The sequence below is a fragment of the Streptomyces sp. NPDC104096 genome, assembly GCF_055584385.1.
This window is the reverse complement of sequence record NZ_JBVJMD010000009.1, coordinates 111,252-224,763: the sequence shown is the minus strand read 5'-3', so window position 1 is coordinate 224,763 and position 113,512 is coordinate 111,252. Positions and strand designations below refer to the sequence as shown.

The window sequence follows — 113,512 nt, the reverse complement described above, 5'->3', positions numbered from 1 at the left end:
CGGGTCCAGGGCCCGCCGGGTCGCGTCACCGAACGGGTCCCTCCCCTGCCAGCCGACGGTCCACAGGCCGAAGGTGAACCTGTCCTCGGGAGTGGGCTGGTAGCTCATACGGCGGCTCCTTGCTAGCTGAACTATTTCGTCATGGCCGTTTACAAATTAGTATGCCAGCACATCCCTGGGAAGGGACACGACGTCCCCGAAGGGTGAGATCCAGGTCTCCAGACCCCCGGATTTCAGGAAAACAGCAGGTCAGACCCCGCAGAGCCGCGGAAAAAAGCAGGGAGAGCCCGATGTCAGCAGCCGAGGGTCCGCTCGTCGTCGGCGTGGACACGTCCACCCAGTCGACCAAGGTGCTCGTCGTCGACGCGGCCACCGGAGAGGTCGTCGCGAGCGGCCAGGCGCCGCACACCGTCTCCTCCGGAGCGGGCCGCGAGAGTGATCCGCGTCAGTGGTGGGACGCGCTGCACCGGGCCCTGCGCCAGTGCGGCGACGCCGCCCGCGAGGCCGCCGCGGTGTCGATCGGCGGGCAGCAGCACGGGCTCGTCACCCTGGACGCCCAGGGCGAGCCCGTACGCCCGGCACTGCTGTGGAACGACGTCCGCTCGGCGCCGCAGGCACGCCGGCTCGTCGAGGAACTCGGCGGACCGAAGGAGTGGGCGGACCGCACGGGAAGCGTGCCCGGCGCGTCGTTCACCGTGACCAAGTGGGCCTGGCTGGCCGAGCACGAGCCGGAGGCGGTCCGCGCCACCAAGGCCGTGCGCCTCCCCCACGACTACCTCACCGAGCGCCTGACCGGTCAGGGCACGACCGACCGCGGTGACGCCTCCGGCACCGGCTGGTGGTCGTCGCGGACCGAGGCGTACGACGAGGAGGTCCTCGCCCACGTCGGGCTCGACGCCGCGCTGCTGCCCCGGGTGGTCCGGCCGGGCGAGGTGGCCGGGACCGTCCGCGACAGCCACGACCTGCCCTTCTCCAAGGGCACCCTGGTCGCCCCCGGCACCGGCGACAACGCCGCCGCGGCGCTGGGGCTGGGACTGCGACCGGGCACCCCGGTGCTGAGTCTGGGCACCTCGGGCACCGTCTACGCGGTGTCGAAGCAGCGCCCGGCCGACCCGACCGGGACGGTGGCGGGCTTCGCCGACGCCCACGGCGACTGGCTGCCGCTGGCCTGCACGCTGAACTGCACGCTCGCCGTCGACCGCCTCGCCGCGCTGCTGGGTCTCGACCGCGAGGCGGTGGAGCCCACCACCGGGGTCACCCTCCTGCCCTACCTGGACGGCGAACGCACCCCGAACCTGCCCCACGCGTCGGGGCTCCTGCACGGTCTGCGGCACGACACGACCGCCGGCCAGCTCCTCCAGGCCGCCTACGACGGCGCCGTCCACTCGCTGCTGGGCGCGCTCGACCTGGTGCTCGACGAGGACGCGGACCGCAGCGCGCCGCTGTTGCTGATCGGCGGCGGCGCCCGGGGCAGGGCGTGGCAGCAGACCGTACGCAGGCTCTCCGGGCGGCCGGTCCAGATCCCCGAGGCCAAGGAACTGGTCGCGCTCGGTGCCGCGGCCCAGGCCGCCGGCCTGCTGACCGGCGAGGACCCGGCGGCGGTCGCCCGGCGCTGGAACACCGCGCAGGGGCCGGTGCTGGAAGCGGTGGAGCGGGACCAGGAGACGCTGGAAAGGATCTCCGGGGTACTCTCCGACGCGGCCACGCTGCTGGAACGAGAGCCGAACGCCCGCTGAAGGACGACGAACGAGGACTGACCGCGAGGATGACCGTACCGCTGCACGAGGGACACCCGACCGGCCCCGGTCGGGCCCTGCCCGACACCCAGCAGGGCATGCGCCGGCGCAATCTCGCCCGGGTGATGCACACCGTGGGCGCCGAGGGCCCGCTCTCCCGTGCCTCGGTCGCCTCGCGCATCGGACTGACCCGGGCGGCGGTGTCGACCCTCGTCGACGAACTCATCCGCTCCGGGCTGCTGGAGGAGCTGGGCCCGGAGCGGCCGGGCCGAGTGGGCCGGCCGGGGTCCGCCCTCGCCGTCAGCGGGCGCGGACCCGCCGGGATCGGCGCGGAGGTGGGGGTCGACCATCTCGCGGTCTGCGCGGTGGACCTGCGCGGGGAAGTGCGGGCGCGGGCGGTGCGGCACGGCACGAACCGCGGCCGCGCGCCCGGGCCGGTGCTCGAGGAACTGACCTCGCTGCTGCGCCTCGTCGTCGCCGACGCGGAAGGTGAGGGCCTGTGGCCGGCCGGACTGGCCATAGCCGTGCCCGGTCTGGTCGCACCCGACGCCCGGACCGTCGTACGCGCTCCGAACCTGGGCTGGCACGACCTCGACCTCGGGGCGCTGCTGCCCGCCGAGCTGCCGCTGACCGTGGACAACGAGGCCAACTTCGGCGGTCTGGCCGAGTTGTGGCTCGGCGAGGGCACCCCGCGCGACTTCCTTCATGTGTCGGCCGAGATCGGCATCGGCGCGGCGGTCGTGGTGGACGGGCGGCTGCTGCGCGGGACCCGGGGGTTCGCGGGCGAACTGGGACATGTTCCGGTCCAGCCGGACGGGCCCGGGTGCGCGTGCGGCGGGCGCGGATGTCTGGAGCAGTACGCCGGTGAGGAAGCGGTACTGCGCGCGGCCGGTCTGGAGCCGGGCGAGGACCGGGTCGGGCTGCTCGCCGGACGGGCGGCGGCGGGCGACGAGGCCGTACGACGGGCGCTGCGCGACGCGGGAACGGCGTTCGGCGTCGCGCTGACCGGAGCGGTCAACCTCCTCGACCCCGAGAGCGTCGTGCTCGGAGGCGCGCTGGCCGGTCTCGCGCCCTGGCTCCTGCCGTCCCTGCAGGAGGAGTTGGCACGGCGGACGGCCGGGCCGGCCTGTGCCGTGTCCGTCTCGCGCCTGGGTCCCGAAGGGCCGCTGCTGGGGGCGGCGCACTCGGTGGTGCGGACGGTGCTGGACGATCCGGCGGCGGTGGCGGAGCGGGGCTGAGCCCCGGTCCCCCGGCTGAGCACATCGGGCTCGTCGACTTCGCCCGACCGACCGGCGTCCCGCGGGTCGCCCACGTCGAAACGGTTGTCGGCGCGCACACCCGGAGTGACGATGTCCTCAGCCGCCCTGCGTGAACCGCATGGCCCGAGATGCACCGACCGAACCGCATCGCCTTCCGGGAGGCCGAGTTGACCGATCCCTGGGTTGCCCTGGAACCGGGGGCCGACCCCGTCGTACGCGCGGAGCTGCTGCGCCGCGCGCACGACACGTTCACCGAGGCGGGCACGGTGGGGCGGCCGGTGCGTGCGGTGGTGGCGGACTCCTGGCGCCGTTCGGCGCGGGCCGGGGTCGGGCCCGACGGCACCGCGAGCGTGGAGCTCATGGACGGTGAACTCGGCGCCTACCGTGCCGAGCACCCGCTGGCCCGGGTGATGCCGCTGTTCCGCGAGCTGATGGGCACGTTCGCCGCCGACGGCAGCCATCTGCTGGCGGTGTGCGACGCGCAGGGAAGGCTGCTGTGGGTCGAGGGTCACCCGGAGACGCGGCGGCAGGCCGGACGGATGAACTTCGTACCGGGTGCCAGATGGGCGGAGACGGCGGTCGGGACGAACGCGCCGGGCACGGCCGTCGCCGTGGACCGGCCGGTGCAGGTCTTCTCCGCCGAGCACTTCAGCCGCGGGGCGCAGCCCTGGACCTGCGCGGCGGCCCCGGTGCACGATCCGCGCACGGGGCGGCTGCTCGGTGCCGTGGACATCACCGGCGGGGACGGGCTCGCGCATCCGCACAGCCTCGGGTTCGTCCAGGCCGTCGCGCGCGCCGCCGAGTCCCAGCTGGCGCTGCTCACCGCCGATCAGCCGACCGAGGACACGGCCGAACTGACCGCGCTGGGGCACGACGAGGCACGGCTGTTCGCCGGCGGCCGCAAGGTGCGGCTCAGCCGCAGGCACAGCGAGATCCTGGTGCTGCTGGCCCGGCACCCGGAGGGACTGACCGGCGACGAGCTGCTGTGCGCGCTGTACGAGAGCGAGTCGGTCACCCCGGTGACGTTGCGCGCCGAACTGGCCAGGCTGCGCGGCTTCCTGGGCCCCGGGCTGCTGGCCTCGCGCCCGTACCGGCTGACCGTCCCGGTGGAGTCCGATGTCGACGCCGTCGAAAGACGGCTGGAGACCGGTGCGGTCACGGCCGCAGCGGCGGCGTACACCGGACCGCTGCTGCCCGGCTCGACGGCCCCGGCGGTGGTGCGGTTGCGACGGCGCCTGGCCGACGGCCTGCGGGCGGCGCTGATCGCCCGCCGCGATCCCGATCTGCTGGCGGACTGGGCCCACGCGTCGTGGGGCGAGGAGGACCTCGACGTCTGGCGGGCACTCGCCGCGGTGCGTCCGACGGCGGCGGTACGGGCGCGGCTGTCCGCGTTGGAGGCCGAACTGGCGGCGCCCGCACGGCCGTCGGGGCGCTGAACACGGGCCGCACGACAAGGACGCAACGTGGTCGCAACGTCCGCGCCCCTAGCCTCGCGCCGAAAGCTGCCCAACGGCGGGCAGTGCAACTGAAGGAGGCCGACCGGCATGACTCGTTACGCGGCGCCAGGCACCGAAGGCGCGATCGTCTCCTACCAGTCGCGCTACGACCACTTCATCGGCGGCGCGTACGTGCCGCCGGCCCGAGGACAGTACTTCGACAACCCGAGCCCGGTGAACGGTGAGCCGTTCACCGAGGTCGCGCGGGGCACGGCGGAGGACGTGGAGCGGGCGCTCGACGCGGCGCACGCGGCGGCGCCGGGCTGGGGCCGGCTGTCGGCGACGGAGCGCTCCGACGTCCTGCTCAAGATCGCCGACCGGATGGAGGCGAACCTGGAGCGGCTCGCGGTCGCCGAGAGCTGGGAGAACGGCAAGCCGGTCCGGGAGACGCTGGCGGCGGACATCCCGCTGGCCATCGACCACTTCCGGTACTTCGCGGGCGCGATCCGCGCCCAGGAGGGGGCGCTGAGCGAGGTCGACGACGACACGGTGGCGTACCACTTCCACGAGCCGCTCGGCGTGGTCGCGCAGATCATCCCGTGGAACTTCCCCATCCTGATGGCCACCTGGAAGCTCGCTCCCGCCCTCGCGGCGGGCAACGCGGTCGTCCTCAAGCCCGCGGAGCAGACCCCGGTCTCCATCCACTACTGGATGAGTCTCGTCGCCGACCTGCTGCCGCCGGGTGTGGTGAACATCGTCAACGGCTTCGGCGAGGAGGCGGGCAAGCCGCTCGCGTCGAGTCCGCGCGTGGCGAAGATCGCCTTCACGGGGGAGACCTCGACGGGGCGGTTGATCATGCAGTACGCCTCGGAGAACCTCAAGCCGGTCACCCTGGAGCTCGGCGGCAAGTCGCCCAACATCTTCTTCGACGACGTGTGGGACAAGGACGACGACCTGCGGGACAAGGCGCTCGAAGGCTTCACCATGTTCGCGCTGAACCAGGGCGAGGTGTGCACCTGCCCGTCCCGTGGGCTGATCCAGCGCGGCAACTACGGCGACTTCCTGGAGGCGGCCGTCGCCCGCACCGAGTCGATCAAGCCCGGTCACCCGCTGGACACGGACACGATGATCGGCGCCCAGGCGTCCAACGAGCAGCTCACCAAGATCCTGTCGTACATCGACATCGGTCGGCAGGAGGGCGCCAAGGTCCTCACCGGCGGCGAACGCGCCGACTACGACGGTGATCTGAAGGGGGGCTACTACGTCCGCCCGACGATCTTCGAGGGCGACAACCGGATGCGGATCTTCCAGGAGGAGATCTTCGGTCCGGTGGTGTCGGTGGCCTCGTTCGACGACTTCGACGACGCCATCAAGATCGCCAACGACACGTTGTACGGTCTCGGGGCCGGTGTGTGGACGCGCGACATCAACACGGCGTACCGCGCGGGCCGGGCGATCCAGGCGGGCCGCGTGTGGACGAACTGCTACCACGCCTACCCCGCGCACGCGGCCTTCGGCGGCTACAAGCAGTCCGGGATCGGCCGGGAGACCCACAAGATGATGCTGGAGCACTACCAGCAGACCAAGAACCTGCTGGTGTCGTACTCGCCGAAGAAGCTGGGCTTCTTCTAGAGGCCCGGGGAGCGGGGTCCCGACCGGGTCTCCCCGGCCGGGACCCCGCTCCCGGCCGGTCGGCGCGGCAACGGCTCTCTCACGAGCCGCCGTTGATCGCGCCTTCGCTCATCGCACCGTCGGTGACGTTCCACTTGTCCAGGACCTTCTCGTAGGTGCCGTTCTGGATGGTGGCGTTCAGCGCCGCCCTGAGTGCGTCCCGCAGTTCGGTGTTCGACTTCAGCACCGCGATGCCGTAGGGGCCCGGCTCGATCTGATCACCGGCCAGTTCGAAGTCCGCGCCGCCGCCCGAGGTCTTCGCCGCGTACGCGGACACCGGGAAGTCGGCGACGGCGGCGACCACGTCGCCGGCCTTGAGACGGTCCTGCGCCTCGCCGTAGCTGGCCACCGCCTCGATCTTCATCGGATCGTCGCACGCCTGGCCCTGGAGCAGGTCGTACGTGGTGCTGCCGCTCTGCGCGGCCACCTTCTTGCCGCACAGGTTCGACAGCGACCGGATGCCGTCCGGGTTGCCCTTCTTCACCAGGATCGAGGAGCCCGAGACGAGGTAGTCGACGAAGTCGACCCCCTCACCGGTCCTCATCCCGGTGGCGGGCTCGATCCCCTCCTGGCGGTCGCTGGTGTCGTTCAGCGCGGACATCACGACGTCGTAGCGCTTGCTCTGCTGGGCGCCGAGCAGGGTGTCGAACGTGCCGTTGTCGAACTGGAACTTCACTCCCAGCTCCTTGCCCAGCGCGGCGGCCAGGTCGGGGTCGAGTCCGGCCGGCTTGCCGTTCTGGACGAACTCCATCGGCGGGTAGGCCATCTCGGAGCCGACCGTGATGACACCGGACTTCTTCACCGAGTCCGGCAGCATGTCGTGCAGCGCTTCCCGCTCCGTATCGGTCTTGGGGGCACTCTTCTCGGTCCCGCCGCCGCAACCGGTCAGGACGAGAGCACCGGCGGCCGCCATCGCCCCGAGCACGGCAAGGCGCCTCGTCACGGTGGAGCCGCGGCTGGCATGTGTGGTCACTGGACTCTTCCCTCTGTTCGGATGATTCGCGTCATTGCGTGTCGCGATGGCGGACGGCCGTCGGCTCAGCCGGGGGACTTGGCGGCGTCACGCGGCGAGATGGTGAGCGCCTGGAAGGCCGGCCACTGGTCGCCTTCGTGGTTGACACCGGAACGGATGGTGATACCGCCGGTGAGAGTGGCGGCCTCGCGGTCCGAGGTGTGGTTCAGCTTCACGTGGCCGTCGATGATGACCGCGGTGCCCTGGCGCCGGACCTCGATGGTCACGGTGTGTTCGGACGCCTTGTCCAGCGCCCGCGAAGCCACTTCGTAACCGTCGACCAGCAGGACCGCCCGGTTCTGGGTGACGACCACGGTCACCGGCTCCACGCTGTTGGTCCGCACGCCCAGGGCTGCCTGGTTGGTGCCGTTGCCCAGCCGCCCGATGATCGCGGTGGCTCGGTAGTCCGTCCAGTCCACGCTGCTGTTCGGCCGGTAGTCGGCCTTGGCGTACCGGGGCGCCCCCGGCGGTGCGGGCTCGCCCAGGAAGACGTCGAAGCCGGTGCTGGTCTGGCGTCCTGCCCAGTTCTCCACGTCGTACAGCGGCCGGTCCATATCGGGCGCGACCTGGACCATCCTTGCGATGTTGCGCAGCATCTCGTCGGGAGTGGTCTTGGAGAAGACCTCGACCCGCTGGACGGTTTCCGCCTCCGCCGCCCGCCGGCTGGCGGTGAGCGGAATGCTGGAGCGGTTCGTCATGACGAGGGGAAAGATCCCGTTGAGCAGTCGCTGCTCCTGCAGTTCCTTCAGCTCCTGGATGTCCTGTGAGCCGATGTTCTCCTGATTCGGCCCGGCGGAGAAGGGGACGGCGAACATCCGAGGGGCCGGCATACCGTGGTTGACGATGTCGTCGATGGAGCCCTGGAGGTCGTGGCGCACCCGGGCCTGATACTCGGCCTCGGTCTCCCGCCGGTGCTCTGCCGGCAGCCAGAGGCGGTTCGCCAGCTCCGCGCCCTCGGTCCCCACGGCGTCCATCGGCTCACGGCCGTGCATGGCGCGCGTGTGGCTCTGGAAGTCCCAGCGGCCCGACTTGTACATCCGCTCGATCTCGCGCCAGGTCAGGTAGTAGGGGCGGTGCTTGTCCATCGACCCGGTGATCGAGAAGATCGTGCCGTGCATCCGGTGCTTGGCCAGGATGCGGTCGGCGTACTTCCACAGTCCGCCGGTGCCGTCGTCGAAGGTGATCAGCACCGAACGCCGCGGTATCGCGCCACCGTTCATGTAGTGGTTGAACTGCTTCGCGCTCAGGGTGCGGTAACCGGCCTTCTCCAGCGCGGTGAGCTGGGCGTCGAACGCCTCCGGGGTGAGCGCGTAGGGGCTCTTGCTGTCCTTGTTGACGTCGTGGAAGGCCAGGACCACCGGCGGAGCGCGGAACGGCAGTTCCCGGCCCTGCTCCTCCCAGGACCGGATGTCCGCGGACGAGATCTTCGCCTGGACCAGCGGTGCCTGCGGGGCGACGTACTTCAGGTAGAGGTAGCGCTCGATGCCCGCGGCGCCCGACGCCACCACCACGGAGAGGGTGAGCGCCCCGAGCAGGATGCGGACGGGCCACTGGGTGCCGCCCCGGCCCCAGCCGTGACCGCGGCCCCGGCTGCGGTCGTTGCCGGAGATCTCGGCGTAGCCGACGCGGTAACAGCGCTCCGGACCGTGGCCGTGGTCGTGCACGACGAATTCGACGGACCGGCGCCGCTTGCGCTTCAGAACCATGAAAGCACGCTCCCTCGCGACAGGACGATCAGATAGATGCAGCTCACCACCGCGACGGCCACCACATCAGTGATCACCCGGACCGATCTGCGCTGAAGAAATTCCTTCATCACCGAGTCCTCGACCAGACGCCGCGACGGATGGTCGCGAGGGAGTACGGCAGCAGCCAGGACAGCAGCAGCGCCGACAGCAGACTCATCAGCGGCCGGTAGCGCCAGCGGGGGTCACCGGGGTTCTCGATCTTGAATGCCAGGCCCCAGATGCTGCCCTTGAGCACCACGCCGCACAGGTACAGCACGCTCACGAAGATCCCGCCCTGCATCGGGGCCCAGATCATGTGACGTACCGCCATGAACGGCGCGGCCAGCACCCACAGCACATGGCCGTAGTACAGGCACGCCGGGCCCACCCCCCGCCGCCACATGAAGGTGCCGGTGAAGCAGGTGTTGCGGATGAAGCTCTTCTTCCAGCGGATCTGCTGCTTCATGAACGGCCGGAAGTGCTCGGGCACGTTGGTCCACACCTTGGCCGACCGGACGTAGCCGATGCGCCATCTGCGCTCGGGATAGTCCTGCGCGGTGACGAACGGGGAGTCGGCGTACTGCTTCTTCAGCCGCTGGCCCACCCAGAGCTGGCCCAGCACGTAGCCGGTGAGCTGACGGTCGGTCGCGAACCGGAAAGGGGCGCCCAGGAAGCGGTCGCCGGCCCAGGCCGGGAAGTAGTTGTACACCGCGTCGCGGCGGAAGACCGCCAGCGGACCGGAGACACAGGTGACCGATCCGAAGGTGGACTCGGCGGCCTTGGCCACCCGGAACTGGCCCTCGTACCAGACGTCCTGAGCCCTGGTGAACAGCGTCTCGTCCACGTTGAGCGCCCGGCAGTGACCGCTGACCGCGCCCAGTTCGGGGTGGTCGACCAGAGCCTGTACGCAGCGGCGCAGCGCGTCGGGTGCCAGGATGCAGTCGGAGTCGGTGAACGCCAGGACGTCGCCGTCGGCGATGCCCGCTCCCCTGACCAGGGCGTGCTTCTTGCCGAGGTTCTTCTCCAGCTTGAGCAGGGTGAAGTCGAGTTCTTCCGCCAGCTCCTCCAGGATCTCCCGGGTCCCGTCCTCGGAGAGGTCGTCGATCACGAGGACCTCCAGGTTCGGGTAGTCGCTGGCCACCATCGAACGGACGCACCGTTCGATGTACTCGGCCTCGTCCTTGACCGCCAGCAGGAACGTCACCTTCGGTACGGCCGGCAGCGGTGGGAAGTCGGCGAGGTTCTTCGGGCGTTTGCGCAGGGTGCGTTCCGCCGGGTCGTCATAGCGGCTGTACGCGATCTGCAACATGGCGATGGTGCCGACCAGCACCGTGATGCCGTAGCCGATGACCAGCGGGCGATCCGGGATCATAGGGAACTCTCGGGCCAGGATCAGCCCCAGCGGCAGCAGGCAGAACATGGCCAGCACGCGCCGCACCGCGAAGCGCACATCGGTCTGGAGCCGGTTGGTCCAGCGGGTCACCCGGCCCGGCGGTCGGCCCCACACGGCGGACGAGCGGACCGGCGGCAGCGGTGCGGTCGCCCTGGGGTGCGGGTTGGGCAGGATCAGCCCGCACGAGGCGAGGAACTTGCGGAAGGCCGCTTGCGCCTGCCGTCCGGCGTTCGTGTCAGGGGATTCGGCCGGAGTCGCCTGCCCCGGTATGCCGCCCCCCGGTGCCCCGGGCATCGCTGCCCGGGGCACGTCGGGAGCCGCGTCCGCGGCCTCCGGCACCTGCCGGTCGGTCACAGGGTCTCCTTGCCCTCGACTCCGTCCAGTCGGAAGGTGGCGTCCAGGACGTCGTCGCGGTCGCTCAGCCAGGCCAGGTCGGCGTTCGGGTGCACGGTGTGCACCAGCACCAGGTCCCACTCGTGGTCCTGCGGGGCGATCAGGCTCTCCTGGATCCCGCCGGCCAGCCGGGCGGCTCGCACCATCGAGTCGGTGAAGCGGACCTCGGCGCCCTCGTGGACGAGCTCCTCGAAGATCTCCAGCGCGGGCGACTCCCGCAGGTCCTCGACGCCCGGCTTGTAGGCCATGCCGACGATCAGGATCCGGGCGCCGGTCAGCGGTCGGCCGCGCTCGCCCAGCGCCTCGCGCACCCGGCGCACCACGTGGTGGGGGCGGCCGGCGATGCCGTTCATCGCGGCCTCGACCAGCGGCGAGGTGACGCGCTCGGCACGGAGCTGCCAGAGCAGGTAGTGCGGGTCGCAGGGGATGCAGTGCCCGCCGACGCCCGGGCCGGGGTAGAAGGGCATGAAGCCGAACGGCTTGGTCGCGGCGGCCTCGATCACCGGGATCGGGTCCAGGCCCAGGACACGGCAGTTGTCGGCGAACTCGTTGGCCAGGGCGATGTTGACCGCGCGGAAGGTGTTCTCCCACAGCTTGGTCATCTCGGCCGCCTCGGGCGAGGGCAGCACGTACACCGAGGAGGCGGTGCGCGACAGCACGGCCACGGCCCGGTCGATGGCCTCCTTGCCGACGCCGCCGACCACGCGCGGGGTGGTGTCCTGGGTGTGCTTGGCGTTGCCGGGGTCGATCCGCTCCGGCGAGAAGGCCACGAAGATGTCCTCGCCCACGGTGAAGCCGCGCTCGGTCAGCGGTTCGGTGAGCAGGTCACGGGTGGTGCCGACGTAGGTGGTGGAGGTCAGCATCAGCAGCTGGCCGGGGACGGCGTGCTCGACCACGGCCGCCGCCGCGGAGGTCAGCGCCCGCAGGTCGGGGGCGAGGTGCCGGTCCACCGGGGTCGGCACGCACACCAGCACGGTCCGGGCGCCGGCGAGCGCCGCCGGGTCGTCGGTGAGGGTGAAGCGCGGATCACCGTTGAAGCGCTCGAGGCGCTCCAGGTCGCTGGGCAGCAGGTCGACTTCGCCGTTGCGGATGTCGGCGAGCCGCTCGGCGCTCACGTCGAGGCCGATCACCTCGGTACCGGCGGCCAGCAGGCCGAGCGCGGTCGGCAGGCCGACGTATCCGAGGCCGACGACGGCCACGGCCCCGACTGCGGGATCGTGCGCGGCGACTTCGCCCGGCTCGGTGTCGAACGCGCCGACGAGGTGCAGTCCCTGGGTGGCGGGCAGGGTGTTCAGCGACATGGATGGTGCTCCGCAACTCGAACTTCGGGGGAGGCGCACCGGTCCGGCGCGCACACATCGCCGCGGCAGAGATCGCCGTGATCTCTGCCGGGCAATGACCTTGGACTTCACAACCATCCCAAGAAGCCAAGTTTCGGTCAAAAGATTCCCAAGGCGATGCAATCGGATATTGCGTATTTTTACGTCCTTGTTACCCAGCGCCCCACCAGGCCTTTTGCCTCGTTCCAGAGCGCCGGAATGTCCCCTTTCACCCGCTGCCCGGTGTGACATTGCAGCCACTCTCCCGCCCGGCGGAGAACGGAAAGGTGAGCCACCCCACTCGCCCACCACCCAGCCCCTCCGTTACGTCCGGAGTATTGACGCTCGATGAAACAACTCAATAGTTTCAGTATCATCGACTCACTGGAGGCGCCCATGGGCCGCTACGGCCGGCTCCGCCGCATCCGGCAGATGGATCCACAGCAGGACTTCGAGCGGATCTACCGGTGGATCATCCATTACGAGTTCCCCCGCGACTATCTGCACGGCACCTCGATCGCCTTCCTGCGCGACTACGGCGTTCCGCGCGTCTCCCGGCTCCTGGACCGCACACAGGAGTTCGAACGTGCCGGTCAGAAGCGGTACGACGACACGGTGCTGATCACGTACGAGATGGTCCGCGAGGGGATGGACTCGGAGCACGGCCGGGCGGCCGCCCGCCATCTGAACCGCATCCACGGCCGCTACCGGATCGCCGACGAGGACTTCCGCTACGTCCTGGCCACCACGGTGGTCGGGCCCAAGCGATGGATCGACCGGTACGGCTGGCGGCGCCTGTGCGAGCAGGAGACCGAGAGCCTGGCGCTGGTGGGCCGGCGGATGGGCGAGCTGATGGGCATCCCCGGCGTGCCCGACACCTACGCCGAGTTCGAACGGCTGCACGACGACTACGAGCGGGAGACGTTCGCGTACGACCCCGCCAACCGCAGGGTCGCCGCGGCCACGCTGCGCATCATGGCCGCCTGGTACCCGGCCCCGGCCCGGCGCCTGGCCTCCCGGGTCGCCCTCGCCGTCCTGGACGAACCGCTGCTGGAGGCCCTCGGCTTCGAGCCGGAACCGCGCTGGCTACGGGCCGCCGTCCATCGCGCGCTGCGCGTACGGGCCGTGCTGATCAGGCTGCTGCCCGGGCGGCCGGAGCGGTTCCCGCGCAGGCCCGAGGCGCGCACCTACCCGTTCGGCTGGACCCTGGACGACCTGGGTCCGCACTGGGCCCACTCCCGGCCGGTGACCCCGCTCCAGGACGAGGCGCCGCCGGAACAGGCCCCCGATCCAGGGCAGTCGTCTCCTCCTTCGCCGTCGTCCGCCCCCCGCGCTCCCCGTCAGGAGACCCGATGACCGACACCACCCCGGCCACCGCACCCAGCGCGGCGACCTTCACCACGTACTCCCCCGCGACCGGCGAACCGATCGCCGCACACCCGGTCGACGGACCGGAGGAGGTCGCCCGCGCCGTGGCCCGGGCCCGGACCGCCCAGGCCGGCTGGGCGGCACTGCCCGCCTCCCGGCGCCGTGACCACCTGCTGCGCTGGAAGAAGGCCCTCGCCGCCGATCTGGACACCGTGGCCCGCACCATCGCCGAGGAGACCGGCAAGCCGGCCGGTGACGCGGCGCTGGAGGTCGTCCTCACGCTGGAGCACCTGGGCTGGGCCGCCCGCAACGCCGCACGCGTGCTGCGCCGGCGGAAGGTGGGCACCGGGCTGTTCACCGTCCACCAGCGGGCCTCGCTGGTGCACCGGCCGCTGGGCGTGGTCGGCGTGATCGGTCCCTGGAACTACCCCCTGTACACCCCGATGGGTTCCCTCGGTTACGCCCTGGCCGCGGGCAACGCCGTGGTCTTCAAGCCGTCCGAACTGACCCCGGGCGTCGGGGTCCTGCTGGCCGACCTCTTCGACGCCGCCGTGCCCGGCCATGCCGGGCTGCTCACCACCGTCACCGGCGCGGCGCCCACCGGGGACGCCCTGGCCCGGTCCGGGGTCGACAAGCTGGCGTTCACCGGTTCGCCGGGGACGGCCCGCAAGGTGATGGCGGTGTGCGCCGAGACGCTGACCCCGTTCCTCGCCGAGTGCGGCGGGAAGGACGCGGTGATCGTCACCGCGGACGCGGACCTGGAGGCGGCCGCCGACGCGATCGTGTGGGGCGCGTTGAGCAACGCGGGACAGACCTGCGCCGGGGTGGAACGCGTCTACGCGGTGCGCGACGTCCACGCGGCGCTGTGCGAGCGGGTGGTCGAGCGGGCCGAGGCGCTGCGCCCGGGGGCCGGGGCGGACGCCCCCTACGGCCCGATGACCCTGCCGGGCCAGGTCGCGATCGTCGAGCGGCATGTGACCGGCGCGGTCTCGGCGGGAGCGCGGGCTCTGCTGGGCGGCCCCGAGTCGGTGCGCGCTCCGTATGTCGCGCCGGTCGTGCTGAGCGGTGTTCCGGAGGACGCGGCGGCGATGACGGAGGAGACCTTCGGGCCGGTCGTGGCGATCAACGCGGTGGCCGACGTGGACGAGGCGGTGGAACGGGCCAACGCCTCGCGTTACGCCCTGGGGGCCGCGGTGTTCTGCCGGAGCGGGCGCGCCGGTGCGGCGATCGCGGCGCGACTGCGCGCGGGAGCCGTGTCGGTGAACTCGGTGCTGGGCTTCGCGGCGGTGCCGGCGCTGCCGTTCGGCGGATCGCAGGACTCCGGCTTCGGACGCATCCACGGCGAGGAAGGGCTGCGCGCCTTCACCTCCGTGCAGTCGACGACCGTGCAGCGGTTCGCCCCGCCGATCACGCTGACCTCCTTCGCCGTACCGGCCGCCACGCGGGAGCGCGCGGTGCGGGTGGCGCAGGCACTGCACCGGCGCCGCTGAGCGGCCGGGCGACGCCCCGCCGACCGGACCGCCCGGCCGGACCCGCCACGCGGACGGGTCCGGCCGGTCAGGCGTCCAGCAGTGGAGCCAGGTAGCGGCGGGCGAAGGCGCGGGCCTGGTCCTCGTCCTCCATCTCGATGCAGCTGGCGGGGTTGAGCAGGAAGGACACGGCGACCCGCACCATCAGCTCGGCGACCGGACGCGGGTCGTCGTCGGGACGGCCCTCGACCTGTTGTGCCCGGCGCAGATGGACCGTCAGGTACTCGACGGTGGCGGAGAGCGAGGAGCTGCCCTGCACGGTCAGATAGGGCAGCACCACCTCGGGTTCGAGGCGCAGCAGCCCGCCGAAGAGCGGATGGGCGCGGGTGTGGCGCAGGGCGACCACGAAGCCCTCGACGACCCGCTCCTTCATGGTCGGCAGTGCCGCCACCGCCGCGTCCAGCCGCTGGAAGAACCGGCCCAGTTCGCGCAGCAGCGTGTCCTCGACCAGCTTGTCCTTCGTCTGGAAGCGCCGGTAGACGGTGACCCTGGAGACGCCGGCCCGCTTGGCGACGTCGTCCACGGAGGAACGGCGCAGCCCCAGGAGGGTGAACTGCTCCAGTGCCGCGTCGAGGATCCGGCGCTCCGTACGGTCCTCCGGCTCCGGCCGGTCGAGGGCCCGGGCGAGCCAGGAGTCGTTCGTGTCAGTTCTCATGGTGCTCATCACGATACCGGCAGACGATTCCCTGAGAATCTTTGAAACAACTAGCATATCTTTGTAACTCACCTGCTCGCCCGACCCTGACCGCACCGCCGAACCTGACCGCACCGCCGAACCTGACCGCACCGCCGACCGGCACCCGGATCCCGGAGGACCTGATGGGCAGTCGACTCACCGAGGAACAGGCCGCGTTCGCCGCGGCCGTGCGCGATTTCGCCAAGCGCGAGTGCGGCACCCGGGAGCAGCGTGACGCGCTGACCGGTGGCGGCCGCGAGGCCCACCACCCCGGGTTGTACGGAAGGCTCGCCGACCTGGGCTGGCTGGGGGTGTGCCTGCCCGAGGAGTACGGAGGCTCCGGCGGCGGGCTGGCCGACGCCTGTCTCTTCCTGGAGGAGACCTCATACGGGATGGTCCCGTGCGGCGGTTTCGTCACCACCGTCATCACCGCGAAGGCGTACGAACGGTTCGGCACCGAGCGGCAGCGGCGGGAGGTGCTGTCCGGCGCCGTACGCGGCGACGTGCTGGCCGTCGCGATGTCGGAGCCGGGGGCCGGGTCGGACGTCGGCGCGCTGCGCTGCCGCGCCCGGCAGGAGCGGGACGGCACCTGGGTGATCGACGGTCAGAAGACCTGGATCTCCAACGCGCACTGCGCGAGGAGCATTCTGCTGGTGGCCCGCACCGGCGAGGACAAGCACGGCGGCCTGACCATGTTCCATCTGCCCGCCGACACCCCCGGCGTGGAGATACGGGGCATCGAGACCATGCGCGGCCGGGAGGTCAACGACGTCTTCCTCACCGACGTCCGGCTGCCCGCGGACGCCGTCGTCGGCCAGGTGGACGACGGCTGGCGGCAGTTGATGGCCGGCCTGAACCACGAGCGGCTCTTCCTGGCCGCCAACATGCTGGGGCTGGCGCGCCGCGCCTTCGACGACACCGTCGTCTACGTCCGCGGACGCGAGCAGTTCGGGCGGCCCGTCGGCTCCTTCCAGGCCCTGCGGCACCGGATCGCCGATCTCGCCACCGAGATCGAGTGCACCCGGCTGCTGGTGCGCGAGGTGGCGCTGGACTGCGACGCGCAGCCGGACCGGCTGTTCCCGCGCGAGGCGTCCATGGCCAAGCTGAAGGCGACCGAGCTCGCCAAGCGGGCCGCCCTGGAGGGCATGCAGATGATGGGCGGCTACGGCTACACCACCGAGTTCGACATGGAGCGCCATCTGCGGGCCGCGGTCGTCTCCACGGTCTACGGCGGGACCAGCGAGATCCAGCGGGACGTCATCGGCAGGACCTACGGACTGTAGAGCGGCCCACGCGAGAAGCGGCCGCCCGTCCCGGGGACGGGGACGGGCGGCCGCTTCTCGCGTGCGGGAGGTGCGCAGGGGCGCGCGGGAACGCGCCCCGGGTCAGTCCTCGTAGAGCCCGGACAGCTCGTCGGCGTACTTGTCCCGGATGACCCGGCGCCGCATCTTCAGCGACGGTGTCAGCTCGCCGGTCGCCGGCCCCCACTCCTCGGCCAGCAGCTCGTACCGCTTGACCTGTTCGGTGCGGTTGAGGCGGGTGTTGGCGGCGGCCACCGCGCGGTCCACCTCCGCCCGGACGGCGGGGTGTTCGGCCAGCCCGGCAAGACCCCCCTCCGCCGTGACGCCGTGGGCCGCGGCCCAGGCGGGGGCGGACTCCGCGTCGAGCACCAGGAGGGCGACCAGATAGGAGCGGTTGTCTCCGTGCACCATCGCCTGCCCGATCAGCGGGTGCTCCTTGAGCGCGTTCTCCACCAGGGCGGGCGAGACGTTCTTGCCGGTGGAGGTGATGATCATCTCCTTCTTCCGGTCGGTGAGCCAGAGATAGCCGTCCCCGTCGATCCGGCCGATGTCGCCGGTGGCCAGCCAGCCGTCGGCGTCCAGGTCGGACCGTACCGAGCCGTCGGGCCGGAGGTAGCCGGAGAAGACGGACGGGCCCCGGACCAGGATCTCGCCGTCCTCGGCGATCCTGAGCTCCACGGACTCCACCGGGCGTCCCACCGAGCCGAGCCGGAAGCCGGTCCTCGGGCTGTTGCTCGTGGCCACACCGGTGGTCTCGGTCAGCCCCCAGGCGTCCATGACGACGATGCCGAACCCGGCCCAGAACCGCACCACGTCGACCGGCATCGGCGCCGACGCGCTGGCCGCCCAGGTCACCCGGTCCAGACCGCCCGCGGCCAGCATCGGCAGCAGCACGTCCGTACGGGCGCGGGTGTAGCGCTCCGCCAGCTCCGCGGGCGGGGTCTCGCCGCGCTCGCGGAAGGCGACGTGCTCACGGGCAACCTCGAACGCCTGGTCGATGACCGTCCGCTGCTCGGCCGGCATCAGCGAGAGGACGGCCCGCACGGCGGCGGACAGTTTCTCCCAGACCCTCGGCACGCCGAAGAACTGCGCCGGGCGCGCCTTGCGCACCACTTCGCCGACCCGCGCCGGGTCGGCGCAGAGCCGGACGTGCGAGGCCCGGTGGCAGGGCAGGTAGAGGCCCAGCATCCGCTCGGCGATATGGGCGAAGGGCAGGTAGCAGATGTGCTCGACGTGCGGGGGCAGCTCCACCACGGCGTCCAGGGCCAGGGCGTTGGACATCACCTGGCGGTGGGTCAGGACGACCCCCTTGGGCTCGCCGGTGGTGCCGGAGGTGTAGACGACGGTCAGCGGGTCCCCGGGGCGGGCGGTGTCCAGTTCCTTGGCGAACTGCTCCGGCACCGGTTCGCTCAGCAGCGCGTCGTACGGGAGGTGGCCGCCCTGCGGATCCGCCTCGACCACCACCAGACGCTCCAGCGGGGTGTCGGGGTCGGCCAGGGACGGCTCCCACGCCGTCACCTGGGCCGCCCCCTCCACCACGGCGAGGCGGGCCCGGCAGTTGCGGGCGATGTGGGTGATCTGCTCGGGGGCCGCGGTGCCGTAGACACTGACCGGGACCGCGCCGAGGCGGACCAGCGCCAGGTCCGACAGCCAGTGTTCGGGCCGGTTGGCCATCATCAGCAGGACGTGGTCGCCGCGGCCGACGCCGAGCGCCCGGTAGCCGGCGGCCAGGCTCCGGGTGTGCTCGTGGATCTCCGCCCAGCTGTACGTCGTCCAGTCGCCGTCCTGGTCCGCGGGCTGCCAGGACAGGCCCGGGAGCCGGGGGTACTCGCGGGCGTTGTGGGCCAGCAGCTGCGGCAGGGTCCGCTCGGCCGGGTCGTCCGGCAGGTCGCCGGTGGTGTGGGGTGCCGATGTCATCGGGGCCTCCTTGCGGGTCGGAAGGGAGACGTCTGGGAAGACCGGGGCGGTGGGAGGCCCCCGCGCGTACCGGGTGGAGCCGGGGCGGCAGGTGGCGTGCGAGGTGGGGGCGGACGAGGTGGAGGGGCGTGCCAGGTGGGGTGGACGGTCCGGGCCGGGGGCGCCGCGGGCCCGGACCGCGGATCAGGAGTCGGTGAAGGTCTCGCCCCGCTCGGCCTTGCCCAGCAACAGCTCCGGCGGGGCGAAGCGCTCGCCGTGCCGCGCGGCCAGCTCGTGTGCGCGGGCCACGAAGCCGGGCAGCCCGCTACCGCCGCCCGCGCCGCCGTCGTAGCCGTTGACGTACTGGAGCACACCGCCCGTCCACGGCGGGAAGCCGATCCCGAGCAGCGAGCCGATGTTGGCGTCCGCCACCGAGACCAGCACACCCTCCTCCAGGCAGCGCACCGAGTCCAGTGCCTCGACGAAGAGCATCCGCTCCTTCAGCTCGGTCAGGTCGGCGGGCTGCTTCGCGGGATCGGTGAAGTGCTCGCGCAGCCCCGGCCAGAGCCCGGCGCGCCGGCCGTCGACGTAGTCGTAGAAGCCCGCGCCGGCGGACCGGCCGGTCCGGCCGAACTCGTCGATCATGCGGTCCACGACCGCGTCCGCGGGATGCGGCTGCCATCCGCGGCCCGACGCCTCGGCCGCGCGCCGGGTCTCCTCGCGGATCCGGCGCGGGAGGGTGAGGGTGAGCTCGTCCATCAGGGAGAGAACCTTGGCCGGGTAACCGGCCTGGGCCGCGGCCTGCTCGACGGAGGCCGGTTCGATGCCCTCGCCGACCATGGCGACGCCCTCGTCGATGAAGCGGCCGATGACCCGGGAGGTGAAGAAGCCGCGCGAGTCGTTGACCACGATCGGTGTCTTGCCGATCCGCCGCACCAGGTCGAAGGCGCGCGCCAACGCCTCCTCCCCCGTCTTCCCGCCCTTGACGATCTCCACCAGCGGCATCCGGTCGACCGGTGAGAAGAAGTGCAGGCCGATGAAGTCCTGCGGCCGCCGCACCCCCTCGGCGAGCAGGGTGATGGGCAGGGTGGAGGTGTTCGAGCACAGCAGGGCGTCCGGGGCGACGACGTCCTGGAGTTCCTGGAACACCTTGTGCTTGACGCCCGTGTCCTCGATGACGGCCTCGATCACCGCGTCACAGCCGGCCAGGTCCCGGACGTCGGCGGTCGGGGTGATGCGGGCGAGCAGGGCGTCCGCCTGCTCCCGCGTCGCGCTTCCGCGCGAGACGGCCTTGGCGCACAGTTGCTCGGAGTGCGCCCGGCCCCGTGCCGCCACCTCCGGGGAGACGTCCTTCAGTACGACGTCGATGCCCGCCTTCGCGCAGGAATGAGCGATCCCGGCGCCCATCATGCCCGCGCCGAGCACGGCCACCCTGGTCACCTCGCGCGGCTCGACGCCCTTCGGGCGGCTGGCGCCGGAGTCGACCGCCTGGAGGTCGAAGAAGAACGCCTGGATCATGTTCTTGGTGATCTGCCCGGTGACCAGTTCCGTCAGGTACCGGGCCTCCACCACGAAGGCGGTGTCCACGTCGACCTGGGAGCTCTCCACGGCCGCCGCGAGGATGTTGCGCGGGGCGGGGTACGGGGCGCCGCCCGTCTTCTTCTTCGACAGCGCAGTCAGAGCGGGGAGTCGCACGGCCAGCTCCGGGTCGGCGGGGGTGCCGCCGGGGATGCGGTACCCGGGGGCGTCCCAGGGTTGGGCGGAGCGCGGGTGGGCGTCGACGAACGCCCTTGCCCTGGCCAGGAGTTCTTCCCGGTCTGCGGCGATCTCGTCGACCAGACCGGCCTCCAGGGCGCGCGCCGGGCCGTACTGCCTCCCCTCCAGGAGGACCTTCCGCAGGGCTTCCGCGACCCCGAACATGCGGACCGTGCGGGTCACTCCACCGCTGCCGGGCAGCAGGCCCAGGGTGACCTCGGGTGACCCGACGCGGGCGGCCGGGCTGTCCAGGACCACACGGTGGTGGCAGGCCAGCGCGATCTCGTAACCGCCGCCCAGCGCGGCGCCGTTGATCGCCGCCACGACCGGCCTGCCCAGGGTCTCCAGGACGCGCAGCGAGCGCTTGACGCGCATCCCGGCCTCGAAGGAGGCGCGGGCGGTCCCGGGCGTGACGGCGATCAGGTCGCGCAGGTCGCCGCCGGCGAAGAAGCTCTTCTTGGCGGAGGTGACGATGACGCCCCGGACGGTGTCGCGGCGTTGCGCCAGCCGGGCCGCGACGGCCTCCAGCGAGTCGATGAACGCGGCGTTCATGGTGTTGACGGACTGGCCCGGATCGTCGAGGACGAGGGTGACGACGTGGTCGTCGGACTCTTCCCAGCGGATGGTGGTGGGACGTGCGGTGGTGTCCATGACTGAGGTCTCCCGTGAAGGCGGACGGCCGCGCCGGCCGGTGACTGCGGAGGCGGACGGCCGGTCAGAGGCGTTCGACGACGGTGGCGACGCCCATGCCGCCGCCGACGCACAGGGTCGCCAGCCCGTACCGCAGGCCGCGGCGCTCCAGTTCGTCCACGAGGGTGCCGAGGATCATCGCGCCGGTGGCGCCGAGCGGATGCCCCATGGCGATGGCGCCGCCGTTGACGTTGACCTTGTCCAGGCTCAGCCCCATGTCCTTGACGTAGCGCAGGACCACGGCGGCGAACGCCTCGTTGATCTCGACCAGGTCGAGGTCGTCGACGGTCAGTCCGGCCTTCGCGAGCGCCTTGCGGGAGGCGGGCGCGGGCCCGGTCAGCATGATGGTGGGCTCGGCCCCGGACACGGCGGCGGAGACGATCCGGGCCCGCGGGGTCAGGCCGTGCCGCTCGCCCGCCGCCTCGGAGCCGACGGCGACCAGGGCGGCGCCGTCGACGATGCCGGAGGAGTTGCCCGCGTGGTGGACGTGGTCGACGGTCTCCACCCAGTGGTACTTCTGGAGCGCCACCGCGTCGAAGCCGGCCAGTTCGCCGGCCCGGGCGAAGGAGGGTTCGAGCGCGGCCAGGCTCTCGGCGGTGGTGCCGGGCCTGAGGTGCTCGTCCCGGTCCAGGACCAGGAGCCCGCCTCGGTCCCGCACGGGGACGACGGAGCGGTCGAAGCGCCCGTCCTTCCACGCGGCGGCGGCCCGCTCCTGGGAGAGCGCCGCGTAGGAGTCCACGTCGTGCCGGGAGAAGCCCTCCAGCGTGGCGATCAGGTCGGCGCCGATGCCCTGCGGGACGAATCCGGTGTCGTGGCTGGTCCTCGGGTCCAGCGCCCAGGCGCCGCCGTCGCTGCCCATCGGGACCCGCGACATGGCCTCCACACCGCCCGCCAGGACCAGCTCCTCCCAGCCCGAACGGACCTTCGCCGCCGCCATGTTGACGGCTTCGAGACCGGACGCGCAGAAGCGGTTCTGCTGTACGCCCGCCACCGTCTCCGGCAGCCCCGCGAGGAGCGCGGCGGTGCGGGCGATGTCCGCGCCCTGGTCGCCCAGCGGGCTGACCACACCGAGCACGATGTCGTCGATCGCCGCCGGGTCGAGGTCCGGGAAGCGCCGGAGGGACTCGTGGATCAGGCCGACGACCAGGTCGATCGGCTTGGTGCCGTGCAGGGCCCCGTCGGCCTTGCCGCGACCGCGCGGGGTGCGGATCGCGTCGTACACGTACGCTTCGGTGCTCACCTTGGGTGCCTTCCGTGTCGGGTCCGGACGAAGCCGCGAACGCAACGCAGTGCCATTTGCGGGGAGTCGGCCGGGGCTCAGTCGAGCAGGGAGCGGCCGATGATCTCCTTCATGATCTCGGTGGTGCCTCCGTAGATGGTCTGGACGCGGCTGTCGAGGAACGCCCGGGCCACCGGGAACTCGCTCATGTAGCCGTAGCCGCCGTGGAGTTGCAGACAGCGGTCGACGACCCGCTTCTGCAGTTCGGTGGCCCACCACTTGGCCATGGAGGCGTGCACGGGGTCGAGCCGGCCCCGGCTGTGCTCGGTGATGCAGCGGTCCAGGAAGGTGCGGGTGACCGCGGTCTCGGTGGCCATCTCGGCGGTCTCGAAGCGGATGTGCTGGAGCCGGGCCAGCGGTCTGCCGAACGCCTCGCGCTCCTTCACGTACCGCAGGGTGACGTCCAGGATCTCCTCGGCCGCGGCGGCGGCGCCGACCGCGATGGCCAGCCGTTCCTGGGCGAGGTTGCCCATGAGGTAGGCGAATGCCCGGTGCTCCTCGCCCAGCAGGTTCTCCTTGGGCACGCGCACGTCGTCGAAGAACAACTCGGCGGTGTCCTGGGCCTTCTGGCCGATCTTGTCGAGATTGCGGCCGCGCTCGAAGCCCGCCGTGCCGCGCTCGACGACCAGCAGGCTCTGTCCGCCGCTGCCGCCCTCGGGGGTGGTGCGGGCGACGACCACGACGAGGTCGGCGAGGATGCCGTTGGAGATGAAGGTCTTCGTGCCGTTGAGCAGGTAGTGGTCGCCCCGGTCGACGGCGGTGGTGCGGATGCCCTGGAGGTCGGAGCCGGCGCCGGGTTCCGTCATCGCGATGGCGGTGACGAGGTCGCCGGAGGTGAACCCGGGCAGCCAGCGGCGCTTCTGTTCCTCGTCGGCGAGCCGGGTCAGATACGGGCCGACGACGTCGTTGTGCAGGCTCAGGGCCAGCCCGGAGGCGCCCGCGCGGGCGAACTCCTCGATGAGGACGGCGCTGTAGCGGAAGTCGCCGTTCCCGCCGCCGCCGTACTCCTCGTCGACGGCCATGCCCAGCAGGCCCTGGCGGCCCGCCGAGCGCCACGCCTCGCGGTCGACGACGCCGTTGCGCTCCCAGCGTTCGTGGTGCGGGACCACCTCCTTGGCCAGGAAGGCCCGTACCGTCGCGCGGAACGCCTCGTGGTCGGGGCCGTAGAGATCGCGTTCCAGTGTCACCGGCAACTCCTCACATGTGTCACAGCCAGCTCCGCACGCGCTCGATCAGCCGGGCGGGATCGGGACCGACGGGGGTGACGTCGAGCATGGTCACGCCCGCCTCGCGGAAGGCCTCGACGCGGTCGCGGACGTGTCCCTCGGGACCGGCCAGGCAGAGCCGCTGGAGCAGTTCGGCCGGTACGGCGGCCTCCGCGTCCTTCTTGCGTCCGGCGAGGTAGTGCTCCTGGATGGCGGCCGCCGCGGACTCGTGGCCGTAGGAGCGGACCAGGTCGTGGTAGAAGTTGCGGCCGGGCGCGCCCATGCCGCCGACGTAGAGGGCGACGGTGGGGCGCATCAGGTCGTGGACGGCCTCGGCGTCGTCGGTGATGGCGAGCAGGCCGCCCGCGACGACCGAGAGCGGGCCGAGCGCGGGGTCGCGCGCGGCGCGGCCCTCGGCCAGGGACCGGCCCCAGACCTCGCCGGCGTGCTCGGGGACGTACAGGAACGGCAGCCAGCCGTCGGCGATCTCGGCGGCCAGCCGTACGTTGGCCGGACCCAGCGCCGCGAGGTAGACCGGGACGGTGTCGCGGACCGGGTGGTTCAGCAGCTTCAGCGGTCTGCCGAGGGTGCCGCCCTTCTCCGGCGGCAGCGGCAGATCGGTGATGCCGTGGTGTTCGATCACCTCGCGCCGCCAGATCCGCCGGGACAGCTCGATCACCTCGCGGGTGCGGCCCAGCGGGCGGTCGTAGCGGCGGCCGTGCCAGCCCTCGACGACCTGGGGTCCGGAGGCGCCGACGCCGAGGACGGCCCGGCCGCCGCTGAGGGCGTCGAGTCCGGCCGCGGTCTGGGCGATCAGCGCGGGGGTGCGCGAGTAGACGTTGAGAATGGCCGAGCCGATCCGCATCCGCTCGGTCTTCGCGGCGAGGTATCCCAGGATCGTCGGGGAGTCGAAGCCGTAGGCCTCGGCCACCCAGACGGCGTCGAGGCCCGCGGACTCCAGGGCGGCGGCCCGGTCGGCGGCGGCCCGCGGATCGCCGGCGTACGCCAGGGGCATGGACAGTTCCATCAGCGGTGGTCCTTCAGGGGTTCCATCGGCAGCGGTCCTTCGGAGGGTCCGTCAGCAGGTTCTTCAGCAGTGGTCCTTCAGGAGTTCGGGTACGTCCCAGTCGCGGGCCACGTCGGGGGTGTGCGCGCCGGGGACGGCCGGGGGCAGCCGGAGCGTGCCGGGGGTGTCCGAGAAACGGGGGGCGGGGGCGGGCTGGGTGACGCCGTACGCCTCGGTGTAGGTGCCGCGTCCGGCCAGCTGTCGATGGGCGGCCGCCTCGCGCAGCGAGAGCACCGGCGCGACGCAGGCGTCGGTGCCTTCGAAGACGGCCGTCCACCGCGCCCGGTCGGCGGACTTGAACCGGGTGGTGAACAGGGCGCGCAGCGCGGGCCAGTTGCGCCGGTCGGCGCGGTCCGGCAGGTCCTCGCCGTCCAGGCCCAGCAGGGCGACGAACACCGTGTAGAACTGCGGTTCCAGGGCGCCGACGGCCATCCAGCCGCCGTCGGACGTCTCGTACACGCCGTAGTGGGGGCAGCCGCCGTCCAGCAGGTTGCGGCCGCGGGCGTCCTGCCAGGTGCCTTCGGCGAGCATGCCCCAGAACATGGTGGTCAGGTGTGCGGCGCCGTCCACGATCGCGGCGTCCACCACCTGGCCGCGGCCGGTGGCGCGGGCGGTGAGCAGCGCGGCGAGGACGCCGGTGGTCAGATAGAGGGAGCCGCCCGCGTAGTCGCCGAGCAGGTTGACGGGGAAGACGGGCGGCCCGTCCGGCGCGCCGATCATGGAGAGGGCGCCCGAGGTGGCGAGGTAGCCGATGTCGTGTCCGGCCAGGGAGGCGAGGGGGCCTCGCTGGCCCCAGCCGGTCATCCGGCCGTACACCAGCGCGGGGTTGCCGGCCGTGCACGCCTCGGGACCGACCCCGAGCCGCTCGGCGACACCGGGCCGGTATCCCTCCAGCAGGATCTCGGCGCGCGCCGCCAACGCCCTTACCGTGCCCGGCCCTTCGGGCGACTTGAGGTCGACCAGGACGGAGCGCTTGTTGCGGTTGGTCATGTCGCGGGCGGGGTCGCCGCCGAGCGGCGAGGGTCCGGGGCGGTCCACGCGCACCACGTCGGCGCCCAGGTCGGCGAGCAGCATCGCGGCGAACGGGCCGGGACCGATCCCCGCCAGTTCGACCACGCGCACGCCGTCCAGCGGGCCCGCCGTGTCGCGGCCCGGAGGACCGGTGGGGTGCCGGCTCATGGATTCCCTTCTCGGTGCGGGACGGCCTCATCGCCGTCGACCGGGGACTTACTGAGCGTTCGCTAAGAACGTAGAAGCGCGACGCCGATCGGTCAACTCCGCGTGCGTTACTAGTTTTTACGGCTCCACACCGGGGAAGTGACATCAGGCCGGACGCCGGACGCCGGGCTTTCCTGATCGATCGCTAAGCGGCCGGAAGGAGACGTTCTGGACCCACGGCCGTACGATGTCGCCGATCGCCGCCTGTCCCGAGGAGAGCCGTTGAACACCGCGCCGAGCCAGGACCCCACGCCCCCGGCGGAGCACTGGCGCTCCTACGGCCCGCTCGGCCTGCACCCGATCCTGGTGCACGCCATGGAGGCCTTCAACGAGCACGGCTACCACGGCACTTCGGTCCGGGACATCGCCGGCCGGGTCGGCGTCACCGTGCCCGCGCTGTACTACCACTACGAGAACAAGCAGGCACTGCTGACCACACTGCTGGAGACGTCCATCAAGGACGTCCTGGACCGCTGCCGGGCCGCCGCCGGGGAGGCCGGGGACGATCCGCTGGCACGATTCTGCGGGATGGTCGAGTCGATCGTGCTCTCCATGGCCCACCGTCGGCAACTGGCCTTCCTGGACACGGAGATACGCAGCCTGGAACCCCAGAACCGGGCCCGCTACGTGGCCCTGCGCGACTATCTGGAGCACATGCTGCTGGACACGGTCGAGGCGGGCCGCGCCCAGGGCGTGTTCACCACGCCGATCCCGGCCGACGCGGTGCGTTCGGTGCTCGTCATGTGCCAGGGGGTCGCCAACTGGTTCCGCGCGGACGGCCCGCTCACCGCGGAGGAGGTGGCAGAGCGCCATGTGCTGCTGAGCCTCGGCACCGTGGGCCATCCCGGCGCGGTCACCGGCGACCTGCCGCTGCCGTTCCCCCGGCGCTCCTCCCTCGCGCGGACCTCCGCCTCCCGGGGTTCCGCGCCGCGCGCCTCGGGGTGACGCGACGGGACGCCATCCCGATCTTCCGCTTCCCGGTGCCCGCACCGACGAGAGGACACCCGCATGGACGTGTTCGAGGCCCGCGCCCGGTTCCAGGAGCTCCGGGCCCAGGACGGCCCCTTCGACCCCGTCGAACTCGACGCGATCTGGGCGGCGTTGGCCACCGTCCGGCCCGAGGAGATACTCGGCGAGTGGAAGGGCGGCGAGTTCCGCACCGGCCACCCGCTCAACGGGGCCTTGGAGAAGGCCGGTTGGTACGGCAAGACGTTCGCCTCCGTGCACGACGCCAAACCGCTGATCTGCCGTGACGCCACCACGGGCGCGCTGTACTCGAACCGCGAGCTCGGCAAGGGCGAGGCCGGCCTGTGGACGGTCGAGTTCCGGGGCGAGGCGACGGCCACCATGGTCTACGACGGCCAGCCGGTCCTCGACCACTTCAAGCAGGTGGACGACACCACGCTGATGGGGATCATGAACGTCAAGGGGGTTCCCGCCGAGGGGCCCTTCTTCTACTTCTTCCTCGATCGCGCCGCCGGGATCCCGCCCGAGACCCTGTCCGAGTCCCCGGCCGGGATCCCGGACGGGCGTGCCGGAGCGGGCTCGTGAGGCGTGTCCGCGCCGCCGTCGTCGAGGCGCCGGGCGCCCCGTTCACCGTGCGGGACGCGGAGATCGAGGAACCCCGGCCGTACGAGGTGCTGGTGAGGATGGCCGCGGTCGGCGTCTGTCACACCGACCTGGCGATGCGGGACACCTGGCCCCGGCGGCTCACCCCGATGGTCTTCGGCCACGAAGGCGCCGGCCGGGTCGAGGCGGTCGGCGCGGAGGTGACCGGCCTCGCGCCGGGTGACCCCGTCTGCCTGACCTTCGCCAGCTGCGGCGTCTGCGAGCAGTGCGCGGCGGACCACCCGGCCTATTGCCGCACCTCGCGGGCCCGGAACCTCTCCGGTGGACGCGACGACGGCACCACTGCGCTCTCGCTCGACGGCGCACCGCTGCGCGCCGGCTTCTTCGGCCAGTCCAGCTTCGCCACGCACGCCGTCGTCCACGCACGCGGAGTGGTCAAGGTACCCTCCGGCCTGCCGGCCGCCGTCGCCGCGCCGCTCGGCTGCGGCGGCCAGACGGGCGCGGGCACGGTCCTCAACCGGCTGCGCCCCGAACCGGGTTCCGCACTGGCCGTGCTGGGCGCGGGCGGGGTCGGCCTGAGCGCGCTGATGGCCGCGGTGGCGGCGGGCTGCGACCCGGTGGTGGCCGTCGACCCGGTCGCCTCCCGTCGTGCCCTGGCCCTCGAACTCGGCGCCAAGGCCGCCCTGGCCCCGGGGGACGGTCTGGTGGCGGCGCTGCGCGACCTCACCGGCGGTGGTGCGCACCACGTCGTCGAGACCACCGGCCGTCCGGACATGGCCCGCCGGGCCGTCGGCGCGCTGCGGCCGCGCGGCGAACTCGCCCTGCTCGGCCTGGGCGGTGAGGTGACGTTCGACGTGATGGGCCTGCTCGCCAAGGGCGTGCGCGTCCACGGGGTGATCGAGGGCGACTCCGACCCCGGCCGCTTCATCCCCGAGCTGGCCGGACTGTACGCCCGGGGCCTCTTCCCGATCGACCGGCTGGTCACCACGTTCCCGTTCGAGGACATCGACGGGGCCGTGACCGCCATGCGCGACGGCAGCGTGATCAAGCCGGTCCTCACCTTCGCCTGACGCGGAAGGCCGCGGAGGGAACGAGGGAGCCAGGCCCCCTGACGGCGTGTGATTGACTGATCCGCATGGCTCCCGCCTCCCCGTCCGCGCGTTCGGCCGCCGGTCCGACCGCGGCGACCCGGCCCCGCAACCGCAAGCAGCTCATCATCGACGCGGCCGGGCGGGTCTTCAGCGAGCGCGGCTACCACAACGCCTCCATGGAGGAGGTCGCCGCCGGGGTGGGGATCACGGCGGCCGCGCTGTACCGGCACTTCCCGAACAAGTACGCCCTGTTCGCCGCGTGCGCCCACGTCATGGTGGACGGACTGGCCGCCGCGCTCGACGAGGTGCCGCCCGAGGCGCCCTTGACGGAGGTGCTCACCGCCGTCACCCGGATCACCGTCGCCCATCGCGCGTCGGGCGGCGTGTACCGCTGGGAGGCCCGGTACCTCGACCGCGACGACCGCCGACGTCTCGCGGCGAAGTTCGGCCGCCTCGTCGAGCGGGTCGAGCAGGCCGTGCAGCGCGAGCACCCACTGGCCGACGAGCGTCTGCGGGCCATGGCGGCCCTCGGCGCGATCGGGTCCATCACGATGCATCACACCTCCATCGCCGCGCGCCGGGCCGAGGACCTGCTCCTGGCGTCCGCGCTGCGCGTGGCCGCGACGGATCCGGCGGCGGGCCGGCCGGGGGCGCACCCCGTCGAGCTGCCCGCCCGGCCGGTGCCGCGCACCCGTCGCGCGGAGATACTCGCGGCCTCCGTCCCGCTGTTCGCCCGGGACGGATTCGCCAACGTCACCAACGGACAGATCGCGGAGGCCGTGGGGCTGACCCCGTCCGCGCTCTACCGCCACTACCCCGGCAAGATCGACATCCTGGCCGCCGCCTGCCTCCAGGCGGCGGGGGTGCTGGCCCAGGGGGTGGAGCAGAGTCTGCGGGAGGTGACCGGCCCGCACGAGGCCGTGGTCGCCCTGGCGGCGACCTATGTGGCCTACTGCTTCGAGTGCACCGAGCTCAACAGCGTCGCCGAGGCGGAACTCGCCGGCCTGCCGGCCGAGCTGCGGCGGCCCCTGGTCCTCGCGCAGCGGGAACACATCGCCGTCTGGGAGCAGCAGTTGAGGCTGGTCCGTCCGGAACTGGACCCGCGCCAGGCCCGGGTGCTGGTGCACGCGGGGTTCGGTGTGGTGGTCGAGGCGGGACGCAGACTGCGGTGGCGGGACAGCCCCGGGCATCGTGAGGCCGTGACCGCCCTGGTCGTGGGCGCGCTGGGTCTGTGAACCCCACCGCCTCCCGCCCCTCGGCCCGGCTGCCGACGGGGCGGGAGGCGGTGGGACCGACCGGATCGACGGCTCAGGCCGCCCGGTTCGCGGTGGGGATCGTGATGGGCGTGGTGGTCCCGGAGGCGCCCTTGTTGAGGAACAGCATGGCCAGGGCGCGGATGAACTGGTCGAACAGGTAGAAGGTGCCGGGCATGACGGGCGACAGCCCCTCACGGAAGAGGATGTACGCCGGCCACGCGGTACGGATCAGGGCCGCCGAGGCGTAGTCGCGGGTCAGCCCCAGCCAGTCGCCGACCTGGTCGCTGAGGACGTAGCGTACGAACTCGTTCAGGAACCCGCGGGTGACGCCGAGGTCGATCTGTGCGGTCAGGCCCAGCAGGTCCTCGGCGAGCGCGATGCCCTCCGTGGTCGGGGTGAGGATCGGGGTGAGCACCTGCGCCGACTGCGCTTCGGCGGCCGCCCAGGTCTGGGGGATGTGCTCGTCCGGCACCCCGAGCAGATGGACGGCGACCTGCCACGAGTGCAGGAAGGCCTCCTGGTCCGCGGCCGGGAACGGGATCTTCCAGTCGAGCAGCTTGCGGTGCACGTAGGTGCCCAGGCTGTGGAAGGTGACCAGGATGTCGGCGGCGCTGATCGGGGTGGTCTCGTCGGTGACCGCCTTCCAGTGCGGCGACTGCGGCAGCAGGTGACGCACCGCGGCGTGCACCACGCGCGTCTTGTTGGCGGTGACGACGAACTGCCCCGTCGGCTGGAAGGCTCCCAACTGGGACAGGTCGTAGCCGAACGTGAACGTCTTGGCGGCGCGGTCCTGCATGTTGGCGCCGCCCGCGGACCAGTAGACGCTCCTCGCCTCGCGCGGGATCACGGTGCTCATGATTCCGCTGCCGAGGCCGTACAGCATGAACAGGTACGTGTCCCTGCGCCGGTTGAAGTCGGCGGCACGGGCCAGCTTGGCGGGGTCGGCCCAGGAGGGCAGCACGTTGACCTGCCGCAGGTACGCGGCGAATTCGGCCGGTACGCCGCCGGGCAGCGGGTCGTTGTTGTTCACCCACGACGCCCACGCCGTGTTGATCGCCGGCACGTGCCCGTTGTCGAGCATCGAAGCCATCAGAGGGTCCGCCAGGCTGTCCCAGATCCACTCCGGACCGGTTCCGGCGGCGGTCGCGGACACCGGGCCCGTCGACGCCCAGGCCCGGGCGGGGCCGGCCACACCCACGAGGCCGAGTGCGACACCGAGTGACAGAGCCTTGCGCCTGCTGAGGTTCTCCATTGACTTACCTGCTTCCCTGCTGGGCCGGATGGTTACAAGTTCGGTCGCAGACTTGCCAGTTGCACGATCAATGCGCGATGAACCTTGTCGTACGGATGTGATTTCCGATTAACATAGCGAGGTGCGTAGCGGTCGGCAATGGTGGTGACCGAGGGCACTGGCGGGCAGCGGGCAGCGCGCGGCAGCTCACCGCGACGGTCGGCGTCGACGGCCGTCGCGCCGGGCCGGATACCCTCATGGCCCCGGACCGGCAGCCGGGGATCCGCACGGGAGGAGCGACCACGTGACGAGCCGTGTCACCTTCATCACGCCCGCGACGAGTTCGTCGCTGCGCCGGGCTCGTTTCGACGACGGTGACCCGATCGACGACCTCGGTGCCGCGCGGGCCCGGGCGGCGGCCGGTTCCCTGCCGTCCGCCGTGCGTGTCCTCGCCTCACCGAGCGTGCGCTGCCGCCGGACGGCCGCGGAGCTGGGTCTCGACGCGGCCGGGGAACCGGCGCTCGCGGGCGGGGACATGGGGCGGTGGCGTGGCCTGACCCTCGACGAGGTCGCCGCCGCGGAGCCGCAGGAGCTGGCGCGCTGGCTGTCCGACCCGGGGGCCGCCCCGCACGGCGGGGAGTCGGTGCGGGAGGTGTGCGAGCGGGTCGCCCGTTGGCTGGAGACGTCGGCGGGAAGCGACGGCAGAGTGCTGGCCGTGGTGGAGCCGGAGGTCGTACGGGCCGCGGTGATCCACGCGCTGGCGGCTCCCGAGGCCGCCTTCTGGCGCCTCGACGTGCCGCCGCTGACGGCGACCGAGCTCACCGGGCGTGCGCACCGCTGGAACCTCCGGCTCGGCGGGCCGCTCGGACCGACGACGGGCAGTACGGAGGACTGACCGCGGGGACCGCCCCGGCCGACGCCGAGAGGGCCCGCGGATGGTTCCGCGGGCCCTCTCGGCGTGACGACGGGGTCGCTACGGGGCGGCCACCGCCGAACCCGCGGCGGCCCGTGCGGGCTTCGGGTGCAGCAGCCTCTCGGTCAGTTCGCCGAAGACGAGACCGAAACCCGCCCACAGCGTGGCCTGAATGGCGAGGGCGGAGAGCCGGAACCGCCACAGCAGGGTGGCCGGGAAGTCGGCCGGGACCTCGTTGACGACGGGCAGGAACGCGTACGCCAGGCCGATCACGGCGATGAAGCCGAGGACGGCGACGACGGTGGCGTACCAGGTGCCCAGTCTCGGCGCGAGCCGCTTGCCCGCGATCACCGCGGCGACCGCGAGGAGCACGCTGAGCACCATCATCAGGAAGTACAGCGTGGTGCGCCTGCCGATGGTGTCGGCTTCGCCGACCGCCGGCGGGTTGGCGGGGTACTTCAGGAACGGCACGACGTAGACGGCAAGCAGCGCGGTCCCCGACAGCAGCAGCGCGGTGGCGCGGGGGCTGAAGCGGCCGACGCGCCCGAGGGCGAAGCAGAAGGCGAGGGCGGCGATGCCGCCGAACGCCACTCCGTAGACCAGCACACCGGTGGCGAGGCCCGCGGTGGACTGGAGGCTGCGGGAGACGAGTTCGACCTCGTGCTCGTGGGCGTGCGCGTGCGCCTCCTCGAGGCCGATCGCGCTGTCCACGCTCGGCTCACCGAGGAAGTAGGCGACGATCAGGGCGAGCACGCCGGCCCCGAGGCCGGCGAGCATGCCCCGCACGAGCAGGTTTCTCACTGTTGCGGAGTTCACGGGAGTTCGGCGCCCCTCGTCAGTGGCAGGGGAAGCCGAGCAGGTGGCGGGCGTCGTGCACCCACTCGTGGACGTCCTCGCCGGAGACGACGGAGGTGGCGCCCTGCTCGGCGCCGACGAAGTACAGCAGGACCAGCATCAGAATGCCGAAGAAGACCGCCCAGGGGGCAATGTCCTTCAGCGGCAGTTTGCCGGTGACGACGGGGGTGGTGGCGGTCGGCTGAGCGACGTGCTGCGCCATGGCAGGGCCTCCTCTGGGAGTTCGCGTCCCATCTCGGTGGTGCACAGGACGACGGCCCCGGGTCTGACTCGCGATGCGCCCCGTCGAGGAGGCATCGTCCACAGTGGCGCGACCGTGCCGGATTCCCACCGGCTTCCGTGATCCCGTCGTCGTATCAGAACGACAGTACCGTGTGTCGTATGGAGGGCCAATAGCGCGTCGGCAGGGGCGATCCCGCGCTCCGTCGCGCGGTGACCCCGCGTCAGGAGGCCGGCAGCAGCGGGCGCAGCGGAGTGGCGGTCAGCAGGCGCGCCAGCGTGCTCGCCCGGTGCCGCACCAGGGTCATGAGGCCGTGGGCGACGAGCCCGCCCACGAGGAATCCCGCGACCACGTCGTGCGGATAGTGCACGCCGACCCAGACCCGGGACACGCCCATCGCCAGCGCGGCCACGACCGCCACGGCGCCCAGCCGGCGCGAGACGGAGAACAGAGCCACGGCGCACGCGGCGGCGATCACCGTGTGATTGCTGGGGAACGACCAGTCACCCGGTGCCGGACACGTCTCCAGGGTGCGCACGTGCAGCGCCAGACACGGCCGGCTCTCGCGCACCAGCAGCTTCAGCAGGGAGTCCACGCCGTAGGCCAGCACCGCGACCACCGGCACGGCCAGGGCCGTCACCGTCCGCGCGGCCCCCGTGCGCCGGGCCCGCCACCAGCCGACGACCATCAGGACGGCGAACACGGCCAGTCCGTACGTCGACCACGCCGACACCGCGGTGTCCAGCCATCCGGGCGAGCGCCCCGCGAGACCGACCACCTCCCGGTAGGCGGAGCCGTCCATCGACGCGCCGCCGAAAGCGCCGGTCATCGACCGGCCTCCGTCCCGGCGGCGGGCCGTGGCAGCAGATCCATCCGTGTCGTCATCGGTGTGGTCATCGGTATGAGTCCTTCCCTTGGCGCCCCGTGGTCGGCCGGACGACCGGACCTGAGGAATCCGGCCGGAGTCCGGCGCGACCACAGCGACCGACTACAAACCTGTAGTCGGTCTACGACACTGTAGACGATCAGGGGGAACGAGGCGTTCCCGTGCCGGGCGACCGGGTGTCCTCAGAGCGCCGAGCGCCGCGCGAGCAGGAGCAGGACCAGCAGGCCGGGAACCATCGGCAGCCACGCGGTGAGCAGGCGGTAGCCGAGGACGGCCGAGATCGCCGCCCGCCCCGGCGCCCCGTCCGCGGTGAGAGCCAGCGCGAGCGCGGCGTCCAGGGAACCGAGACCGCCGGGCGTGGGCAGCAGCGCCGCCGCACCGCTGGCCACGAGGTACGCCATGACCACATGGCCCGTGGACAGCCCGAGGCCGAGCGCGTGGACGACGGCGACGACCACCCCGGCGTGCAGCAGCGCGAACGCGGCCGAGCCGCCCCACAGCGCCCAGGCCCGCGCCCGGCACCGGTGCACCTCCCGCACCTCGGCGAGAGCCCGGCCCACGGCACGCCGCAGCCGGGCGCTCGCCGCGACGGCCCACACCACGGCCCCGGCCGCCACCGGCAGCAGCAGCACCAGCCCGTGCGGCACCCGCGTCGGCACCCGTACGGTGTCCGGCGAGGTCAGCAGCAGGGTCAGGCCCAGGACACAGCGGACCAGCCCGCCGGCCGCCGCCTTCACCGCGAGCGCGGTCGCCGAACGGGTCGTGGACAGCCCGCACCGGTTCAGGAAGCGCAGGTTGACCAGGGTCGCCCCGGCCCCGGCCGGGAGGAGGTGGTTGGCGGCGGACGCGGCGAACTGTGCGGCCACGAGCCTTCGCCGAGGGAGCCGTTCGGCGACCGCGCCCTGCTGGACGACGGCCGCGCACACCCAGGTCGACGCGGCGGCGACGCACGCGAGCAGCAGCCATGCGCGGTCGGCGGCGGCGAGCCGGTCGGCCCCGCCGCCGAGGACGTCCCGGTGCGAGACGAGGACCCCGCAGGCGGCCAGGAGTACCGCGAGCGTGACCCCCAGTTGCCAGTACCGGCGTCGGCCCGTGGGCACCGGCAGGCCGGTCGCGGTCACGCCGGTCCTCGGGGGTGCCGGACGAAGGGAGAGCCGTCGGCCATCGTGCACCTCTCGTCGTAGCGCGCCACGGGATCGACTCCCCTACAGTCCGTAGGGTCGCACCACACCCTACATTTTGTAGGGTTAAAGGCAGGTGAGAAGATATCCGTCCGTCTCGGTAAGGTGGCCGACATGGCTGGCACCGGCCCACACAAGAGACCCGGACGGCGCAGTGCGGGCGAGTTGGAGGGTGCGGTCCTGGCGGCACTGTGGGCGGCGGAGCTGCCCCGGACCCCGGCCGAGATCCAGACGGAGCTCGGCGGCGACCTCGCCTACAACACCGTCCACACCATCCTCAGACGTCTGTACGACAAGGGGCTCGTGCTGCGGGACGCCGACGGGCGGCGCGGCGCCTATCGGCCCACGCGCGACGCGGCCGAACTGACCGCCGAGGCGATGCGCGACGCCCTCGACCGGGGCCCGGACCCGATCGCCGCGCTCCAGCACTTCGTGACCGGGCTGAGCCCGGCCGAGGAGCGGGTGCTGCGGGAGCTCCTCGGGGAGAGTTCCGCCTGAACGGGGCCGGATCCTCATGCGGCCGGACGTTCAGGCTGCGTTCAGGGTCGGGGTGTCAGGGTGCGGATCATGACCGCAGAGCACATCCTCGACGACCGGCCCCGCATACCCGTACGCCGGATGGCGAACAAGGTGCCGGAGGTGACCGCCTACTTCTGGATCATCAAGGTGCTGACCACCGGCATGGGGGAGACGGCGTCGGACCTCCTGGCGCGACTGCTCGGCCCGGTCCCCGCGGTCGGGCTCGGCGGGCTCGCCCTGATGGCTTCTCTCGCCGTGCAGTTCGTGCTTCGCCGGTACGTCGCCTGGGCCTACTGGACGGCCGTCGTCATGGTCAGCGTGTTCGGCACCATGGCCGCCGACGTGCTGCACGTCGGCCTCGGCGTGCCGTACGCCGTCTCGACCCCCGGCTTCCTCGTCGTGCTGGCCGCGGTCTTCGTCCTGTGGTACGCGAGTGAGGGGACGCTGTCCATCCACAGCGTCGGCACCCGCCGTCGCGAGGCGTTCTACTGGGCGGCCGTGCTCGCCACCTTCGCCCTCGGCACCGCCGCGGGGGACCTCACCGCCACCACCGGCTTCGGCTACCCGGGCTCGGTCCTCCTGTTCACGGCCGCGATCTGCGTGCCCGCTCTGGCCCATCGCTTCGGCGCCCTGGGCGCGGTGGCCGCCTTCTGGACGGCGTACGTCATCACCCGGCCCCTCGGTGCCTCGCTCGCCGACTGGACGGCGCTCGGCCGCACCCGTGGCGGCCTCGGACTCGGACTGGCGCCGGTCACCCTCGCCTGGACGGTCGCGATCGTCGGGTTCGTCGGCTGTCTCGCCGTCACCCGGCGCGACACGGACGCCGCGCCGATCCCGTCCCGCGCCTTCTGACCGCACCCCCGTCGGTCGCCTCACCATCGGTCGATCAGCAGCAGAAGAAACAGGACGGCCACGCAGCTCACGGCGAGGAAGCAGAACAGCCACCGGTCGTCGGACGAGTCCGCCCGGTGGCCGTCACCGGGTGTCGTACGACGCGCCACGACCGGCGCCGACGGCTCGGCCTGCGCGTGGGCGGCCTCCCGGGGCGGTCCGGCGGGGACCTTGCGCAGGTGCCGGACCAGTTCGTACCAGACCTGGTCCGGCAGCTTCGGCATGCCGTAGACAGGGGAATCGAGCAGCAGTTCAAGGAAGCGGCGCTCCACCGGGCCGCCCTGTTCGCACAGCCAGCGGAACAGGAGCACCAGATTGTCCTGGATGCCCTGGTGTCCGGCGTACGGGAGGACGGCCCAGTGGAGCAGCCAGACGGCTGTCTCCGCCGTGAGGTGGTCGTCGTGTTCGCCCGATTCCCCGGCGCCGGTGGTACGGCGGTGGCGCAGGAACAGCTTCTGCTTCAGCAGGCGGCGGCAGACCCGGTCCGCCTCCGGCAGGGTGCGCCGGCCCGCCTTGTCCCCCAGCGCGGCGAGAAGGCGGTCGGCCTCCTCCCGCGGGACGTCCTGCTTGACGAGCCGTTCGAACAGTTCGCTGTCGGGCAGCAGGTCGAGGCCCCCCGATGACGGCCTCCGCGACTCGTGCCGCCAACGGGCGAGGCCGAGCCTGCGGGCCAGGCGCACCCCCCGTGTCGGCAGCTCGGGCAGCTCCCAGTGGTACCCGGTCGGCCAGGGCGGCCGCCCGTCCGGGGACTGCTCCGGGGTCGCCTCCTGCGGTCCCGGCGTCTGTGCCGGACGGTGCTGCCGGGTGTGCGGTTGGGGCTGAGCGCGGGGTTGGGGCTGGGTGTGCGCGGGTCGGGGGGCATCGGTCGCCGGGCGGGCGGACGGTGCCGGCCGGGACGGCGACGGTGCCGTGGCGGACGTCGGCTCCTGGGCGGGCGTGCGCCGGGTACGACCCGTCGCGGGCGCGGAGTACGGCTGGATGCGCGGCCGTTGCGCACGCTGGTGCCCGTACAGCCGGTCCCGGTGCGGCCCTTCGTCCGCACCGGGACCGGACGCGTCGTCGGGCCCCGCGTATCCGTCGGACCCGTGGGCCGGGCCGGGGCCGCCGGTGGTCCCGGTGTCCGGCCGCAGGGTGTCCGAGGGTGTGTGGTGGTGGGCACCGGCGTACGGACCGGTGGAATCCGGCGGTCGGACCGCCGCCGTGCCGGCCCCCCGCCCGACCGGACCGCCCCCCGAGCCGCCGACCGGGTCGCCGACCGGGCCGCCGACCGGGCCGTAAGACTGAACGACCGGACCGTGCACGGCCTTTGCGGCCGACCCGCGAACGGTCTCCGGGCCGGGGCCAGAACCGGGACGGGGGCCGGAACCGTGAACTGCCGTCTCCCCGACGGGCCCATGAACGGTCTCCGGACCATGTCCGGGACCATGCCCAAGACCATGCCCGAGACCGGAACCGGGAACTGTCTCCGCGACCGGCCCGTGAAGGGGCTCCGCCCCGGTGCCCTGGAACGAATCCACCCCGGGTGCGTGGACGGGCTCCGCCATGGGCCCAGGGACGGGCCCCGCCCCTGAACCATGGACCGGCTCCGTCGAGGCGGTCGGAAGCGCACTCGTCGGCGCACTCGCGGGCGCCGTCGGCTGGTTCCGGGTGCCGCGGGCCGTCCCGAGCGACCGGCCCAGCGCGAGCAGCCGTTCGGGCACCGGGAGACCGGCGTCCAGGGGCACCTGCCTGAACAGCTTCCGCAGGTCGGCCGCGTAGTCCGGGTCCGACACGAACAGCCGGACCAGCTCCCTCGCGACCGCGTCGGCCTCGTCCTGCGGCGCGTCGTCGAGCGTGATCCGCTCCACCCGCGCGTCCTCGGTCGCCGACCTGCGCCAGCTCGGCACACCCACCACGCGCAGCCCATGGGTGTCAAAGGTGTCGCAGGTCGCGTACGTCCAGTAGTCCTGTCCGAACCAGTCGCCGAAGATGCCGCACAGCCCCCAGACGAGCAGCGGGGTCTCGTTCGCCCCGGCCGCGGAGAAGTCCGGGATCCGGACCGACATCAAGCGCTCCGGGGTGCGCAGCAGTTGGGCCGTCACCACGGTGAGCGGTCGCGCCACCGTGGGCACCCGCGCGCTGAACCGCCGCCACTCCCGGCCCGCCGTCTCGCCGAACGCGTCGGGCGCCGCCTGCCGCAGCCCGCGGACGCCGGTACCGGCCAGACCGGCGGCGGGCACCGGGAGTTCACCGAGCGTCAGACAGAACCGGGGCTTGAGGACGTTGCGGCCGCCGACCAGGGCATGGGACTCCGTACTGGTGCGGCCATGGGCGTCGGGGCCGCTCCTGCGGTTGATGACGACCACGTCACCGCTCCTGCTGATCTGACGGACCTGGCTCGGCCGCTCGCTCCCCTCCACCCGCAGCAGCGGCGCCAGTTCCTCTCTCAGCTCCTCGGCGCGCTCCCCCGCGCACGAGTACGCCACCGCGGTGATGCCCGTGCCGTCGCGGTCCCGGTTGCCCTCCCAGCGGAAGACGATCTGGTCGAGCCACTCTTCACTGCGCTGGTCCACGTCAGCTCACATCCCCATCGTGGACGGCCGGTGCGCCGGGTCCTCGGTCAGCAGTCCGCACATGGCGAGGATCGACAGCAGCGGGCCCAGCACCCGCCGGGAGCGCACCCCGTGCGGGAAGCGGCCGTTGGTCGGCTGGCCCCCGGTCGCGGAGGCGAAGTGCAGGGTGCAGCGCAGGGCGCTGTCGAACGGCCGCAGCCAGGCGGGCGCGGCATGGTGGCGCAGGAACGCGTACACGTCGCGGCTCTCCTCCCGCACCGCCCTCGGGTCGAACGGGGCCGTGGACGGCCGGCTGAGCCAGCGGTCCACGGGGGGTTCGAAGCGCAGCAGGTCCGCCTTGCCGACCACCAGGGCCGTCGCCACGTCGAGGTAGGCCCCCTGCCGGGGCAGCCGGTCGAGCACGGTCTCGAAGGCGGGGTCGCTCCGGCTGACGCGCAGGCCGTACCGCTCGCGCGGCTCGTCGAGTTGGGGCAGGCCGCAGGCGAGCAGCGGGTCGACGACGAAGACCAGGGCGTCGACGCCCACCAGGAAGCGCAGCAGCGCGTCCGTGCGGACCAGGTCCTCACCGCCGAGGTCGAAGAAGGCCACCGGCCGCACCTGGCCGTCCGCGCCGGTGAGCAGCAGCGCCTCGACGAACTCGGCGAACGGCGTCTGCCCGGTGGCCTCCAACTGCTCGCCGGCGCGCAGCGGCGCCACCCGTTCCTTGAGGAACACCGAGTGGTCGGCGGGATTCACCGACTGCCAGCGCACCCCGAAGGGCGCCAGGCAGCCGTCGGTGATCTCGGCGACCATCTGGGTCAGCAGATGGCTCTTGCCGGTGCCCGACGTGCCGACCATGGCGACGGTCAGCGGGCGGCCGTGGGTCAGGTAGGGCACGGGGATGTAGTGGTGGCTGACGCCCTCGGTGTTCCGGCAGAGCTGGAAGGCCCCGCGCAGGACGTCGGCGCGACGCAGGGGGTTGGTGAGACCGCTGGTGTCGAGGCGTTCGTACTGCGACTTCTCGTTGCGCACATGCAGGGCCCGCTCGTCGTAGACGACGATCTCCAGGCAGTACGGGCAGACGATCTGCCCGGGTTCGAGCCGTGCCGACGCTGCCGTCGTGACGCTCACCGGCGTCCCCTTCCGCTTCTGCCGCGCTCACGATCGGTGGTGCCGCCCAGCCAGCCGCGCAGGCGGCCCCGGTCCTGACCCGGCGGGATCGGGTTCTCCCGCGGTCTGTCGTCCGGGGGCGCGCCGTACTCCTGCGCCGCGCCCGCCCCCGGACCGCCCGGACCGCCGATGCCGGTGTGTCCGGCGGGTCCACCGGGTCCACCGGGTCCACCGGGTCCGGCGTCTCCGTCGATGCCGGCGGCCGCGCGCTTGCGGGCGAGCACGTCGTCGAACTCCCGGCGGTGCGGCTCCAGCGGGTCGGGACCGGCCATGAGAACGGTCGCCGGGTCCGGGTCCGGCACCAGCAGGCCGAGCAGCCGGGCGGGGGTCGGACGGTCCTCGGCCCGGGGGGCGAACGCGTCGCCGAGGCTCTGGGCCAGTGACCGGTAGGCGTCGAGGTCGGCCGGCGGACCGTCCGGTCGGCCCTGACGGCCGGCCACGAGCTGGTACATCAGCTGGGCCGTGCTCCACAGCGCGTCCCGCGCGTCGACCTCGCCGACCCCCGCCCGCTGCTCGGGCGACGCGTACGGCGCGGCGCCCCAGGGTGTCCTCGGGACACCGATCCGCGCGGTCGCGCCCAGGTCCCACAGCTGCGCCCGTTCGCCGTCCCAGCGGACGGCCGCGGGCACGATGCCCCGGTGGACCAGTCCGAGGCCCTCCAACAGGCGGACCGCGAGCACCAGATCGCGCTCGATGATCCGCTGGTCGGTGGTGGAGATGCCGTGGGTGAGGCCGGTGGCCGGCTCGCCCCGTGGGGTGGCGTAGATCAGGAAGGGCTCGGCCGCGTCCATGTCGTAGCCGACCGGGACCGGGAACAGGCCCTGGAACGGGCTCCCGAGGAAGGCGCGGTGGATCGTCAGGGCCGCACCGACCTCGGCCTCCAGCGCCTGGTACTCGTGCGGGTCGCGGACGTCGGCGGACGACAGTCTCACCTGTACGCCCTTCCACGCGTCGCCGAGCATCAGCTCCCGGGCCAGCAGGGGCGGCCGGACCACCCGTCGGAGCTCGGGGCCGAATCGGGCGGGAGCGCGGTGGCGCAGGCCGCCCGGGGTGGTGAAGGACAGGTCGGGCGGCATCTCGGTGCCGTCGGCCTGCGGGCCGAGGTCCCAGGTGACCGCGCCGCGGCCCGCCGACCGCGCCGTACGCTCGTTCACTCGCCCCCCTCGTCGCCGTAGCGGTCCCGGGCCTCGTCGCCGTAGCGGTCCCGGGCCGGGGACCGGTCGTCGGCCCATTCGCGCAGGCGGACCGGCCGCACCACCCCGGTCCGCAGCGGAACCAGCTTCAGCAGTCCGGCGTAGCGCCCGGTGGAGGTCCACACCGAGCGGCTGCGCATCCCGGGCGGGGTCGCCTCGGGACGCTGTCCGTCCGGCCCGGCGCCGCCGCCCGCCCCGCCACGGCCCTCCGTGCCGCTCCAGACCGCCTGGGGTGCGAACCTGATCCACTCCACACTGGTGGGATCCTTGCTGAGCAAAGGTGTCTGACGCGGTGACGCCAGATCGACGATGCGACGGCCCTGCGGGTCGGGTTCGATGGCGTCGGCCACTCGCTGGTGCCCGATGCCGAGCAGTCCCTCGGCGTTGCCCCGGCGCTCCACCGACCGGGCGTACGGCGGTGGCGAGACGACCCCCTGGGTGAAGAGATGACGGCGGGTCACCTCCAGCATGAGGCGCATCCGCTCCTCGACCCGGCTGAGCGCGGGGCCCGCGGCCTGACCCCGCGCGACGGCCCCCCAGTAGGGGTCGAGGGCGCCGACGAGGGTGTCGGTGAGGTCGCCCACCAAAGTGTCCACGAGCCTGGGACCGCCTTCGCCCGCCTCCCTGTCCAGCCAGCGCGGGCCGTCGCCGGACGCCCGGTCCGCCTGCGGGGCGTGCGGGCCGTAGCCGTCCGCGCCGTCGGTCCCGAAGGTCGGGGGCCCGTCGCCGGTGCCGCCGGACGTGGACGGCCGGGAGGTGGGATCCGGCTCCGGCATCCAGCCGGGCCGGGCGAAGCCGTCGTCGGGGTCCGCGGACCGGCCGGGGCCCCGGCCGTCCGGTCCGGGGGCCTCACGGACGGGGTCCTGCCAACCCCCGGCCGTCGACGCGGCGAGGAAGTCCGGCTCCCCACGACGGTGTTCGAGCTCCTCGACGGTGGCCGCCGCGCCGCGCAGCGCGCCGGCCACCATACGGGCGGCGTTCGCGCAGTGCAGGCGCTCGTCGGCGGCCCAGCGCTGGCGCAGCACCGCTTCCGCGAGCAGCGCGTCGAGGCCGTCCAGGGCCCGGCGGGCGTCGTCCGCGCCGGTCAGCTCCCACCAGCGGTCCAGGGCCCGGCGTCGGCGCAGGACCACCAGGGCGACGGCCAGGGCCACGCCGCACAGGGCGCCCAGCAGCCCCGCCCAGGGCGGTACGGACACCCCGACGGCGCCCAGCAGCGCCCCGCCGACGGCTCCCACGGCTCCCGCCGCGGCCTGCGCGGCCGCTCCGGCCGCCCCCGAGCCCGCCGCGGGGCGGCCGGGCTGCCGCAGGCCGGTCAGGAGGCTGCCGCCGACCAGGACCAGCAGGACGGCGAGCGCGGCGAGGGTCCCGGGCCAGGGCCACAGGGCGGCCGACGCGCAGGCGGCCAGGGCGCCGGCCAGCTGTCCGGGGCTGGTCGTGGAGACCGTGAAGTCCTGGTCGGCCGAGACGAGTTCGGGCAGTTCGGGCGGGCAGCGCCGGTCGGCCTCGGCGAGCAGCCCCGCGCTCGACGCGGGTGCCACCTGCTCGGAGAGGGCGGCGAAGCGTTCGGCGACGCTGCGCAGGGCCAGCCGCTCGGCGAGCATCCGTTCGGCGAGCCGGTGCAGACCGTCCCCGACGGCCTCCCGGCTGCCCGTGTACGGCGGGACCCGGACCCCGAGATCGGCCAGGGCCAGCGCCGATTCGGGGGTGGCCGGGGAGGCTCCCGCGGCGCCCTCCTTGAGGGCTCGGGCGACCAGCGCGCGGTACCCGGCGAGGGTGCGGGAGGCGGTGTCGAGGGCCGAGGCGACGGCACGCCGGCCGGCTCCGAAGAGCAGTCCGCTGCCGCTGCCGAGCTGTGCCCAGGCCGCGCAGGCGTCGTCGAGGGCGTCGACGCAGGCCGTGTACGCCCGGTCGGCCGGGCCGCCCGGGACCCGGTGGCCCGGGACCGGTCCGGTGGGCCGGCCCGCGGCCAGTTCGTCGACCGGCTTGGGGAGTTCGATCCGGGCGGTGTCCTCGCCGTCCGTCGACAGCGGGGTGCCGGAGGACCGCTCACCGGCGAACCGGTTCAGTGCCTCGCGCCACGCGCGCGCCCGGGCGGCGCCTGACAGGTCGTGCTCCAGCACGCGGACACCGGGCACCGCCACGGCGTCCGGGAACCTGGCGAGCGTGTCCAGGGTCTCGTCGAACAGCGCCCGCAGCAGGTCCACGAGGACGGCCAGCGCCTCCGGGTCGTCGGCGCCGACGGGGTCGCCCGCGGTGCGGGCGGCCCGCAGGTCCCCGGCCCAGAGCAGTCCGGAGTCGGGGCCGTGCAGCGCCGCCGGCCGCAGCAGGCGACGGCTGAGCCCGGCGCCCGGCCCGGCGTCGGGGTCCGACTCCAGGGCGACGGGGAAGTCGTCGTACGAACCGGTCGGCGCGTCGGTGTCGGCCGCGCCCGGCAGATCGCCGATGACGAGGCCGAGCATCCATGCCTTGGCTCCGTAGCCGAGGACCTTCTCGTACAGGCTGTGGTGGTCCGTCAGCCCGCGCGGGGTGTCCAGCAGGAGGAACCGGTAGTGCCCGTCGCCCGGTTCGGGCAGCCCCTCGTGCCTGAGCTGCTTCTGGACGGCCCTGCGCAGTGCGCCGGGGGCCGTCAGCCGGTGCGCTCCGGACCGCAGGTCCAGCACGATCACCGCGTGTGCCCCGTCCCTGACCTCGCTCACTCGGGGTCACGCTCCCAAGGGTCGCGGGCCGCACGGTTCCCGGCCGTACGGTCGGGCGTGTGGTCCGGTCCGGACCCGCCACCGGAGTCGCTCCACGTGGACTCGCTCCCCCCGGATTCGCTCCAGGTGGTGTCACGCCAGACGGAGTCGCCCGGCGCCGGGTCGGCGGGGCCGGGGTGGCCCCCGGCGGAGTCGCCCGACCCGGAGTCGTTCGACGTGGTCCAGGGGAAGTCCTGCTGGGGGTGCAGGAGGCGGCCGTCGTCGGCGGCGCCCGATCCCGAACCCCGATCCGGACCGGAGCCGGAACTCCAATCCGAACCAGAACCGGAGCCGGAACCCCGACCCGAACCAGAACCGGAGCCGGAGTCGGAGCCCGGGCTCCGATCCGAGCCCGAACCCCCGTCATGCGAGCCGGACTTGGTGAGGCCGTCGCCCAGCCACGGGAACTCCTCGGCCGCCGGGGCGTCCACCGCGTCGGCGCGGTCCGCGTCCCGGGGCTCCGCCCAGGCGGTGGACGCCCCGGCCGCCGCGCCGGAGGACGCGCCGCCGGACGGCCGGGAGTCGGCGGGTGCGCGCCGGGGGCCGGGGTCGGGCTCGCCCGTCAGCCGCTCGGGCCAACGGGGTTGCTCGGGCCAGTCGGAGAAGTCGTACCGACTGGTGGCGGTCGCTTTCCGCTCCGCGGCGGAAGGCTCCGCGGCCGGCTCGGCGGCAGGTGGAGGCTCGGCGGCAGGTGGCTCGGCGGCAGGAGATCCGGCGGTACGCCGGGGCACTGCACGGTCCTCGCGGGCTCCGGCACGGTACGGTCCGTCGGCCTCCTCGGAGCGCGCCCGGGGCAGCCGCGTGGTCCCCCAGTCGTCCTTCTCGGCCGTGCGCCGCGGCGCACGCGGCGGCGCGGACGGCCCGGGATCCGTCGCGGTGAAGCGACCGTTGCCCATCGTCGCCGCCAGCGACCGCAGGTTCGGCTGGAGCGCCCGCTTCTCGGTGAACGTCACCTCCAGGGCACCGGGCAGGGTCTCGGCCCAGAACTGGCGCAGCGGAGCGATCCATTCGGCGGACCAGTGCCCGGACTGCTGCTCCAGCTTCTCCAGCAGCTGGAGCTGACGCGGCGCGATCTCGTTCACGAACTGCACGAACAGCGGGTCGGGGGTGCTGCCGGAGAGCGACAGGCCCTTGGGCTGGACCCGCATCAGGACACCGCAGTAGTCCTCCACGATGCGGCCCTCGTCCAGCAGCGCCCAGCGTTCGTAGGAGCGCAGCAGTCCGGCCCAGCCGGAGATGTCGCCCTGGTAGTCGTCGAGCCGCAGCGTCATGCCGGGGACGTCGGGGCCGTCCTCCTCGTACAGCCGGACCCGGACCCGGGACGGCGAGTCGGTGTCCCCCTCGACGACGGTGAGCTGGCCGTTCCACATCGCGCACAGCAGGCGGTGCAGGATGTGCCGGCGGTCCTCCTCGGTGCTGGCCAGCCAGTCGTCGCGGTAGCCGAGCCGCTGCCGCCAGCTCAGCACGTCCTCGCTCTGTTCCACGTCGCGGGCCCTGGCCCAGCGGCGCAGTACGTTGCGGGCCTCGGGGACCTCGGTCAGGCTCATCTCGCTGCGGAAGAGCACGACGGTGATCGAGTCCGTCTCGACCCCGCGGAACTCGATCGAGCGCTTGCCGTCCCTGGGCAGCAGCAGGGACTTGCGCAGGTACTCCTCGACCGCGTCCTTGTTCTGGATGCGCGGGTAGACGATCAGGACCTTCAGCGGTCCGCCGCCCTCGGGGACGAACCCGTGCGGAAGCAGACCGGCGATCTTGAACCGGAACTGCTCCAGCGCGGTCTTGCCGACCTCCTCGGCGGCGTCGCCGACCCCGGCCGCGGCGCTCAGCAGCATCGCCATGGAGGGCAGCAGCGGACGCTCGTCGGCCTGCATGCCGCTCTCCGCGAAGAGCGTCTTGACCCGTTGCTCGACCGCGGCCTTGACGGTCGCGACGGCCGCGGCGGGGTTGCGCCGGCCCGCGGTGTACGAGGACTGCCAGCAGTCGGCGTCGACGAGTTTGAGCAGCAGCGCCGACTCGTCGTCGTTGTCCCGCAGGCCGACCCGCTTGATCAGACGCTCGCGCAGGTCGTCGTAGAAGTCGCGGAGGTTGCTCTGCGGCGGCAGCAGGTAGGAGACGCCGGTGCGGTCGTCGTAGAGCTCCTGCACCTGTTCCTGGAAGGCCCTGGGCTCTTCCTCCACATGCTTGCGGAACGCCTCGACCAGCAGGCTCAGTTCGGCGTTGAGCGCCGCGGCGGCCGGACGCCAGCGCTGCTCCTGGCGTCGCCACCCCTCGTGCCAGACGACCCGGCTGCGCCACTGGTACCAGCGGTCCTGCGCCTCGACGGCCGCCACCACGTCGGCATCGCCCCAGTGGGCCTTGGACAGGCCGCCGATCCGGCCCTTGATCCGGGGGACCGGGGGCGGTTGCACGTCCACGCCCGCCGGGCGTGCGGGCTGCCGGCCGCGGTTGTCGAGCATCCCGAGGAAGCCGAGCACGGTCACCGGGTCCGGGTCGCCAGGCACCCCTTTGACGATCCGTTCGGCCTGGAAGAGGTCGGCGGAGCGCAGCACCCGCTCCAGCGCCGCGCGGGGCGCGAACTGCTCGGCGAGCGCGGGGGCGCGCCGGTCCACCTTGCGCCGCAGGTCGTCCAGGAGGCCCTGCATGTCGCTGATGCGGTCGCGCAGGGCCTGTTCGATGGCGATCCCGCCGCGGGGCAGCGGGTCGGGCTCGGGTACGGGGAGGGCTTCGCGGGTCCACAGTTCGTCCAGGCCCGAGTCGGCGAACATCTTGCGGACGGTGCCCGCGTACTCGTGGCTGGCCTTGGCGACGGGTTCGGTGAGCCGGCGTACGGACATGGCCAGCATCCGGGAGGAGACCAGCGCGGCCAGTTCGTCGAGGGGTGCGGTCATCGAGGCGACCAGGCTGGTGGACACCCCGCGGTGGCCGATGCCGGAGGCGGCGCGTACGGCGCGGTGCAGGCCGCGGTTGATGAAGCTCGCGGCGAACGTCTGGTAGTCGTCGTCGGCGCGGGCGCGCGGGCCGGTGCCGTCGCCCAGTTCGGTGCCGACGAGCGACATCACCAGGGAGACGATGGAGCGGCGCAGGTCGTCGGGGCGGATTCCGGCGGTGCGGCTGAACAGGAAGGCGGTCGGCACCATGCCGGTGCGCAGCCGGATCGGGTGTACGCCCGGGTAGCGGATGTGGGTCGCGGCGTCCAGGTCGGTGTCGCCGAGGTCGGACTCGGCGGTCGGCACGTTCTGTTCGTCGACCAGCCGGAAGAGGTCCACCGCGGCGCGCGCGGCGTTGAGTTCGGCCTCGCGGCCGCCGCCGGAGGAGGTGGGGAAGGCGGACGGCATGACCACCAGGGGGTAGATCCGGGCGCCGGTGAAGTTCTTCGCCCGGAACGCCTCCCCGATCAGGTGGAGGTAGTCGAGGAAGATGCCGGCTCCGGTGCCGCCGGCCACCGAGAAGGCCACGAACACGTCGCAGCCGGACATCGGCCCGCCGCCGAGCTGGCTGAGTTCGCCGCCGGAGCGGCTGATGGCGTCGATGGCCTGGAGCAGCGGCCCCATGACCGGGTCGAGTCCGTTGCGCAGGGTGCCGAACAGGGCGGCGCGGCCGACCGTGGGCAGTTGGCCTGCGCCGTTGCGCAGCGGGGTGACCTTGGGCTCGCCGGTGCGCGGCGGCAGCCAGCCGCTGACCTCGTCGCGCATCACCGCGCGCAGTTCCCGGGTGACCTCGGGGGAGCTGTCGTGGTCGGGGAGCAGGTCGTGGGTGGCGCGGGCGGTGCGGCCGTAGGCGGCGCGCAGCGCGTTGTCGGCGCTGAGGTGGGGCAGTCGGGCGAGTTCGGACTCGCTGAAGTCCGCGTAGACGAACTGGAGGCACTCCGGCAGTTGGTAGCGCAGCGGAATGCCGAGCGGGTTGAGCGCGGTCCCGTCGGGTCCGCACAGTTCGGCCCGCAGCCGTCGCTCCAGCTCGGCTCCGACCAGTCCGCCGGTGCCGCCCAGACCGACGAACAGCATCGGCTGGAAGATCTTCATATGGTGGTCCTCCGCCGGGGCGCGGGGCGTCCCGGTCGCTGGTGGTCGAGTACGGGTGGGGGGACCGCGGTCGTCGAGGCGCGGTCCGGTGGGGCGGGGCGGGCGGCGGCTCGGGGTGCCGCCCGCCCGGTGGGGTGTGCGGGGCTGCTCCGGTGGTGTGGGGCGGTCCCTCAGATGTCGGGGTGCTCCTGGTCCGGTGCGCTCGCCGCGTACGAGCCGGTGTGGTCCCTCGATGAGGAGGCGCCGGCCTTGGTGGGGGTGCCCCCGGGCGTCCGTGGCCTGCCGACGAAGGACGGGCCGCCGCGTCGGCCCGGGTCGGGGCGGCGGCCGCGGCCGTCGGCGATCCGCAGCGAGAGGGTGCCGGTGAGGGCCAGTTGTTCGCCGAGGCGCAGGGTCCGCTCGCCCTGGCCGCCGGCCCGCAGCACCACTCCCCCGGCGAGGTCGCGCCGGAGCGCGTAGGTGCCCCGGTCGCGGCGTTCGATACGAGGGTTGTCGGTGGCCGCGTCGACGAGGTCGAACTCGTACCGGTTGCCCCGACCGGTCTTGGCCTTGCGGCTGCACACGAGGGTGCCGTCGGCGCCCAGGAGTTCCAGGAGGAGTCCGCCGGGGGCGATCCGCAGACGCTTGACGCGGCGGCGGGAGAGCAGCAGGGCGACGGCGGCGACGAGGACGAACGCGCCGGGGACGATGAGCTGCCACCAGGCGTCCCAGATGCGCTGCAAGGTGCCGGGCACGGCGGTGACGGTGATGCTGAGCGGTGCGTCGTCGAGGACCCGGGTGCCGTCGGCGGCGGTGACCTTGCCGCCCAGGGCGGTGCCGTCCTCGTCGACCGGCGCGCCGAGCGCGTCGGCGTCGGCGACCCGGACGGTGACGTCGAGCGTGCGGGCAGCGCCCGGTTCGACGGGCACCTCGGCGGGGTCGACGCTCAGGCCGGTGCCCTCGGCGTCGGCGACGGCGAGCCGCACGGTGTGTGCCGTCGTGTCCCCGTTGCTCACCTTGAGCGTGCCCGTGACGCTGCCGCCGGGGTGGACGGTGGCGGCGGGGATGTCGAGCACGGCGCCGAACTTCGCGTTCGGCGGGGCGATGCCGGTGGGGTAGGAGCGGGTGTCGGGCCGCAGGCCCACCGACTGGACGGTGCTGGAGAAGAGCAGTTCGCCGGTGGCGTCGCGGGGCACGGTGACGGTCCCGGAGTAGACGCCGTCGAGGCCGTGCTCGTCCTGGCCCCGGCCGTCGTCGGTGAGGGTGATGGGGACCTTCCGGGTGAACCCCTTGCCGGTCAGCTGCCCGGAGACGGTGATCCCGCGCAGGTCCCGCTCGTCGAGTTTGACGCCGGCCCGGGTCAGGACCTCGACCTCCACGCGGGTGCGGTCCCCGGCGCTCGGGGAGGGCTTCTCCAGCCGGATGTCGGAGCGCACCGCGCCCTGCCACAGGACGCTGATGCTGGCGGTGCGGTCGCGGTGTCCGGCGGGTGCGTCGAGGTGCACCCGCCAGGCGCCGGCGAGGGGCCGGGTGATGCGCAGGGACTCGACCGACTTGCCGCGCCCGGTGAACTCGAAGGACGACTCCTCGTCCCCGGCGCCGTCGCCGGAGTCGGTGATCCGGTGGCCCTCGGGGTCGTAGTACGTGGCGGTGACCAGGGGGTCGCCCTTGGAGACGACGATGGTGCCTTCGGTGGCCAGCGGGGAGACCCGCACGGTGAGGTCGCCGGGGGGCCTGGTCCGCGAGCCCGGGTCCCGGTAGAGGCAGCGGGCGGCGGCGAACGCGGTCTCCAGGGCCCTGCCGAGGTTCTCGGCGTCGACGACCTCCGCCCGCGGTCTGGTCTGCGGGAGGTCCCGGCAGCCGTTGCGGTAGCCACCGGCTGCCATCTCGTCGAGGCGCTTGCGGTCGACGGCCCTGCCGAAGCCGAGCGGCCGGATCTGCACCTGGGCGTCGGCGGCCTCCCGCAGGGCGCGGGTGAGGTCCTCGTTCGCCTGCTCGTCCCGGGTGCGGTCGTCGAGGCCCTTGTAGCGGTAGCTGTCCTTGACGTCGAGGTAGCCGTCGGTGAGCAGGAACAGCACCCGGGGCCGCCCGGGGTCCGGCGCCTCCTTCAGCCGGGTGACGCCCTGGCGGATCGCGGAGATGAAGTCGGTGCCGGAGCCGCCCTGGGGGGTGCGCTCGCGCAGCTGTCCCGCGCAGTCGCCGATCTGCTCCCGGCCGACGGTGTCCAGCTGCCGCATCGGGCAGACCTCGTCGACGGGTGACTGGGTCGCGGTCCTGGCGTCGGCGAAGCCGTACACCACCATCCTCGACCGGGACGAGGGGTCGCTGACGGCGATCGCCGCCACCGCGTCCTTCTCCCGGTCGAGTTCCCCGGCCCCGAGGCTCGCCGACTCGTCGACCGCGACGGCGTAGTCGACGGGGGCGTCGGAGGCGTCCGTCGCGGCCGGGGCCGCGGCGACGGGCCGGCCCTGCCCCGCCGGACCGGCGCCGAGGGCCGACGGTGCCGCCCCGGGGACCGCCGCCGCCGGCAGTGCCGCGGCGGGCAGCGCGGCCGCGGCGAGCGCCACCGCGGCGAGGCGGTACGCCCTTGCGCGCACCGCGCGGAGCGGGTGCTCCTTCGTCGTCGAGACGCGTGCGCACGCACGCCCGACCGCCCCCGTTTTATACGTCACGCTTGGCTCCCCACGCATCCGAAGCCCCCCGAAATTCCCCGCATTCCGACGACCGCCGGAACGACATCCCTTCGGTGGCGTCCTGCACGACGAGATTAGTCTCACCGGGCCACGCTTTCGGCCTGATTCCCCTCTTTCCCCGACAGATAAAGCGACCACTCTTAATTAGCGATCATCCGAAAATATATTTCGCCTTTTCGAGCACGCTCGCCGTCATTGCCCGTTCATTCATGACCCGTTTCCGATCGGCTGTTGAGCCGGGCCGCGCGCAGCCGCTCGGCGAGCCCGTGCTTGCCCTTGGCGACCGCGGCCCGGCGCAACGTCTCCAGGTCGACCTGCCCGAGCTCCAACTGCCGGGAGAGGGAGTCGACCCGGGCGCGCAGACCGGCGGGGTCGTGGCGCAGCCGGGCGCCGAACTGCCGGTCGAGGCGTTCGACGAGGGCCCAGGCCCGGGTGTCCCGGTCCTCGCACCAGAACTGGAAGAACGAGCCGCCGAGCACGACGAACCCGCCGATCCGGTGCAGCCCGACCGGACCGTCCGCCCCGACGCGGTCGCGGGGCAGCGTGACGCGCCAGGCCCCCTGCGGGTCCCGTACCGGCGGATACTGTCCGATGTCCTGTTCGCTGAGCCAGCCGGTGATCCGCTGCTCGACCGACCGGGCGGCGGCCAGTTCCTCGTTCCGCAGGGCGTGCCCGCACTCGGGTGTCTGTTCGCACGCGGCCGACAGGAGGACGTCGTGCTCGCCGTCGTGGGCCCGGGTGTACACGAGCTGGCGGGTCCGGCCGTCGTCCTCGACCGCGCGCACGACGTACGCGGGCAGGTGCAGGCACTCCGGTGCGCCCACCCGCTCCAGGTCGTCGACGCCCGCGGGCAGGTTGAAACCCTCCCGTCCGGGGGCGTCCGCAAGTTCCCGCACGGCCTCGTCGCGGAACGGGTGCGCCATCAGCCGGTGCGGCCGGCTGCCGCGGTGCCAGCCGACCGCCGTGCCGTCGTGGGGGACGCGGACGACGGTGTCGTTGCGGTAGTGGGCGGTGGTCAGCGGACCGGAGCGGAACCCGTCGAAGTACAGGCTGCGCCGGTCGCCGTGCGTCACCGTGTAGCGCTTGCCGTCCTTCACCGACCGCCGGCCGAGCGCGGTGAGCGCGAGGCGGCCGTCCTCCTCGGTGACGTGGTCGATCGCGGTCAGGAAGGCCAGCGCCCGGTCCACCAGGGCGGGGTCGAGCGCCAGGAAGGAGGCGAGCTCGCCCGCGGTGGCGAGCCCGGCCTCGGCGATGCCGCGTTCGACGAAGCGGTCGATCAGGTCGTAGGGCTGCGCCTCGGTGACCGTCGCCCGCACCTGCACGCACCACACGGGCAGCAGCACCGCGTGGATGCCGGTGGGCCGCAGGCCCAGGGTGAACGCGGCGTTCTCCAGGGCCAGGTACGGCGGACACGGCGCCGCCGGGGTCGCTCCGCTCATCGGCCGCCGCCCTCCGTCCCGATACGGCTCACCGGCCGCCCTCCGTCCCGACACCGTCCAGCAGCGCGCGGACCTCGTCGTACGACCGCAGTTCGCCGTGTGCGGCGACGTGCTCGCGCAGCGCGCGGACGAGGTCGCGAAAGCCCGGGTCCCGGGCCCGGGTCAACGTGGACAGGTCCCCCACCAGCACGAGCTGGCGGCGGGCCCGGGTGAACGCGACGTTGGCCCGGCGGAGTTCGTCCAGGAACCCCACCCGGCCGGCCGGGTTGCTGCGGGTGAAGCCGTAGAGGATCACGTCCCGCTCGCCGCCCTGGAACGAGTCGACCGTGCCGAGGTTCTGCCCGACGTGTTCCGCCCGGCCGGTCCGCCGGGTCAGGGCCGTACCGATCAGCGCGGCCTGGGCGGCGTACGGCACGATCACCGCCCACTCCTCGCCCCGGGCGGCGTAGTGGGCGGCGAGCAGGGTGAGCAGATGGGCCTCGGCCGGGTTGACGTACCCCGTCCGGGCGCCGCCCGACGGGTCGGCCGCGTCCTGTTCGAAGCGTCGGCCGTCCGGCAGCCGCGAGGTGTCGACGAACACCATCGGGCTGCGGAACAGCAGGGAGTCGTGCGGCAGGCCGGTCCCCGCGGGGGTGCGCAGTCCGCCCCCGTAGAACGCGCCCGAGACGAAGTCGGCGACGACCGAGGGCATCCGGCGCTGGTTGGTCAGCGACACGACGGCCGAGCCGGGCAGGCGCGGTTGCAGCATCTCCAGGGCGCTCGTGGCCAGCAGGGCGGTGACGTCCGGATCGGCCCGGCGCCCGCCCCGGCCGCCGGCCTCGGCGTCCAGGTAGGGCGGCAGCTGCCGGTGGTCCCCGACCAGCACCGCGCGGCGGGCCCGGACGAGCGGGACGAGCAGGTCCGGGACGGCGATCTGGCCCGCCTCGTCGACGACGGCGAGGTCGAAGCCGAGGCCGGTCAGCTCGGGGCGGGAGGCCACCCCGATGCAGGTGGCGGCGACCACGTGGGCGTACCGGACGAGTTCCGTGTGCAGTTGCCCGGTCGCCGACGCCACCTCGTCGTGCCACTCGGCGAGCAGGGTGTGCCGGGCCAGCAGGCCCGGCAGCCGTCGCGTCAGGCTGTCGTACAGCCGGATCAGGTCCCGGTCGGCGGCAGCGGGGTCCGCCGTCGGCGGGATGAGGTCGGGCGGGGGCTCCCCGGCGGCCGCGAGCAGGGTCCGGCAGCGCCCGGCCGCCCGGAGCGCCTCGGCGCGGCAGTCCGCGGCGCGCCCGGCGGTCTCCTCCAGCGCCCGGCGTGCCGTGCGCACGGCCGGGACGTCGCGGGTGGTCTCGTCGAGGACGCGCTCGGCCTCGGTCAGGTCCCGTCGGTGGCGCGCCTGTCGCCCGGCGAGCGCGGCGGCGGCCGCCGCCGCGCGGTCGAGCCGGCGCTCACGGCGCCGGACGAGGAACCGGAAGACGAAGCCGACCGCCCGCAGGCCGGTGCGGCGCAGGGCCGCGTCGCGCGACCGGGTGAGCCGTTCGGTCCTGCGGGTGCCGCGCTCCTCCTCCCGGTCGAGGCGGCCGCGCTCGGCGAGCAGTTCGTCCACCCGCGTCAGGGCGGGACCGCCCACGGCCCGCCTGGCCCCGTCGAGCGCGGCGCGCCGGGCCGCCTCCTCGGCCGCGAGCGTGCCGAGCCGGTCGAGGAGCCGGCCCAGGGTCTCGTACCACTCCTGGACCGCCTCGATGTCGCCCCGGGCGGCCAGCCGGGTCTCCAGCCGGCCGAGGATCTCCTGCCGCAGCCCGGCCGCCTGCTCCTCCAGGAGGTAGGGCCGGCCCTCGGGGGTGACCCTGGACTCGTTGCCGACCCGGACGACGACGAGGTCCTTGGGGAGCCGGCCGAGGACGTTGTCCACCGCCCGGTTGCTGTGGGAGGCGATCAGCACGCGCTCCCTGGTCCGCCGGGCGGCGACGGCTCGGGCGATCTCGCCGATCACCCGGGTCTTCCCGGTGCCGGGCGGTCCCAGCACCAGCATCAGGTCCTCGGCCGAGAGGGCCCGGCGGAAGGCGTCCGTCTGGGCGGGGTCGAGCGGCTCGCCGAGGGCGTCCGGGGCCGGGCGCGACGGGCGGACCCGGTGGTCCACCAGGACGTCCAGCAGGTACGGGTTGAGCGACCGGCGCTCGCGCAGGATCCGCACCGCCTCGCGCCGTCGTTCGTGGACCGCCTGTCCGGTGGAGAGCTGGAGGGCGCCCTGCCGCGGCACGCCGTCCCAGTCGACGGCCCGGTCGAACGCCACGGTGACCGAGGTGCCGCCCGCGGGGGCGCGGACGACCTGTCCGCGCAGTTCGCGTTCGCCGCCGATCTGCACGCAGGCGCCCTCCTCGGGTCCCCGCCCGACCGCCAGGTCGAAGGTGTAGACCGCCCGGGTGCCGTGCCGCCGCTCGCCCGCGGCGCGGGCGGCGCGATAGGGGAAGTCGCCGGTCCCGCGCGCCCGGTCGGCGGCGATGTCCTCGACCATGTCGACGGCCCGCTCGACGGTGTCGAGGAAGCGGACGTGCCGTTCGGCGAGTTCCGGCGCGCCGTGCCGCGCGGCCAGTTCCTCGGTGAGCCGTCGCCACGCGTCCGCCAGCAGCGGCCAGTGCGTGTCGCTGCCCGCGGGGGTCCCGGCGTCGGGGTGGCGGGCCAGCCAGCCGCCGGGCCGCACCAGCAGGCAGCCGCGCTCGATGTCGCGATGGTGCCGGAAGGCGAGCGGGAGGACGGCGGCCACCCGGTAGGCGCCCTGTTCCCGCCTGCTGCGGTACAGGCGCGCGACGTAGGACCTGCCGTACAGCAGCAGGCTGCGGTCCCCGCCGGGCCGTCGGGGTTCGGCGACGATCGCGGGTACGCCGCTCTCCCGGCCGCGCAGGTCGGCGGCGAGGTCGTGGACGTCCTCGGGCAGGTGGTCGGACCGTCGGCGCAGCAGCTCGGCTTCGAGGGTGGCGCCGGGGACGAGGACGAGGTTCCCGGGCACGTCCACGGTGCGTCGGCGCATTCAGTCTTCTCCGAGCAGGTCGTCGCGGGCCGCGCGCAGGGCGGTGCCGAGGGCGCGGGCGGTGGGACGCCCGCCGGGGTCCTCCGCCAGCGCCGCGCGCAGCGCGCGGTCCAGGCTGTCGGGGGCGCGCTCCAGCCGGGAGGTCGGCGGCGGGGCTTCCTGCGGCTCAGGCGGCCGGCCGGTGGCCAGGTGGTAGGTGAGGGCGGCCAGTTGGTACACGTCGGCGGGCGGGCCGACGAGGCCCGGCCGGTGGCCGCCGCGCCACTGTTCGGGCGCCCGGTAGGGGGTGGGTCCTTCGCCGGGGCGCGGGGCGTGGGCGGCCAGGCCGAGGTCGCGCAGGATCAGCCGTCCGTCGTCGCGCTCCAGGATGCCCGTGGGGGTGAGGTGGCGATGGGTGGCGCCGGCCCGGTGCAGCGCGGCCAGGGTGTCGCACAGTCCCGCGATCGCGGCGAGCAGCCGGGCCAGCCGGCCGGCGTTCAGCGGGGCGGGCCGGCCGGCGAGCCACCCGCTGTGCAGCGTGCCGCAGCGGCGGCCGGACCGGGTCAGCGGCCAGGGCAGGGTGAGCACGGCCCGGCGGTCGCCGATCCGCTCGTACCGTCCGGGGCCCGGCAGGCCCCGAGCGCGTCGGTGGATCCGGCCGAGGAGGTCGTGTTCCCGGCCGAGCGCGGCCAGCGCTTCCAGGGCGTCGGGGGTGGGCTGCCGTACTTCGGCGTGCCGCAGCCAGACGTAGGGCGAGGCGGTGCCGGCCGCGGACGGCTCCAGCCGGCGGGCCACCGCCCGGTGCCGGACGAGCGCGTGGTCCGGGGAGGGCTCCTCGTCGAGGAGCTCGTCGTGCAGCAGATACCGGCAGGCGGGCGTGGCCAGCGTGCGTCCGCCGGTCCACGGCTGCCCGGGGGTCCACGGCTGCCCGTCCGGCCCCGCGGACGACGGCGGCGAGGCGTACGGTGCCGGGTACTGTGCCGGATACGGCGACAACGGACGGGGCGACGTCGGCGGGGGCGGCCAGGGGGCGGGCGCCAGGTGCGCCGGTGGGTCCGGCGTCCGGGGCGGCGCGGACTCGCTGCGGTGGACCAGGGAGGCCGAGGGCGCGGCCGGCACCCGGAAGCCCTCGGGTACGAAGAATCCGTCCGGTACGAGGAACCCGTCCGGGTCGGAGGCGGCGTAGGGGTCGAGGAAGGCGTACGGGTCCGGGGACGCGCCCGGCTGCTCGCCCTCGGCCGCCAGCTCGCGGACGACGCACAGGGCGAACGCGGCCGCGTTGCGGGCGGCGACGGTCTGCCAGTCGGCCTCGTCGCTCCGCCGCTTGGTGCCGTCGGCCCGGTCGCTGATGCCGCGCACGATCAGCGCGGGCAGCCGGTTGCTGAGGTGGGCCGCCTGGGCCACCCCCGCGCCCTCCATCTCGACGGCCACCGCGTCCTGGTAGTGCCGGTCCAGCAGCCGCCGCAGCCCGGACTCCGCCGCGTCGGAGACGACCTCTCCGGCGGCGATCGGCTTGAAGTGGACGGCCGGCGGGCCGTGTCCGGCGCCGGTGCGGGGCCGTGCCCCCGACCACGTGCTGTCGCGGTCGACGAACCGGGCCAACTGCTCCAGTTCGTGCGGGGCCTGCCAGGACACGGGCCGTGGCGCGAATCCCCCGCCGGTCTCCTTGCCGCCGTGGTAGGCGTACACCTTGGTCGGTACGACGACGTCGCCCAGCGCGATGTCCGGTCGCAGTCCGCCCGCGACGCCGACGAAGAACAGCGCGCAGGGGGCGAACGCCTCGATGGCGCGGCTCGCGAGCACCGCGGAGGCGTGGTTCCCGGCCCCGGTCTGCGCCAGCACGATCTGCCACGGCGTGCCGTTGAGCCGGCCCACCTCGAACACCGTGCCCTGGTGGCTCGGGCCCCTGCGCACGGAGACCAGGCGTTCGCGCACCGCCCGGTACTCCACGGGCAGGGCGGTCAGCACCAGGACGGGCCCGGTCGGCGTCCGCGTACCGTTCACGGCATTCCCCCGCTGAGATATTTCCCGATGACCTGACGGACGGCACCGCGCACGCCAAGGCAGGCGACCATACTCCACGGCGCGCCACGCCCGGCGCGCGATGGGAATTCCGCACAAGGAAAGGCCGGGAAACCGAAATCGAAATACCATCACACGATCACGAACAAAGCACATCCGATCATCGGCTTTCCTCGATGGAAAAAGCCGAGCGAGGTTCCGACCCCGCCGTCACAGGACGCCCGGTGGTCTGATCCAGCCCAGTGACCGCTCGACGGCCCGCTGCCAGTTCTCGTACTCCGACACGCGGCGGGCGGGGTCCATGTCCGGCAGCCACTGCGCCGCCCGGTGCCAGTTGTGCCGCAGGACCTCCAGGTCCGGCCAGTACCCGGCGGCGAGCCCGGCGGCGTAGGCGGCGCCGAGGGAGACCGTCTCGGACACCATGGGACGCACCACGGGCACGTCGAGCACGTCGGCCACGAACTGCATCAGCAGATTGTCCGCGGTCATGCCCCCGTCGACCTTGAGTTCCCGCAGGGCGACCGAGGAGTCGGCGTTCATGGCGTCCACCACCTCGCGGGTCTGCCAGCCGGTGGCCTCCAGGACGGCCCGGGCCAGGTGCCCCTTGGTGATGTACGAGGTGAGGCCGACGATGACCCCGCGCGCGTCGCTGCGCCAGCGGGGTGCGAACAGGCCGGAGAAGGCGGGGACGATGTAGCAGCCGCCGTTGTCCTCGACCGTCCGCGCGAGGGTCTCGATCTCCGGCGCGCTGCTGATCAGCCCCAGCCGGTCGCGGAACCACTGGACCAGGGAGCCGGTGACGGCTATCGAGCCCTCCAGGGCGTAGACCGTGGGCTCGTCCCCGATCTTGTAGGCGATGGTCGTCAGCAGCCCGTGCCGGGAGCGCACGAGATCGGTACCGGTGTTGAGCAGCAGGAAGCTGCCGGTGCCGTACGTGCACTTCGCCTCGCCCGGGGAGAAGCAGGTCTGTCCGAACAGGGCGGCCTGCTGGTCGCCGAGGGCGGCCGTGATCCGGACGCCGGGCAGCGCCGCGCGGGCCTCGCCGTAGCTCTCGGCGGGGGAACGGATCTCGGGCAGCATGGGGCGGGGCACCCCGAAGAACGCCAGCAGCTCGTCGTCCCAGGTGAGCGAGCGGATGTTCATCAGCATGGTGCGGCTGGCGTTGGTGGCGTCCGTGATGTGCAGACCGCCGTCCGCTCCCCCGGTGAGGTTCCAGATCAGCCAGCTCTCCATGGTGCCGAACAGCACCTCGCCGTCCCTGGCCCGCTCCTCCAGCCCCTTGACGTGGTCGAACAGCCAGCGGATGCGCAGCGCGGAGAAGTAGGTCGAGGGAGGCAGTCCGCAGCGTTCCAGGAAGAAGCCGTCACCGGGCCGGATCCTGAGGTCCTCGACGAGCGGGGCGGTGCGGGTGTCCTGCCAGACGATCGCCCGTCCCAGCGGGGCGCCCGTGCTCCGCTCCCAGAGCACCGTCGTCTCGCGCTGGTTGGCGATGCCGATGGCGGCGACCTCGTCCGGGCCGGACTCCGCCGCGGCCAGGGCCTCGGGCACCACGCGCAGCAGGTTGCGCCAGATCTCGACGACGTCGTGCTCGACCCAGCCGGGCCTGGGGAAGTGCTGCCGGTGCTCACGCTGGGCGACCGAGACCAGCCGTCCGTGATGGTCGAACAGGATGCATCGGGTGGAGTTGGTGCCCTGGTCGATGGACATCACATACCGTTCAACCATGATCGGGACTGCCTTCCGACGGTGCGAGGCGGCGGGCTCACCAGCGGGCGGCCCCCAGGTCTCGTGAGATCGCCCGGGCGGCGTCACGGAGCAGGGTGACCAGGGCCGGCCGGGGACGGCCCTGACCGTCGCAGATCCTCTCGACCGCGCCGGAGAGCCCGATCGCCCCCACCACCAGCCCGCCGTGCCCTCGGATCGGCATGGCGACACCGGCTTCGCCCATGCTCATCTCCTGGACCTCGGCGGCCCAGCCGGCCTCACGGACGTCGGCGAGCGCCTGGGTGAGCTGCTCCCGGGTCACCAGGGTGTGCCGGGTGTACGCCTCCGGAGCGGGCTCCAGGGCCGCGTCGAGCGGCGCGGCTCCGAAGGCCAGCAGCACCTTGCCGAGCGAGGAGGCGTGCAGCGGCAGCAGCGAGCCCACCTCCAGGCTCTGGAGCGTGTCGTCCGGCCGGAACACGTGATGGACGACGAGGACCCGGCCCTCCAGAGGGGTGCCCAGACGGACCGACTCCCCGCTGCGCGCGGCCAGGGCGTCCGCCCAGTTGATGGAGCGCGACCGCAGCTCGTTCACGTCGAGGTAGCTGGTGCCCAGATGCAGCAGAGCCGCTCCGAGCTGGTATTTCCCGGTCGCCGCGTCCTGCTCCACGAAATCCACGTGCTGAAGGGTGCGCAGGATGCCGTGGGCGGTGCCCTTCGCGAGGCCGAGCGAGGCCGCCACCTCGCCGAGCCCCAGCCGGCGGGGTCCGCCGGCGAGCAGCCGCAGGATCGCCGCCGCCCGTTCGATCGACTGGACCGGGCCGGCCATGAGGCGAGCCTATTACCGCCCGGAAGCGCCCGCTTCACGTACAGGTAGAGGCTTCGTCCCTGGATACGGTACTTCCGTTCGGCAATGGCGACCTGTGTTCATTGACCCCCTTCGTGTCGCTTCCTACGGTGCTCTGAAGCCCGGCATCCTCGCCGGACTCCGGCGCCAGGCCGGCAGCCTCCGTCCGGAGGAGTCCGGCAGCGTTCGTCCTGGAGGAGTACAGATGGCGGCACAGCTGAACACGATGCTTCCGCAGGCGTGCGAACACGTCTGCCCCCTGCCGCCCGTACCCGGGGCCGTCTCGGACGTACGGCGGCGCGCCGGGGCCGTCATGACCGCCTGGCACGTCTGCCCGGAGATCGTCGAGGACGCCCTCCTGGTGGTCTCCGAGCTGCTCACCAACGCCGTCGTGCACGCCCTGCCCCCGGCGCAGCTGCGCCTGACCTGGGTCCAGGAAGCGGGGTTCGGCACCCTGCGGATCGAGGTCACGGACGCGGGTCCCGCCTATGGCACAGGAGGGGCGCAGGACGGGATCGACCCGGACGAGCACGGCCGGGGCGAGCAGATCGTGCACGCGCTGGCGGTCCGGCACGGCATCCGGATCCACTCCGGCGGCGTGTCCCGGTGGGCCGATCTCGTCGCGGCCTGAGCGCTCGCGCACACCGGCCTACGACACCTCGCCGGCCGGCCCGACCCCGCGACCGCCGCACCGGCCGGTCCGGTGCGGCGGGCCGGTCAGACCTGATCCCGCAGGGGCAGAACGGTGCCGTCCCCCGCGTCCGGCGAGCACCGCTCCGACGGGAGCAGGGATCCGGCGGCGGACCGGGGACACGATCCGGGCACGGCGGGCCCGGCGGCGGCCCGCCGCGCGGGCGCCGGCTTGCGGAGCAGGAGCAGCGCCGCGTCGTCGTGCAGCCGGCCGCCCACGTGCGCCAGCAGCTCGGCGTGGAGCGCGGTCAGGGTACGGTCCGGCTCGTCGCTCGCATGGCGTGCCAGCCCTTCGGCGAGCGGGTAGAACACGCGGTGGCGGTCACGGGCCTCCGTCACCCCGTCGGTGTACAGCAGCAGCTGGTCGCCGTCGGCGAAGGGCAGCGTCTGGAGGCCGGGGGTCTGTCCCGACAGGGCGCGCAGTCCGAGCGGCGGGGCCGGGTCGGCGGGCTCCACCGGTACGACCTCACCGGCGGCGCGGACCAGCAGCGGCGGCGCGTGTCCGCAGTTGACCAGCTCCAGGCGGCCGGCGCTCGGGTATCCGGCGACCACGGCGGTGACGAAGTCGTCGGTGTCCAGATTGCGCTCCAGGCTCCGCTCGATCCGGTCCACGACGGCGACGAGGTCGGGCTCGTCGTGGGCGGCCTCGCGGAAGACGCCGAGCACCAGGGCGGCGGTGCCCACTGCGGGCAGGCCCTTGCCGCGCACGTCACCGACGATCATCCGGATCCCGTACGGGGTGGGGATCAGCGCGTAGAGGTCCCCGCCGATCCGGGCCTCGGCCGCGGCGGCGCTGTAGCGGACCGCCACCCGGAACGGGCCGACGGTCTCCGGTACGGGCCTGAGCAGCGCGTGCTGGGCGGCCTCCGCGACCGAGCGGACGGCCGCGAGCACGCGCTCCCGGCGTCCGCGCAGGCAGCTGGCCAGGTCGCTGGCCAGGGTGACGGCCAGCAGGGCCGCCAGTACGGCCGCCAGCTCGCCGTCCGGGACGTCCGCGCGGGCCCCGAGGACCGAGCCGACGAGCAGGGCGAGGAAGCCGACGAGGAGGACCCCGCGCGGCCGGTTGGTGGTGGCGGCCAGCGCGGGCCCGGCGACGAGCAGCGGCAGCCAGATCATCCCCGCGCCCCCGAACAGCCCGGCGAACACCACGACGGCGACGAGCAGGACGGGCAGTACGGCCTTGCAGGTCGGCCGGGCAGCGGCGCGTCGACGGGTGGATCCTCGGGCCTGGGTCATATTGCGTCCGTTGTCCTCACGTGCGCTCTGGAACATTCCCGAAATGTCCGTTTAATCCAGGTAAAGGCGTCGGAGGTGGGTGCCACAAGGACCGGGATTTCACATAGTGAGCGACAGGCTCCGGGTCACCCGGTCCGCGGTCGGGTTCAGCCGGGCGAGGATCTCCGTGATCCGGCAGGCCCGCGCCACCGGCATGGAGACGCCGAGCGCGCCGAGGGTGTCCCCGCTGTAGACGGGCGTGGCGACGCAGACGGTGCCGAGGGCGTACTCCTCCAGGTCCGTGACGGCCGGGGCGACGGGTGAGGAGTCGAGCCGCCTGAGCAGCTCCGGGGAGCTGGTCACGGTCCGCGGGGTGAGGTCGGCCAGCAGATGCCGGGAGAGGTAGTCCCGGCGGGCGTCGTCGTCCAGCTCCCGCAGGATGCACTTGCCCAGCGCGGTGGCGTGCCCGGCGTCCTCGAACCCCACCCAGAGGTCCGCCCGGGGCGCGCGGGGGCCGTCGACGATCTCGGCGACCCGGATCTCGCCCTCCTCGTAGAACGTGAGGTAGGCGGCGGTCGCGAACTCGTCCCGCAGCGCGGCGAGCACGGGCCGGACCCGGCTCAGCAGCGCCTGCTCGCGGCTGGTGGTGTGCAGCGCCTGCACCCTGTCGCCCAGGACGAAGCCGCCGTCGTCGAGTTTGCGCAGGTATCCGTCGTGCACCAGCGTCCGCAGCAGGTGGTAGGCGGTGGCCAGGGGCAGCTCCGTCTCCCGCGCGAGCTGCTTGGCGGGCGCGCCGTTCACGTGCCCGCCCACCGCCTCCAGCAGGCGGAAGGCCCGCTGGACGGAAGTGATGAGCGTGGGGCCGTCCTGAGCGCGCATATCACCAGCGTGCCTCCGGCGCCCGGCGCGGGCAAGACGCGCACGGACCGTGACGGATCCACCACGGCGCGGCGACGGCCCGGTGCGTGCGGTGATACCCACGCCGAGGGGGATTCACCCGATGGCAGGCGTTCCCTCACTCGTTCTCGTGCAGTAGCGCGCAGGCCACCCCGTGGCGAAAAGGGTTCTGCTGAACTTTTCCGACGTACGGGTGAGTTGACGCGACCTCAGGGGATCAGGTGACTTTACGTCGGACATGGTTCGGGACGGGAAGATCGGTACTGACGGTTCTCACGGCGTTCAGCGCGCTGGCCGGTGCGACCGTGGTGGGGGCGGCGCCCGCCGACGCCGCGCAGGGCACGACGCTCGCGCCGGGCGTGGTGTACCGGCAGCTCGACATCCGGGGGGCCAGGGGCGTGACGCGCGCCCATGTGCTGAGCGTCGACCTGCGCGGGCGGGTGCGCCTCGGGCTGCTCCACCCCAAGGGGGTGGCGGCGCGGGCCACGATCTCCGGGCTGGCCCGGGCCCAGGGCGCGGTCGCGGGCGTCAACGGGGACTTCTTCAACATCACCGAGATCCAGCATCCGGGGGTCCAGGTGACGGGTGCCGCCGTGGGACCGGCGATCGCGGCGGGCCGGGCCCTCAAGGCGGCCGTGCCGGACGGGCAGCGGTTCGGCCCCGCGCTGCCGCCGGGCACGGACGCCACCGAGGTCGTCGGCGTCGGCTCCGACTGGCGCGCCCGGCTCGACCGGCTGCGCCTGGACGGGTCGGTCAGCACGCCCGCGGGCACGCTCCCGCTCGGCGGGCTCAACCAGTACGCGCTGCCGGTGGGGGCCATCGGCGCGTTCACCTCGGACTGGGGCAGCGCCTCGCGGGTGCGGGCCACCTGCGGGACGGACGTCGAGCGGGCCGCGGCGTGCAGCGCGGACACCTACGAGGTGACGGTCCGGCACGGCAGGGTCGTCGCGCTCGCCGAGCGGCCCGGCAGCGGCGCCGTCGCCCCGGGCACGACCGTGCTGGTCGGCCGTGAGGCGGGCGCGCAGCAACTGCGCAGGTTCTTCCGGGGCGAGCCGGTCTCGGTCCGGCACCGGCTGGTGGCCTCGGGCAGCCGGATCCCGTACCGGTTCGCGCTGGGCGGGTACCCGGTCCTGCGCGGGGGACTTCCGCCGGCCGGTCTCGACAACACGACGGCGGCCGTGCGCACCGCCGTGGGCATCTCGAACGGTGGACGGCGCGTGTTCCTGCTGGCGCTGGACGGCGCGCCCGCGTACCGCAGGGGCCTCACGATCGCCGAGGTGGCGGGTGTGCTGCGGAGCCTGGGCGCGGTCGACGGGTTCAGCCTCGACGGCGGCGGCTCGTCGACGCTGGTGGCCAGGGCCCCGGGCACGACTCGGGTCTCGGTGCGCAACCACCCCTCGGGCGGGACGGAGCGCGCCGTCGCCAACGGGATCGGGGTCTTCACCATCGGGTGACCCGCGCGGGATCACGGATGCAGGCTGCTCACCATGTCGGCCGTCGCCGTGATCCCGCTGCTGATCGTGGGAGCGATGCTGGTGCCGGCGAGACAGAAGCCGAACAGGGCGCAGATCAGCGCGTGGGAGATCTTCAGTCCGCCGTTGCGCAGGAAGATCACCGCCAGGATCAGCAGGAGCAGCACCGCAGAGATGGAAATGGCCATCGTCAACCTCCTCCGCCACGTCCGCTTCGCGGCGTTCGGCCGTAAGTGTGGCGTAGCGCAGGGTCCGTCCGGGCGGTTGACCTGTCCGCCGAACGAGTGGTTCTACGCGGCGGGGCGGTAGGAGTCGAGGAAGGCCTCCAGGCCCGCCAGGTGGTCGGTGTCGAGGTGGTCGACCCCGGCCGCGAGGAGTTCGCTCCACAGGGCGGTGCGGGCGGGTCCGGCGAGTTCAGCCGAAGTCGAGCGTCCGGTTGTCGCTGGTCAGCGAGACGAAGGAGGCGGGCGCGGAACTGCCGAGGTCGGCGAGCCGGCCGTCGTGGAACGCCCTGCGGACGGTCTGCGCCTCCATCGGCGCCCGGGCCGCTCGGTCGCCGGAGATGACGTCGGTGACCGGTCCGGGGCGTACCCGGCCGGCGGCGTACGTGGTGAACAGGTGCCGTTGACGCCCTCGCCTGCCCGAGGGCAGGCGATTCCGGTCCGTCCCTGCGCGGCGGGCGCACGGCGAAGCCCGCCCCGGGTGGACGCGGGGGTGGTTCGCGTCCGGGCGGGGCGGGCTTCGCCGGGTGTCGGTCAGGGGGCGCGCAGGTCGACGAGTTCGGCCAGCGCGGACCGGTGGGCGCCCGCCGTGCCGTACGCGATCGAGTCGGCCTTGGCCCGCTTGAGGTACAGGTGGACCGGATGCTCCCAGGTCATGCCGATGCCGGCGTGCAGCTGGAGGGCCTCCTCGGCGGCGTGCACGGCCACGGAGGCCGCGTACGCCTGGGCGACGGCGGCCGCCACGTCGGCGTCCTCGCCGGTGGCGAGGGCGTCGGCCGCGTTGCGGGCGGCGGCGCGCAGGCCGACGGTCTCCAGCCACAGCCCGGCGAGCCGGTGCTTGAGGGCCTGGAACCCGCCGACGGGCCGGTTGAACTGCTTGCGTTCCTTGAGGTAGCGGACCGTCTCCGTCAACGTCCATTCGGCCAGGCCGAGTTGCTCGGAGGCGAGCAGTCCGGCACCGGCCCGCAGGGCGCGCCGGACGGCCGGTCCGGCCTCGCCCAGGCGGCGGCCGGCGGCGCCGTCGAGCCGGACGGTGGCGAGCGGGCGGGTGAGGTCGAAGGACACCTGCGGTGTGACGGTCACGGCGGCGGAGTCCACCGCGTACAGCCCGCCGTCGTCGGCGGGTACGAGCAGCAGGTCGGCGACGGCCGCGTCCGCGATGCCCGTCAACTCGCCGTGCAGGGTGCCGTTCTCCAGCCGTGCGGTCGCGAAGGCGGCGCCCGGGGCGGTGTGCAGTCCGACGGCCAGCGCGCCGATCGAGGTGGCGGTGGCCAGCCGCGTGAGGAGGTCGTCGGCGCCGCACTCCAGCAGCGCCTCCGTGGCGACCACGGCGCTCGTCAGATACGGCACCGGCGCGACCGCCCGCCCGAGTTCCTCCAGGACGACGGCGGCCTCGCGGTGGGTGGCGCCCTGGCCGTCCAGCTCCTCCGGGACCAGCAGGCCGGCCAGGCCCATTCCGTCCGCGAGGGTCTTCCACAGGGCGAGGTCGTGCGGGGCGTCCGACTCGGTGCGCGCGATCACCGCGGCCGGGTCGCAGCGGTCGGTCAGCAGGTCCCGCACCGCCGACCGCAGCGCCTCTTCCTCCTCCGAGTACAGCAGGTCCGGCGTGGTGCTCATCGGGCCAGGTCCTTCCAGGCGACGTCCTTGTCGGTGCGGGGCTCGGACGGCAGTCCGAGGACGCGCTCGGCGACGATGTTCAGCAGGACCTCGCTGGTCCCGCCCTCGATGCTGTTGCCCTTGGAGCGCAGGTAGCGGTAGCCGGCGTCACGGCCGGTGAAGTCCACCAGTTCCGGGCGGCGCATGGTCCAGTCGTCGTACAACAGGCCCTCTTCGCCGCGCAGTTCCACCTCGAGGCCGCTGATCTGCTGGTTGAGGCGGGCGAACGCGAGCTTCATGCCGGCGCCTTCGGGGCCGGGCTGGCCCGCGACGAGCTGCTGGCGCAGCCGTTCGCCGGTGAGCCGGGTGACCTCGGCCTCCACCCAGAGTCCGAGCAGGCGCTGGTGCAGGTCGTGGGTGCGCAGTTCGGGGCGCTCGCGCCAGGTCTTCGAGACCGGGCCGATCATGCCGCCCTCGCGGGGCAGCCGCATCCCGCCGATCGCGACGCGCTCGTTGTTCAGGGTGGTCTGCGCGACCCGCCAGCCGTCGCCGACCTCGCCGAGGCGGCGCGAGTCGGGGATGCGGACGTCGGTGAGGAACACCTCGTTGAACTCGGCCTCACCGGTGATCTGGCGCAGCGGCCTGACCTCGACGCCGGGGTCGGTCATGTCGCACAGGAAGTAGGTGATGCCCGCGTGCTTGGGCACGTCCGGGTCGGTGCGGGCGATCAGGATGGCCCAGCGGGCGAGGTGGGCGCTGGAGGTCCACACCTTCTGCCCGTTGACCACCCAGTCCCCGTCGCCCTCCCGGACCGCCCGGGTGCCCAGGGCCGCCAGGTCGGACCCGGCGCCGGGCTCGCTGAAGAGCTGGCACCAGACCTCCTCGCCCACCCACAGCGGGCGCAGGAAGCGCTGCTTCTGCTCGTCGGTGCCGTAGCGCAGGATCGTCGGCGCGGCCATGCCGAGGCCGATGCCGATGCGCCGCGGGTCGTTGTCGGGAGCTCCCGCGGCCTCCAGTTCGGCGTCCACGACGGCCTGGAGGGAGCGGGGGGCGCCGAGTCCGCCGAGGCCCACCGGGTAGTGCACCCAGGCCAGGCCCGCGTCGAACCGGGCCTTGAGGAAGTCCGTGCGGTCCGTCGTGGCGGGCGGGTACGCGGTCAGCAACTCCTGGGTGAGGCTGCGCAGTTCGGCTGCGTCGGTCATGCGGCGGCTCCGTTCTCCAGAGCGGGCAGCACGGCGACGCGGCCGGTGGTGACGCCGTCGGCGACCCGCTGGACGGCGGCCGCGGCCTCGGCGAGCGGCACGCGCTCGCTCACCAGCGGCCTGATCGCGCCCCGGGCGGCCAGCTCGGTGAGCTGTTCGTGGCAGTGCTGGACCAGCTTCGGGTTCTTGGTGTTGTAGAGGCCCCAGTGCAGGCCGAGGATCGTGTAGTTCTTCACCAGGGCGTGGTTCAGCGCGGCGGACGGGATCGTGCCGCTGGCGAAGCCGACGACGACGATCCGGCCCTCGAAGGCGACGACCTTGGTGGACTGGGTGTAGGCGTCGCCGCCCACCGGGTCGAAGACCACGTCGGCGCCCCGGCCGCCGGTGGCCGCCTTGACGGCGGCGACGACGTCCTCGGCGCGCCGGTCGATCACCACGTCGCAGCCCAGTTCGCGGGCCACGGCCGCCTTGTCCGCCCCGCCGACGACCCCGATGACGGTGGCTCCGGCGGCCTTGCCGAGCTGGACGGCCGCGCTGCCGACCCCGCCCGCCGCGGCGTGGACGAGCAGCGTCTCGCCGGCCTCCAGCCGGGCCCGGCGGTGCAGGGCGAACCAGCCCGTCTGGTAGCCGATGTGCAGCGCGGCGGCCTCGGCGTCGTCGAGCGACTCGGGGGCGGGCAGCAGGGCGGCGGCGTCGGCGACGGCGTACTCGGCGAAACCGCCGTACGGCAGGGCCGGGTTCGCGATCACCCGGAGCCCGTCCTCGGTCTCGCCGCAGATCTCCACGCCCGGCGTGAACGGCATCGGCGGCCGGACCTGGTACTGGCCTCGGCACATCAGCGCGTCCGGGAAGTTGATGTTCGCAGCGCGCACCTTCAGCAGGACCTGGCCGTCGCCGGGCGTGGGCCGCTCGACGTCCTGGAGCCGCATCACCTCACTCGGCTCGCCGTTCTCGTGCACCTGCCATGCCTGCATGCGAAGCCTCCACGGGACTGCGTCCTCGACCGGTCGATCGCATACTAAGCGGTCGCTTGCCGATCAGGGAACAGGTGGACGCGTCACGGTCCCACCCGCGGGGGCTGTGCCGGACCCACCCTCCGGCTCATCAGCGCGAGGGCCGCGCCCGTACGTGCATCCGCTCGCCCTGCGGTCCGAACAGGCTGAGGAACTCCACCGGCCCCTCGCCCGTCGACCCGAACCAGTGCGGCACCCGCGTGTCGAACTCCGCCGCCTCCCCGGGGCCGAGCACCACGTCGTGCTCCCCCAGCACCAGCCGCAGCCGCCCGGACAGCACGTACAGCCACTCGTAGCCCTCGTGGGTGCGCGGGTCCGGGTCGAGGCTGCGCTGCGGTTCGAGCACCTTGAACGCCTGGAGTCCGCCGGGCTGCCTGGTCAGCGGCCAGTGGGTACGCCCGTGCCGCATGACCGGTTTCGCCCGCACCCGCGGGTCCCCGACCGGCGGCGCACCGACCAGCTCGTCCAGCGGCACCTGGTGGGCCTGGGCGATCGGCAGCAGCAGTTCGAGGCTGGGCCTGCGCAGGCCGGACTCCAGCCGGGAGAGGGTGCTGACCGAGATGCCGGTCGACTCGGAGAGCGCGGCGAGGGTCACCTCCCGCTCCTTGCGGATCCGGCGCAGCCTGGGGCCCACCTCCGCGAGAACGTCGTCGGTACTCATCCTCGTATTGCAGATTCGGCAAAGCCGTTTGTCAATTCCGCCGCACGCGGACGACCGTCTTCCCGGAGGTGGTCACCATGACCGAGAAGCACGAGCCGGCCGAGACCCGCGAGGCCGCCCGGCCGTACGCGGCCGCCGAGGCGCCCGTCGAGGCCGGGACGCCCGAAACCGCGGACCCGCACGACCCGACCGGGACGTACGAGGTGATCGTCGTGGGCGGCGGCGCGGCCGGGCTGTCCGCAGCCCTGGTGCTGGGCCGGGCCCGGCGCCGCACGCTCGTCGTCGACGCGGGCGAGCCGCGCAACGCGCCGTCCGCGCACATGCAGGGCTATCTGTCCCGGGACGGGATGGCGCCCGCCGGGTTCCTGGCGGTGGGGCGCGCGGAGATCGCCCGGTACGGCGTGCGGCTCGTCCGGGACTGGGCGGTGGACGCGGTCCGGGACCCGGACGGCGGGTTCGGCGTGGTGCTCGCGGGCGGACGGACGGTCCACGCCCGGCAGCTCGTCGTCGCCACCGGTCTGAAGGACGAGCTCCCGCCCGTCGCGGGGGTCGCCGAGCGGTTCGGACGCGATGTGCTGCACTGCCCGTACTGCCACGGCTGGGAGGTGCGCGACCGGGCCTTCGGGGTGCTCGCGACCACCCCGGCGAGCGTGCACCAGGCGCTGACGGTGTCCCAGTGGTCCGAGGACGTGACGCTCTTCCTGCACACGGTCGACCGCGGCGAGCTGTCCGGCGACGACGTGCGCAGGCTGGCCGCGGCGGGGGTCGCCGTGGTGCCGGGCGAGGTGGCGGGGCTCGTCGTCGACGACGACCGCCTCACCGGCGTCCGGCTCGCGGACGGCACGGTGCACGCGCGCGAGGTGCTGTTCGTGGCGCCGCGCGCGGTCCCGCGCAACGGGCTGCTGCGGCGGCTGGGCGCCGAGCTGCGCGACACTGCGTTCGGCGCGTATCCGGTGATCGACGAGCGGGGTCTGACGACCGTCCCCGGGCTGTGGGCGGCCGGGAACGCCTCCGGCTTCGCCGAGCAGGTGGTGAACGCGGCGAGCCGCGGCTACCGGGCGGGCGCCGCGATCAACGGCGAGCTGCTCCTCGCCGACCTCGACGCGGCCGTGCGGGTGTAGTCGCCGCGCCCGCGGTGCACCATGGCTGCATGCTGCTGAGCCGGCTCGCCCAGGTGTCCCGGGAGGTCGCCGCCACCTCGGCACGGTCCCGGAAGACCGCGCTGCTCGCGGAGCTGTTCCGGGACGCCGACACGGACGACGTGCCGCTCGTCATCCCGTACCTGGCCGGGCGGCTGCCGCAGGGCCGGCTGGGCGTCGGCTGGAAGGTGCTGTCCCGCCCCGTCCCGGCGGCCGCCGCACCGGCGCTGACCGTGCGCGAGGTGGACGCCCTGCTGACCGGGCTCGCCGCGGTGTCCGGGCCCGGCTCGCAGACCGAACGGGCGCGTCTGGTCGGGGCGTTGATGGGCGCGGCCACCGAGGACGAGCAGCGGTTCCTGCTCGGCCTGATCACCGGCGAGGTACGGCAGGGCGCGCTGGACGCGGTCGCGGTCGAGGGCCTGGCGGCGGCGACCGGGACCCCGGCGGCGGACGTACGGCGGGCGGTGATGCTGGCCGGTTCGCTCCCGGCCGTGGCGCAGGCGCTGCTCGCCGACGGCCCCGCGGCCCTGGACCGGTTCCGGCTCACCGTGGGACGCCCGGTGCTGCCGATGCTCGCGCACACCGCGGCCTCGGTCGCCGACGCGATCGGCAGGCTGGGCGCCTGCGCGGTGGAGGAGAAACTGGACGGCATCCGGGTCCAGGTGCACCGCGACGGCGACACCGTGCGCGTCCACACCCGCACCCTCGACGACATCACCGATCGCCTGCCCGAGGTGACGGCGGCCGCGCGGGAGCTGGCCGGCGAGCGGTTCGTCCTGGACGGCGAGGTGATCGCGCTCGGCCCGGACGGCCGGCCGCGGTCCTTCCAGGAGACCGCCGGGCGGGTCGGCTCGCGGGTGGACGTGGCCACGGCCGCCGAGGCGGTCCCCGTCTCCCCCGTCTTCTTCGACGCGCTGTACGTGGACGGCCGTGACCTGCTCGACCTGCCGCTGGCCGAGCGGCACGCCGAGCTGGTCAGGCTGGTGCCCGAGCCGATGCGGGTGCGGCGGACGCCGGCGTCCGGGCGGCCGGAGGACGTCCGGGAGGCGGAGGACTTCCTCGCCGCCACCCTGCGACGCGGCCACGAGGGCGTGGTGGTCAAGGCCCTGGACGCCCCCTACAGCGCGGGGCGGCGCGGCGCCGCCTGGCTGAAGGTCAAGCCCGTGCACACCCTGGACCTGGTGGTGCTGGCCGTCGAGCGGGGCCACGGGCGGCGCACCGGCAAACTGTCCAACCTGCACCTGGGCGCCCGCACGGCCGACGGCGGTTTCGCCATGCTCGGCAAGACCTTCAAGGGCATGACCGACGCGATGCTCGCCTGGCAGACCGAGCGGCTGGCGGAGCTGGCCGTCGACGACGACGGCCAGGTGGTCACCGTACGCCCCGAACTCGTCGTCGAGATCGCCTACGACGGCCTCCAGCGCTCCACCCGCTACCCGGCCGGCGTCACGCTCCGCTTCGCCCGCGTGGTCCGCTACCGGCCGGACAAACGTGCCGAGGAGGCGGACAGCGTGGAGACGCTCCTCGCCGCGCACCCGGAGGTACGCCCGTGAGCGCCGCCCGCGGCGGACGCAGCGCCGGACTGCTGTTGTTCCGGCACACCGATCATGGCCTCGAGGTGCTGCTCGGGCATATGGGCGGTCCGTTCTTCGCCCGGAAGGACGCCGGGGCGTGGACCCTGCCCAAGGGCGAGCACGAGCCCGACGAGCCCGCCTTGACGGCCGCCCGGCGCGAGTTCCTGGAGGAGCTGGGGCTGGCGCCGCCCGACGGCGAGGCGGTGCCGCTCGGGGAGGTCCGGCAGAGCGGCGGCAAGACCGTCACGGCCTGGGCGGTCGAGGCCGACCTCGATCCGTCGGCGGTCCGTCCGGGCACCTTCCGGATGGAGTGGCCACCGCGGTCCGGGCAGGTCAGGGAGTTCCCCGAGCTGGACCGGGTGGAGTGGTTCGGGCTCGACCGGGCCCGGGAGCTGATCATCAAGGCACAGACCGCGTTTCTCGACCGCCTGGCGGAGCACTCGGCCTGAGCGGACGCGCGGACGTTGCCTGAGCGGACGCGCACGCGTTGCGGTCCCCCGCGGCGCGCGGGAAGGTCGAGACACAGCCTGCTCCCAGGGAGGACGGTCATGCCCATCGCAACGGTGAACCCGGCGAACGGCGAGACGCTGAAGACGTACGAGGCCATGGGCGAGGAGGAGATCGAACGCCGGCTCCAGCTCGCCGAGGCCACCTTCCGTACGTACCGCACCTCGACGTTCGCCGAGCGCGCCCGCCTGCTGCACCGGGCAGCCGAACTCCTGGAGGCGGACCAGGCGGACATCGGGCGGGTGATGACCACCGAGATGGGCAAGCCGGTCAGGCAGGCCCGCGCGGAGGCGGCCAAGTGCGCCAAGGCGATGCACTGGTACGCCGACCACGCCGAGGAACTGCTCGCCGACGAACTGCCCGCCGACGCCGACGTGCAGGACTCCGGCGCCTCGCGGGTCCTGGTCCGCTACCGGCCGCTGGGGCCGGTGCTCGCGGTGATGCCGTGGAACTTCCCGCTGTGGCAGGTGGTCCGCTTCGCGGCGCCCGCCCTGATGGCGGGCAACGTCGGCCTGCTCAAGCACGCCTCCAACGTCCCGCAGACCGCCCTCTACCTGGAGGACCTCTTCCATCGCGCGGGCTTCGCCGAGGGCACCTTCCAGACCCTGCTGATCGGCGCCGGCGCGGTCGACGGGATCCTGCGCGACGAGCGGGTCAAGGCGGCCACCCTCACCGGCAGCGAGCCGGCCGGCCGGTCGGTCGCGGCGACCTCCGGAGAGATGATCAAGAAGACGGTGCTGGAACTGGGCGGCAGCGACCCGTTCGTGGTGATGCCGTCCGCCGACGTCGAGCGGGCCGCGCGGGTCGCGGTGACCGCCCGGGTGCAGAACAACGGGCAGTCGTGCATCGCCGCCAAGCGGTTCATCGTGCACGCGGACGTCCACGAGGAGTTCACCGAGCGCTTCACGGCGGCGATGAGGGCGCTGAAGGTCGGCGACCCGCTGCTGGAGAGCACCGAGGTCGGGCCGCTGGCGAACGAGCAGGGGCGGGCCGACCTGGAGGAACTGGTCGACGACGCCCGGCGCAGCGGCGCCGCCGTGCTGTGCGGCGGCGAACGGCCCGAGGGACCGGGCTGGTACTACCCGCCGACCGTCCTGTCCGGGATCACCCGGGAGATGCGCATCCACCGCGAGGAGGCCTTCGGGCCGGTCGCCACGCTGTACCGCGCGGGCGATCTGGACGAGGCGGTGCTGATCGCCAACGACTCTCCGTTCGGGTTGAGTTCGAACGTCTGGACGCGGGACGAGGCCGAGGTCGACCGGTTCGTCCGGGACCTGGAGGCGGGCAGCGTGTTCGTGAACGGGATGACGGCCTCCCATCCGGCGTTCCCGTTCGGCGGGGTGAAGCGGTCGGGATACGGGCGCGAGCTCTCCGGGCACGGAATCCGCGAGTTCTGCAACATCACCACCGTATGGCAGGGAGCGTGAGCCTTCCGCGGCTACGATCCCCTTTGTGAACCGCGAAGTGACCCTGCCTCTGATCGTCGACGACCGCGGCACGTTGCAGGTGTCGGCGTCCGACGTCAGCAAGCTGCTGCGCACGGTGGGCGGCCGCTGGCTGCATCTGGTGGAGGCCGGTCAGGACGGCCTGGACGAGGACACGGTCGCGGCGCTGACCATCGAACTGGCCAAGCTGGCCGACCGGATCGACGTGGCGTGCATCGCGCACAGCAGCGGACAGCGGGGCTAGGGCCCGCCGTTCGGACCGGCCCGGCCCTGGCTCGTCCCTGTCCCGGCCCGCCCGCGGGTCGGGGCGCGTCCGTGTGCCCGGTCCGGCGTTCGGCCGGATGCGGGAACCCGGCCCGGTCCGCGGCGGTCGGCCGGCGCCGCCCCGGGACGCTCTCGACGTGCCCCGCCCGCTCCGCCTCGTCCCGGCCGAGCCACGGCTCCGATCGGGTCGGCACCGGATCCCGCGCGGCCCGCCCACCGGCTCCGACCAGCACTTTCCCAGTCACTGGAGCTCACTCGCACGGTGCCGGGCGAGGTGCGCGGCGGCCCGTCCGGCTGCGTCGCGAGGACCCCGATTGGAGTAGTCCAGCGAGAGACCGTCGCCCTGTCGGGTGATCGTGGGTGGACCACCCTCACGGGTGAACCACCTTCTGACCGGAGGATCTGCGAAGGGGTCTTCCGGACGGCGAAAGCAGGCACGGTCATGGCGACTTTGTGCAAACCCTCGGTGTCGGTCCCGGAGCACGTCATCACCATGGAGGAGACGCTCGAGCTGGCGCGTAACCACCACCAGGACCACCCGCAACTGCCCCTGGCCCTCCGTCTGATCGAGAACACGGGCGTCCGCACCCGGCACATCGTGCAGCCGATCGAGGAGACCCTGAAACACCCGGGGTTCGAGGAACGCAACAAGCTCTACCAGGCCGAGGCGAAGGCCCGGGTACCCGCGGTCATCCAGCGCGCGCTCGACGAGGCCGAACTGCTCACCACCGACGTCGACGTGATCATCTACGTCTCGTGCACGGGCTTCATGATGCCCTCGCTCACGGCGTGGCTGATCAACGAGATGGCCTTCGACAGCACCACCCGGCAGATCCCCATCGCCCAGCTGGGCTGCGCGGCGGGCGGCGCCGCGATCAACCGGGCCCATGACTTCTGCACGGCGTACCCGGACGCCAACGCGCTCATCGTGGCCTGCGAGTTCTGCTCGCTGTGCTACCAGCCCACCGACCTCGGCGTCGGATCGCTGCTGTCCAACGGCCTGTTCGGGGACGGCATCGCCGCCGCCGCGGTCCGCGGCAGGGGCGGCACCGGCATCGAGCTGGAGCGCAACGGTTCGTACCTGATCCCCAAGACCGAGGAGTGGATCATGTACGACGTCCGGGCGACCGGCTTCCACTTCCTGCTGGACAAGCGGGTGCCCGCCACCATGGAGCCGCTCGCCCCGGCGCTCCACGACCTCGCGAGCGTGCACGGCTGGAACGCGGCCGACCTGGACTTCTACATCGTCCACGCGGGCGGTCCCCGAATACTCGACGACCTCAGCAAGTTCCTGAAGGTCGATCCGCACGCCTTCCGCTTCAGCCGGGCCACGCTCACCGAGTACGGCAACATCGCCAGCGCCGTCGTCCTGGACGCGCTGCGCCGGCTCTTCGACGAGGGCGGTGCCGAGCACCGGGCGCGCGGACTGCTCGCCGGGTTCGGCCCCGGCATCACGGCCGAGATGTCGCTGGGCCGGTGGAACCGCGGCGACGAAGGGGCGTCATGACCGAGAAGACGATCACCGAGACCCTGCCCCCGGTCCGGCACTGGCCGGCCCTCGATCTGACCGGTGTCGACTTCGACCCGGTCCTGACCGAGCTGATGAACGAGGGCCCCGTCACCCGCATCCAGCTCCCCAACGGCGAGGGGTGGGCGTGGCTGGTCACCCGGTACGACGATGTGCGCACGGTGACCAACGACCCCCGGTTCGGCCGCGAGGCGGTCATGGACCAGCCGGTCACCCGGCTCGCCCCGCACTTCATCCCGGCCCGCGGCGCGGTCGGCTTCCTGGACCCGCCGGACCACACCAGACTGCGCCGGGCGGTGGCCCCCGCCTTCACGGCCAAGGGCGTCGAGCGGATCCGGGAGAGGTCCCGCCTGATGCTCGACGAGCTGGTCGACGAGCTGCTCCAGGACGGTCCGCCCGCGGATCTCACCGAGACGGTGCTCAGCCCGTTCCCCATCGCGGTCATCTGCGAGCTGATGGGCGTCCCGGCGGTCGACCGGCACGGCATGCACACCTGGACCCAGTTGATCCTGTCCTCCTCGCACGGCGCGAACCTCAGCGAGAAGGCCAAGGCCGAGATGGGCGCCTACTTCGCGGACCTGATCGGCCGGCGGGAGGACGGCACGGCCGAGGACGTGACCTCGCTGCTCGGCGCCGCCGTGGGCCGGGACGAGATCACCCTGGAGGAGGCCGTGGGGCTCGCGGTCCTGCTCCAGATCGGCGGCGAGGCGGTCACCAACAACAGCGGGCAGATGTTCTACATCCTGCTGACCCGCCCGAACCTGGCCCGGCAGTTGCGTGCCGAACCGGAGATCCGGCCGCAGGCCATCGACGAACTCCTGCGGTACATCCCGCACCGCAACGCGGTCGGTCTGTCCCGGATCGCACTGGAGGACGTGGCGATCGGAGGCGTACGGATCCGGGCCGGTGATCCGGTCTACGTGTCCTATCTGGCCGCCAACCGCGACCCGGACGTCTTCCCGTACCCCGAGACGATCGACTTCTCGCGGTCGCCGAACCCGCATGTCGCGTTCGGCTTCGGTCCGCACTACTGCCCCGGCGGCATGCTGGCCCGCCTGGAGTCCGAGCTGCTCGTCGACGCGCTGCTCGACCGGATGCCGGGGCTGCGGCTGGCCGTCGCGCCGGAGAAGGTGCCGTTCCGCAAGGGCGCGCTGATCCGCGGGCCCGAGGCCCTGCCCGTCACCTGGTGAGCCCCCGATGACGACGACCGAGGGACTGCTGGTGCCGCCCGGCCACGGCCGGGTGGTCCAGAGTCCCGCGCAGCACGTGACGTTCAAGGTGACCGGTTCGCACTCGCGCACGTCCTCCACCTTCGAGGTGGTGGTCCCGCCGGGCTTCGACGTCGGTGCCCATGTGCACGCGCGCAGCGAGGAGTTGTTCTACGTGCTCGAGGGGGAGCTGGACGTGCTCGCCTTCGAGCCCCGCGTCCGCACCCCCGACAACTGGCGCACCTGGGAGTCGGGTTCGGGCAACCGGGTGGTGCGGGCGACGGCGGGCACGGTGATCGTCGTACCGCCCGGTTGCCCGCACGCGTTCGCGAATCCGACGGAGACGCCCGCGAAGATGTTCTTCCAGGCGTCGCCGCCGCCGGACCACGAGCGCTACTTCGAGGAACTCCTGGAGATCCTGGACGGCGGAGGCCCGCCGGACCACGAGGCGATCGAGGCACTGAGGATGCGCTACGACATCGAGCAGCTGACCCCGCTGAAGCACCGCTGACCGACCGGTGCGGACAGCGGTGCGCGGGGTGCCGGGGCGTGGGCCGGACCGGCACACGCCCCGCCCACGCCCCGCCGTGCTAGCGGATGGGCATCCCCGACAGGGTGCGGGCGATCACCAGGCGCTGGATCTCGCTGGTGCCCTCGAAGATGGTGTAGATCGCCGCGTCCCGGTGCATCCGCTCCACCGGGTACTCCCGGGTGTAGCCGTTGCCGCCCAGGATCTGGATGGCCTGTCCGGTCACCTTCTTCGCGGTCTCACTCGCGAACAGCTTCGACATCGACCCCTCGGCCGACGTGAACGGCCGGCCGTTGACCGCCATCCAGGAGGCCCGCCACACCAGCAGCCGCGCCGCGTCGATGGACGTGCGCATGTCGGCGAGCTGGAAGGCCACGCCCTGGTTGTCGATGATCGGCCGGCCGAACTGCTCGCGGGTCCTGGCGTAGTCGAGGGCGACCTCGTAGGCGGCGCGGGCGGTGCCCACCGCCATCGCGCCCACGGCCGGGCGGGACGCCTCGAAGGTGGCCATCGCGGCGTTCTTCACGCGCTCCCCGCCCGCCTTGGCCCGCTCCCGTGCCCGGGCGAGGCGCTCGTCCAGCTTCTCCTTGCCGCCCAGCAGGCAGGAACCGGGGACGCGCACGTTCTCCAGGACGACCTCGGCGGTGTGCGAGGCGCGGATGCCGTGCTTCTTGAACTTCTGCCCCTGGGACAGGCCCGGCGTGTTCGGCGGGACGATGAAGGACGCGTGGCCCTTGGAGCCGAGCTCGGAGTCGACCACGGCGACGACGACGTGGACGTTGGCGATCCCGCCGTTGGTCGCCCAGGTCTTCGTGCCGTTGATCACCCACTCGTCCTTGGCCTCGTCGTAGACGGCGCGGGTGCGCAGGGAGGCCACGTCGGAGCCGGCGTCGGGCTCGGAGGAGCAGAAGGCGGCGACCTTCACGTCGTTCGCGTCGCCGTACATCTGCGGGATCCAGGTGCCGATCTGCGCCTCGGTGCCGTTGGCGAGGACGCCCACGGCGGCGAGGCCGGTGCCCACGATCGACAGGGCGATGCCCGCGTCGCCCCAGAACAGCTCCTCCATGGCCATGGGGATGCCGAGGCCGGTGGGGTCGAAGTACTGCTGGGCGTAGAAGTCGAGGGAGTAGATTCCGACCTTGGCGGCCTCCTGGATGACCGGCCAGGGGGTCTCCTCACGCTCGTCCCATTCGGCGGCCGCGGGGCGGATGACGTCGGCGGCGAAGCCGTGCAGCCAGTCCCGGACCTCCTTCTGTTCGTCGTTGAGCTCCATGGTGAACTCGGCCATGTCCCCTCCAGCGGCGGCGCACGTGCATGTTACTAGCGGTAACGCGAGTGTGTTACCGACGGGTAGCAGATGTCAACTCCTGATGACCGGTCGGCATCCCGTTCGATGTCAGGAGGGTGTTGAGTGTTAGTTTGCGCAGGCGTCACCGAACCAGCACGGGTGGGGAGAGCTCATGGACACCACACAGCGGACCGATCAGCAGCGGGCCGCCGACCGTCGACGGCGCGAGCTGCTGGAGGCCGCCGACCGCGTGGTGCTCCGCGACGGCCCGCAGGCGTCGATGAACGCCATCGCCGCGGAGGCCGGCATCACCAAGCCGATCCTCTACCGGCACTTCGGCGACAAGGGCGGACTGTACGCCGCCCTGGCCACGCGGCACACGGACGCCCTGCTCTCCTCGCTGCGGGCCGCGCTCGACGCGCCCGCCGAGCGGCGCGAGCGGGTCGAGGCCACCCTCGACACCTACCTCGCCGCCATCGAGGCACGCCCCCAGGTGTACCGGTTCCTGATGCACCCGGCGGAGGGCGGCCAGGCCGGCGACCAGGGTTTCGACGTGGGCAAGCACAGCGCGCCGTTGCTGCGCCGGATGGGCGAGGAGCTGGCCCAGGTGATCGAGGAGCGGGTGGACCTGGGTCCGGGCAGCCAGCAGCTCGCGCGGGTCTGGGGACACGGGATCGTCGGCATGATGCACGCGGCCGGCGACTGGTGGCTGGGCGAACGGCCGTGCTCCCGCGCCGAACTCGTGCGCAGTCTCGCCGACCTGCTGTGGGGCCGACTGGCGGCGGCCGGCGACAAGGTGGGCGGCCCGGGGTTCTGACCCCGGGCCGTCGGCGGCCGGTCCGCCCGTGCGGACGCGTCGTCGGCTTGCCACGTGCGCGCGGACGCCTCACCTGTGCCAGGGGGCCCGCTTCACCTGCCGCCTCAGCCGGTGGCCGCGCCATCCCGTCACCCGGTCCGCGTACACCGTACCGTCCAGATGATCACATTCGTGTTGCAGACAGCGGGCGAAGAAGCCGGTCCCGTGCACGGTGACCGGCTCGCCCGTCACCGTGAACCCCTCGACGACCGCGTGGTCGTGGCGCTCTGTCCCCGCCTCCAGGCCCGGCAGGGACAGGCACCCCTCCGGCCCGCGCAGCACCAGTCCGTCCGCCGTGACCAGCCGCGGGTTGACCACGTGCCCCAGATGCCGGACGTCCTCGTCGTCCGGACAGTCGTACACGAACACCCGCAGCGCCTCGCCGACCTGGTTCGCGGCCAGGCCCACCCCCTGCGCCGCGTACATCGTGGCGAACAGGTCCTCCACGAGCCGGGCCAGTTCGGGACCGAAGTCGGTGACCTCGGCGCAGGGGGCGTGCAGCACCGGGTCGCCGAGCAGGGTGAGGGGCCGGACGCGCCCGCGGGCGCCCGGGATCGGACCTTGTCGCATGGCGGCAAGGGTACGGTCCTGACAGCCGCGCGGATGTCGCGTGGCTGCCGCGGGGGTGCCAGGGTTCGGGTGTGTGAATGGATCTCGATAGGCTGAGGTCCACACCACGTTGCCGAACGGCTTGAGGCGCGGCGCGTACGCAAGGAGGATCGAGAACTGATGGCAGGCAACTCGGACCCGCTCACGCCGCGGGCCAAGATCGCCGTGACCGCGGGCAAGGCGGTCGCGGCGGCATCGCGCGCAGCGGGGCGCGGCAGCGGTTCGGTGATCGGCGGACGGGTGGCGCTCAAGCTCGACCCCGACCTGCTCGCCCGGCTCGCCCAGAACCTGGACGTCGTCCTGGTCTCGGCGACCAACGGCAAGACGACCACCACCCGGCTGATCGCGGAGGCCCTGGGCGCCGCGGGTCCGGTCGTGTCCAACGCGCTCGGCGCGAACATGCCGGCCGGCATCACCTCGGCGCTCGCGGGCGGTTCGGAAGCCCGTTACGCCGTGATAGAGGTCGACGAGAAGTACCTCGCGGGCGTGGCCCGGGACACCGACCCGAAGTGCATCGCGCTGCTCAACCTCTCCCGCGACCAGCTCGACCGCGCGGCCGAGACGCGCATGCTGGCGGAGAACTGGCGTGAGGGCCTGGCCGGTTCCAAGGCCGTCGTCGTCGCCAACGCGGACGACCCGCTGGTGGTGTGGGCCGCGTCCTCGTCCGCCAATGTGATCTGGGTCGCAGCCGGGCAGATGTGGAAGGACGACGCCTGGTCCTGCCCGTCCTGCGGCGGTGTGATGCAGCGTCCGGGCGACGACTGGTTCTGCGGCGACTGCGGCTTCCGCCGGCCGTCGCCGAGCTGGGCGCTCTCCGGCGACCACGTCCTCGACCCGCACGGTTCGGCCTGGCCGATCCACCTCCAGCTGCCGGGTCGCGCCAACAAGGCCAACGCCGCCTCCTCGGCCGCGGTCGCCGCCGTCTTCGGGGTGCCGCCGCAGGTGGCGCTGGAGCGGATGTACCAGGTGCAGGCCGTGGCCGGCCGCTACGACGTCGTGCAGTTCATGCAGCGCGACCTGCGGCTGCTGCTCGCCAAGAACCCGGCCGGCTGGCTGGAGACGTTCTCCCTGATCGACCCGCCGCCGACCCCGGTGATCCTGTCGGTGAACGCGCGCGGCGCCGACGGCACGGACACCTCGTGGCTGTGGGACGTGGACTACACCCGGCTGACCGGCCACCCGATCTTCGTGATCGGCGACCGGAAGCTGGACCTCGCGGTCCGTCTGGAGGTCGCCAACCAGCACTTCCAGGTGTGCGAGAGCGTCGACCAGGCCGTGCAGATGGCACCTCCCGGGCGGATCGAGGTCATCGCGAACTACACCGCCTTCCAGGACCTGCGCCGCCGCGTCGGCAACTGACCCCCAAGGACGGTCATCTCATGAGCGACAACCAACTGCGGATCGTCTGGGTCTACCCCGACCTCCTCAGCACCTACGGCGACCAGGGCAACGTCCTCGTCGTGGAACGCCGGGCCCGCCAGCGCGGCCTCGACGTGGCCCGGATGGACGTACGCAGCGACCAGCCGATCCCGACCTCCGGCGACATCTACCTCATCGGTGGCGGCGAGGACCGGCCGCAGCGGCTCGCGGCCGAGCGGCTGCGCCGCGACGGGCACCTGTACCGGGCGGTGGAGAACGGCGCGATCGTGTTCTCGGTGTGCGCCGGGTACCAGATCCTCGGCCAGGAGTTCGTCAACGACCTGGGCCAGCGCGAGCCGGGTCTCGGGCTGCTGGACGTGACGACGGAGCGCGGCACCGGCGAGCGTTGCGTCGGCGACGTGCTCGCCGACATCGACTCGCGCCTCGGTCTGCCCCCGCTGACCGGCTTCGAGAACCACCAGGGCGTCACCCACCTCGGCCCCACCGCCCGCGCGTTCGCCCAGGTGCGGATCGGCCGGGGCAACGGCACGGGGGACGGCACGGAGGGCGCGTACAACGACACGGTCTTCGGCACGTACATGCACGGGCCCGTGCTCGCCCGCAACCCTCAGGTCGCGGACCTGCTGCTGAAGCTGGCCCTGGACGTGAACGCGCTGCCGCCGATCGACGACCACTGGTACGAGGCGCTGCGCAACGAGCGGATCGCGGCCGCCCAGCAGCCTGCCTGAACGTCTCTGCACAGGCCCGTCGGACACCTTCCGGACACCCGTCCGGTGCCCGTCCGACGGGCCTTCCGCACAGGTGAGCGGGCCCGTCTGACACCCCGTCCGCACAGGTGAGCGGGCCCGTCCAGCAGGCGGACGCACGGTGCGTTCCGGCCCCCTCCTGACGCTAGGGTGGCGACGTCCGCGCCGGACAGCGTGGTTCGGCCCCGGCCCACGTGGAGAAGGTTTTTCGGGCTATGCGCATTGGTGTCCTCACGTCCGGCGGCGACTGCCCCGGCCTGAACGCCGTCATCCGGTCCGTCGTCCACCGTGCCGTGGTCGACCACGGCGACGAGGTCATCGGCTTCCGGGACGGCTGGCGGGGCCTCCTGGAGTGCGACTACCTCAAGCTCGACCTCGACGCCGTGGGCGGCATCCTGGCCCGCGGCGGCACCATCCTCGGCTCCTCCCGGGTCCGCCCCGAGCATCTGCGGGACGGCGTGGAACGGGCCCGGGGCCATGTCGAGGAGCTCGGTCTCGACGCGATCATCCCGATCGGCGGTGAGGGCACGCTGAAGGCGGCCCGCCTGCTGTCGGACAACGGCCTGCCCATCGTCGGCGTGCCGAAGACCATCGACAACGACATCGCGGTCACCGACGTCACCTTCGGCTTCGACACCGCCGTCGGGGTCGCGACCGAGGCCCTGGACCGGCTGAAGACCACCGCCGAGTCCCACCAGCGCGTGCTCATCGTGGAGGTCATGGGCCGTCACACCGGCTGGATCGCACTGCACTCGGGCATGGCGGCCGGCGCCCACGCCATCGTCGTACCGGAACGCCCCTTCGACATCGACGAGCTGGCGCGGCGGGTCGGGGAGCGCTTCGAGGCGGGCAAGCGGTTCGCGATCGTCGTGGCCGCGGAGGGCGCCAAGCCGAGGGCCGGCTCCATGGAGTTCGACGAGGGCGGCAAGGACGTCTACGGCCACGAGCGGTTCGCCGGGATCGCCCGCCAGCTCTCGGTGGAGCTGGAGGAGCGCCTCGGCAAGGAGGCCCGGCCGGTCATCCTCGGGCACGTCCAGCGCGGCGGCACGCCCACCGCGTACGACCGCGTGCTGGCCACCCGCTTCGGCTGGCACGCGGTGGAGGCCGTGCACCGCGGCGAGTTCGGCATGATGACCGCGCTGCGCGGCACCGACATCGTGACCGTGCCGCTGGCGGAGGCCGTGAAGACGCTGAAGACGGTCCCGGAGGAGCGGTACGCCGAGGCGGAGTGCGTGCTCTGAGCCTTCTGCGGGCTTCAGCCGCCCCCGGCCGCAGTCGCGGCCGGGGGCGGCTTTAGTCTGGGTTCGGACAGACAGCTGTGGACAGACAGCGCGCAACCCCCACGAACCAGGAGCCGGCGGATGGATCACAGCGGGCACGGCATGACCATGGATCTGCCGCCGTTCACGCTGGGACGAGGTCTTCAGTGGTCGGCGGACCCCTTCTTCCTCGTGGCCTGCCTGCTGGCCCTGGCCCTGTACGGCTGGGGGGTCGTCAGGCTGCGGCGGCGCGGGGACGCCTGGCCGGTCGGCCGGACCGTGTCGTACACCGTCGGGGTGCTGACGGTCATGGCGGTGATGTGCACCGCGCTGAACGACTACGGGATGGTCATGTTCAGCGTGCACATGGTGCAGCACATGGTGATCAGCATGCTGTCGCCGATCCTGATCCTGCTCGGCGCCCCGGCCACCCTGGCCCTGCGCGCGCTGCCGGTCGCGGGCCGGGGCCGCAAGGGGCCGCGCGAGCTGCTGCTGGCGCTGCTGCACAGCCGCTACATGCGGGTCGTCACGCATCCGGCGTTCACGATCCCGCTGTTCATCGCGAGCCTGTACGCCCTGTACTTCTCCCCGCTGTTCGACTTCCTGATGGGTTCCAGGGCGGGGCACCTGGCGATGATGGTGCACTTCCTCGCCGTCGGCGTGGTGTTCTTCTGGCCGATCATCGGCGTGGATCCCGGGCCGAACCGGCCCGGTCATCTGATGCGGATGCTGGAGCTGTTCGCGGGCATGCCGTTCCACGCGTTCTTCGGTATCGCGCTGATGATGGGGTCGACGCCGATGGTCGACAGCTTCCGCAACCCGCCCGCCTCGCTCGGCATCGACGCGCTGTCCGACCAGAACGCGGCCGGCGGCATCGCGTGGGCGTTCAGCGAGATCCCCTCGGTGCTGGTGCTGATCGCACTGCTGTTCCAGTGGTACGGGTCCGAGCAGCGGCAGGCCAAGCGCTCGGACCGGGCCGCGGACCGGGACGGGGACAAGGAGCTGGAGGCGTACAACGCCTACCTGGCCTCCCTGAACGCACAGGGGCGCTGAAGCCCGCTCCGGGCCGCCACAGCGGCGGTGACCACTCCCCCGACGGTGCCTCGCGGCGCCTCGCACACGCACGGGCGGTACCACCGAGCCCGAACCGGGGCACCATGGAGGAGGACGAACCCTGAGCAGGGTGTCCTGAGGAGGGTGTCGCGATGCCCGGTTCCACGGACGGTTCCACGAGAGCGATGGGGGTGCTCACCCTCGGCGGACTCGTCGTGGTGACGGCCTACACGGTGGCGCTCGGCAGCAACGGCTGGCTGTGGTTCGGCTGGGTCGTGCTGGGACTGCTCACCCTGGCCATGATCGTCACCGACAACCGACCCGCCTAGGTCCGGTACACGCGGGGGGCTCACGTCCCGGTGAGGCGTGCCGCCGAGTGCACGCCCGGCTGGTACTTCGGCAGCCGGGCGGTGATCTTCATGCCCGCCCCGACCGCGGTCTCGATGACGAGCCCGTGGTCGTCGCCGTAGACCTGCCGCAGCCGGTCGTCGACGTTCGACAGCCCGATGCCGCCGGACGGGCTGACCTCGCCCGCGAGGATCCGGCGCAGCAGGGCGGGGTCCATGCCCGCGCCGTCGTCCTCGATGACCACCAGGGCCTCGGCGCCCGCGTCCTGCGCGGTGATCTGGATGCGGCACGTGTCGGCCTTGCCCTCCAGACCGTGCTTGACGGCGTTCTCGACGAGGGGCTGGAGGCACAGGAAGGGCAGCGCCACCGGCAGCACCTCGGGGGCGATCTGGAGGGTGACGGAGAGCCGGTCGCCGAAGCGCGCCCGGACCAGCGCCAGGTAGTGGTCGATGGCGTGGAGCTCGTCGGCGAGGGTGGTGAACTCGCCGTGCCTGCGGAACGAGTAGCGGGTGAAGTCGGCGAACTCCAGCAGCAGCTCCCGGGCGCGCTCGGGGTCGGTGCGCACGAAGGAGGCGATGACCGCGAGCGAGTTGAAGATGAAGTGCGGGGAGATCTGGGCCCGCAGGACCTTGATCTCGGCCTCGATCAGCCGGGTCCTGGACTGGTCGAGGTCGGCCAGTTCCAGCTGCACGGACACCCAGCGGGCGACCTCCCCGGCCGCCCGGACCAGGACCGCGGACTCGCGGGGCGCGCAGGCGACGAGCGCGCCGCGCACCCGGTCGTCGACGGTGAGCGGGGCGACCACGGCCCAGCGCACCGGACAGTCGGGGGTGTCGCAGTCCAGCCGGAACGCCTCGCCCCGGCCGGTCTCCAGAGGGCCCGCGAGCCGCTCCCTGACCTCGGCCCGGTGGTGGCTGCCCGCTCCGTCCCAGACGAGGACGTCGTGGTCGTCGGCGAGGCACAGCGCGTCCGTGCCGAGCAGCGACCGCAGGGTGCGGGCCGATCTGCGGGCCGTCTCCTCGGTGAGGCCCTCGCGCAGCGGGGGCGCGGCCAGGGACGCGGTGTGCAGGGTCTCGAAGGTGGCGTGCTCGACGGGGGTGCCGAGGCCGCCCTGGCTCTCCGGGCGTGCCGTGCGCCGGCCCAGCCAGAATCCGGCGGCCAGCAGGGGCAGCGCGGCCACGCACAGGCCCGCCAGGAATCCGCTCACGCCCGCGCCTCCGGCCGCAGTTCCTCGGTGCGCAGCTCCTCCGGCAGATGGAAGCGCGCCAGCACCGCCGCCGTGCCGGCCGGCACCCGACCCGGGGTCGCGAGGGACACCAGCACCATGGTGAGGAAGCCCAGCGGTACGGACCACAGGGCGGGCCAGGCGAGCAGGGCGTGCGGCGGTCCGCCGGTGCCCGGGAAGCCCGCCATGGTCGCGGTGACCGCCACGAACGCCGAGCCGCCGCCCACCAGCATCCCGGCGGCCGCGCCGGGCGGGGTAAGCCGCCGCCACCAGATGCCGAGGACGAGCAGCGGGCAGAACGACGACGCGGACACGGCGAAGGCGAGCCCGACCGCGTCGGCCACGGGCAGACCACCTACCAGGACGCTCGCCGCGAGCGGCACGGCCATGGCGAGCACCGTGCCGAGCCGGAAGTGCGGTACGCCACGGGCGGGCAGGACGTCCTGGGTGAGGACGCCGGCCACGGCCATGGTCAGCCCGGAGGCGGTGGACAGGAACGCGGCGAAGGCGCCCCCGGCGACCAGCGCGCCGAGCAGTTCCCCGCCCAGGCCCCCGATCATCCGCTCGGGCAGCAGCAGTACGGCGGCGTCCGCGTCGCCGGTGAGGGTGAGTTCGGGGGCGTACAGCCGGCCGAGCGCGCCGTAGACCGGGGGCAGCAGGTAGAAGGCGCCGACCAGGACGAGCACCGCGACGGTGGTGCGGCGGGCGGCGACCCCGTGCGGGCTGGTGTAGAAGCGGACGACGACGTGCGGCAGGCCCATGGTGCCGAGGAAGGTGGCGAGGATCAGTCCGTAGGTGGCGTACAGCGGGCGCTCCTGGCGACCGGCGGCCAGCGAGGTCGACATCCCGGCCTGGCCGCCGCGGTCGGCCGCGGGCACCGTGCTGCCCTCGGCGAAGGTCAGCCGGGTGCCCCGCTCGATGCGGTGGACGCCGGCCGGCAGGTCGAGCCGGGTGCCGTCCAGGGGCCGGCCGTCGACGGTGCCGCTGACGGTCACGGTCAGCGGCCGGTCCAGCATCAGGTCGAGGGTGGAGTCGAAGCGCACGACGCCCGGCCGGCGGAAGGCGGCGGGTTCCTCGAAGGCGTGCGTGGGCGCGCCGTCGCCCTGCCAGGCGAGGACCAGGAAGAGGGCGGGGACCAGCAGGGCGGTGAGCTTCAGCCAGTACTGGAAGGCCTGGACGAAGGTGATGCTGCGCATGCCGCCCGCGGCCACGGTCGCCACCACGACGACCGCCACGATCACCCCGCCGAGCATCCCGGGCGCGCCGGTCAGCACGGTCAGCGTCAGTCCGGCGCCCTGGAGTTGGGGCAGCAGATAGAGCCAGCCCACGCCCACCACGAAGGCGCCCGCGAGCCGTCGTACGGCCGAGGAGGCGAGCCGTGCCTCGGCGAAGTCGGGGAGGGTGTAGGCGCCGGAGCGGCGCAGCGGGGCGGCGACGAACAGGAGCAGGACGAGGTATCCGGCGGTGTAGCCGACGGGGTACCAGAGCATGTCGGGGCCCTGGACGAGGACGAGCCCCGCGATGCCGAGGAAGGAGGCGGCGGAGAGGTACTCGCCGCTGATGGCGGCCGCGTTGAGGCGGGGTCCGACGGTGCGGGAGGCGACGTAGAAGTCGGAGGTGGTGCGGGATATGCGCAGGCCGAAGGCGCCGACGAGGACGGTGGCGACCACGACGAGGGCGACGGCGGGGACGGCGTAGCCGGAGTTCACGACGCTCAGCGGTCCTCCACGAGGAGCACGAAGTCCCGTTCGTTGCGTTCGGCCCGGCGTACGTACCAGCGGGCGAGCAGCACGAGGGGGGCGTACAGGCAGAAGCCGAGGACGGCCCATTCGAGGCGGCGGGCGTCCGGCATGGCGGCGAAGAGCAGCGGGAGCGGGCCGACGAGCAGCACGAGGACGGCGAACACGGCGAGGGCGGCGCGCAGTTGGGTGCGCATCAGGGAGCGGACGTAGGTGTGTCCGAGGGTGGTCTGCTCGGCTATCTCGGTGCGGGGGCGGTAGTAGCCGGAGGCGCGTCCGGTGCGGCGGGGCGGGCCGGTGACGACGACGCGGCGCTCGGCGGGGTCCTGGGGCACGAGTTCCTCCCTAGCTGGTCGGGCGGCGCATCAGCAGGTCCCTGAGCTCGCGTGCGTGGCGGCGGCTGACCTGGAGTTCCTCGGTGCCGACCTGGACGCTCACCGTACCCGCGTCCAGGCGGAGTTCGCCGATGTGGCGCAGGGCGACCAGGTGGCGGCGGTGGATGCGGACGAATCCGCGGGAGCGCCAGCGCTCCTCCAGGGTGGACAGCGGGATGCGGACGAGGTGGCTGCCGCGGCCGGTGTGCAGCCGGGCGTAGTCACCGTGCGCCTCGACATGGGTGATGTCGTCGACCGCGACGAAGCGGGTCACGCCGCCGAGTTCGACCGGGAGGTGGTCGGGGTCGGGTTCGTGCACGGGGAACCGCGGTGCCGTGCCGCGCAGTTCGGCGGCCCGTCGTACCGCCTCGCCGAGGCGTTCCTTGCGGACCGGTTTGAGCACGTAGTCGACGGCCTTCAGGTCGAAGGCCTGGACGGCGAAGTCCTCGTGGGCGGTGACGAACACGACCAGCGGGGGCCGGGCGAAGCCGGTCAGCAGCCGGGCCAGGTCCAACCCGTCGAGACCGGGCATGTGGATGTCGAGGAAGACGACGTCGACGGCCTCGGGGCCGTGCGGGCCGGACTCCAGGGCGCGGTTGATGCGGCGCAGCGCCTCGGTCGCGTCGCCCGCGCCCTGCACGCTGCCTATCCGGGGGTCGGCGTTGAGCAGGTAGAGCAGTTCCTCCAGCGAGGGGCGTTCGTCGTCGACGGCGAGGGCGCGCAGCATGAACGTGGAGTGTAGGAGCAATCGGTACGTCTGGACATGTGCCCTGCGTGTGGGTTCGCGCTGGATACAGTGCGGCCATGAACAGCAGGCCCCCGTCGTTCGACGAGCTCGACCGGAAGATCCTCACCGCGCTGATGGCGAACGCGCGGACCAGTTTCGCCGAGATCGGCGCGGCGGTCGGTCTGTCCTCGACGGCCGTGAAGCGCCGGGTGGACCGGCTGCGGGAGACAGGGGTGATCACGGGGTTCACGGCCACGGTGAAGCCGTCGGCGCTGGGCTGGAGCACGGAGGCGTACGTCGAGGTGTACTGCGAGGGCGCGGCGCCGCCGCGGCGGCTGGCGGAGGTGGTGCGCAACCATCCGGAGATCACCGCGGCGATGACGGTGACGGGCGGCGCGGACGCGCTGCTGCACGTGCGGGCCCGGGACGTGGACCACTTCGAGGAGGTGCTGGAGCGCATCCGGGTGGAGCCGTTCATCCGGAAGACGATCAGCGTGATGGTGCTCTCCCACCTGCTGCCGGAGAGCCCGGAGGCGGGCGCGAGCCAGCCGGCTCCCAGCGAGCCCGCGCAGGACGCAGCGGAGATGCGCCGACCGGCGTAAAGACGCAGCGATGCTGCGTGAACACGCAGGGTTCGTTCCTTGTCGTGCGGTTCTGTCACTTCTTACCTTGGTGTCAACCCTCAGTCGCCACCCGTAGGAAGCGGAGGAACCCCTCTGTGTCCGAAAGCCGTGTGCCACGCTCCCGGCGTTTCCTGGTCTGCGAACCCAGACACTTCGCCGTGCAGTACGCGATCAATCCCTGGATGCATCCCGACACCCATGTCGACGTCGATCTGGCCCGGGAGCAGTGGCGGGCGCTGATCGGCGCCTACCGGGCCCACGGCCACACCGTCGAGACGGTGGAGCCGGTGGCCGGTCTGCCGGACATGGTCTTCGCCGCGAACTCGGCGGTCGTCGTCGGCGGCCGGGTCTTCGGCTCGCTGTTCCACGCGCCCGAACGGCGCCCCGAGGCCGTGCACTACGACACCTGGTTCAAGGCCGCGGGCTTCACCGTGCACCGTCCCGAGTCGGTCTGCGAGGGAGAGGGCGACCTGGTCTGGACCGGCCGCTACCTGCTGGCCGGGACCGGCTTCCGGACCACCCGGGAGGCGCACCGGGAGGTGCAGGAGTTCTTCGGCCGGCCGGTGATCGGCCTGACGCTGGTGGACCCGTACTTCTACCACCTGGACACGGCGCTGTTCGTGCTCGGCGACGGCCCCGACGCCGACATCGTGTACTACCCGCAGGCGTTCTCTCCGGGCAGCCGCGAGGTGCTGGAGCGGCTGTTCCCGGACGCCGTCCTGGCCACCCGCGAGGACGCGCTGGCGTGGGGCCTGAACTCGGTGTCCGACGGCCGTCACGTCTTCATCGCGCCGCAGGCCGAGGCGCTGGCCGCCCGGCTGGCCGAGCGCGGCTACCTCCCCGTCCCCGTCGACCTGTCCGAGTTCCACAAGGCCGGCGGCGGCATCAAGTGCTGCACCCAGGAGATCCGCTGATGACCGCACCCGCCCGTACGCTCCCGGACAGCCGCACCTCGGCCGACCTGATCCGCGCGGAGGCGCCCGTCCTCGCGCACAACTACCATCCGCTGCCCGTGGTCGTGGCCCGGGCCGAGGGCGTCTGGGTGGAGGACGTCGAGGGCCGCCGCTATCTCGACATGCTGGCCGGCTACTCCGCGCTCAACTTCGGCCACCGCCATCCGGCGCTGATCGAGGCGGCGCACCGCCAGCTCGACCGGCTGACCCTCACCTCGCGCGCGTTCCACAACGACCGGCTCGCCGGGTTCGCCGAACGGCTGGCGGCGCTGACCGGCCTGGACATGGTGCTGCCCATGAACACCGGCGCGGAGGCGGTGGAGAGCGCGATCAAGGTGGCCCGCAAGTGGGCGTACGAGGTGAAGGGCGTGCCCGCCGACCGGGCCACCATCGTGGTCGCGGCGGACAACTTCCACGGCCGTACGACGACGATCGTCGGCTTCTCCACGGACGAGACGGCCCGCGCGGGCTTCGGCCCCTTCGCGCCCGGCTTCCGGGTGGTGCCCTACAACGACCTCGCGGCGCTGCGGGCGGCGGTCGACGAGACGACGGCCGCCGTCCTGATCGAGCCGATCCAGGGCGAGGCGGGCGTGGTCGTCCCGGACGACGGTTATCTGGCCGGTGTCCGGGAGCTGACCCGGCGGGAGAACTGCCTGTTCGTCGCGGACGAGATCCAGTCGGGTCTCGGCCGCACCGGCCGCACCCTCGCGGTCGAGCACGAGGGGGTCGTCCCGGACGTCCTGCTGCTGGGCAAGGCGCTGGGCGGCGGCATCGTGCCGGTGTCGGCCGTGGTGGGCCGCCGGGAGGTCCTCGGGGTGCTGCGGCCCGGCGAGCACGGCTCCACGTTCGGTGGCAACCCGCTCGCCGCCGCGGTCGGCACGGCCGTCGTCGAACTGCTGGAGACGGGCGAGTTCCAGCGCCGGGCCGCCGAGCTGGGCACGGCGCTGCGCGACGGCCTGACCGCGCTGGTCGGCCGGGGTGTGGTCGGCTTCCGCGCCCGCGGGCTGTGGGCGGGCGTCGACGTGGACCCGGCCATCGGCACCGGCCGCGAGATCAGCGAGCGCCTGATGCGCGAGGGGGTCCTGGTCAAGGACACCCACGGTTCCACGATCCGGCTGGCGCCGCCGCTGACGATCACCGGCGAGGAACTGGCGGGGGCGCTCGCCGCCCTGGCGAAGGTGCTCGCGCAGACGGCCTGATCCGGACCCCGCGACCCCGTCCGCACGAGCCCGCCCGGCTCGTGCGGACGGGGTCGTCGCCGTCCTGCGGTGGCGCGGGGGCCTGCGGTTGCGCAGTGTGAAGACTGTCGGGTGGTGGTGGACCACTGTCAACGCCAGAGGGGTCGGCCGTGAGCGCACACGAGGAGCACGACGTGGCTCGCCCGCGCTTCGACGTGGCCGACGCCGCGCCCCTGCTGCTCGACGCGCAGGGTGTGGTGACGAGCTGGACCGGCGGTGCCCGGCGGCTGCTGGCGTACTCGGCCGCGGAGGCGGTCGGCCGGGGGCTGGCCGACCTGCTCGGCGAGCGGGACGCGGCGCGGGTGCCGGAGCTGGTCGAGCACTGCCGTGAGCACGGCGGCTGGTCGGGGCTGCTCACCGTACGGACCAAGGACGGCCGGCCGGTCAGCGTCATGGCCCGGCTGGTCCGGGCCGAGGACGACGCGGGCCCGGCCCGGCTGCTGATGCTGGTGTCGGAGCTGTCCGGGGCGGCGGGCTGGGACCTGGGCCGCGGCATGCTGGAACAGCTGGTCCAGTCGCCGATCGGCATCGCGATCGTGGACCGGGACCTGCGCTACGTGTGGTCCAACGAGGCCCTCGCACAGTTCGGCGGCGGGTCGCCGCAGGAGCGGCTGGGCCTGCGGATCTCGGACATCCAGCCGGGCCTGGACACCGATCGCATGGAGGCCCGGATGCGGCAGGTGCTGGAGACCGGGGAGCCGGTGACCGGCTACGAGCACGTGGGCCACGTGCAGTCCACGCCGCACCGCGAGACCTCCCACATGATGTCGTTCACCCGCCTGGAGGACGAGCACGGTCACCCGGTGGGCGTGTACTACACGGTCGTGGACATCACCGAGCTGCACCGCGCACGGCAGCGGCAGGCGCTGCTGGACCGGGGCGGCGAGCACATCGGCCGCAGCCTGGACATCATGCGCACCGCGCAGGAGCTGGCCGACGTGGTGGTCCCGGCCTTCGCCGACTTCGTCACCGTGGACCTGCTGGAGCCGGTGCTGCGCGGCGCCGAGCTCTCGCCCGGACCCCTGCGCGACGTGGACCCGCTGCGGCTTCGCCGGGTCGCCCAGCGGTCGGCACAGAAAAACCTGCCCGAGGCCGTCATCGCCATCGGGCAGACCGCCGCCTACGCGTCCGGATCGCCTCCGGTGCGGTGCCTGTCCACCGGCACGTCGTGGCACGAGGAACGCCTCGACCCCCTGGCCCGGGAGTGGGCGACGAACATCCCGGAGGGCAAGGAAGCCACGTTCGTGGAGCTGGGGCTGCACAGTGTGCTGATCGTGCCGCTGCGGGCGCGGGGCATCACCCTCGGCATCACCCTGTTCTACCGGCGGCACCGCCAGGAGCCCTTCGACGAGGACGACCTGGCCCTGGCCGAGGACATCGTCTCGCGGGCGGCCGTGTGCATCGACAACGCCCGCCGCTACACCCGCGAGCGCCTGTCCGCGCTGGTCCTCCAGCGCAACCTGCTGCCGCGCCGGCTGCCCGAGCAGGACGCGGTGGAGGCGGCCGCCTGCTACCGCCCCGCCGACGAGCTGACCGGCCTCGGCGGCGACTGGTACGACCTCATCACGCTGTCCGGCGCGCGGGTGGCCCTGGTGGTGGGCGAGGTGCTCGGCCACGGCATCCAGGCCGCCGCGGCGATGGGACGGCTGCGGACCGCCGTGGACACCCTGGCCGCGCTGGACCTCCCGCCCGACGAGGTGCTCGGCCATCTGGACGACCTGGTGGCCCGCTCGGCGCACGAGGAGGTGACCGGGGCGGACCCCGAGGGGGGCGACGAGGCCGGGACCCTGGGCGCGGGCTGCCTGTACGTCGTCTACGACCCGGTCGAGGGACGCTGCGGGATGGCCGCCGCGGGCCATCCCGCGCCGGTGGTGATCGCGCCGGACGGGAGCATCACCTTCGTCGAGCTCCCCCAGGGACCGCCGCTCGGGGTCGGCGGTCCGCCCTTCGAGGCGGTGGAACTGACCCTGGAGGAGGGCAGCACGCTGGTCCTGCACACCGACGGCCTGCTGGCGCACAGTACGCAGGAGCACTTCGCCGACGCGGACCGCGACCGGCTGCGCACGGCCCTGGGGCGTCCGTCGACCAGCCTGGAGCTGCGCTGCCGGGACGTGGTCGACGCGCTGGTGCCGGCCGGGCCGCACGACGACGTCGCCCTGCTGATGGCCCGCACCCACCGGCTGGACGCCGGGCACGTCGCGTCCTGGGACCTGCCGGCCGAACCGGAGATCGTCGCCGAGGCCCGCGGGTCGGCCGTCCGGCAACTGGCGCAGTGGGGGCTGAAGGAGCTGACGTTCAGCACGGAACTGGTGGTCAGCGAGCTGGTCACCAACGCGATCCGGCACTCGGCGGGCCCGATCCGGCTCCGGCTGATCCGGGGGCACGCCCTGGTGTGCGAGGTCTTCGACGGCTCCGCCACCGCGCCCCATCTGCGCCATGCGCGCACCACGGACGAGGGCGGGCGCGGCCTGCTGCTGGTCTCCCAGTTCGCCGACCGGTGGGGGACCCGCTTCGTCCCCGACGGCAAGATCATCTGGGCTGAGCAGTCCCTGGCGGGGCACACGGGGTGACGGGTCGCACGGTGCTCGGCGGCTCGTCCGCCGGGAACCGGCGACCGGCGACCGGGAACCGTCCCGACCGTCCTGTCGACCGTCCGGAGGGCGTACGCGGTCCCCGGCTGGGTACCCGGCGTGGACCTCCCCGTGGAAGGGCGGCTGCGATGAACGACATGACGCGGCAGCAGACAGCAGGCACCGGCGGACTGCGGGTGGTGGTCGTCGGCGCGACCGGCAACGCGGGTACGAGCGTGGTGGAGTCCCTGCGCCACCATCCCGCGGTGGCCTCGGTCCTCGGGCTCGCCCGCCGGGTCCCGGACTGGAAACCCGACGGCACCTCCTGGGCGGCCGCGGACGTCGACCCGGGCGGCGGCGATCTCGTCGAGCACTTCACCGGTGCGGACGCGGTCGTCCATCTGGCCTGGAAGTTCCAGCCCACCCACGACCCCGTCACGACATGGCGCACCAACGTGCTCGGCAGCATCAGGGTCTTCGAGTCCGCGGCGGCGGCCGGGGTCCCCGCGCTGATCCACGCGTCGTCCGTCGGCACCTACTCGCCCGGCCCCAAGGACCACCCGGTCGACGAGTCCTGGCCGACCCACGGCTGGCCCCAGGCGGCGTACTGCCGCGAGAAGGCCTACCTGGAGCGGTACCTGGACGCGTACGAAACGGCCCACCCGGACGTGCGGGTGGTCCGGATGCGCCCCGGGTTCCTGTTCAAACGGGAGTCGGCGTCACAGCAGCGGCGGATCTTCGCCGGGTCGCTGCTGCCCACCCAGTTGCTGCGACCGCCGTTCGTGCCGGCGGTCCCGGACCTGCCGGGACTGGTCTTCCAGGCCCTGCACACCGACGACGCGGCCACCGCGTACGTGGCGGCCGTCGTACGGCCCGTGCACGGCGCGTTCAACCTCGCCGCGGATCCGCCCCTGGACGCGGCCGCGCTCGGCCGGATCCTGGAGTCACGGCCGCTGCGGCTCCCGCTGCCGCCGGTCAGGGCCGCGCTCTCGATGGCCTGGCGGCTACGGCTCGTACCCGCCTCCCCCGACCTGTTCGACGCCGTCCTGCGACTGCCGCTGATGGACAGCTCGCGGGCGCGGGCGGAACTGGACTGGCGGCCGCGGCGCAGGGCCACCGAAGCCGTCCGGGAGTTCCTGGACGGCCTGCGCGACCACGCGGGCATGGACACGGCACCGCTCTCCGCCTGAACCGGACCGCCGCCGTACGAGGTCCGCACGGCGTCCGTACGAGGTCCGCCGCCCGGCCCGGGGACGACACCGGGCCCGGCGGACCACGTGCCGCCGGACGAAGGGACACGCACACGTTGACCCCCGCCACACCCGGCCCGCCCGCCCCGCACGCCCTGCGCGACTACGCCCTGCTCGCCGACGGCCGGCGCGGCGCCCTGGTCGGACCGCGCGGCGACATCGTGTGGATGTGCGCCCCCGACTGGGACAGCGACGCCGTCTTCGCCGCCCTGATCGGTGGCGAGGGCTGGTACACCGTCTCCCCCACCGGCCCGTTCGTCTGGGGCGGCTACTACGAGTCGGGCAGCCTCGTCTGGCGCAGCCGCTGGATCACCACCGACGGCATCGTCGAGTGCCGCGAAGCCCTCGCCCACCCCGGCGACCCGCACCGCGCCGTCGTACTGCGCAGGATCCTGGCCGTCGAGGCCGACGCCCACGTCGACGTCCGGCTGAGCCCCGCGGCGGGCTTCGGCACCCACCCGATGCGCGAGGCTCGCCGCGACGGGACGGGCCGCTGGACGGCACGCACCGGCGGCCTGCACGTCCGCCTCGACGGCGCACCCGACGCCCGGCCGGACGGCACGGCGCTGCGCACCACGGTGCGTCTGCGGGCCGGCGAGCACCACGACCTCGTCCTGGAGGTCTCCGACCGGACGCTGCCGGCCCCCGAGCCGGCCGACCGGCTGTGGCGGGGCACGCAGGCGGCGTGGAAGGCGGGCGTCCCCGACCTCGCGAACACCCTCGGACGGCGGGACGCCCGGCACGCCTACGCGGTCCTGTCCGGCCTCACCGGCCCCGGCGGCGGCACCGTGGCCGCGGCCACCACGAGCCTGCCGGAACGTGCCGAGCAGGGCCGCAACTACGACTACCGGTACGTGTGGATGCGCGACCAGGCCTACATCGGCGAGGCGGTCGCCGCCGCCGGGGCGCACCCGCTGCTGGACGACTCCGTCCGGTTCGTCGTCGCCCGCCTGCTCGAACACGGGCCCGCGCTCGCACCCGCGTACACCGCCGCCGGAACCGCGGTGCCGGACCAGCGCAGGCTCGATCTGCCCGGCTACCCGGGCGGCTTCGACGTCGTCGGCAACCAGGTCAACCACCAGTTCCAGCTCGACGTGTTCGGGGAGTGCCTGCTGCTGCTCGCCGCCGCGGCCCGCCACGGCCGCCTCGACGCCGACGGCTGGCACGCCGCCGTCACCGCCGCCGACACGATCGCCGCCCGCCACCGGGAGCCGGACGCCGGGATCTGGGAACTGGACGCCGACCGCTGGGCGCACAGCCGGCTGGTCTGCGCGGCCGGGCTGCGCGCGATCGCCGCCGCGGGCCCGGGGGCGGGCGCCGGCCGCGCCGCCGGCTGGGAGGCGCTGGCGGACCGACTGGTGGCCGAGACCTCCGCCGAGTGCCTGCACCCCTCGGGGCGCTGGCAGCGCTCCCCGGCACAGCCGGGAGTGGACGTCGCGCTGCTGCTGCCCGCCGTCCGCGGCGCCCTGCCGGCCGACGACCCCCGGACCGTCGCCACGCTGCGTGCCGTGCGCGCCGACCTGGGCGTGGACCACCACGTCTACCGGTTCCGGCACGACCAGCGGCCCCTGGAGGACGCCGAGGGGGCGTTCCTGCTCGGCGGGTTCGTCATGGCGCTGGCCGAGCACCAGCAGCACGACGAGGTGGCGGCGGTCCGCTGGTTCGAGCGCAACCGCGCGGCCTGCGGCCCGCCCGGCCTGTACGCGGAGGAGTTCGACGTCGCCCAGCGGCAGTTGCGCGGCAACCTGCCCCAGTCCTTCGTGCACGCGCTCATGCTGGAGGCCGCCGCCACCCTCGCCCGCCGCCGATGACCCTCCCGTGCGCCCGGAAACGGCGACGAGATTGCCTCCGCTCCGACGTCGCGGGAAGCTTGCGCAGAAGTATGCAGGTCGACCGTGGACGGGCGAGAGGCGAGCCGTGTTCTACTACCTCCTGAAGTACGTGGTGCTGGGACCGCTGCTGAGAGTGCTCTTCAGGCCCCGGATCGAGGGCCTGGAGCACGTACCGGCGTCGGGCGCGGCCATCGTCGCGGGCAACCACCTCTCCTTCGCCGACCACTTCCTGATGCCCGCGATCCTCAAACGGCGCATCACCTTCCTGGCGAAGTCGGAGTACTTCACCGGTTCGGGCCTGAAGGGCCGGCTGACCGCCGCCTTCTTCCACAGCATCGGGCAGATCCCGGTGGACCGCACCGGCAAGGAGGCGGGACAGGCCGCGATCCGCGAGGGCCTGGGCGTGCTGAGCCGGGGCGAGCTGCTGGGCATCTACCCGGAGGGCACCCGTTCGCACGACGGGCGGCTGTACAAGGGCAAGGTCGGCGTCGCGGTGATGGCCCTGCGGGCCGGCGTGCCGATCGTGCCGTGCGCGATGATCGGCACCTTCGAGGCGCAGCCGCCGGGCCGGGTCCTCCCGCGCATCCACCCCGTCGTCATCCGCTTCGGCAAGCCGCTGGACTTCTCCCGCTACGCGGGGATGGAGAGCGAGAAGGCGATCCTGCGCGCCGTCACCGACGAGCTCATGTACGCCATCCTGGCGCTGTCCGAGCAGGAGTACGTCGACCGGTACGCGGCCGAGGTCAAGGCCGAACTGGCGGGAGACACGGCGGCCAGGCAGCCCAGGTTCCCCAGGATGCCGCTGAGTTGACGCCCGGACCCGAGCGAGGGGCGGCGGGGTGTGCCCCCGCCGCCCCTCCCCTCGTACGACCTGCGGTTACGGCTTCGGCGTGGCGTGCGGCGTGCAGGTCACGTCCGCGCCGTCCAGCTTGCCGGTGAGCAGGTAGGCGTCCACCCGGGTGTTGATGCAGGGGTTCACCAGGCCGGTCACACCGTGCGAGCCGGCGTCCTTCTCGGTGATCAGACGCGAGCCCTTGAACCGCTGGTGCAGCTCGACGGCGCCCACGTACGGCGTGGCGGCGTCACGCTGCGACTGCACGATCAGCACCGGCGGCAGGCCCTTGCCGGTCTTCACGTTCACCGGGGTCTGCTGCTTGACGGGCCAGGTGGCACAAGGCAGGTTCATCCACGCGTTGGCCCACGTCATGAACGGGTAGTCCTTGTTGAGCCGCGTGTTGTCGCGGTCCCACTTCTTCCAGCTCGTGGGCCACTTGGCGTCGGTGCACTCCACGGCCGTGTAGACGGCGTTGCCGTTCTCCGAGGAGATGTTGCCCGCGGTGTCGGACAGGTCGGGAGCGGCGGCGTCGACCATCGCCTGGGTGTCCCCGGCGACGTACTTGCTGAACACCGTGGCGACCGGCACCCACGAGGAGTCGTAGTACGGGGCGCTCTGGAAGAAGGAGATCAGCTCGGCCGGGCCGACGACCCCGCCGAGGGGGCTCTTCTTCGCGGTGGCACGCAGCGTGAGCCACTTCGCCTGGACGTCCGCGCGGGTGGTGCCGAGGTGGAAGGTGGCGTCGTTGGCGGCGACCCAGTCCTCCCAGTCCTTCCAGCGGCCCTCGAACGCGATGTCCTGCTCCAGGTTGGCCTGGTACCAGATGTTCTCGCGCGACGGGTTGACGACGCTGTCCACGATCATGCGCCGGACATGGCCCGGGAAGAGCGTGCCGTAGACGGCGCCGAGGTAGGTGCCGTAGGAGACGCCCAGGTAGTTGAGCTTCTTCTCGCCCAGCGCGGCCCGGATGACGTCCAGGTCGCGGGCGGTGTTCGGCGTGGTCATGTGCGGCAGCATCGCGCCGCTGCGCTCGTAGCAGCCGTCCGCGTACTCGGCGGCCAGCTTGCGCTGGGCGCGCTTGTCCGCCTCGGAGTCCGGCACCGGGTCGGCCTTGGGCGCCTTCACGAACTCCTGCGGGTCGATGCAGGAGATGGGCGCGGAGTGGCCGACGCCGCGCGGGTCGAAGCCAACGAAGTCGTACGCCTTGGCCGTGTTGGCCCACAGCGCGCTCTTCGTGGTGACCCGGCGCGGGAAGCGCATACCGGAGCCGCCGGGGCCGCCGGGGTTGTACACGAGGGCGCCCTGGCGCTCCTCCTTGGTACCCGTGTTGCCGATCCGGTCGACGGCCAGCTGGATCTTCTTGCCGTCGGGCCGGGCGTAGTCCAGCGGGACCGTGACGTAACCGCACTGGATCGGCTTCTCCAAGCCCCAGTCCGCGGGACAGTCCTTCCAGTCGATCCCCGCCTTCGCGGCGCGCTCCGCGGCGATGGCGGCACCGCGGGCCTCGCGGTCCTGGCCGGGGCGGCTCTCCGCGCTCGCCGTGGGCGCCGCGAAGGCGCCGGCTATCAGGGTCGCGGTGACCAGCGCTCCGGCCGAACCGAGCGCGGTCTTTCGATTCCTCGGTCTGATGTCCCTCAAGTGGGCACTCTCCGTATCTGGTTATTGACTGCAGAGGGATCATTTCGGCTGTGAGGTCCCTGAGAACAGGGTTCGTTGACCTTCTTTGCCAATCCGATAACCGGGAGCCATGTCCCGGTTACCGGATGCTCGGCGCCGAACCCGCCCTGCTTGCAGCCGACTTGACCCGGAACCGATTCGGCCTGGAGCCGGGCTCCGGGTCGGGCGACGGTTCGGGCCGGAGCCGGTTCGGGCCGGAGCCGGTTCGGTCCGGAGCCGGTTCAGCCCAGCTCCGCGAGCACCCCGTCCAGTACCCGGCGCAGGCGCAGCGCGTCCGCGGCGACCGCGGTCACCAGGGCGCCCGGTCCGGCGAGCGGAACGAGCACGGCCTGCTCGCCCAGCATCCGGGCCGTCACCGGCTCGGCGGCGAACTCCGGTCTGACGACCACCAGTTGACCCACGGCCCGATGTCCCGCCAGGACGGCGGGCCCGTCCCAGCCGCCGGGCGCGCCCGGCCCGCAGGCGAGTTCCTGGTCGAGCAGCGCACGCCCGTCGATCCGGACAGTGAGACGGCTGGTGAGCCGTCCGGGTTGCTCGCCGACCCGCCCCAGTACCTGCTCCTCGCGCAGCACGAGCCGGGCGGAGCCGGTCAGCCCCACCCGGGTCGTCACATGCAGTTCGCTGCCGCCGGCCGAGATCAACTGTTCTGGCAGCCAGTGGAGTTCCCCGCCGTCGGCGACGTCCAGCCGTACGTCGTAGCGGGCCTCCCCCTTGGTCTGGCCCGGCAAGGCGATGGTGGCCGCCGCCGACCCGACGCGCAGCCGGGCCCCGGGCCCGACCTCGGCCCGGACGGCGAGACGGTCGCCGCCGTGCGGCCCGCTCATCGCCCCGACGAGCATCACATGTGCCTCGCGGCCGCTCGCCCGGGTCCGCCGGAGCGCGAGCGGCCCGTCGCTCTCCAGCACCGGAAGGGCGGTGCCGCCGCGGCCGTCGTCGCGCGCGACGATCCTGGCGGCGGCACTGACCCCGTTCACGCGCACGCCGTCCAGGCGGCGAGCCGCGCCCGCACCCAGGCGGAGACCTCCCGCGCTCCGTCCTCACCGCGCAACGACTGGAAGACGACCGGGAGTTCGGCCCGTTGCGCCTTCGCGTCCGAGGCCATCCGCCCGAGGTCGGACCCCACGTACGGGGCGAGGTCGGTCTTGTTGACGACCAGCAGGTCGGCAGTGGTCACCCCGGGGCCGCCCTTGCGCGGGATGTCGTCGCCCCCGGCCACGTCGATCACGAAGATCTGCGCGTCGACCAGCCCTTTGGAGAAGGTGGCGGTGAGATTGTCGCCGCCGGACTCGACCAGGATCAGGTCCAGTGGTCCCACCGCGTCCTCCAGGTCCTCCACCGCCTCCAGGTTGGCGGAGATGTCGTCCCGGATCGCCGTGTGCGGGCACGCGCCCGTCTCCACTGCGGTGATCCGCTCGGGCGGCAGCACGGCCTCCCGCAGCAGGAACTCGGCGTCCTCCCGGGTGTAGATGTCGTTGGTGACGACCGCGAGGGACAGCTCCGCGCGCAGCGCGCGGCAGAGCGCGGCGACGGTGGCGGTCTTCCCGGACCCGACGGGCCCGCCGAGGCCGATCCGCAGGGCCCGGCGGCGGCCGTCGGGACGACGGGCGTCGGCACTGACGGCGGACGGGCCGTCGTGGGGGTGGTCGAGATGCATGAAGCGGCTCCTGCCTTTGTTCTGCGGTGCCCTGTCGAGCGGTCCGCGTGTGTGCCCTGCGGTCGTTCTGCCCATGGCCGGGTCACTAGGACGCGAACAGCCTGGCCGGCCAGGCGGCATGGGCCTCCGCGCCGATCTCCAGCAGGGGGGCCGAGGCCGCGGGCAGGGCGTCTACCCCTTCGTCGAGCACCCGCCGGGCCGCCTCGACCGCCCGGTCGGCCACCCGGTCCAGCTCCGGCGCCAGCCGGGCCAGCACCGCCGTGGCGTCGAACGGGTCCAGGCTCAGCAGCCGCACCGTCGCGGTGGCCGGCCCCCCGACGCTCTCGTACGCCGCGCAGTGGGCGGCGTCGACGGCCCCGAGCCCGGCCGCCCGCGCCAGCAGCCCCAGCACCACCGGCTGGTGCATCCCCTTGGGGAACCGGCGGGCCACGGCGTCGAGTTCCGGTGACGGCCAGGTCGCCCGGGCGGCCCGCAGCAACTGCCGGCCCAGCCTGCGCGCGACGGAACGCAGCGCGGGGGACGGCGTACGGGCGTCCGCCGCCGCGTCCAGCACCGACGGATCCGCCCCGAGCGCGGCCGCGGCGGCGAGGGACGCCGACACCAGCCCCGCCGTGTGCAGCCTGCCCCGGGCGAAGTCCTCCAGGCTCCCCGCTCCCGTGATCCGCCCGGCCCGGACGGCCGCCTCGGCCCCGCCGGAGTGCGCGTGCCCTCCGGCGGGAAAGCGGCCGTCGGCCAGGACGAGCAGTGCCGCCCTGGACATCAGAAGAGGAAGTAACGCTGGGCCATGGGCAGTTCGACGGCCGGAGCCGCCTCGACGAGCTCCCCGTCGATGTGCACGGCGAAGCTGTCGGGGTCGACCCGGACCCGCGGCCGCGCGTCGTTCTCACGCATGTCCGCCTTGGTCACCCCGCGCGTGGAGTCGATCGCCACGAACCGCTTCCCGAGCTGGAGCCGCTCCGGCAGCCCGTCCTCGACGGCCGCCGGGGCCACGAAGTTGAACGAGTTGGCCGCGGGCGCCCGCCCGATCGCCCCGAACATCGGGCGCGGCAGGATCGGCTGCGGGGTCGGGATCGAGGCGTTGGCGTCGCCCATCTGCGCGTACGCGATCTGCCCGCCCTTGAGGACGAGGTGCGGCTTGACGCCGAAGAACGCGGGCTCCCACAGCACGAGGTCGGCGAGCTTGCCGCTCTCGACGGAGCCGATCTCCCGGGCGAGGCCCTGGGCGAGCGCCGGGTTGATCGTGTACTTGGCGACATAGCGGCGGACCCGGTGGTTGTCCGCCCTTCCGTCACCGGGCAGCGCGCCCCTGCGCCGCTTCATCACGTGGGCCGTCTGCCAGGTCCGCAGGACGACCTCGCCGACGCGCCCCATGGCCTGGGAGTCGGACGAGATGATGGAGATCGCGCCGAGGTCGTGGAGGATGTCCTCCGCCCCGATCGTCGAGGGCCGGATCCGGGACTCGGCGAAGGCGAGGTCCTCGGGCACCGCCGGGTTGAGGTGGTGACACACCATCAGCATGTCGAGGTGCTCCTCGGCGGTGTTGACGGTGAACGGCCGGGTCGGGTTCGTCGAACTGGGCAGCACGTGCGGCTCGGACACCACGGTCATGATGTCCGGCGCGTGCCCGCCGCCCGCACCCTCCGTGTGGTACGCGTGGATCCCGCGCCCGGCGATCGCGGCGAGCGTGTCGCCCACGAATCCGGCCTCGTTGAGGGTGTCCGTGTGGATCGCGACCTGGATCCCGGTCCGCTCGGCGACGGTCAGCGAGGCGTCGATGACGGCCGGGGTGGAGCCCCAGTCCTCGTGCAGCTTCAGCCCGAGCGCTCCGCCGCGGATCTGGGACAGCATCGCCTCCTGCGAGACGGTGTTGCCCTTGCCGAGCAGACCGATGTTCAGGGGGTAGGACTCCATCGCCGCCAGCATCCGGGCCAGATGCCAGGGGCCGGGTGTCACGGTGGTCGCCTTCGAGCCCTCGGCCGGTCCGGTGCCGCCGCCGACCAGTGTGGTGACTCCGGAGGCGAGCGCCTCGTCGGCGATCTGCGGGCAGATGAAGTGGACGTGCGCGTCGACCGCGCCCGCGGTGAGGATCCGCCCGTTGCCCGCGATCACCTCGGTCTCCGGACCGATCACGAGATCCGGATGCACCCCGTCCATCGTGTCCGGGTTGCCCGCCTTGCCGATCCCGGTGATCCGCCCGTCGCGGATGCCGACGTCCGCCTTGACGATCCCCCAGTGGTCGACGATCACGGCACCCGTGACGACGGTGTCCGGGGTGCCCTCCGCGCGTGTGGCACGCGCCTGCCCCATGGACTCGCGGATGACCTTGCCGCCGCCGAACACGGCCTCGTCACCGGCGAGTCCGGGCCCGCCGCAGCGGTCCTCCTCGATCTCGATCAGCAGATCGGTGTCCGCGAGCCGGATGCGGTCGCCGGTCGTCGGGCCGAACAGGTCGGCGTACGCGGCGCGTGAGATCTCAGGCATCGAGGGGGCCTCCGGTCTCCCCGCGCAGTCCGGGCACGATCCGGGCACCGGCGAGCGGGACGAGTTCGACCTCGGCGGGGATCCCGGGTTCGAAGCGCACGGCGGTGCCGGCGGCGACGTTCAGCCGCTTGCCGCGCGCGGCGGCACGGTCGAAGTCCAGGCCGGGGTTGGCTTCGGCGAAGTGGTAGTGGGAGCCGACCTGGACGGGGCGGTCGGCGGCGTTGAGGACGGTGAGCCGGGTGACCTCGCGCCCCTCGTTGTAGACGATCGGGTCGTCCTCGAACAGGATCTCTCCGGGAATCACGGCGCTCCCCCGTCAGACGATCGGGTCGTGGACGGTGACGAGTTTGGTGCCGTCCGGGAAGGTCGCCTCGACCTGGACGTCGTGGATCATCTCGGGAATGCCGTCCATGACGTCGTCCCGGGTGAGCAACTTGCGTCCGGAGGACATGAGTTCGGCGACGGTGCGGCCGTCACGCGCGCCTTCGAGGATGTGCGACGTGATGAGCGCGACCGCTTCGGGGTGGTTCAGCCTGAGACCACGGGCCCGGCGCTTCTCGGCGACGTCGGCCGCCACATGGATCAGCAGCCTCTCTTGCTCGTGCGGGGTCAGTTGCACGTCCCACCTCACAGTCCTCGCTCCGGACCGTGCGGGGTCCGGTTGCCGCAGCCCCGGGGCAGCGTCCCTGATGGCGTGGATCGGCAGGCTAGTTGGAGCGGGTTTCGAGCAAGTTAACCAAGCTGTGATCGAATCCGTGGTCCGGTGCACGAGCAGACGTCCGCACGGGCCGCCGCCCGGGTCGTGCCGCGTCAGGCCTCCGCGCGCGGGTCCCGCACGCTCGTCAACGCCCGCAGCCCGTCCCGGCGGGTCTCGGAGGGCGTCTCCTCGATGAGGGCGGTCCGCGCCGCGAACCCCCGGGCCGGCGTGATCATCACACGCGCCAGGGCGTCCGCGGCGGCGTCCCGGGCGATCGGACCGGCGGCCCGGCAGCTGTCCACGACCCGCGCCCGGGCCTCGCGCGCCCCGTCCGCACCACGGTGGCGGGTTCGTCGTTGCGCAGGATCTCCGCCCGGACCTGGATCACCAGCCGGGGGGAAGACCCGGGCGCCGCCGTCCAGCAGCCCGGGCCTGATCGCGCTCACCTGGGCGAGGGCGCGGGGGATCAGCGCGCCGGGCGGGGACGGCGGGGGCCGGGCAGGGGCCAGGCCCCCGGCAGGGCGCGCACCGCCGGGCGGGGCGGGTGGCCCGGCCGTGCGCGCCCCGTCAGGCGGTGCCGGTCCCCCGGTGCTCGGCGGCGATCCCGAAGCGCCGGCGCTCCCGGGGAGCGGCCGCGACCTCGCGGACCGCGGAGACCGAGCTGATCACCTGCTCCTCCTCGGGGCCGTCGAGCGCGTCGAGCCGTTCCAGGTCCGAGGCGGAGACCAGGGCGACGAGAGGCTTGCCGTGGCGGGTCACGACGACGCGCTCACCGCCGTACACCACGCGGTTGATCAGGTCGGCGAGTTCAGCCCTGGCTTGCGTCACCGGAATCTCGTAGGCCATACCCCCATCATAACGTCACGTACGTCCTGTACATTTTTTACAGAGACACCTTGCCGCGAGGAGGGGGTTCCCATGACCCGACCGTCCGCCCGTCACGTCCTGCCGGGGTTCACCGAACGCACCGGCTCCGGGCACCGGACGCTCGATCCCTACGCGAAGCTGCTGGAGGGACGGATCGTCCTGCTGGGGTCACCGATCGACGACACCTCGGCCAACGACGTGATCGCGCAGTTCATGCACCTGGAGCACGCGGCGCCGGACCGGGCGATCTCGCTGTACATCAATTCCCCCGGCGGCTCGTTCAGCGCGATGACCGCCGTCTACGACACGATGCGCCACGTCAGCTGTGACGTGGAGACGTTCTGCCTGGGCCGGGCCGGGGCGTGTGCCGCGGTACTGCTGGCCGCGGGCGCGCCGGGCAGGCGGCACGCGCTGCCCGGCGCCCGGGTGACGATCCGCCAGCCGATGCTTCCCGGGCCGTTCGAGGCCCAGGTGAGCGATCTCGTCGTCGAGGCCAAGGAGTTGGCGCGCACCCGGGTCCTGCTGGAGGACATGCTGGCCCGGCACACGGGCCGGCCACCGGAGCAGGTGGCCGCGGACATCGAGCGGGACACGGTCCTGGACGCGCGGGGCGCGCTGGAGTACGGCCTGGTGGACCGCGTCGTGGACGGCCGCGGGGTCCCGCCCGCCGCACCGGGCACGTCCGGCACCCCCACCCTCCCCGGAACATCCGGCGCGCCCGGCACTCCCGGCACGCCCGGCACTCCCGGCGCGAGGTGAGCCGGGGATGCTGCCGCCGGAACTCCCGCCGCTGCCCGCCCTGACCCGGGCCGAGGGCGAGCTGATCGACCGTTACCTGGAGGTGGTCGACCTGCTCGGCCGCATCAACCCCGCGCACCACGGGGACACCTACCGCGGACTGCGCGCCGCCCAGGCGCTGGTGGGCAGGGCGACCGCGCTGCGCGACGCGCTGGCGCTGATGCACCAGCGGGGCGAGGCCGAACTGCACGCGCCGACGCTCGCGCGGGCGCTGCGCGTCCTCGACGGGGAGCGCCGCACGGCGCGCGTCACCGTGCCGTCGCGCTCCGACAGTTGACCCGTCCCCGGTCGGCCCGGACGTCGCGCGCGATGCGCGAACCGTCCGGGACTGAGTTCAAACGCTCCGAACGGCGTACCCACTGTCGGAGTAGCGACGGATCCTTTTCTCGGGCCTCCAGGGTTGCGCAACGCGCGTAGCTCGACGGCGGGGTGAAGTGCTCCGCCGCTGGTCCGGGGCTCGTCGTTCCCCTGGACGGACGATCGAACAAAAAGGTGTCCACCCGAACGGGTGAGTGGTGAGTAACAACACAAATCCACGGTTCCGTTGGGATTTTCGGACACCTGTGAGTGAAGATCCCTGTCTGACGACAAGCCCCCGCCACAGCGGCGGGGCGGTCCGGGCGGACGCCGAGTCCTGCCGCCGCCCGGATGACCGGTCGACAGGAGTGCACCGGCAGGAGTGGAGGACCCAAGCACGACGGGTTCGCCGGAACGGTCAAGCCATGACCGGACCGAGCAGCCCTTGGGGTGAAGCCGCGACAGCGGCCGGGCAACTTCGCCAGCCCGAATCCGACAGGTCATCCTTCACAGGCGGCTGACGAAGGGTTGCGCATGACTGCGCTCAATCGTGTCCCGTCGATGATGGTCCGGGCCGGTACGGCTTCGGCGCTCACCATCGCCGCCGTGGGCGGCTCGATCGTGGTCCCGGGCCTCTCCGCGGACGCGGCGGCCGCAACGACCGCGACGAAGGTTCTCAAGATCGCGGCTTCCAAGAAGGGCTCGCCGTACCGCTACGGCGCCACCGGGCCGCGCAGGTTCGACTGCTCGGGGCTCACGCTGTACGCGTTCAAGAAGGCGGGCAAGAAGCTGCCCCGCACCGCGGCCCAGCAGTACAACAAGACCCACCACGTCTCGGCCCGCCACCGCAAGGCCGGGGACCTCGTGTTCTTCCACTCGGGTTCCAGCGTCTACCACGTCGGCATCTACGCCGGGAAGGGAAAGATCTGGCACGCCCCGAAGACGGGGGACGTGGTGCGGCTCCAGAAGATCTGGACCAAGAGCGTCTGGTACGGCCGGGTGAGCTGATCCGCCCGGTGCGGTGGTGGCGGCCTGGCACGTCCCCACCGCACCGGGTCTCCTCCCCGGGCCTCCCCGCACCGGGTCTCCTCCCCGGGCCTCCCCGGACCGGGGGCCCGGCCCTCAAGGCTCCTGCTGTCCCGCGGCAGGCACCGGCCGGGCCGGGACGGTCCACGGGAGTTCGATGCACACCGTCTTGCCCCCCTCGGGGGTGGGACGGACGTGCAGCCTTCCGCCGCACTCGGTGGTCAGCCAGCGGACGATCACCATGCCCCGGCCGTTGTCCTGCTGGACAGCGGCCGGCAGGCGTTTGGGGAAGCGCGGATGGCTGTCGGTGACGCCGACGCGCAGCCGCTCGTCACGGTCGAGGGTGAGATCGACCGTGAACGTCGGGGACTGCCCGAACGTGTGCTGTACGGCGTTGGTGGCGAGCTCGGAGACGACCAGTCGGACGGTGTCGGCCATCTCGGCGTCCGGGGGCAGCCCCCACTCCACGAGGGCGCTCGCCACGAAGTTACGGGCCGCGGAGACCGAGGCGGGATCGCTCGGCAGGGTGACGGATGCTTCCAGATGGTCTGCCATGGCGACGTCGTCCCTTTCCCGCGGGACCGCAGTCCGACAAGGAGCGGATTCGAGTACGGTCCCGGACTGGTGCTTCTTCGCCAGACTGCCATTTCCGGGCCGGTCACGGTGCCGATCCACCGAGATATGCATATATCTGTCGCTCGAAGCGGTGAACTCTGCGACGGCAGACCGTATTTGGGCGACTCGGAAGCAGTAGGGAGTTTTCCCATGCAGTACGGTCCCGCCGTGCGCCGCCGGAAACTGGGCGCCGAGCTGCGCGCGCTGCGCGCCCGCACCGGGCTCACCAGTGGTGAGGCGGCCCGTCTGGTGGGCTGGCACCAGTCGAAGGTCAGCCGGATCGAGACCGGTGCCAGCGGGGTGAAACCGGCCGATGTGCGGCTGCTCCTGGACGCGTACGGCGTCGCCGAGACGGAACTGCGGGAGTTGCTGCTGATACTGGCGGGCTCCCACGACGGCGGCCGGGACCACTGGTGGCACGCGTACCGTGGTGTTCTCCCGCCCACCTACCGGGATTTCATCAGTCTGGAGTCGCAGGCGAGCGCGATGCGCACGCTGGAGACGTCCGTGGTCCCAGGGTTGTTGCAGACGCCCGAGTACGCCCGCGCGGTGACCCGCGCCGCGGTCGAGGGGCTGGACGAGGAGCGGCTGGACGCGCTGGTCGAGGTGCGACTGGCCAGGCAGGACGTGCTGCGCGCGCATCGTCCGCTGGAGCTGACCGCGGTCCTGGACGAGGCGGTGCTGCGCCGGGAGGTCGGCGGGCCCGAGGTGATGGCGCGTCAGTTGCGGCGGCTGGTGGAGGCGGGGCGGCTGCCCCAAGTGCGGCTCCAGGTCCTGCCGTTCCGGGCGGGAGCACACATTGGCGTCACCGGACCTTTCGTTATCTTGTCATTTCCGAGCACTTCTGATCTGGATGTGGTTGTTCTCGACCACATGACGAGTAGCCTCTACCTCGAACGGAAAGAAGACCTCCAGGCCTACTCGGAGGCCTTCAACACCCTCAGGACGCACGCCCTTTCACCCGAGGACTCATTGGATTTCATCGCCGGGATAGGTGACGACACATAAGGAGGCGCCATGACTGCACTGCCTCGCAACTCGATACCCGCCACGCGTCTGCACGGCGCGATGTGGCTGCGCAGCAGCTACAGCACAGGAGCGAACAACTGCGTCGAGACGGCGCGGCCCGGCCGAGGACCGTGGGCCGGACTGCTCGCCGTACGCGACTCCAAGGATCCGGCCGGCCCCGCGCTGCTCTTCTCCCCCGAGAGCTGGGCGAAATTCACGGCCACATTCCACTGATTCCGGTCATTCCCGGTCCACTCCGACCAATATCGGGCCAGTATCGACCGGCACCGAATCGGCAGCAAAGCGCCGTCATTCACCGGTAATTGGCGAACGTGCGAAACAGGGCCGTGTCACGCCGACTCATGGTCGTGTCTCGTCGATCACCCGCACCGCGTGCGCGATCAGCTCCTCGGTGAGGTCCGCGCGCGCGGTGAGCCGAAGCCGCGAGATCCCGTCGGGCACGGAAGGAGGACGGAAGCAGCCCACCACGACACCCGCCGTCCGGCAGTCGGCCGCCCACTTCACGGCCTCCTCCGGGGACGGCGCCCGCACGGAGACGACCGCCGCGTCCGGACGTACCGCCTCCAGGCCCGCGGCGGTCAGGCGCGCGTGCAGTTCGCCCGCCACCGCGCGGGAGCGCGCCGCGCGCTCCGGCTCGCGGCGCAGCAGCCGCAGGGCCGACAGCGCCGCTCCCGCCGCGGCGGGGGCGAGACCGGTGTCGAAGATGAACGTCCGCGCCGCGTTGACCAGATGGTCGATCACCCGGGCCGGGCCGAGCACGGCGCCGCCCTGACTGCCCAGCGACTTGGACAGGGTGACCGTCGCCACGACGTCGTCGGCGCCCGCGAGCCCGGTCGCGTACGGGGCTCCCCTGCCGTCGTCGCCCAGCACGCCGAGCCCGTGCGCGTCGTCGACGACCAGTCCGGCGCCGTGCTCCCGGCAGACCCGGGCGAGCGCGGCCAGCGGTGCGGCGTCGCCGTCGACCGAGAAGACCGTGTCGGAGACGGCGACGGCGGGCCCTTCGTGGGTCCGCAGCGCCTTGCGCACGGCGTCCGGATCCGCGTGCGCGGCCACCTGGGTGGTGCCCCGGGCCAGCCGGCAGCCGTCGATCAGCGAGGCGTGGTTGCCCGCGTCCGAGACGATCAGCGAGCCGTGCGGGGCCAGCGCCGAGACGGCCGCGAGGTTGGCCGCGTAGCCGGAGGAGAAGACCAGCGCCGCCTCGAAGCCGCAGAAGGCGGCCAGTTCCCGTTCGAGTTCGGTGTGCAGTTCGGTGGTGCCGGTGACGAGCCGGGAGCCGGTCGCGCCGCCGCCCCAGGTCCGCGCGGCGCGCGCCGCGCCCTCGACGACCTCGGGATGCCGGGTCAGACCGAGGTAGTCGTTGCTCGCGAGGTCGAGGAGCGGCGAGTCGGCCGGGCGCGGGCGCAGGGTCCGTACGAGCCCGGCGCGGGCGCGCAGTTCAGCCTGCTCGTCGATCCAGCCGAACGCCATGGGTCCTCCGGGGATTTTGTAGGCAGTGGACAGACCCTAGCCGGACGGCCGTCGGGCCAGGATGTGGCAATCCACACACCGTGAAGTGTCTCTGTTGTGTGAAGTCACCTTGGCCCCGAGCAGGTCCTTACGACAGGATCGGCCTCATGGACCTGCTGAAGACGCTGGTGGAGAAGGGGCTTCGGCGCGAGCTGCCGAGCCGCGAGGAAGCACTCGCCGTACTGGCCACCTCCGACGACGATCTGCTCGATGTGGTGGCCGCGGCCGGCAAGGTGCGCCGGCAGTGGTTCGGCCGACGGGTGAAACTCAACTACCTCGTCAACCTGAAGTCCGGGCTGTGCCCGGAGGACTGCTCCTACTGCTCCCAGCGGCTGGGCTCGACGGCCGGGATCCTCAAGTACACCTGGCTGAAGCCGGACGAGGCGTCCAAGGCCGCGGCGGCCGGGCTGGCCGGCGGCGCCAAGCGGGTCTGCCTGGTGGCCAGCGGGCGCGGTCCGACCGACCGGGACGTGGAGCGGGTCTCGGACACCATCAAGGCCATCAAGGACGGGAACGAGGGCGTGGAGGTGTGCGCCTGCCTCGGCCTGCTCTCCGACGGCCAGGCGGAGCGGCTGCGCGAGGCGGGCGCGGACGCGTACAACCACAACCTCAACACGTCCGAGGAGACGTACGCGGACATCACCACCACGCACACCTACGCCGACCGCGTGGACACCGTGCAGAAGGCCCACGCGGCGGGCCTGTCGGCGTGCTCGGGGCTGATCGCGGGCATGGGCGAGAGCGACGAGGACCTGGTCGACGTGGTCTTCTCGCTGCGTGAGCTCGACCCCGACTCCGTTCCGGTGAACTTCCTGATCCCGTTCGAGGGCACCCCGCTGGCCAAGGAGTGGAACCTCACCCCGCAGCGCTGTCTGCGGATCCTGGCGATGGTGCGGTTCGTGTGCCCGGACGTCGAGGTGCGGATCGCGGGCGGCCGCGAGGTCCATCTCCGTACGATGCAGCCGCTCGCCCTGCACCTGGCCAACTCGATCTTCCTCGGGGACTACCTGACCAGCGAGGGCCAGGCGGGCAAGGCCGACCTGGAGATGATCGCCGACGCCGGGTTCGAGGTGGAGGGCGCCGACCAGGTGACGCTGCCCGAGCACCGGTCCGGCGGCTGCCACGAGACGACGGCCGACAGCGGCTGCCACGACGGCGGCGCCGGCTGCCACGGCGGCGACAGCGTCTGCGGGTCCGCCCCGGCCGCCGCTCCCGCCCCCGCCCCGCGGGTCGACGAGCCGCGCCCGGACCTGGTCGCCGTACGCCGCCGGGGCGCCGGCACGGACCTCGCGCCCAATGCCTGACCTGAGCGTGCCCGAACTGCTCGAACTGGACCGACGCCACGTCTGGCATCCCTACGGCCCGATGCCGGGCCGCCAGGAGCCGCTGGTCGTGGCGTCGGCGAGCGGAGTGCGGCTGACCCTCGCGGACGGTTCGGGCGAACTGGTCGACGGCATGTCGTCCTGGTGGTCGGCGATCCACGGCTACAACCACCCGGTGCTGAACGAGGCCGCGCGCGAACAGCTCTCGCGGATGAGCCATGTGATGTTCGGCGGGCTCACCCACGAGCCCGCCGTACGGCTGGCGAAGCTCCTGGTCGACATCACCCCGGCCGGTCTGGAGCATGTCTTCCTCGCCGACTCCGGTTCGGTGTCGGTCGAGGTCGCGGTGAAGATGTGCCTCCAGTACTGGCGTTCGCTGGGCCGCCCCGCGAAACGGCGGCTGCTGACCTGGCGCGGCGGCTACCACGGTGACACCTGGCAGCCGATGTCGGTGTGCGATCCCGAGGGCGGGATGCACGAGCTGTGGAGCGGGGTGCTGCCGCGTCAGGTGTTCACGGACGCCCCGCCCGCGGAGTACGACGAGGCCTACGCCGAGCTGCTGCGCGCGGCCGTCGCGGAGCACGCGGACGAACTGGCCGCGGTGATCGTCGAGCCGGTGGTGCAGGGCGCGGGCGGGATGCGGTTCCACTCCCCCGCGTATCTGCGGGTGCTGCGCGAGGCGTGCGACGCGCACGACGTGCTGCTGGTCCTCGACGAGATCGCGACCGGATTCGGCCGTACGGGCGCCCTGTTCGCGGCGGAGCACGCGGCGGTGACACCGGACGTGATGTGCGTGGGGAAGGCACTGACCGGCGGCTACCTGACCATGGCGGCGACGCTGTGCACCGCACGGGTGGCCGACGGCATCTCGCGCGGCGAGGTACCGGTGCTGGCGCACGGCCCCACTTTCATGGGCAACCCCCTGGCGGCGGCCGTGGCCTGCGCCTCGGTCGAGCTGCTGCTCGGCCAGGACTGGCGGGCCGAGGTGGGCCGGATCGAGACGGGGCTGCGCGAAGGGCTGGAGCCGGCTTCCGCGCTGCCCGGGGTGAAGGACGTACGCGTCCTCGGTGCCATCGGGGTCGTCCAGCTCGACCGCCCGGTGGACATGGCGGCGGCCACCGCGGCCGCGGTGCGCGAGGGCGTGTGGCTGCGCCCGTTCCGCGACCTGGTCTACACGATGCCGCCGTACGTCACCGATGACGCGGACGTGGCACGGATCGCGCGCGCGGTGTGCGCCGCGGCGCGGGAGGGATGACACATGCCGGTACTGGTGATCACGGGCACGGGCACGGAGGTCGGCAAGACCGTCACCACGGCGGCGGTCGCCGCGGCGGCGCTCGCCGCCGGCCGCACGGTGGCCGTGCTGAAGGCCGCCCAGACGGGCGTGCGGCCGGACGAGCCGGGCGACGCCGAGGAGGTCGTGCGGCTGGCCGGTGCGGTGACGGCGGGCGAACTCGCCCGGTATCCGGAGCCGTTGGCACCCAATACGGCGGCCCGGCGGGCCGGACTGGCGCCGGTGCGTCCGCAGGACGTGGCGGACGCGGCCCAGAAGCTGGCCACGGAACACGACCTGGTGCTGGTCGAGGGCGCGGGCGGGCTGCTCGTGCGGTTCGACGAGACG

General features: G+C 73.1%; 96 protein-coding genes, 1 pseudogene and 2 riboswitches (1 of these 99 running past the window's edge). Of the genes and pseudogenes, 45 read left to right on the top strand and 52 right to left on the bottom strand.

The genetic code is table 11. The features are described from left to right. Nucleotides 1-290 precede the first annotated feature (290 nt). From xylB to exaC, 4 genes are all read left to right on the top strand, one after another. Complete coding sequence (xylB, locus tag ACZ60B_RS13420) at nucleotides 291-1,736, top strand: xylulokinase (RefSeq protein ID WP_469386265.1); 1,446 nt, start codon at nucleotides 291-293, stop codon at nucleotides 1,734-1,736. A 29-nt stretch (nucleotides 1,737-1,765) separates the two neighbouring features. Beyond that, nucleotides 1,766-2,974 carry an ROK family protein gene (locus ACZ60B_RS13415; protein WP_469386263.1) on the top strand — a complete coding sequence of 403 codons (1,209 nt, stop codon included), beginning with the start codon at nucleotides 1,766-1,768 and terminating at the stop codon, nucleotides 2,972-2,974. Between the two features lie 188 nt (nucleotides 2,975-3,162). Continuing rightward, nucleotides 3,163-4,431, top strand: a complete 1,269-nt coding sequence (locus ACZ60B_RS13410) for a GAF domain-containing protein (RefSeq protein WP_469386289.1) — start codon at nucleotides 3,163-3,165, stop codon at nucleotides 4,429-4,431. Between the two features lie 108 nt (nucleotides 4,432-4,539). Further along, complete coding sequence (exaC, locus tag ACZ60B_RS13405) at nucleotides 4,540-6,063, top strand: acetaldehyde dehydrogenase ExaC (protein ID WP_469386261.1); 1,524 nt, start codon at nucleotides 4,540-4,542, stop codon at nucleotides 6,061-6,063. A gap of 79 nt (nucleotides 6,064-6,142) precedes the next feature. On the opposite strand, the gene ACZ60B_RS13400 is transcribed toward exaC, so the two are convergent. The 4 genes from ACZ60B_RS13400 to ACZ60B_RS13385 form a co-directional block, all read right to left on the bottom strand. Further along, nucleotides 6,143-7,075 carry an ABC transporter substrate-binding protein gene (locus tag ACZ60B_RS13400; protein ID WP_469386259.1) on the bottom strand — a complete coding sequence of 311 codons (933 nt, stop codon included), beginning with the start codon at nucleotides 7,073-7,075 and terminating at the stop codon, nucleotides 6,143-6,145. A 65-nt stretch (nucleotides 7,076-7,140) separates the two neighbouring features. After that, on the bottom strand, nucleotides 7,141-8,820 hold the full coding sequence (locus ACZ60B_RS13395) for a polysaccharide deacetylase family protein (RefSeq protein WP_469386257.1): 1,680 nt from the start codon (nucleotides 8,818-8,820) through the stop codon (nucleotides 7,141-7,143). A gap of 109 nt (nucleotides 8,821-8,929) precedes the next feature. Beyond that, nucleotides 8,930-10,588 carry a glycosyltransferase family 2 protein gene (locus tag ACZ60B_RS13390; protein WP_469386255.1) on the bottom strand — a complete coding sequence of 553 codons (1,659 nt, stop codon included), beginning with the start codon at nucleotides 10,586-10,588 and terminating at the stop codon, nucleotides 8,930-8,932. Then, a complete protein-coding gene (locus ACZ60B_RS13385; protein WP_469386253.1) occupies nucleotides 10,585-11,928 on the bottom strand; it encodes a nucleotide sugar dehydrogenase in 1,344 nt (447 codons plus the stop codon). The genes ACZ60B_RS13390 and ACZ60B_RS13385 overlap by 4 nt, the downstream gene beginning before the upstream one ends. 414 nt (nucleotides 11,929-12,342) lie before the next feature. Between ACZ60B_RS13385 and ACZ60B_RS13380 the strand changes: the two genes are divergently transcribed. Together ACZ60B_RS13380 and ACZ60B_RS13375 are read left to right on the top strand one after the other, a co-directional pair. Continuing rightward, nucleotides 12,343-13,302: an oxygenase MpaB family protein gene (locus ACZ60B_RS13380; RefSeq protein ID WP_469386287.1), complete on the top strand. Its 960-nt coding sequence runs from the start codon at nucleotides 12,343-12,345 to the stop codon at nucleotides 13,300-13,302. Then, nucleotides 13,299-14,804, top strand: coding sequence for an aldehyde dehydrogenase family protein (locus tag ACZ60B_RS13375; RefSeq protein ID WP_469386251.1), 1,506 nt, complete (start codon nucleotides 13,299-13,301; stop codon nucleotides 14,802-14,804). Before ACZ60B_RS13380 ends, ACZ60B_RS13375 begins: the two co-directional genes overlap by 4 nt. Nucleotides 14,805-14,871: 67 nt before the next feature. On the opposite strand, the gene ACZ60B_RS13370 is transcribed toward ACZ60B_RS13375, so the two are convergent. Continuing rightward, complete coding sequence (locus tag ACZ60B_RS13370; protein ID WP_152894790.1) at nucleotides 14,872-15,498, bottom strand: TetR/AcrR family transcriptional regulator; 627 nt, start codon at nucleotides 15,496-15,498, stop codon at nucleotides 14,872-14,874. Nucleotides 15,499-15,662: 164 nt separating this feature from the next. Here ACZ60B_RS13370 and ACZ60B_RS13365 point away from each other — a divergent pair, with 164 nt between their 5' ends. Beyond that, a complete protein-coding gene (locus ACZ60B_RS13365) occupies nucleotides 15,663-16,802 on the top strand; it encodes an acyl-CoA dehydrogenase family protein (RefSeq protein ID WP_469386249.1) in 1,140 nt (379 codons plus the stop codon). 102 nt (nucleotides 16,803-16,904) lie between these two features. Here the strand turns inward: ACZ60B_RS13365 and ACZ60B_RS13360 are convergent, their stop codons facing one another. From ACZ60B_RS13360 to ACZ60B_RS13335, 6 genes are all read right to left on the bottom strand, one after another. After that, complete coding sequence (locus ACZ60B_RS13360; protein WP_469386247.1) at nucleotides 16,905-18,737, bottom strand: AMP-dependent synthetase/ligase; 1,833 nt, start codon at nucleotides 18,735-18,737, stop codon at nucleotides 16,905-16,907. Nucleotides 18,738-18,920: 183 nt separating this feature from the next. Continuing rightward, nucleotides 18,921-21,122: a 3-hydroxyacyl-CoA dehydrogenase NAD-binding domain-containing protein gene (locus ACZ60B_RS13355; protein WP_469386245.1), complete on the bottom strand. Its 2,202-nt coding sequence runs from the start codon at nucleotides 21,120-21,122 to the stop codon at nucleotides 18,921-18,923. A gap of 64 nt (nucleotides 21,123-21,186) precedes the next feature. Beyond that, a complete protein-coding gene (locus ACZ60B_RS13350; RefSeq protein WP_469386243.1) occupies nucleotides 21,187-22,401 on the bottom strand; it encodes an acetyl-CoA C-acetyltransferase in 1,215 nt (404 codons plus the stop codon). A 77-nt stretch (nucleotides 22,402-22,478) separates the two neighbouring features. Continuing rightward, entirely contained in the window at nucleotides 22,479-23,627 is a 1,149-nt protein-coding gene (locus ACZ60B_RS13345; protein ID WP_469386241.1) for an acyl-CoA dehydrogenase family protein, read from the bottom strand. A 19-nt stretch (nucleotides 23,628-23,646) separates the two neighbouring features. Beyond that, nucleotides 23,647-24,672 (bottom strand): LLM class F420-dependent oxidoreductase, encoded by a 1,026-nt coding sequence (locus ACZ60B_RS13340; protein ID WP_469386239.1) that lies wholly within the window; start codon nucleotides 24,670-24,672, stop codon nucleotides 23,647-23,649. 63 nt (nucleotides 24,673-24,735) lie between these two features. Beyond that, on the bottom strand, nucleotides 24,736-25,890 hold the full coding sequence (locus ACZ60B_RS13335; protein WP_469386237.1) for a CaiB/BaiF CoA transferase family protein: 1,155 nt from the start codon (nucleotides 25,888-25,890) through the stop codon (nucleotides 24,736-24,738). A 261-nt stretch (nucleotides 25,891-26,151) separates the two neighbouring features. Between ACZ60B_RS13335 and ACZ60B_RS13330 the strand changes: the two genes are divergently transcribed. The 4 genes from ACZ60B_RS13330 (at nucleotide 26,152) to ACZ60B_RS13315 (ending at nucleotide 29,824) form a co-directional block, all read left to right on the top strand. Then, nucleotides 26,152-26,874 (top strand): TetR/AcrR family transcriptional regulator, encoded by a 723-nt coding sequence (locus ACZ60B_RS13330; RefSeq protein WP_469386235.1) that lies wholly within the window; start codon nucleotides 26,152-26,154, stop codon nucleotides 26,872-26,874. A gap of 63 nt (nucleotides 26,875-26,937) precedes the next feature. Next, nucleotides 26,938-27,480, top strand: coding sequence for a DUF4334 domain-containing protein (locus ACZ60B_RS13325; protein WP_469386233.1), 543 nt, complete (start codon nucleotides 26,938-26,940; stop codon nucleotides 27,478-27,480). Beyond that, complete coding sequence (locus ACZ60B_RS13320; protein WP_469386231.1) at nucleotides 27,477-28,568, top strand: NAD(P)-dependent alcohol dehydrogenase; 1,092 nt, start codon at nucleotides 27,477-27,479, stop codon at nucleotides 28,566-28,568. The genes ACZ60B_RS13325 and ACZ60B_RS13320 overlap by 4 nt, the downstream gene beginning before the upstream one ends. Nucleotides 28,569-28,633: 65 nt before the next feature. Further along, a complete protein-coding gene (locus ACZ60B_RS13315) occupies nucleotides 28,634-29,824 on the top strand; it encodes a TetR/AcrR family transcriptional regulator (protein WP_469386229.1) in 1,191 nt (396 codons plus the stop codon). A 73-nt stretch (nucleotides 29,825-29,897) separates the two neighbouring features. On the opposite strand, the gene ACZ60B_RS13310 is transcribed toward ACZ60B_RS13315, so the two are convergent. Continuing rightward, on the bottom strand, nucleotides 29,898-31,097 hold the full coding sequence (locus ACZ60B_RS13310) for an oxygenase MpaB family protein (RefSeq protein ID WP_469386227.1): 1,200 nt from the start codon (nucleotides 31,095-31,097) through the stop codon (nucleotides 29,898-29,900). A 283-nt stretch (nucleotides 31,098-31,380) separates the two neighbouring features. Between ACZ60B_RS13310 and ACZ60B_RS13305 the strand changes: the two genes are divergently transcribed. After that, nucleotides 31,381-31,971 (top strand): histidine phosphatase family protein, encoded by a 591-nt coding sequence (locus tag ACZ60B_RS13305; protein WP_469386225.1) that lies wholly within the window; start codon nucleotides 31,381-31,383, stop codon nucleotides 31,969-31,971. Nucleotides 31,972-32,049: 78 nt separating this feature from the next. On the opposite strand, the gene ACZ60B_RS13300 is transcribed toward ACZ60B_RS13305, so the two are convergent. The 4 genes from ACZ60B_RS13300 to ACZ60B_RS13285 all read right to left on the bottom strand — a co-directional run bounded on the left by ACZ60B_RS13300 (nucleotide 32,050) and on the right by ACZ60B_RS13285 (nucleotide 35,071). Next, nucleotides 32,050-32,805 (bottom strand): CbtA family protein, encoded by a 756-nt coding sequence (locus ACZ60B_RS13300; protein ID WP_469386223.1) that lies wholly within the window; start codon nucleotides 32,803-32,805, stop codon nucleotides 32,050-32,052. 19 nt (nucleotides 32,806-32,824) lie between these two features. Then, entirely contained in the window at nucleotides 32,825-33,046 is a 222-nt protein-coding gene (locus tag ACZ60B_RS13295) for a CbtB domain-containing protein (RefSeq protein WP_152894620.1), read from the bottom strand. Nucleotides 33,047-33,082: 36 nt separating this feature from the next. Then, nucleotides 33,083-33,235: riboswitch (cobalamin riboswitch) on the bottom strand. A gap of 52 nt (nucleotides 33,236-33,287) precedes the next feature. Beyond that, a complete protein-coding gene (locus ACZ60B_RS13290) occupies nucleotides 33,288-33,893 on the bottom strand; it encodes a phosphatase PAP2 family protein (RefSeq protein WP_469386221.1) in 606 nt (201 codons plus the stop codon). Nucleotides 33,894-34,132: 239 nt separating this feature from the next. Continuing rightward, the gene (locus ACZ60B_RS13285; RefSeq protein WP_469386219.1) at nucleotides 34,133-35,071 is read right to left on the bottom strand and encodes a lysylphosphatidylglycerol synthase domain-containing protein; all 939 of its coding nucleotides are present in this window, start codon (nucleotides 35,069-35,071) and stop codon (nucleotides 34,133-34,135) included. Between the two features lie 174 nt (nucleotides 35,072-35,245). Here ACZ60B_RS13285 and ACZ60B_RS13280 point away from each other — a divergent pair, with 174 nt between their 5' ends. Both ACZ60B_RS13280 and ACZ60B_RS13275 read left to right on the top strand, forming a co-directional pair. Beyond that, nucleotides 35,246-35,629 carry a BlaI/MecI/CopY family transcriptional regulator gene (locus tag ACZ60B_RS13280; protein ID WP_469386217.1) on the top strand — a complete coding sequence of 128 codons (384 nt, stop codon included), beginning with the start codon at nucleotides 35,246-35,248 and terminating at the stop codon, nucleotides 35,627-35,629. 69 nt (nucleotides 35,630-35,698) lie between these two features. Continuing rightward, on the top strand, nucleotides 35,699-36,502 hold the full coding sequence (locus tag ACZ60B_RS13275; RefSeq protein ID WP_469386215.1) for a COG4705 family protein: 804 nt from the start codon (nucleotides 35,699-35,701) through the stop codon (nucleotides 36,500-36,502). A gap of 20 nt (nucleotides 36,503-36,522) precedes the next feature. On the opposite strand, the gene ACZ60B_RS13270 is transcribed toward ACZ60B_RS13275, so the two are convergent. The 11 genes from ACZ60B_RS13270 to ACZ60B_RS13220 form a co-directional block, all read right to left on the bottom strand. Continuing rightward, nucleotides 36,523-39,093 (bottom strand): hypothetical protein, encoded by a 2,571-nt coding sequence (locus ACZ60B_RS13270; protein ID WP_469386213.1) that lies wholly within the window; start codon nucleotides 39,091-39,093, stop codon nucleotides 36,523-36,525. Nucleotides 39,094-39,099: 6 nt separating this feature from the next. Continuing rightward, entirely contained in the window at nucleotides 39,100-40,203 is a 1,104-nt protein-coding gene (locus ACZ60B_RS13265) for an AAA family ATPase (protein ID WP_469386211.1), read from the bottom strand. Further along, entirely contained in the window at nucleotides 40,200-41,396 is a 1,197-nt protein-coding gene (locus ACZ60B_RS13260) for a protein kinase family protein (RefSeq protein ID WP_469386209.1), read from the bottom strand. The genes ACZ60B_RS13265 and ACZ60B_RS13260 overlap by 4 nt, the downstream gene beginning before the upstream one ends. Then, a complete protein-coding gene (locus tag ACZ60B_RS13255) occupies nucleotides 41,393-44,131 on the bottom strand; it encodes a hypothetical protein (protein WP_469386207.1) in 2,739 nt (912 codons plus the stop codon). Before ACZ60B_RS13255 ends, ACZ60B_RS13260 begins: the two co-directional genes overlap by 4 nt. Beyond that, on the bottom strand, nucleotides 44,128-48,189 hold the full coding sequence (locus ACZ60B_RS13250; RefSeq protein ID WP_469386205.1) for a tubulin-like doman-containing protein: 4,062 nt from the start codon (nucleotides 48,187-48,189) through the stop codon (nucleotides 44,128-44,130). Before ACZ60B_RS13250 ends, ACZ60B_RS13255 begins: the two co-directional genes overlap by 4 nt. Before the next feature lie 170 nt (nucleotides 48,190-48,359). After that, a complete protein-coding gene (locus tag ACZ60B_RS13245) occupies nucleotides 48,360-50,840 on the bottom strand; it encodes a VWA domain-containing protein (RefSeq protein ID WP_469386203.1) in 2,481 nt (826 codons plus the stop codon). A 224-nt stretch (nucleotides 50,841-51,064) separates the two neighbouring features. After that, nucleotides 51,065-52,300: a gas vesicle protein GvpG gene (locus ACZ60B_RS13240; RefSeq protein WP_469386201.1), complete on the bottom strand. Its 1,236-nt coding sequence runs from the start codon at nucleotides 52,298-52,300 to the stop codon at nucleotides 51,065-51,067. Nucleotides 52,301-52,328: 28 nt separating this feature from the next. Further along, nucleotides 52,329-55,307: an AAA domain-containing protein gene (locus ACZ60B_RS13235; protein WP_469386199.1), complete on the bottom strand. Its 2,979-nt coding sequence runs from the start codon at nucleotides 55,305-55,307 to the stop codon at nucleotides 52,329-52,331. Beyond that, nucleotides 55,308-57,290 (bottom strand): phosphorylase family protein, encoded by a 1,983-nt coding sequence (locus ACZ60B_RS13230; protein ID WP_469386197.1) that lies wholly within the window; start codon nucleotides 57,288-57,290, stop codon nucleotides 55,308-55,310. 228 nt (nucleotides 57,291-57,518) lie between these two features. Continuing rightward, the gene (gene glpK / locus ACZ60B_RS13225) at nucleotides 57,519-59,033 is read right to left on the bottom strand and encodes a glycerol kinase GlpK (RefSeq protein WP_469386195.1); all 1,515 of its coding nucleotides are present in this window, start codon (nucleotides 59,031-59,033) and stop codon (nucleotides 57,519-57,521) included. Between the two features lie 37 nt (nucleotides 59,034-59,070). Further along, entirely contained in the window at nucleotides 59,071-59,838 is a 768-nt protein-coding gene (locus ACZ60B_RS13220; protein WP_469386193.1) for an IclR family transcriptional regulator, read from the bottom strand. Between the two features lie 223 nt (nucleotides 59,839-60,061). Between ACZ60B_RS13220 and ACZ60B_RS13215 the strand changes: the two genes are divergently transcribed. Then, a complete protein-coding gene (locus ACZ60B_RS13215; RefSeq protein ID WP_469386191.1) occupies nucleotides 60,062-60,487 on the top strand; it encodes an ATP-binding protein in 426 nt (141 codons plus the stop codon). A gap of 86 nt (nucleotides 60,488-60,573) precedes the next feature. Here the strand turns inward: ACZ60B_RS13215 and ACZ60B_RS13210 are convergent, their stop codons facing one another. After that, nucleotides 60,574-61,782, bottom strand: a complete 1,209-nt coding sequence (locus tag ACZ60B_RS13210) for a PP2C family protein-serine/threonine phosphatase (protein WP_469386285.1) — start codon at nucleotides 61,780-61,782, stop codon at nucleotides 60,574-60,576. 99 nt (nucleotides 61,783-61,881) lie between these two features. Then, entirely contained in the window at nucleotides 61,882-62,640 is a 759-nt protein-coding gene (locus tag ACZ60B_RS13205; RefSeq protein WP_469386189.1) for an IclR family transcriptional regulator, read from the bottom strand. 239 nt (nucleotides 62,641-62,879) lie between these two features. Between ACZ60B_RS13205 and ACZ60B_RS13200 the strand changes: the two genes are divergently transcribed. Then, nucleotides 62,880-64,112 (top strand): phosphodiester glycosidase family protein, encoded by a 1,233-nt coding sequence (locus ACZ60B_RS13200; RefSeq protein ID WP_469386187.1) that lies wholly within the window; start codon nucleotides 62,880-62,882, stop codon nucleotides 64,110-64,112. Between the two features lie 11 nt (nucleotides 64,113-64,123). Here the strand turns inward: ACZ60B_RS13200 and ACZ60B_RS13195 are convergent, their stop codons facing one another. From ACZ60B_RS13195 to ACZ60B_RS13170, 6 genes and pseudogenes are all read right to left on the bottom strand, one after another. After that, on the bottom strand, nucleotides 64,124-64,318 hold the full coding sequence (locus ACZ60B_RS13195) for a hypothetical protein (protein ID WP_152891974.1): 195 nt from the start codon (nucleotides 64,316-64,318) through the stop codon (nucleotides 64,124-64,126). 102 nt (nucleotides 64,319-64,420) lie between these two features. Then, nucleotides 64,421-64,760, bottom strand: a pseudogene (locus ACZ60B_RS13190) (PI-PLC domain-containing protein); the annotation flags it as partial. Nucleotides 64,761-64,885: 125 nt separating this feature from the next. Then, nucleotides 64,886-65,968: an acyl-CoA dehydrogenase family protein gene (locus ACZ60B_RS13185; RefSeq protein ID WP_469386185.1), complete on the bottom strand. Its 1,083-nt coding sequence runs from the start codon at nucleotides 65,966-65,968 to the stop codon at nucleotides 64,886-64,888. Further along, nucleotides 65,965-67,149 (bottom strand): acyl-CoA dehydrogenase family protein, encoded by a 1,185-nt coding sequence (locus ACZ60B_RS13180; RefSeq protein WP_384730172.1) that lies wholly within the window; start codon nucleotides 67,147-67,149, stop codon nucleotides 65,965-65,967. The genes ACZ60B_RS13185 and ACZ60B_RS13180 overlap by 4 nt, the downstream gene beginning before the upstream one ends. Further along, nucleotides 67,146-68,123, bottom strand: a complete 978-nt coding sequence (locus ACZ60B_RS13175; RefSeq protein WP_469386182.1) for an NADPH:quinone oxidoreductase family protein — start codon at nucleotides 68,121-68,123, stop codon at nucleotides 67,146-67,148. The genes ACZ60B_RS13180 and ACZ60B_RS13175 overlap by 4 nt, the downstream gene beginning before the upstream one ends. A 130-nt stretch (nucleotides 68,124-68,253) precedes the next feature. Next, nucleotides 68,254-68,823 (bottom strand): helix-turn-helix domain-containing protein, encoded by a 570-nt coding sequence (locus ACZ60B_RS13170; RefSeq protein WP_469386180.1) that lies wholly within the window; start codon nucleotides 68,821-68,823, stop codon nucleotides 68,254-68,256. A 77-nt stretch (nucleotides 68,824-68,900) separates the two neighbouring features. Here ACZ60B_RS13170 and ACZ60B_RS13165 point away from each other — a divergent pair, with 77 nt between their 5' ends. The 8 genes from ACZ60B_RS13165 (at nucleotide 68,901) to ACZ60B_RS13130 (ending at nucleotide 76,999) form a co-directional block, all read left to right on the top strand. Beyond that, nucleotides 68,901-69,944 (top strand): NAD(P)/FAD-dependent oxidoreductase, encoded by a 1,044-nt coding sequence (locus ACZ60B_RS13165; protein WP_469386178.1) that lies wholly within the window; start codon nucleotides 68,901-68,903, stop codon nucleotides 69,942-69,944. 29 nt (nucleotides 69,945-69,973) lie between these two features. Continuing rightward, nucleotides 69,974-71,515, top strand: a complete 1,542-nt coding sequence (locus ACZ60B_RS13160) for an ATP-dependent DNA ligase (protein WP_469386176.1) — start codon at nucleotides 69,974-69,976, stop codon at nucleotides 71,513-71,515. Beyond that, nucleotides 71,512-71,985, top strand: a complete 474-nt coding sequence (locus ACZ60B_RS13155; RefSeq protein WP_469386174.1) for an NUDIX hydrolase — start codon at nucleotides 71,512-71,514, stop codon at nucleotides 71,983-71,985. Before ACZ60B_RS13160 ends, ACZ60B_RS13155 begins: the two co-directional genes overlap by 4 nt. A 99-nt stretch (nucleotides 71,986-72,084) precedes the next feature. Further along, complete coding sequence (locus tag ACZ60B_RS13150) at nucleotides 72,085-73,470, top strand: NADP-dependent succinic semialdehyde dehydrogenase (RefSeq protein ID WP_469386172.1); 1,386 nt, start codon at nucleotides 72,085-72,087, stop codon at nucleotides 73,468-73,470. 25 nt (nucleotides 73,471-73,495) lie between these two features. Further along, entirely contained in the window at nucleotides 73,496-73,732 is a 237-nt protein-coding gene (locus ACZ60B_RS13145) for a DUF6213 family protein (RefSeq protein WP_162468415.1), read from the top strand. Between the two features lie 420 nt (nucleotides 73,733-74,152). Continuing rightward, nucleotides 74,153-75,259, top strand: a complete 1,107-nt coding sequence (locus ACZ60B_RS13140) for a type III polyketide synthase (RefSeq protein ID WP_469386283.1) — start codon at nucleotides 74,153-74,155, stop codon at nucleotides 75,257-75,259. Beyond that, the gene (locus ACZ60B_RS13135; RefSeq protein ID WP_469386170.1) at nucleotides 75,256-76,470 is read left to right on the top strand and encodes a cytochrome P450; all 1,215 of its coding nucleotides are present in this window, start codon (nucleotides 75,256-75,258) and stop codon (nucleotides 76,468-76,470) included. Before ACZ60B_RS13140 ends, ACZ60B_RS13135 begins: the two co-directional genes overlap by 4 nt. Before the next feature lie 7 nt (nucleotides 76,471-76,477). Then, the gene (locus ACZ60B_RS13130; RefSeq protein WP_469386168.1) at nucleotides 76,478-76,999 is read left to right on the top strand and encodes a cupin domain-containing protein; all 522 of its coding nucleotides are present in this window, start codon (nucleotides 76,478-76,480) and stop codon (nucleotides 76,997-76,999) included. Nucleotides 77,000-77,078: 79 nt separating this feature from the next. On the opposite strand, the gene ACZ60B_RS13125 is transcribed toward ACZ60B_RS13130, so the two are convergent. Further along, nucleotides 77,079-78,305, bottom strand: coding sequence for an acyl-CoA dehydrogenase family protein (locus tag ACZ60B_RS13125; protein WP_469386166.1), 1,227 nt, complete (start codon nucleotides 78,303-78,305; stop codon nucleotides 77,079-77,081). A 172-nt stretch (nucleotides 78,306-78,477) separates the two neighbouring features. Between ACZ60B_RS13125 and ACZ60B_RS13120 the strand changes: the two genes are divergently transcribed. Beyond that, complete coding sequence (locus tag ACZ60B_RS13120; protein ID WP_469386164.1) at nucleotides 78,478-79,122, top strand: TetR/AcrR family transcriptional regulator; 645 nt, start codon at nucleotides 78,478-78,480, stop codon at nucleotides 79,120-79,122. Between the two features lie 69 nt (nucleotides 79,123-79,191). Here the strand turns inward: ACZ60B_RS13120 and def are convergent, their stop codons facing one another. After that, nucleotides 79,192-79,731, bottom strand: coding sequence for a peptide deformylase (gene def / locus ACZ60B_RS13115; protein ID WP_469386162.1), 540 nt, complete (start codon nucleotides 79,729-79,731; stop codon nucleotides 79,192-79,194). Between the two features lie 159 nt (nucleotides 79,732-79,890). On the opposite strand from def, the gene ACZ60B_RS13110 reads away from it, so the two are divergent. The 5 genes from ACZ60B_RS13110 to ACZ60B_RS13090 all read left to right on the top strand — a co-directional run bounded on the left by ACZ60B_RS13110 (nucleotide 79,891) and on the right by ACZ60B_RS13090 (nucleotide 84,537). Beyond that, nucleotides 79,891-81,129 (top strand): MurT ligase domain-containing protein, encoded by a 1,239-nt coding sequence (locus tag ACZ60B_RS13110; protein ID WP_384730192.1) that lies wholly within the window; start codon nucleotides 79,891-79,893, stop codon nucleotides 81,127-81,129. A 20-nt stretch (nucleotides 81,130-81,149) separates the two neighbouring features. Then, nucleotides 81,150-81,878, top strand: a complete 729-nt coding sequence (locus tag ACZ60B_RS13105) for a type 1 glutamine amidotransferase (RefSeq protein ID WP_450662255.1) — start codon at nucleotides 81,150-81,152, stop codon at nucleotides 81,876-81,878. A gap of 233 nt (nucleotides 81,879-82,111) precedes the next feature. Beyond that, a complete protein-coding gene (locus ACZ60B_RS13100) occupies nucleotides 82,112-83,137 on the top strand; it encodes a 6-phosphofructokinase (protein WP_469386160.1) in 1,026 nt (341 codons plus the stop codon). 120 nt (nucleotides 83,138-83,257) lie between these two features. Continuing rightward, nucleotides 83,258-84,208 carry a cytochrome c oxidase assembly protein gene (locus ACZ60B_RS13095; RefSeq protein ID WP_469386158.1) on the top strand — a complete coding sequence of 317 codons (951 nt, stop codon included), beginning with the start codon at nucleotides 83,258-83,260 and terminating at the stop codon, nucleotides 84,206-84,208. A 152-nt stretch (nucleotides 84,209-84,360) separates the two neighbouring features. After that, nucleotides 84,361-84,537 carry a hypothetical protein gene (locus ACZ60B_RS13090; RefSeq protein WP_469386156.1) on the top strand — a complete coding sequence of 59 codons (177 nt, stop codon included), beginning with the start codon at nucleotides 84,361-84,363 and terminating at the stop codon, nucleotides 84,535-84,537. Nucleotides 84,538-84,557: 20 nt separating this feature from the next. Here the strand turns inward: ACZ60B_RS13090 and ACZ60B_RS13085 are convergent, their stop codons facing one another. From ACZ60B_RS13085 to ACZ60B_RS13070, 4 genes are read right to left on the bottom strand one after another with little or no spacing between them, the layout of a single operon-like run. After that, entirely contained in the window at nucleotides 84,558-85,763 is a 1,206-nt protein-coding gene (locus tag ACZ60B_RS13085) for a sensor histidine kinase (RefSeq protein ID WP_469386154.1), read from the bottom strand. Continuing rightward, nucleotides 85,760-87,490, bottom strand: a complete 1,731-nt coding sequence (locus ACZ60B_RS13080; protein ID WP_469386152.1) for a sodium/solute symporter — start codon at nucleotides 87,488-87,490, stop codon at nucleotides 85,760-85,762. The genes ACZ60B_RS13085 and ACZ60B_RS13080 overlap by 4 nt, the downstream gene beginning before the upstream one ends. A 5-nt stretch (nucleotides 87,491-87,495) precedes the next feature. Further along, nucleotides 87,496-87,855, bottom strand: a complete 360-nt coding sequence (locus tag ACZ60B_RS13075) for a hypothetical protein (RefSeq protein ID WP_469386150.1) — start codon at nucleotides 87,853-87,855, stop codon at nucleotides 87,496-87,498. 10 nt (nucleotides 87,856-87,865) lie between these two features. Then, nucleotides 87,866-88,621 carry a LytR/AlgR family response regulator transcription factor gene (locus tag ACZ60B_RS13070; protein WP_469386148.1) on the bottom strand — a complete coding sequence of 252 codons (756 nt, stop codon included), beginning with the start codon at nucleotides 88,619-88,621 and terminating at the stop codon, nucleotides 87,866-87,868. A gap of 77 nt (nucleotides 88,622-88,698) precedes the next feature. Here ACZ60B_RS13070 and ACZ60B_RS13065 point away from each other — a divergent pair, with 77 nt between their 5' ends. The 7 genes from ACZ60B_RS13065 (at nucleotide 88,699) to ACZ60B_RS13035 (ending at nucleotide 97,898) form a co-directional block, all read left to right on the top strand. Beyond that, nucleotides 88,699-89,223, top strand: coding sequence for an Lrp/AsnC family transcriptional regulator (locus ACZ60B_RS13065; RefSeq protein ID WP_469386146.1), 525 nt, complete (start codon nucleotides 88,699-88,701; stop codon nucleotides 89,221-89,223). Nucleotides 89,224-89,339: 116 nt separating this feature from the next. Beyond that, nucleotides 89,340-90,158 (top strand): dimethylargininase, encoded by an 819-nt coding sequence (gene ddaH, locus ACZ60B_RS13060; protein ID WP_469386144.1) that lies wholly within the window; start codon nucleotides 89,340-89,342, stop codon nucleotides 90,156-90,158. Further along, on the top strand, nucleotides 90,158-91,396 hold the full coding sequence (gene rocD / locus ACZ60B_RS13055; protein WP_469386142.1) for an ornithine--oxo-acid transaminase: 1,239 nt from the start codon (nucleotides 90,158-90,160) through the stop codon (nucleotides 91,394-91,396). Before ddaH ends, rocD begins: the two co-directional genes overlap by 1 nt. 149 nt (nucleotides 91,397-91,545) lie before the next feature. After that, entirely contained in the window at nucleotides 91,546-94,005 is a 2,460-nt protein-coding gene (locus ACZ60B_RS13050; RefSeq protein WP_469386140.1) for a SpoIIE family protein phosphatase, read from the top strand. A gap of 149 nt (nucleotides 94,006-94,154) precedes the next feature. Next, nucleotides 94,155-95,195, top strand: coding sequence for an NAD-dependent epimerase/dehydratase family protein (locus tag ACZ60B_RS13045; RefSeq protein ID WP_469386138.1), 1,041 nt, complete (start codon nucleotides 94,155-94,157; stop codon nucleotides 95,193-95,195). 116 nt (nucleotides 95,196-95,311) lie between these two features. Further along, nucleotides 95,312-97,066: a glycoside hydrolase family 15 protein gene (locus ACZ60B_RS13040; RefSeq protein WP_469386136.1), complete on the top strand. Its 1,755-nt coding sequence runs from the start codon at nucleotides 95,312-95,314 to the stop codon at nucleotides 97,064-97,066. Between the two features lie 106 nt (nucleotides 97,067-97,172). After that, entirely contained in the window at nucleotides 97,173-97,898 is a 726-nt protein-coding gene (locus ACZ60B_RS13035) for a lysophospholipid acyltransferase family protein (RefSeq protein WP_469386134.1), read from the top strand. A 66-nt stretch (nucleotides 97,899-97,964) separates the two neighbouring features. Here ACZ60B_RS13035 and ACZ60B_RS13030 read toward each other — a convergent pair whose 3' ends face one another. The 9 genes from ACZ60B_RS13030 to ACZ60B_RS12990 form a co-directional block, all read right to left on the bottom strand. Next, on the bottom strand, nucleotides 97,965-99,560 hold the full coding sequence (locus ACZ60B_RS13030) for an alpha/beta hydrolase (RefSeq protein WP_469386132.1): 1,596 nt from the start codon (nucleotides 99,558-99,560) through the stop codon (nucleotides 97,965-97,967). 260 nt (nucleotides 99,561-99,820) lie between these two features. After that, a complete protein-coding gene (locus tag ACZ60B_RS13025) occupies nucleotides 99,821-100,588 on the bottom strand; it encodes an urease accessory protein UreD (RefSeq protein ID WP_469386281.1) in 768 nt (255 codons plus the stop codon). Beyond that, nucleotides 100,570-101,253, bottom strand: coding sequence for an urease accessory protein UreG (gene ureG, locus ACZ60B_RS13020; protein ID WP_469386130.1), 684 nt, complete (start codon nucleotides 101,251-101,253; stop codon nucleotides 100,570-100,572). The genes ACZ60B_RS13025 and ureG overlap by 19 nt, the downstream gene beginning before the upstream one ends. 85 nt (nucleotides 101,254-101,338) lie before the next feature. Then, nucleotides 101,339-102,013: an urease accessory protein UreF gene (locus ACZ60B_RS13015; RefSeq protein ID WP_469386128.1), complete on the bottom strand. Its 675-nt coding sequence runs from the start codon at nucleotides 102,011-102,013 to the stop codon at nucleotides 101,339-101,341. Next, nucleotides 102,013-103,734, bottom strand: a complete 1,722-nt coding sequence (locus ACZ60B_RS13010) for an urease subunit alpha (RefSeq protein ID WP_469386127.1) — start codon at nucleotides 103,732-103,734, stop codon at nucleotides 102,013-102,015. The genes ACZ60B_RS13015 and ACZ60B_RS13010 overlap by 1 nt, the downstream gene beginning before the upstream one ends. Next, a complete protein-coding gene (locus ACZ60B_RS13005; RefSeq protein WP_469386125.1) occupies nucleotides 103,727-104,038 on the bottom strand; it encodes an urease subunit beta in 312 nt (103 codons plus the stop codon). The genes ACZ60B_RS13010 and ACZ60B_RS13005 overlap by 8 nt, the downstream gene beginning before the upstream one ends. A 12-nt stretch (nucleotides 104,039-104,050) precedes the next feature. Beyond that, nucleotides 104,051-104,353 (bottom strand): urease subunit gamma, encoded by a 303-nt coding sequence (locus tag ACZ60B_RS13000; RefSeq protein ID WP_162468422.1) that lies wholly within the window; start codon nucleotides 104,351-104,353, stop codon nucleotides 104,051-104,053. Between the two features lie 191 nt (nucleotides 104,354-104,544). After that, entirely contained in the window at nucleotides 104,545-104,733 is a 189-nt protein-coding gene (locus ACZ60B_RS12995; protein ID WP_469386122.1) for a hypothetical protein, read from the bottom strand. A 265-nt stretch (nucleotides 104,734-104,998) separates the two neighbouring features. Further along, nucleotides 104,999-105,277 carry a type II toxin-antitoxin system Phd/YefM family antitoxin gene (locus ACZ60B_RS12990; RefSeq protein ID WP_469386120.1) on the bottom strand — a complete coding sequence of 93 codons (279 nt, stop codon included), beginning with the start codon at nucleotides 105,275-105,277 and terminating at the stop codon, nucleotides 104,999-105,001. A 72-nt stretch (nucleotides 105,278-105,349) separates the two neighbouring features. On the opposite strand from ACZ60B_RS12990, the gene ACZ60B_RS12985 reads away from it, so the two are divergent. The 3 genes from ACZ60B_RS12985 (at nucleotide 105,350) to ACZ60B_RS12975 (ending at nucleotide 107,401) form a co-directional block, all read left to right on the top strand. After that, nucleotides 105,350-106,057 (top strand): ATP-dependent Clp protease proteolytic subunit, encoded by a 708-nt coding sequence (locus ACZ60B_RS12985; protein ID WP_469386118.1) that lies wholly within the window; start codon nucleotides 105,350-105,352, stop codon nucleotides 106,055-106,057. Nucleotides 106,058-106,064: 7 nt separating this feature from the next. Further along, nucleotides 106,065-106,373, top strand: a complete 309-nt coding sequence (locus ACZ60B_RS12980; protein ID WP_152886784.1) for a hypothetical protein — start codon at nucleotides 106,065-106,067, stop codon at nucleotides 106,371-106,373. Nucleotides 106,374-106,754: 381 nt separating this feature from the next. Beyond that, a riboswitch (cyclic di-AMP (ydaO/yuaA leader) is annotated at nucleotides 106,755-106,924 on the top strand. A gap of 3 nt (nucleotides 106,925-106,927) precedes the next feature. Beyond that, nucleotides 106,928-107,401 carry a C40 family peptidase gene (locus ACZ60B_RS12975; RefSeq protein ID WP_469386116.1) on the top strand — a complete coding sequence of 158 codons (474 nt, stop codon included), beginning with the start codon at nucleotides 106,928-106,930 and terminating at the stop codon, nucleotides 107,399-107,401. A 114-nt stretch (nucleotides 107,402-107,515) separates the two neighbouring features. Here the strand turns inward: ACZ60B_RS12975 and ACZ60B_RS12970 are convergent, their stop codons facing one another. Beyond that, nucleotides 107,516-107,974 (bottom strand): ATP-binding protein, encoded by a 459-nt coding sequence (locus ACZ60B_RS12970; protein WP_469386114.1) that lies wholly within the window; start codon nucleotides 107,972-107,974, stop codon nucleotides 107,516-107,518. A 210-nt stretch (nucleotides 107,975-108,184) separates the two neighbouring features. Here ACZ60B_RS12970 and ACZ60B_RS12965 point away from each other — a divergent pair, with 210 nt between their 5' ends. Together ACZ60B_RS12965 and ACZ60B_RS12960 are read left to right on the top strand one after the other, a co-directional pair. After that, entirely contained in the window at nucleotides 108,185-109,042 is an 858-nt protein-coding gene (locus tag ACZ60B_RS12965; RefSeq protein WP_469386112.1) for a helix-turn-helix domain-containing protein, read from the top strand. A gap of 9 nt (nucleotides 109,043-109,051) precedes the next feature. Next, nucleotides 109,052-109,276, top strand: a complete 225-nt coding sequence (locus tag ACZ60B_RS12960) for a DUF397 domain-containing protein (protein ID WP_469386110.1) — start codon at nucleotides 109,052-109,054, stop codon at nucleotides 109,274-109,276. Nucleotides 109,277-109,402: 126 nt separating this feature from the next. Here the strand turns inward: ACZ60B_RS12960 and ACZ60B_RS12955 are convergent, their stop codons facing one another. After that, a complete protein-coding gene (locus tag ACZ60B_RS12955) occupies nucleotides 109,403-110,530 on the bottom strand; it encodes an 8-amino-7-oxononanoate synthase (protein WP_469386109.1) in 1,128 nt (375 codons plus the stop codon). Between the two features lie 146 nt (nucleotides 110,531-110,676). Here ACZ60B_RS12955 and bioB point away from each other — a divergent pair, with 146 nt between their 5' ends. The 3 genes in view from bioB to bioD are tightly spaced (at most 3 nt apart) and all read left to right on the top strand, a layout consistent with a single transcriptional unit that may run on beyond the window. After that, entirely contained in the window at nucleotides 110,677-111,873 is a 1,197-nt protein-coding gene (gene bioB, locus ACZ60B_RS12950) for a biotin synthase BioB (RefSeq protein WP_469386107.1), read from the top strand. Further along, complete coding sequence (locus ACZ60B_RS12945; RefSeq protein WP_469386105.1) at nucleotides 111,866-113,146, top strand: adenosylmethionine--8-amino-7-oxononanoate transaminase; 1,281 nt, start codon at nucleotides 111,866-111,868, stop codon at nucleotides 113,144-113,146. Before bioB ends, ACZ60B_RS12945 begins: the two co-directional genes overlap by 8 nt. A gap of 3 nt (nucleotides 113,147-113,149) precedes the next feature. Next, nucleotides 113,150-113,512: the 5' portion of a dethiobiotin synthase gene (bioD, locus tag ACZ60B_RS12940; RefSeq protein ID WP_469386103.1), read on the top strand. The gene runs 366 nt beyond the window's last position; only the first 363 of its 729 coding nucleotides appear in the window; the start codon lies at nucleotides 113,150-113,152; its stop codon lies beyond the right edge, outside the window.

Coding starts and splice junctions, on each gene's coding strand:
- ACZ60B_RS13235 (WP_469386199.1), bottom strand. CDS start 55,307: ATGCGCCGACGCACCGTGGACGTGCCCGGGAACCTCGTCCTCGTCCCC.
- ACZ60B_RS13110 (WP_384730192.1), top strand. CDS start 79,891: ATGGCAGGCAACTCGGACCCGCTCACGCCGCGGGCCAAGATCGCCGTG.
- ACZ60B_RS13165 (WP_469386178.1), top strand. CDS start 68,901: ATGACCGAGAAGCACGAGCCGGCCGAGACCCGCGAGGCCGCCCGGCCG.
- ACZ60B_RS13340 (WP_469386239.1), bottom strand. CDS start 24,672: ATGGAACTGTCCATGCCCCTGGCGTACGCCGGCGATCCGCGGGCCGCC.
- ACZ60B_RS13385 (WP_469386253.1), bottom strand. CDS start 11,928: ATGTCGCTGAACACCCTGCCCGCCACCCAGGGACTGCACCTCGTCGGC.
- ACZ60B_RS13295 (WP_152894620.1), bottom strand. CDS start 33,046: ATGGCGCAGCACGTCGCTCAGCCGACCGCCACCACCCCCGTCGTCACC.
- ACZ60B_RS13160 (WP_469386176.1), top strand. CDS start 69,974: ATGCTGCTGAGCCGGCTCGCCCAGGTGTCCCGGGAGGTCGCCGCCACC.
- ACZ60B_RS13015 (WP_469386128.1), bottom strand. CDS start 102,013: ATGTCCAGGGCGGCACTGCTCGTCCTGGCCGACGGCCGCTTTCCCGCC.
- ACZ60B_RS13395 (WP_469386257.1), bottom strand. CDS start 8,820: ATGGTTCTGAAGCGCAAGCGGCGCCGGTCCGTCGAATTCGTCGTGCAC.
- ureG (WP_469386130.1), bottom strand. CDS start 101,253: ATGCATCTCGACCACCCCCACGACGGCCCGTCCGCCGTCAGTGCCGAC.
- ACZ60B_RS13095 (WP_469386158.1), top strand. CDS start 83,258: ATGGATCACAGCGGGCACGGCATGACCATGGATCTGCCGCCGTTCACG.
- ACZ60B_RS12980 (WP_152886784.1), top strand. CDS start 106,065: ATGCTGCCGCCGGAACTCCCGCCGCTGCCCGCCCTGACCCGGGCCGAG.
- ACZ60B_RS13310 (WP_469386227.1), bottom strand. CDS start 31,097: ATGGAGAACCTCAGCAGGCGCAAGGCTCTGTCACTCGGTGTCGCACTC.
- ACZ60B_RS13205 (WP_469386189.1), bottom strand. CDS start 62,640: ATGCGCGCTCAGGACGGCCCCACGCTCATCACTTCCGTCCAGCGGGCC.
- ACZ60B_RS13370 (WP_152894790.1), bottom strand. CDS start 15,498: ATGAGAACTGACACGAACGACTCCTGGCTCGCCCGGGCCCTCGACCGG.
- ACZ60B_RS13070 (WP_469386148.1), bottom strand. CDS start 88,621: ATGCTGCGCGCCCTCGCCGTCGACGACGAACGCCCCTCGCTGGAGGAA.
- ACZ60B_RS13065 (WP_469386146.1), top strand. CDS start 88,699: ATGAACAGCAGGCCCCCGTCGTTCGACGAGCTCGACCGGAAGATCCTC.
- ACZ60B_RS13180 (WP_384730172.1), bottom strand. CDS start 67,149: ATGACCGACGCAGCCGAACTGCGCAGCCTCACCCAGGAGTTGCTGACC.
- ACZ60B_RS13415 (WP_469386263.1), top strand. CDS start 1,766: ATGACCGTACCGCTGCACGAGGGACACCCGACCGGCCCCGGTCGGGCC.
- ACZ60B_RS13210 (WP_469386285.1), bottom strand. CDS start 61,782: ATGACCCAGGCCCGAGGATCCACCCGTCGACGCGCCGCTGCCCGGCCG.
- ACZ60B_RS12985 (WP_469386118.1), top strand. CDS start 105,350: ATGACCCGACCGTCCGCCCGTCACGTCCTGCCGGGGTTCACCGAACGC.
- ACZ60B_RS13280 (WP_469386217.1), top strand. CDS start 35,246: ATGGCTGGCACCGGCCCACACAAGAGACCCGGACGGCGCAGTGCGGGC.
- ACZ60B_RS13120 (WP_469386164.1), top strand. CDS start 78,478: ATGGACACCACACAGCGGACCGATCAGCAGCGGGCCGCCGACCGTCGA.
- ACZ60B_RS13130 (WP_469386168.1), top strand. CDS start 76,478: ATGACGACGACCGAGGGACTGCTGGTGCCGCCCGGCCACGGCCGGGTG.
- ACZ60B_RS13375 (WP_469386251.1), top strand. CDS start 13,299: ATGACCGACACCACCCCGGCCACCGCACCCAGCGCGGCGACCTTCACC.
- ACZ60B_RS13250 (WP_469386205.1), bottom strand. CDS start 48,189: ATGAAGATCTTCCAGCCGATGCTGTTCGTCGGTCTGGGCGGCACCGGC.
- ACZ60B_RS12955 (WP_469386109.1), bottom strand. CDS start 110,530: ATGGCGTTCGGCTGGATCGACGAGCAGGCTGAACTGCGCGCCCGCGCC.
- ACZ60B_RS13045 (WP_469386138.1), top strand. CDS start 94,155: ATGAACGACATGACGCGGCAGCAGACAGCAGGCACCGGCGGACTGCGG.
- ACZ60B_RS12960 (WP_469386110.1), top strand. CDS start 109,052: ATGACTGCACTGCCTCGCAACTCGATACCCGCCACGCGTCTGCACGGC.
- ACZ60B_RS12965 (WP_469386112.1), top strand. CDS start 108,185: ATGCAGTACGGTCCCGCCGTGCGCCGCCGGAAACTGGGCGCCGAGCTG.
- ACZ60B_RS13175 (WP_469386182.1), bottom strand. CDS start 68,123: ATGCAGGCATGGCAGGTGCACGAGAACGGCGAGCCGAGTGAGGTGATG.
- exaC (WP_469386261.1), top strand. CDS start 4,540: ATGACTCGTTACGCGGCGCCAGGCACCGAAGGCGCGATCGTCTCCTAC.
- ACZ60B_RS13275 (WP_469386215.1), top strand. CDS start 35,699: ATGACCGCAGAGCACATCCTCGACGACCGGCCCCGCATACCCGTACGC.
- ACZ60B_RS13135 (WP_469386170.1), top strand. CDS start 75,256: ATGACCGAGAAGACGATCACCGAGACCCTGCCCCCGGTCCGGCACTGG.
- bioB (WP_469386107.1), top strand. CDS start 110,677: ATGGACCTGCTGAAGACGCTGGTGGAGAAGGGGCTTCGGCGCGAGCTG.
- ACZ60B_RS13335 (WP_469386237.1), bottom strand. CDS start 25,890: ATGAGCCGGCACCCCACCGGTCCTCCGGGCCGCGACACGGCGGGCCCG.
- ACZ60B_RS13325 (WP_469386233.1), top strand. CDS start 26,938: ATGGACGTGTTCGAGGCCCGCGCCCGGTTCCAGGAGCTCCGGGCCCAG.
- xylB (WP_469386265.1), top strand. CDS start 291: ATGTCAGCAGCCGAGGGTCCGCTCGTCGTCGGCGTGGACACGTCCACC.
- rocD (WP_469386142.1), top strand. CDS start 90,158: ATGACCGCACCCGCCCGTACGCTCCCGGACAGCCGCACCTCGGCCGAC.
- ACZ60B_RS12970 (WP_469386114.1), bottom strand. CDS start 107,974: ATGGCAGACCATCTGGAAGCATCCGTCACCCTGCCGAGCGATCCCGCC.
- ACZ60B_RS13010 (WP_469386127.1), bottom strand. CDS start 103,734: ATGCCTGAGATCTCACGCGCCGCGTACGCCGACCTGTTCGGCCCGACG.
- def (WP_469386162.1), bottom strand. CDS start 79,731: ATGCGACAAGGTCCGATCCCGGGCGCCCGCGGGCGCGTCCGGCCCCTC.
- ACZ60B_RS13365 (WP_469386249.1), top strand. CDS start 15,663: ATGGGCAGTCGACTCACCGAGGAACAGGCCGCGTTCGCCGCGGCCGTG.
- ACZ60B_RS13360 (WP_469386247.1), bottom strand. CDS start 18,737: ATGACATCGGCACCCCACACCACCGGCGACCTGCCGGACGACCCGGCC.
- glpK (WP_469386195.1), bottom strand. CDS start 59,033: ATGGTTGAACGGTATGTGATGTCCATCGACCAGGGCACCAACTCCACC.
- ACZ60B_RS13240 (WP_469386201.1), bottom strand. CDS start 52,300: ATGAGCGGAGCGACCCCGGCGGCGCCGTGTCCGCCGTACCTGGCCCTG.
- ACZ60B_RS13105 (WP_450662255.1), top strand. CDS start 81,150: ATGAGCGACAACCAACTGCGGATCGTCTGGGTCTACCCCGACCTCCTC.
- ACZ60B_RS12945 (WP_469386105.1), top strand. CDS start 111,866: ATGCCTGACCTGAGCGTGCCCGAACTGCTCGAACTGGACCGACGCCAC.
- ACZ60B_RS13185 (WP_469386185.1), bottom strand. CDS start 65,968: ATGAGCACCACGCCGGACCTGCTGTACTCGGAGGAGGAAGAGGCGCTG.
- ACZ60B_RS13100 (WP_469386160.1), top strand. CDS start 82,112: ATGCGCATTGGTGTCCTCACGTCCGGCGGCGACTGCCCCGGCCTGAAC.
- ACZ60B_RS13380 (WP_469386287.1), top strand. CDS start 12,343: ATGGGCCGCTACGGCCGGCTCCGCCGCATCCGGCAGATGGATCCACAG.
- ACZ60B_RS13355 (WP_469386245.1), bottom strand. CDS start 21,122: ATGGACACCACCGCACGTCCCACCACCATCCGCTGGGAAGAGTCCGAC.
- ACZ60B_RS13090 (WP_469386156.1), top strand. CDS start 84,361: ATGCCCGGTTCCACGGACGGTTCCACGAGAGCGATGGGGGTGCTCACC.
- ACZ60B_RS13125 (WP_469386166.1), bottom strand. CDS start 78,305: ATGGCCGAGTTCACCATGGAGCTCAACGACGAACAGAAGGAGGTCCGG.
- ACZ60B_RS13170 (WP_469386180.1), bottom strand. CDS start 68,823: ATGAGTACCGACGACGTTCTCGCGGAGGTGGGCCCCAGGCTGCGCCGG.
- ACZ60B_RS13290 (WP_469386221.1), bottom strand. CDS start 33,893: ATGACCGGCGCTTTCGGCGGCGCGTCGATGGACGGCTCCGCCTACCGG.
- ACZ60B_RS13220 (WP_469386193.1), bottom strand. CDS start 59,838: ATGGCCGGCCCGGTCCAGTCGATCGAACGGGCGGCGGCGATCCTGCGG.
- ACZ60B_RS13315 (WP_469386229.1), top strand. CDS start 28,634: ATGGCTCCCGCCTCCCCGTCCGCGCGTTCGGCCGCCGGTCCGACCGCG.
- ACZ60B_RS12975 (WP_469386116.1), top strand. CDS start 106,928: ATGACTGCGCTCAATCGTGTCCCGTCGATGATGGTCCGGGCCGGTACG.
- ACZ60B_RS13215 (WP_469386191.1), top strand. CDS start 60,062: ATGGCGGCACAGCTGAACACGATGCTTCCGCAGGCGTGCGAACACGTC.
- ACZ60B_RS13150 (WP_469386172.1), top strand. CDS start 72,085: ATGCCCATCGCAACGGTGAACCCGGCGAACGGCGAGACGCTGAAGACG.
- ACZ60B_RS12990 (WP_469386120.1), bottom strand. CDS start 105,277: ATGGCCTACGAGATTCCGGTGACGCAAGCCAGGGCTGAACTCGCCGAC.
- ACZ60B_RS13195 (WP_152891974.1), bottom strand. CDS start 64,318: ATGGCCATTTCCATCTCTGCGGTGCTGCTCCTGCTGATCCTGGCGGTG.